Annotated in this window: 104 protein-coding genes, 8 tRNA genes and 1 pseudogene (2 of these 113 cut by a window edge); 87 read left to right on the top strand and 26 right to left on the bottom strand. The window is 72.3% G+C overall.

Annotated features, from left to right (window positions below):
* The 4 genes from ACH4K4_RS15475 to ACH4K4_RS15460 all read left to right on the top strand — a co-directional run.
* Positions 1-1,008: the 3' portion of an acetylornithine transaminase gene (locus ACH4K4_RS15475; RefSeq protein WP_398167638.1), read on the top strand. The gene continues 264 nt to the left of window position 1, outside the view; the window shows 1,008 of its 1,272 coding nt (coding positions 265-1,272); its start codon lies beyond the left edge, outside the window; it ends in the stop codon at positions 1,006-1,008.
* Positions 1,009-1,016: 8 nt separating this feature from the next.
* Entirely contained in the window at positions 1,017-1,559 is a 543-nt protein-coding gene (locus tag ACH4K4_RS15470) for an arginine repressor (RefSeq protein WP_360135291.1), read from the top strand.
* An 86-nt stretch (positions 1,560-1,645) separates the two neighbouring features.
* Positions 1,646-2,815 carry an amidohydrolase family protein gene (locus tag ACH4K4_RS15465; RefSeq protein ID WP_398167637.1) on the top strand — a complete coding sequence of 390 codons (1,170 nt, stop codon included), beginning with the start codon at positions 1,646-1,648 and terminating at the stop codon, positions 2,813-2,815.
* 314 nt (positions 2,816-3,129) lie between these two features.
* Positions 3,130-4,365 (top strand): helix-turn-helix domain-containing protein, encoded by a 1,236-nt coding sequence (locus ACH4K4_RS15460; RefSeq protein WP_398167635.1) that lies wholly within the window; start codon positions 3,130-3,132, stop codon positions 4,363-4,365.
* A 79-nt stretch (positions 4,366-4,444) separates the two neighbouring features.
* On the opposite strand, the gene ACH4K4_RS15455 is transcribed toward ACH4K4_RS15460, so the two are convergent.
* Positions 4,445-4,518: transfer RNA gene (locus ACH4K4_RS15455), tRNA-Pro, on the bottom strand.
* A 177-nt stretch (positions 4,519-4,695) separates the two neighbouring features.
* On the opposite strand from ACH4K4_RS15455, the gene ACH4K4_RS15450 reads away from it, so the two are divergent.
* The 6 genes from ACH4K4_RS15450 to ACH4K4_RS15425 all read left to right on the top strand — a co-directional run bounded on the left by ACH4K4_RS15450 (position 4,696) and on the right by ACH4K4_RS15425 (position 12,381).
* The gene (locus tag ACH4K4_RS15450) at positions 4,696-5,082 is read left to right on the top strand and encodes a DUF488 domain-containing protein (protein ID WP_398167634.1); all 387 of its coding nucleotides are present in this window, start codon (positions 4,696-4,698) and stop codon (positions 5,080-5,082) included.
* A gap of 131 nt (positions 5,083-5,213) precedes the next feature.
* On the top strand, positions 5,214-6,407 hold the full coding sequence (locus tag ACH4K4_RS15445) for an argininosuccinate synthase (protein WP_398167633.1): 1,194 nt from the start codon (positions 5,214-5,216) through the stop codon (positions 6,405-6,407).
* Between the two features lie 114 nt (positions 6,408-6,521).
* Positions 6,522-7,949 (top strand): argininosuccinate lyase, encoded by a 1,428-nt coding sequence (gene argH, locus ACH4K4_RS15440; RefSeq protein WP_398167631.1) that lies wholly within the window; start codon positions 6,522-6,524, stop codon positions 7,947-7,949.
* Between the two features lie 193 nt (positions 7,950-8,142).
* Positions 8,143-8,694: a TetR/AcrR family transcriptional regulator gene (locus ACH4K4_RS15435; protein WP_398167629.1), complete on the top strand. Its 552-nt coding sequence runs from the start codon at positions 8,143-8,145 to the stop codon at positions 8,692-8,694.
* Positions 8,691-10,277 (top strand): MFS transporter, encoded by a 1,587-nt coding sequence (locus tag ACH4K4_RS15430; protein ID WP_398167627.1) that lies wholly within the window; start codon positions 8,691-8,693, stop codon positions 10,275-10,277. Before ACH4K4_RS15435 ends, ACH4K4_RS15430 begins: the two co-directional genes overlap by 4 nt.
* Positions 10,278-10,428: 151 nt before the next feature.
* The gene (locus ACH4K4_RS15425) at positions 10,429-12,381 is read left to right on the top strand and encodes a bifunctional metallophosphatase/5'-nucleotidase (RefSeq protein WP_398168019.1); all 1,953 of its coding nucleotides are present in this window, start codon (positions 10,429-10,431) and stop codon (positions 12,379-12,381) included.
* Positions 12,382-12,476: 95 nt separating this feature from the next.
* Here ACH4K4_RS15425 and ACH4K4_RS15420 read toward each other — a convergent pair whose 3' ends face one another.
* Positions 12,477-13,145 carry a lysophospholipid acyltransferase family protein gene (locus tag ACH4K4_RS15420; RefSeq protein ID WP_398167625.1) on the bottom strand — a complete coding sequence of 223 codons (669 nt, stop codon included), beginning with the start codon at positions 13,143-13,145 and terminating at the stop codon, positions 12,477-12,479.
* 252 nt (positions 13,146-13,397) lie between these two features.
* On the opposite strand from ACH4K4_RS15420, the gene ACH4K4_RS15415 reads away from it, so the two are divergent.
* From ACH4K4_RS15415 to ACH4K4_RS15405, 3 genes and pseudogenes are all read left to right on the top strand, one after another.
* A complete protein-coding gene (locus tag ACH4K4_RS15415) occupies positions 13,398-14,546 on the top strand; it encodes a glycerophosphodiester phosphodiesterase (protein ID WP_398167624.1) in 1,149 nt (382 codons plus the stop codon).
* A 117-nt stretch (positions 14,547-14,663) separates the two neighbouring features.
* A pseudogene (locus ACH4K4_RS15410) lies at positions 14,664-15,185 on the top strand (sigma-70 family RNA polymerase sigma factor); the annotation flags it as partial.
* Positions 15,186-15,327: 142 nt separating this feature from the next.
* Positions 15,328-15,858, top strand: coding sequence for a GNAT family N-acetyltransferase (locus tag ACH4K4_RS15405; RefSeq protein WP_398167623.1), 531 nt, complete (start codon positions 15,328-15,330; stop codon positions 15,856-15,858).
* Between the two features lie 40 nt (positions 15,859-15,898).
* Here the strand turns inward: ACH4K4_RS15405 and ACH4K4_RS15400 are convergent, their stop codons facing one another.
* Together ACH4K4_RS15400 and ACH4K4_RS15395 are read right to left on the bottom strand one after the other, a co-directional pair.
* A complete protein-coding gene (locus ACH4K4_RS15400; protein WP_398167622.1) occupies positions 15,899-16,342 on the bottom strand; it encodes a hypothetical protein in 444 nt (147 codons plus the stop codon).
* Positions 16,335-16,703 (bottom strand): hypothetical protein, encoded by a 369-nt coding sequence (locus ACH4K4_RS15395; RefSeq protein WP_398167621.1) that lies wholly within the window; start codon positions 16,701-16,703, stop codon positions 16,335-16,337. The genes ACH4K4_RS15400 and ACH4K4_RS15395 overlap by 8 nt, the downstream gene beginning before the upstream one ends.
* 149 nt (positions 16,704-16,852) lie before the next feature.
* Between ACH4K4_RS15395 and ACH4K4_RS15390 the strand changes: the two genes are divergently transcribed.
* The 9 genes from ACH4K4_RS15390 (at position 16,853) to ACH4K4_RS15350 (ending at position 29,166) form a co-directional block, all read left to right on the top strand.
* Positions 16,853-17,500 carry an HAD family hydrolase gene (locus ACH4K4_RS15390; protein ID WP_398167619.1) on the top strand — a complete coding sequence of 216 codons (648 nt, stop codon included), beginning with the start codon at positions 16,853-16,855 and terminating at the stop codon, positions 17,498-17,500.
* A 385-nt stretch (positions 17,501-17,885) separates the two neighbouring features.
* Entirely contained in the window at positions 17,886-18,947 is a 1,062-nt protein-coding gene (locus tag ACH4K4_RS15385) for an ATP-binding cassette domain-containing protein (protein WP_360135260.1), read from the top strand.
* Positions 18,944-19,720, top strand: a complete 777-nt coding sequence (locus tag ACH4K4_RS15380) for a methionine ABC transporter permease (RefSeq protein ID WP_398167618.1) — start codon at positions 18,944-18,946, stop codon at positions 19,718-19,720. Before ACH4K4_RS15385 ends, ACH4K4_RS15380 begins: the two co-directional genes overlap by 4 nt.
* A 109-nt stretch (positions 19,721-19,829) precedes the next feature.
* Positions 19,830-20,690: a MetQ/NlpA family ABC transporter substrate-binding protein gene (locus tag ACH4K4_RS15375; protein WP_398167617.1), complete on the top strand. Its 861-nt coding sequence runs from the start codon at positions 19,830-19,832 to the stop codon at positions 20,688-20,690.
* A gap of 192 nt (positions 20,691-20,882) precedes the next feature.
* Positions 20,883-21,518, top strand: coding sequence for a GNAT family N-acetyltransferase (locus ACH4K4_RS15370; RefSeq protein ID WP_398167616.1), 636 nt, complete (start codon positions 20,883-20,885; stop codon positions 21,516-21,518).
* Between the two features lie 218 nt (positions 21,519-21,736).
* Positions 21,737-22,951, top strand: coding sequence for a precorrin-6y C5,15-methyltransferase (decarboxylating) subunit CbiE (cbiE, locus tag ACH4K4_RS15365; protein ID WP_398167614.1), 1,215 nt, complete (start codon positions 21,737-21,739; stop codon positions 22,949-22,951).
* A 237-nt stretch (positions 22,952-23,188) separates the two neighbouring features.
* A complete protein-coding gene (gene cobT, locus ACH4K4_RS15360) occupies positions 23,189-26,842 on the top strand; it encodes a nicotinate-nucleotide--dimethylbenzimidazole phosphoribosyltransferase (RefSeq protein ID WP_398167613.1) in 3,654 nt (1,217 codons plus the stop codon).
* Positions 26,843-27,067: 225 nt separating this feature from the next.
* A complete protein-coding gene (gene cobA, locus ACH4K4_RS15355; protein ID WP_398167612.1) occupies positions 27,068-28,291 on the top strand; it encodes a uroporphyrinogen-III C-methyltransferase in 1,224 nt (407 codons plus the stop codon).
* Positions 28,292-28,326: 35 nt separating this feature from the next.
* The gene (locus ACH4K4_RS15350) at positions 28,327-29,166 is read left to right on the top strand and encodes a TrmH family RNA methyltransferase (protein WP_398167611.1); all 840 of its coding nucleotides are present in this window, start codon (positions 28,327-28,329) and stop codon (positions 29,164-29,166) included.
* A gap of 13 nt (positions 29,167-29,179) precedes the next feature.
* On the opposite strand, the gene ACH4K4_RS15345 is transcribed toward ACH4K4_RS15350, so the two are convergent.
* Both ACH4K4_RS15345 and ACH4K4_RS15340 read right to left on the bottom strand, forming a co-directional pair.
* Positions 29,180-29,578, bottom strand: coding sequence for a DUF4440 domain-containing protein (locus ACH4K4_RS15345; protein WP_398167610.1), 399 nt, complete (start codon positions 29,576-29,578; stop codon positions 29,180-29,182).
* A 53-nt stretch (positions 29,579-29,631) separates the two neighbouring features.
* Positions 29,632-31,122 (bottom strand): protein kinase, encoded by a 1,491-nt coding sequence (locus tag ACH4K4_RS15340; protein WP_398167609.1) that lies wholly within the window; start codon positions 31,120-31,122, stop codon positions 29,632-29,634.
* 203 nt (positions 31,123-31,325) lie between these two features.
* Between ACH4K4_RS15340 and ACH4K4_RS15335 the strand changes: the two genes are divergently transcribed.
* Together ACH4K4_RS15335 and ACH4K4_RS15330 are read left to right on the top strand one after the other, a co-directional pair.
* Positions 31,326-31,592 carry a hypothetical protein gene (locus ACH4K4_RS15335; RefSeq protein WP_398167607.1) on the top strand — a complete coding sequence of 89 codons (267 nt, stop codon included), beginning with the start codon at positions 31,326-31,328 and terminating at the stop codon, positions 31,590-31,592.
* A gap of 188 nt (positions 31,593-31,780) precedes the next feature.
* A complete protein-coding gene (locus ACH4K4_RS15330) occupies positions 31,781-31,987 on the top strand; it encodes a hypothetical protein (RefSeq protein ID WP_398167606.1) in 207 nt (68 codons plus the stop codon).
* Positions 31,988-32,180: 193 nt separating this feature from the next.
* On the opposite strand, the gene ACH4K4_RS15325 is transcribed toward ACH4K4_RS15330, so the two are convergent.
* From ACH4K4_RS15325 to ACH4K4_RS15305, 5 genes are all read right to left on the bottom strand, one after another.
* Positions 32,181-32,252: transfer RNA gene (locus tag ACH4K4_RS15325), tRNA-Val, on the bottom strand.
* Positions 32,253-32,286: 34 nt separating this feature from the next.
* Positions 32,287-32,358, bottom strand: a tRNA-Val gene (locus ACH4K4_RS15320).
* 47 nt (positions 32,359-32,405) lie between these two features.
* Positions 32,406-32,477, bottom strand: a tRNA-Val gene (locus ACH4K4_RS15315).
* Position 32,478: 1 nt separating this feature from the next.
* Positions 32,479-32,552: transfer RNA gene (locus ACH4K4_RS15310), tRNA-Cys, on the bottom strand.
* Positions 32,553-32,586: 34 nt separating this feature from the next.
* Positions 32,587-32,659 (bottom strand) — tRNA-Gly (locus tag ACH4K4_RS15305).
* A gap of 178 nt (positions 32,660-32,837) precedes the next feature.
* Here ACH4K4_RS15305 and ACH4K4_RS15300 point away from each other — a divergent pair.
* The 3 genes from ACH4K4_RS15300 to ACH4K4_RS15290 are packed head-to-tail and all read left to right on the top strand — an operon-like array spanning position 32,838 to position 35,595.
* Complete coding sequence (locus tag ACH4K4_RS15300) at positions 32,838-33,908, top strand: chorismate-binding protein (protein ID WP_398167605.1); 1,071 nt, start codon at positions 32,838-32,840, stop codon at positions 33,906-33,908.
* Positions 33,905-34,729, top strand: coding sequence for an aminotransferase class IV (locus tag ACH4K4_RS15295; RefSeq protein ID WP_398167603.1), 825 nt, complete (start codon positions 33,905-33,907; stop codon positions 34,727-34,729). Before ACH4K4_RS15300 ends, ACH4K4_RS15295 begins: the two co-directional genes overlap by 4 nt.
* A gap of 35 nt (positions 34,730-34,764) precedes the next feature.
* Complete coding sequence (locus ACH4K4_RS15290; RefSeq protein WP_398167602.1) at positions 34,765-35,595, top strand: GNAT family N-acetyltransferase; 831 nt, start codon at positions 34,765-34,767, stop codon at positions 35,593-35,595.
* 30 nt (positions 35,596-35,625) lie between these two features.
* Here the strand turns inward: ACH4K4_RS15290 and ACH4K4_RS15285 are convergent, their stop codons facing one another.
* Entirely contained in the window at positions 35,626-36,150 is a 525-nt protein-coding gene (locus tag ACH4K4_RS15285; RefSeq protein WP_398167601.1) for a DsbA family protein, read from the bottom strand.
* A 201-nt stretch (positions 36,151-36,351) separates the two neighbouring features.
* On the opposite strand from ACH4K4_RS15285, the gene ACH4K4_RS15280 reads away from it, so the two are divergent.
* Together ACH4K4_RS15280 and ACH4K4_RS15275 are read left to right on the top strand one after the other, a co-directional pair.
* The gene (locus ACH4K4_RS15280; protein WP_398168017.1) at positions 36,352-36,807 is read left to right on the top strand and encodes a hypothetical protein; all 456 of its coding nucleotides are present in this window, start codon (positions 36,352-36,354) and stop codon (positions 36,805-36,807) included.
* A gap of 176 nt (positions 36,808-36,983) precedes the next feature.
* Positions 36,984-37,157, top strand: coding sequence for a hypothetical protein (locus ACH4K4_RS15275; protein ID WP_398167599.1), 174 nt, complete (start codon positions 36,984-36,986; stop codon positions 37,155-37,157).
* A 33-nt stretch (positions 37,158-37,190) separates the two neighbouring features.
* Here ACH4K4_RS15275 and ACH4K4_RS15270 read toward each other — a convergent pair whose 3' ends face one another.
* Positions 37,191-37,757, bottom strand: a complete 567-nt coding sequence (locus ACH4K4_RS15270; RefSeq protein ID WP_398167598.1) for a CGNR zinc finger domain-containing protein — start codon at positions 37,755-37,757, stop codon at positions 37,191-37,193.
* A gap of 236 nt (positions 37,758-37,993) precedes the next feature.
* Positions 37,994-38,407, bottom strand: a complete 414-nt coding sequence (locus ACH4K4_RS15265; RefSeq protein WP_003987206.1) for an SsgA family sporulation/cell division regulator — start codon at positions 38,405-38,407, stop codon at positions 37,994-37,996.
* Positions 38,408-38,597: 190 nt separating this feature from the next.
* Here ACH4K4_RS15265 and ACH4K4_RS15260 point away from each other — a divergent pair, with 190 nt between their 5' ends.
* The 4 genes from ACH4K4_RS15260 (at position 38,598) to ACH4K4_RS15245 (ending at position 39,951) form a co-directional block, all read left to right on the top strand.
* A complete protein-coding gene (locus tag ACH4K4_RS15260; protein ID WP_398167597.1) occupies positions 38,598-39,065 on the top strand; it encodes a TIGR02611 family protein in 468 nt (155 codons plus the stop codon).
* 73 nt (positions 39,066-39,138) lie between these two features.
* Positions 39,139-39,210 (top strand) — tRNA-Val (locus tag ACH4K4_RS15255).
* Between the two features lie 86 nt (positions 39,211-39,296).
* Complete coding sequence (locus ACH4K4_RS15250; protein WP_398167595.1) at positions 39,297-39,758, top strand: SRPBCC family protein; 462 nt, start codon at positions 39,297-39,299, stop codon at positions 39,756-39,758.
* Positions 39,759-39,879: 121 nt separating this feature from the next.
* A tRNA-Val gene (locus ACH4K4_RS15245) sits at positions 39,880-39,951 on the top strand.
* Between the two features lie 79 nt (positions 39,952-40,030).
* On the opposite strand, the gene ACH4K4_RS15240 is transcribed toward ACH4K4_RS15245, so the two are convergent.
* Positions 40,031-40,756: an exonuclease domain-containing protein gene (locus tag ACH4K4_RS15240; protein ID WP_360135729.1), complete on the bottom strand. Its 726-nt coding sequence runs from the start codon at positions 40,754-40,756 to the stop codon at positions 40,031-40,033.
* Between the two features lie 187 nt (positions 40,757-40,943).
* On the opposite strand from ACH4K4_RS15240, the gene ACH4K4_RS15235 reads away from it, so the two are divergent.
* The 6 genes from ACH4K4_RS15235 to ACH4K4_RS15210 all read left to right on the top strand — a co-directional run bounded on the left by ACH4K4_RS15235 (position 40,944) and on the right by ACH4K4_RS15210 (position 47,568).
* Positions 40,944-41,510, top strand: coding sequence for a DUF4365 domain-containing protein (locus ACH4K4_RS15235; RefSeq protein ID WP_398167593.1), 567 nt, complete (start codon positions 40,944-40,946; stop codon positions 41,508-41,510).
* Positions 41,510-42,700, top strand: a complete 1,191-nt coding sequence (locus ACH4K4_RS15230; protein WP_398167592.1) for a hypothetical protein — start codon at positions 41,510-41,512, stop codon at positions 42,698-42,700. The genes ACH4K4_RS15235 and ACH4K4_RS15230 overlap by 1 nt, the downstream gene beginning before the upstream one ends.
* Positions 42,701-42,834: 134 nt before the next feature.
* On the top strand, positions 42,835-44,817 hold the full coding sequence (gene thrS / locus ACH4K4_RS15225; RefSeq protein WP_398167591.1) for a threonine--tRNA ligase: 1,983 nt from the start codon (positions 42,835-42,837) through the stop codon (positions 44,815-44,817).
* Positions 44,818-44,902: 85 nt separating this feature from the next.
* Positions 44,903-45,460, top strand: coding sequence for an HIT family protein (locus tag ACH4K4_RS15220; protein WP_398167589.1), 558 nt, complete (start codon positions 44,903-44,905; stop codon positions 45,458-45,460).
* Between the two features lie 87 nt (positions 45,461-45,547).
* Positions 45,548-46,360 (top strand): polysaccharide deacetylase family protein, encoded by an 813-nt coding sequence (locus tag ACH4K4_RS15215; RefSeq protein ID WP_398167587.1) that lies wholly within the window; start codon positions 45,548-45,550, stop codon positions 46,358-46,360.
* Positions 46,360-47,568, top strand: a complete 1,209-nt coding sequence (locus ACH4K4_RS15210; protein WP_398167586.1) for a YncE family protein — start codon at positions 46,360-46,362, stop codon at positions 47,566-47,568. Before ACH4K4_RS15215 ends, ACH4K4_RS15210 begins: the two co-directional genes overlap by 1 nt.
* Before the next feature lie 51 nt (positions 47,569-47,619).
* On the opposite strand, the gene ACH4K4_RS15205 is transcribed toward ACH4K4_RS15210, so the two are convergent.
* Both ACH4K4_RS15205 and ACH4K4_RS15200 read right to left on the bottom strand, forming a co-directional pair.
* Entirely contained in the window at positions 47,620-49,290 is a 1,671-nt protein-coding gene (locus ACH4K4_RS15205; protein ID WP_398168015.1) for a hypothetical protein, read from the bottom strand.
* A 136-nt stretch (positions 49,291-49,426) separates the two neighbouring features.
* A complete protein-coding gene (locus ACH4K4_RS15200; RefSeq protein WP_398167584.1) occupies positions 49,427-51,625 on the bottom strand; it encodes an elongation factor G-like protein EF-G2 in 2,199 nt (732 codons plus the stop codon).
* A 218-nt stretch (positions 51,626-51,843) separates the two neighbouring features.
* Between ACH4K4_RS15200 and pgsA the strand changes: the two genes are divergently transcribed.
* From pgsA to ACH4K4_RS15125, 15 genes are all read left to right on the top strand, one after another.
* Complete coding sequence (pgsA, locus tag ACH4K4_RS15195; RefSeq protein ID WP_398167582.1) at positions 51,844-52,557, top strand: phosphatidylinositol phosphate synthase; 714 nt, start codon at positions 51,844-51,846, stop codon at positions 52,555-52,557.
* Entirely contained in the window at positions 52,554-53,528 is a 975-nt protein-coding gene (locus ACH4K4_RS15190) for a phosphatidylinositol mannoside acyltransferase (RefSeq protein ID WP_398167581.1), read from the top strand. The genes pgsA and ACH4K4_RS15190 overlap by 4 nt, the downstream gene beginning before the upstream one ends.
* Positions 53,525-54,685 (top strand): glycosyltransferase family 4 protein, encoded by a 1,161-nt coding sequence (locus ACH4K4_RS15185; RefSeq protein WP_398167580.1) that lies wholly within the window; start codon positions 53,525-53,527, stop codon positions 54,683-54,685. The genes ACH4K4_RS15190 and ACH4K4_RS15185 overlap by 4 nt, the downstream gene beginning before the upstream one ends.
* A gap of 364 nt (positions 54,686-55,049) precedes the next feature.
* Positions 55,050-55,595 carry a hypothetical protein gene (locus ACH4K4_RS15180; protein ID WP_398167579.1) on the top strand — a complete coding sequence of 182 codons (546 nt, stop codon included), beginning with the start codon at positions 55,050-55,052 and terminating at the stop codon, positions 55,593-55,595.
* A 140-nt stretch (positions 55,596-55,735) separates the two neighbouring features.
* On the top strand, positions 55,736-56,662 hold the full coding sequence (pdxS, locus tag ACH4K4_RS15175) for a pyridoxal 5'-phosphate synthase lyase subunit PdxS (protein ID WP_398167578.1): 927 nt from the start codon (positions 55,736-55,738) through the stop codon (positions 56,660-56,662).
* A 55-nt stretch (positions 56,663-56,717) separates the two neighbouring features.
* Positions 56,718-57,305, top strand: coding sequence for a pyridoxal 5'-phosphate synthase glutaminase subunit PdxT (pdxT, locus tag ACH4K4_RS15170; RefSeq protein WP_398167577.1), 588 nt, complete (start codon positions 56,718-56,720; stop codon positions 57,303-57,305).
* A gap of 103 nt (positions 57,306-57,408) precedes the next feature.
* Positions 57,409-58,161 carry a YebC/PmpR family DNA-binding transcriptional regulator gene (locus tag ACH4K4_RS15165; RefSeq protein WP_030999447.1) on the top strand — a complete coding sequence of 251 codons (753 nt, stop codon included), beginning with the start codon at positions 57,409-57,411 and terminating at the stop codon, positions 58,159-58,161.
* 152 nt (positions 58,162-58,313) lie between these two features.
* Entirely contained in the window at positions 58,314-58,937 is a 624-nt protein-coding gene (gene ruvC, locus ACH4K4_RS15160; RefSeq protein ID WP_398167575.1) for a crossover junction endodeoxyribonuclease RuvC, read from the top strand.
* Positions 58,934-59,554 carry a Holliday junction branch migration protein RuvA gene (ruvA, locus tag ACH4K4_RS15155; protein WP_398167574.1) on the top strand — a complete coding sequence of 207 codons (621 nt, stop codon included), beginning with the start codon at positions 58,934-58,936 and terminating at the stop codon, positions 59,552-59,554. Before ruvC ends, ruvA begins: the two co-directional genes overlap by 4 nt.
* A gap of 141 nt (positions 59,555-59,695) precedes the next feature.
* The gene (ruvB, locus tag ACH4K4_RS15150) at positions 59,696-60,784 is read left to right on the top strand and encodes a Holliday junction branch migration DNA helicase RuvB (RefSeq protein WP_398168013.1); all 1,089 of its coding nucleotides are present in this window, start codon (positions 59,696-59,698) and stop codon (positions 60,782-60,784) included.
* A gap of 162 nt (positions 60,785-60,946) precedes the next feature.
* Positions 60,947-61,492 (top strand): preprotein translocase subunit YajC, encoded by a 546-nt coding sequence (gene yajC, locus ACH4K4_RS15145; RefSeq protein WP_398167572.1) that lies wholly within the window; start codon positions 60,947-60,949, stop codon positions 61,490-61,492.
* A gap of 147 nt (positions 61,493-61,639) precedes the next feature.
* Entirely contained in the window at positions 61,640-63,415 is a 1,776-nt protein-coding gene (gene secD / locus ACH4K4_RS15140) for a protein translocase subunit SecD (RefSeq protein WP_398167571.1), read from the top strand.
* Between the two features lies 1 nt (position 63,416).
* Complete coding sequence (gene secF / locus ACH4K4_RS15135) at positions 63,417-64,556, top strand: protein translocase subunit SecF (RefSeq protein WP_398167570.1); 1,140 nt, start codon at positions 63,417-63,419, stop codon at positions 64,554-64,556.
* The gene (locus tag ACH4K4_RS15130; protein ID WP_398167569.1) at positions 64,553-65,101 is read left to right on the top strand and encodes an adenine phosphoribosyltransferase; all 549 of its coding nucleotides are present in this window, start codon (positions 64,553-64,555) and stop codon (positions 65,099-65,101) included. Before secF ends, ACH4K4_RS15130 begins: the two co-directional genes overlap by 4 nt.
* 219 nt (positions 65,102-65,320) lie before the next feature.
* Positions 65,321-67,831, top strand: coding sequence for a RelA/SpoT family protein (locus ACH4K4_RS15125; protein WP_398167568.1), 2,511 nt, complete (start codon positions 65,321-65,323; stop codon positions 67,829-67,831).
* Between the two features lie 75 nt (positions 67,832-67,906).
* On the opposite strand, the gene ACH4K4_RS15120 is transcribed toward ACH4K4_RS15125, so the two are convergent.
* On the bottom strand, positions 67,907-69,136 hold the full coding sequence (locus tag ACH4K4_RS15120; RefSeq protein WP_398167566.1) for a DUF349 domain-containing protein: 1,230 nt from the start codon (positions 69,134-69,136) through the stop codon (positions 67,907-67,909).
* Positions 69,137-69,387: 251 nt separating this feature from the next.
* The gene (locus ACH4K4_RS15115; protein ID WP_398167565.1) at positions 69,388-70,212 is read right to left on the bottom strand and encodes a peptidylprolyl isomerase; all 825 of its coding nucleotides are present in this window, start codon (positions 70,210-70,212) and stop codon (positions 69,388-69,390) included.
* Between the two features lie 155 nt (positions 70,213-70,367).
* Here ACH4K4_RS15115 and ACH4K4_RS15110 point away from each other — a divergent pair, with 155 nt between their 5' ends.
* From ACH4K4_RS15110 to ACH4K4_RS15090, 5 genes are all read left to right on the top strand, one after another.
* Positions 70,368-71,087, top strand: a complete 720-nt coding sequence (locus ACH4K4_RS15110; protein ID WP_398167563.1) for an MBL fold metallo-hydrolase — start codon at positions 70,368-70,370, stop codon at positions 71,085-71,087.
* A gap of 11 nt (positions 71,088-71,098) precedes the next feature.
* Positions 71,099-72,361 (top strand): histidine--tRNA ligase, encoded by a 1,263-nt coding sequence (hisS, locus tag ACH4K4_RS15105; protein WP_398167562.1) that lies wholly within the window; start codon positions 71,099-71,101, stop codon positions 72,359-72,361.
* 209 nt (positions 72,362-72,570) lie between these two features.
* On the top strand, positions 72,571-73,215 hold the full coding sequence (locus ACH4K4_RS15100; RefSeq protein WP_398167561.1) for a vitamin K epoxide reductase family protein: 645 nt from the start codon (positions 72,571-72,573) through the stop codon (positions 73,213-73,215).
* A gap of 47 nt (positions 73,216-73,262) precedes the next feature.
* The gene (locus ACH4K4_RS15095; protein ID WP_398167559.1) at positions 73,263-74,618 is read left to right on the top strand and encodes a replication-associated recombination protein A; all 1,356 of its coding nucleotides are present in this window, start codon (positions 73,263-73,265) and stop codon (positions 74,616-74,618) included.
* A 66-nt stretch (positions 74,619-74,684) separates the two neighbouring features.
* Positions 74,685-75,278, top strand: a complete 594-nt coding sequence (locus tag ACH4K4_RS15090; protein WP_398167557.1) for a DinB family protein — start codon at positions 74,685-74,687, stop codon at positions 75,276-75,278.
* Positions 75,279-75,324: 46 nt separating this feature from the next.
* On the opposite strand, the gene ACH4K4_RS15085 is transcribed toward ACH4K4_RS15090, so the two are convergent.
* Positions 75,325-76,083, bottom strand: coding sequence for a DUF2470 domain-containing protein (locus ACH4K4_RS15085; RefSeq protein ID WP_398168011.1), 759 nt, complete (start codon positions 76,081-76,083; stop codon positions 75,325-75,327).
* Positions 76,084-76,268: 185 nt separating this feature from the next.
* Here ACH4K4_RS15085 and rpsD point away from each other — a divergent pair, with 185 nt between their 5' ends.
* Positions 76,269-76,880 (top strand): 30S ribosomal protein S4, encoded by a 612-nt coding sequence (rpsD, locus tag ACH4K4_RS15080; protein ID WP_030023487.1) that lies wholly within the window; start codon positions 76,269-76,271, stop codon positions 76,878-76,880.
* 63 nt (positions 76,881-76,943) lie between these two features.
* On the opposite strand, the gene ACH4K4_RS15075 is transcribed toward rpsD, so the two are convergent.
* A complete protein-coding gene (locus ACH4K4_RS15075) occupies positions 76,944-79,151 on the bottom strand; it encodes an ATP-binding protein (protein WP_398167555.1) in 2,208 nt (735 codons plus the stop codon).
* 169 nt (positions 79,152-79,320) lie between these two features.
* Between ACH4K4_RS15075 and ACH4K4_RS15070 the strand changes: the two genes are divergently transcribed.
* The 13 genes from ACH4K4_RS15070 (at position 79,321) to nusB (ending at position 92,878) form a co-directional block, all read left to right on the top strand.
* Positions 79,321-79,755, top strand: coding sequence for a DUF948 domain-containing protein (locus ACH4K4_RS15070; RefSeq protein WP_398024852.1), 435 nt, complete (start codon positions 79,321-79,323; stop codon positions 79,753-79,755).
* An 8-nt stretch (positions 79,756-79,763) separates the two neighbouring features.
* Entirely contained in the window at positions 79,764-80,117 is a 354-nt protein-coding gene (locus ACH4K4_RS15065) for a DUF6167 family protein (RefSeq protein WP_398167554.1), read from the top strand.
* Positions 80,117-82,786: an alanine--tRNA ligase gene (alaS, locus tag ACH4K4_RS15060; RefSeq protein ID WP_398167552.1), complete on the top strand. Its 2,670-nt coding sequence runs from the start codon at positions 80,117-80,119 to the stop codon at positions 82,784-82,786. Before ACH4K4_RS15065 ends, alaS begins: the two co-directional genes overlap by 1 nt.
* A gap of 13 nt (positions 82,787-82,799) precedes the next feature.
* On the top strand, positions 82,800-83,264 hold the full coding sequence (gene ruvX / locus ACH4K4_RS15055; RefSeq protein WP_360135899.1) for a Holliday junction resolvase RuvX: 465 nt from the start codon (positions 82,800-82,802) through the stop codon (positions 83,262-83,264).
* Between the two features lie 127 nt (positions 83,265-83,391).
* On the top strand, positions 83,392-85,179 hold the full coding sequence (mltG, locus tag ACH4K4_RS15050) for an endolytic transglycosylase MltG (protein WP_398167550.1): 1,788 nt from the start codon (positions 83,392-83,394) through the stop codon (positions 85,177-85,179).
* A 102-nt stretch (positions 85,180-85,281) separates the two neighbouring features.
* On the top strand, positions 85,282-86,121 hold the full coding sequence (locus ACH4K4_RS15045) for a shikimate dehydrogenase (RefSeq protein WP_398167549.1): 840 nt from the start codon (positions 85,282-85,284) through the stop codon (positions 86,119-86,121).
* 122 nt (positions 86,122-86,243) lie between these two features.
* Positions 86,244-87,428 carry a chorismate synthase gene (gene aroC, locus ACH4K4_RS15040; protein WP_398167547.1) on the top strand — a complete coding sequence of 395 codons (1,185 nt, stop codon included), beginning with the start codon at positions 86,244-86,246 and terminating at the stop codon, positions 87,426-87,428.
* Complete coding sequence (aroB, locus tag ACH4K4_RS15035; protein ID WP_398167545.1) at positions 87,425-89,092, top strand: 3-dehydroquinate synthase; 1,668 nt, start codon at positions 87,425-87,427, stop codon at positions 89,090-89,092. The genes aroC and aroB overlap by 4 nt, the downstream gene beginning before the upstream one ends.
* Positions 89,089-89,526, top strand: a complete 438-nt coding sequence (gene aroQ, locus ACH4K4_RS15030) for a type II 3-dehydroquinate dehydratase (RefSeq protein ID WP_398167544.1) — start codon at positions 89,089-89,091, stop codon at positions 89,524-89,526. The genes aroB and aroQ overlap by 4 nt, the downstream gene beginning before the upstream one ends.
* Before the next feature lie 243 nt (positions 89,527-89,769).
* Positions 89,770-90,597, top strand: coding sequence for a Pro-rich N-terminal domain-containing protein (locus tag ACH4K4_RS15025; protein WP_398167543.1), 828 nt, complete (start codon positions 89,770-89,772; stop codon positions 90,595-90,597).
* Between the two features lie 103 nt (positions 90,598-90,700).
* Positions 90,701-91,807 (top strand): aminopeptidase P family protein, encoded by a 1,107-nt coding sequence (locus ACH4K4_RS15020; protein WP_398167542.1) that lies wholly within the window; start codon positions 90,701-90,703, stop codon positions 91,805-91,807.
* A 67-nt stretch (positions 91,808-91,874) separates the two neighbouring features.
* Positions 91,875-92,441: an elongation factor P gene (efp, locus tag ACH4K4_RS15015; protein WP_398167541.1), complete on the top strand. Its 567-nt coding sequence runs from the start codon at positions 91,875-91,877 to the stop codon at positions 92,439-92,441.
* A gap of 2 nt (positions 92,442-92,443) precedes the next feature.
* Entirely contained in the window at positions 92,444-92,878 is a 435-nt protein-coding gene (gene nusB / locus ACH4K4_RS15010; RefSeq protein WP_398167539.1) for a transcription antitermination factor NusB, read from the top strand.
* Positions 92,879-93,085: 207 nt separating this feature from the next.
* On the opposite strand, the gene bldD is transcribed toward nusB, so the two are convergent.
* Positions 93,086-93,586 carry a transcriptional regulator BldD gene (gene bldD / locus ACH4K4_RS15005; protein ID WP_003982726.1) on the bottom strand — a complete coding sequence of 167 codons (501 nt, stop codon included), beginning with the start codon at positions 93,584-93,586 and terminating at the stop codon, positions 93,086-93,088.
* Between the two features lie 195 nt (positions 93,587-93,781).
* On the opposite strand from bldD, the gene pyrR reads away from it, so the two are divergent.
* The 13 genes from pyrR to metK all read left to right on the top strand — a co-directional run bounded on the left by pyrR (position 93,782) and on the right by metK (position 108,155).
* Positions 93,782-94,357, top strand: a complete 576-nt coding sequence (pyrR, locus tag ACH4K4_RS15000; protein ID WP_398167538.1) for a bifunctional pyr operon transcriptional regulator/uracil phosphoribosyltransferase PyrR — start codon at positions 93,782-93,784, stop codon at positions 94,355-94,357.
* A 93-nt stretch (positions 94,358-94,450) separates the two neighbouring features.
* Positions 94,451-95,440, top strand: a complete 990-nt coding sequence (locus tag ACH4K4_RS14995; RefSeq protein ID WP_398167537.1) for an aspartate carbamoyltransferase catalytic subunit — start codon at positions 94,451-94,453, stop codon at positions 95,438-95,440.
* Positions 95,441-95,442: 2 nt separating this feature from the next.
* Entirely contained in the window at positions 95,443-96,738 is a 1,296-nt protein-coding gene (locus ACH4K4_RS14990; protein ID WP_398167536.1) for a dihydroorotase, read from the top strand.
* Positions 96,735-97,316: a hypothetical protein gene (locus ACH4K4_RS14985; RefSeq protein WP_398167535.1), complete on the top strand. Its 582-nt coding sequence runs from the start codon at positions 96,735-96,737 to the stop codon at positions 97,314-97,316. Before ACH4K4_RS14990 ends, ACH4K4_RS14985 begins: the two co-directional genes overlap by 4 nt.
* A complete protein-coding gene (gene carA / locus ACH4K4_RS14980) occupies positions 97,313-98,479 on the top strand; it encodes a glutamine-hydrolyzing carbamoyl-phosphate synthase small subunit (protein WP_398167534.1) in 1,167 nt (388 codons plus the stop codon). The genes ACH4K4_RS14985 and carA overlap by 4 nt, the downstream gene beginning before the upstream one ends.
* On the top strand, positions 98,472-101,783 hold the full coding sequence (gene carB, locus ACH4K4_RS14975) for a carbamoyl-phosphate synthase large subunit (RefSeq protein WP_398167532.1): 3,312 nt from the start codon (positions 98,472-98,474) through the stop codon (positions 101,781-101,783). The genes carA and carB overlap by 8 nt, the downstream gene beginning before the upstream one ends.
* A gap of 90 nt (positions 101,784-101,873) precedes the next feature.
* Positions 101,874-102,983 (top strand): quinone-dependent dihydroorotate dehydrogenase, encoded by a 1,110-nt coding sequence (locus ACH4K4_RS14970; protein WP_398167531.1) that lies wholly within the window; start codon positions 101,874-101,876, stop codon positions 102,981-102,983.
* A complete protein-coding gene (pyrF, locus tag ACH4K4_RS14965) occupies positions 102,980-103,840 on the top strand; it encodes an orotidine-5'-phosphate decarboxylase (protein ID WP_398167529.1) in 861 nt (286 codons plus the stop codon). The genes ACH4K4_RS14970 and pyrF overlap by 4 nt, the downstream gene beginning before the upstream one ends.
* Positions 103,841-104,032: 192 nt before the next feature.
* A complete protein-coding gene (locus tag ACH4K4_RS14960; RefSeq protein ID WP_398167528.1) occupies positions 104,033-104,356 on the top strand; it encodes an integration host factor in 324 nt (107 codons plus the stop codon).
* 38 nt (positions 104,357-104,394) lie between these two features.
* Positions 104,395-104,988: a guanylate kinase gene (gene gmk / locus ACH4K4_RS14955; protein ID WP_398167526.1), complete on the top strand. Its 594-nt coding sequence runs from the start codon at positions 104,395-104,397 to the stop codon at positions 104,986-104,988.
* 39 nt (positions 104,989-105,027) lie between these two features.
* Positions 105,028-105,300, top strand: a complete 273-nt coding sequence (rpoZ, locus tag ACH4K4_RS14950; RefSeq protein ID WP_003982715.1) for a DNA-directed RNA polymerase subunit omega — start codon at positions 105,028-105,030, stop codon at positions 105,298-105,300.
* A 162-nt stretch (positions 105,301-105,462) separates the two neighbouring features.
* Complete coding sequence (gene coaBC / locus ACH4K4_RS14945) at positions 105,463-106,716, top strand: bifunctional phosphopantothenoylcysteine decarboxylase/phosphopantothenate--cysteine ligase CoaBC (protein WP_398167525.1); 1,254 nt, start codon at positions 105,463-105,465, stop codon at positions 106,714-106,716.
* Positions 106,717-106,946: 230 nt separating this feature from the next.
* Positions 106,947-108,155 (top strand): methionine adenosyltransferase, encoded by a 1,209-nt coding sequence (gene metK, locus ACH4K4_RS14940; protein ID WP_398167524.1) that lies wholly within the window; start codon positions 106,947-106,949, stop codon positions 108,153-108,155.
* A 111-nt stretch (positions 108,156-108,266) separates the two neighbouring features.
* Here the strand turns inward: metK and ACH4K4_RS14935 are convergent, their stop codons facing one another.
* From ACH4K4_RS14935 to ACH4K4_RS14920, 4 genes are all read right to left on the bottom strand, one after another.
* On the bottom strand, positions 108,267-109,487 hold the full coding sequence (locus ACH4K4_RS14935) for a hypothetical protein (protein ID WP_398167523.1): 1,221 nt from the start codon (positions 109,485-109,487) through the stop codon (positions 108,267-108,269).
* A gap of 19 nt (positions 109,488-109,506) precedes the next feature.
* Complete coding sequence (locus tag ACH4K4_RS14930) at positions 109,507-111,465, bottom strand: ABC transporter substrate-binding protein (protein WP_398167521.1); 1,959 nt, start codon at positions 111,463-111,465, stop codon at positions 109,507-109,509.
* A complete protein-coding gene (locus tag ACH4K4_RS14925) occupies positions 111,462-112,238 on the bottom strand; it encodes a toll/interleukin-1 receptor domain-containing protein (protein ID WP_398167520.1) in 777 nt (258 codons plus the stop codon). Before ACH4K4_RS14925 ends, ACH4K4_RS14930 begins: the two co-directional genes overlap by 4 nt.
* A gap of 75 nt (positions 112,239-112,313) precedes the next feature.
* Positions 112,314-113,603, bottom strand: a complete 1,290-nt coding sequence (locus tag ACH4K4_RS14920) for a helix-turn-helix domain-containing protein (protein WP_398167519.1) — start codon at positions 113,601-113,603, stop codon at positions 112,314-112,316.
* A 201-nt stretch (positions 113,604-113,804) separates the two neighbouring features.
* Between ACH4K4_RS14920 and ACH4K4_RS14915 the strand changes: the two genes are divergently transcribed.
* Positions 113,805-114,465, top strand: the 5' portion of a protein-coding gene (locus tag ACH4K4_RS14915) for a primosomal protein N' (RefSeq protein ID WP_398167517.1). Its footprint extends 1,463 nt past the window's final position; only the first 661 of its 2,124 coding nucleotides appear in the window; the start codon lies at positions 113,805-113,807; its stop codon lies off the right edge, out of view.

Here is a 114,465-nt window from a genome sequence, read left to right as displayed (position 1 = left end):
CAGATCGCCACCCTCGGGCACGTCTCCAACTTCTTCGTCGCCGAACCCACCGTCGCGCTGGCCGAACGGCTCCTGGGCATCGCCGGCCGCCCCGGCCGGGTCTACTTCTCCAACTCCGGCGCCGAGGCCAACGAAGCCGCCTTCAAGATCGGCCGGCTCACCGGGCGCACCCGCATGGTCTCCACCACCGGCGGCTTCCACGGCCGCACCATGGGCGCCCTCGCGCTCACCGGCCAGCCCGCCAAGCAGGACCCTTTCCGGCCGCTTCCCGGCGACGTCGACTTCGTCCCGTACGGCGACGCCGAAGCGCTGCGCGCCGCCGTCACCACCGACACCGCCCTGGTGGTCCTGGAGCCCCTCCAGGGCGAGAACGGCGTCGTCGTCCCGCCGCCCGGCTACCTGGCGGCCGCCCGCGAGATCACCGCCGCCACCGGCACCCTCCTCGCCCTGGACGAGATCCAGACCGGCATCGGCCGTACGGGCCACTGGCTGGCGTCGCAGGCCCAGGGCGTCGAGGCCGACGTGATCACGCTGGCCAAGGGCCTCGGCGGCGGCCTGCCCATAGGCGCCACCCTCGCCTTCGGACCGGCCGCCGACCTGCTCACCCCCGGCTCGCACGGCTCCACCTTCAGCGGCAACCCCGTCGTCTGCGCGAGCGCGCTCGCCGTACTGGACACGATCGCGGCCGACGGCCTCCTCGACCACGTCAAGCGGGTGGGCGAGCGGCTGCGTGGCGGGATCGAGGCAGCGGCGCACCCGCTCGTCGGCCAGGTCCGCGGGGCGGGTCTCCTCCTGGGTATCGTCTTGACCGAGCCCGTCGCACCACAGGTGCAGCGAGCGGCTCAGGACGCGGGCCTCCTGGTGAACGCGGTCGCGCCGGACGTCGTCCGGCTCGCCCCGCCGCTGATCGTCTCGGACGACGAAGCGGATACGTTCCTCCGGAAGCTCCCCGCCGTCCTCGACGCGGCCCTCGCAGGGGCACACGGGGTACAACGATCCGGAGACTGACGACAACGATGACCGAGGCGCAGGACAACGAGACGCTGCACGGCGGCCCTGCCGTACCGCAGACCCGCACCGCCCGCCACCGCCGGATCGTGGACATCCTCAACCGGCAGGCCGTCCGCTCGCAGAGCCAGCTCGCCAAGCTGCTCGCCGACGACGGCCTGACCGTCACCCAGGCCACCCTCTCGCGCGACCTGGACGAACTGGGCGCCGTGAAGATCCGCAACACCGGCGGCGAGCTGATCTACGCGGTACCGAGCGAGGGCGGCGACCGCAAGCCGCGGGCGCCGCTGGGGGAGTCGGCCAAGGAGGAACGGATGCGCAGGCTCTCCGGAGAACTTCTCATCTCCGCCGAGGCGTCCGCCAACCTCGTCGTCCTGCGCACCCCGCCCGGCGCCGCCCAGTTCCTCGCCTCCGCCATCGACCAGGCCGAACTGCACGACATCCTCGGCACCATCGCCGGCGACGACACCCTGATGCTCATCAGCCGCGACCCGGCCGGCGGCCAGGCACTCGCCGACCACCTGCTGCAGCTGGCGCAAAAGGCACGCTGAACCGCCCGGTCCGCGCCGTGCCGCCCGTCCGGCCGCTGTACTGGGGGCCGTCCCGGCCGCGGCGGCCGGGCGGTTCGGGAGGACCGATGCTGGCAGTACGGGCAAGAGCGCTGTTCGACGGCGAGGGGCCGGGGCTCGTCGAACGGCCCACGGTACTGATCGAGAACGGCCGGATCGCGGCCGTCCAGCCCGGCGGCATGCCGGTGATCGGCGCCGAGATCCTCGACGTGGGCGCCGCCACCCTCCTCCCCGGCTTCGTCGACACCCACACCCACCTGGCGTTCGACGCGAGCACCGACGTCGTCGGCCGGCTCACCGGCGCCGACGACGACACCCTCCTCGACCGGATCAAGGCCGCCGCGCTGGCGTCCCTGGCCGCCGGGGTGACGACCGTACGGGACCTCGGCGACCGCGGCTACCTCACCCTGCGGCTGCGCGCCGAGACGGCCCGCGACCCGGCGGCGGGCCCGCACATCGTCGCCGCCGGGCCGCCCCTGACCACCACCCGCGGCCACTGCTGGTTCCTCGGCGGCCGGGCGGAAGGCGTGGACGGCGTCCGCGCGGCCGTACGGGAACGGGCCGAGCGCGGCGTGGACGTCGTCAAGGTCATGGTGACCGGCGGCGACCTCACTCCCGGCTCGGACCCGTACAGCGTCCAGTACGGGCGCGGCGAACTGCACGCCATCGTCGACGAGGCCCACCACCACGGCCTCCCGGTCACCGCCCACGCCCACGCCGTCACGGGCATCCGCGAAGCGGTCACCACCGGCTTCGACACGATCGAACACTGCTTCTTCCTCACCGAATCCGGCGTCGACTTCGACCGCCAGGTGATCGGGGAAATGACCCGCCGAGGCGTCACCGCCTCCCTCACCCTCGGCGCCCTCCCCGGCGGCCCCCCACCACCGGCCCACATCGCCCGCCGCATCCCGTCCCTCATCGCAGGCCTGGCCACCCTCCGCGAAGCCGGCGTGACCATGGCCCTCGGCAGCGACTCCGGCATCTTCCCGGTCAAGGCCCACGGCAGCTACCCCCACGGCATCACCGCCATGACCGACTTCGGCTTCACCCCGGCCCAGGCCCTGCGCGCCGCCACCTCGACGGCAGCGATGATCTGCGGCCTCGGCGGCCGCAAGGGCCGCATCGCGGCCGGGTACGACGCGGACCTGGTCGCGGTGGGCGGCGACCCCCTGACCAACGCCACGGCGGTGCACGACGTGGTCGCGGTCGTGCGGGGCGGGGTGAGGGTGGCATGAGGCAGCTCACCTTCACCCCTCCCCGTGCAACTCCGCCCACACGCGCTTCCCCCACGGAAGGTCCGCCCCCGGCCGAGTGACCGAAACCCGGACGAAACGGCTCCGCGCGTGCCGAACGGCATTGGACACCAGCTCGGACACGACCAGGGCCCGTCCTCGGCCGGCTCCTCCAGCCACGATCGTCACGGCTCCGGGTCGAGAAGGTCCCTCGGCGCTGCCGCTCACGCAGCCGCCGGGGCTTTCCGGACCGATCATCGGGACGGGTGGGCACGAGGCCCATCCCACCGCCCTATAGGCCGCCCTATGTTCGCCGTATGACGGCACCCGACCTCAGCCTCTGGTCCCACCCGGAGCTACGTTCGGCACTCGCTGCCGAAGACTGGGGCGCCGTCCTGCGCACCTACCGCAGGCTCTCGGGGCTCTCGCAGACCAAGGCCGGCGAACTCGTCGGCCTGGTGCAGCCGGACGTGTCCGACATCGAGCGCGGGCGCCGCAGGGTCACGTCCAGCGAAGTACGGCAGCGCATCGTCAACGGGCTGGGTGCGCCGGCACACGCGGTGTGCCCGGACCGTCAGCCGGTCGCAGGGCTCGTGCTGCCCGGCCCGGGGCCGGACGACGATCTGCTCGTACGCCTCGGCGGCGTCGCCGACGCCACCCACAAGGTGGACGCCCCCACCCTGGACTGGCTGGACCGGCTGCTCGCCGAGCACCGTTCCGCCGAAGACTCGATCGGCTCCCGTCCGCTGGTGAGCTTGATGCGGCAGCAACTGCGTTCGGTCGTGGACCTGTTCCCGGGCGCCCGGGGGCCGCTTGCGGACCGAGTGGTCCGGCTGGCCTCCGAACACGCCCAGTTCCTCGCGTGGATGGCCCAGGACCAAGGGCAGACCACTGCCGCTCTCGCCTGGTACGACCGCAGCCACGACTGGGCACTGGAGGCCGGGGACGCGGACATGGCCGCCACCACGCTGAGCATGAAGGCACACATGGCATGGTCCGGTGGCCAGGGTGACCGCACCGTACGTCTCGCCGAGGCGGCGCGCAGGTCGGCGCCGGATGCGTCTCCCGGCGTACGGGGGATGGCGGCGCAGATGGCCGCCCGCGGCCACTCCCTCAACGGCGCCGGCAGCGACGCCCACCGACTGCTCGACGAGGCCCAGGCGCTGATCACTCGCGCGTCCGAGCGTCCGGAGGACGAGCCCGCGTGGATGTACTTCTACGGCGACACATGGTTCACACTCCAGCGCGGCATGATCGCCATGCACCTGCACGACTGGGGTGACGCCGTCAGGCAGCTGCGCACCGGGCTGGCAGGGCTGGGGGACGGCTACCGACGTGACCGGACGTGGTACGGATGCTGCCTGGCCCACGCGTACGCCGGAACCGGAGAGGCCGCCGAGGCGCTGGCCGTGGCTCTCCCGCTCGTCTCCGACGCCGCCACGATCGGACGGCCGTACTCGTGGAACGAGCTGCACACCACTGCCGCGGCCTTGATCCGCGCCGGAGCGAGAGAAGGCCGCCTGCTCGTGGAGGCGCTGCGGCAGTACGACTGACCGTCGGAGTCAGGCCACAACGACCGAGGGCCCTGTCTCACCGAAGTGAAACAAGGCCCTGATCTGCGACTCTGTCGAGTCGGGACGACAGGATTTGAACCTGCGACCCCTTGACCCCCAGTCAAGTGCGCTACCAAGCTGCGCCACGTCCCGGTGCTCGCTTCGGCCGGGGTTTTCCCCGGTCGCGGCGTGCACAAGAAAAATACCCTGTCCGGGGCCCTGAATCCAAAGCGGGGTCCCTTTGAGGGGGTGCGGGGGTCTGTGGCGGGGGTCCGAGGGGTGGTGGGGCAGTGCCGCGCGGGGGGTGCGGGGGCGTGTTTCCATGGCGCCATGGGTGACCGGCAGGGGCAGGGACAGGGGCGGGGAGAGGTGCGGCGGCGTCGCGTGTACGAGGAGCCTGCGGCCGGGGACGGGGCTCGGGTGCTTGTTGATCGGTTGTGGCCGAGGGGGGTGTCGAAGGAGGCCGCGCGCTTGGACGAGTGGTGCAAGGACGTGGCGCCCTCGAAGGAGCTGCGTACCTGGTACGGGCACCGGCCCGAGCGGTATGGGGAGTTCGCGGAGCGGTACCGGGCGGAGCTGGGTGTCTCGCCCGCGGCGGAGGCGCTTGAGGGGCTTCGGGAGCGGGTGGCGGCGGGGCCGCTGACCCTGCTGACCGCGACCAAGGACGTGGGGCTGAGCCATGTGACGGTGCTGGCGGAGGTTCTGAGGGGGCGGTGAGGGGCGGGCCGGCCTGCGGTGACGGGGGTGGGTAGCGGGGCGGCTGCGCCATTTGGGTGCATGGCGTTGACGAACCATGCGGTGGAGTGCATAGTTATACCCATCAGTGGATGCACCGTAAGGAGAAACCCGTGACCGAGCGCGTCGTACTCGCCTACTCGGGCGGCCTGGACACCTCCGTCGCCATCGGCTGGATCGCCGAGGAGACGGGCGCCGAGGTCATCGCCGTGGCTGTGGATGTCGGCCAGGGCGGTGAGGACCTGGACGTCATCCGCAAGCGCGCGCTCGCCTGTGGCGCGGTCGAGGCCGAGGTCGCGGACGCCAAGGACGAGTTCGCCGACGAGTACTGCCTCCCGGCGATCAAGGCCAATGCCCTGTACATGGACCGGTACCCGCTGGTTTCCGCGCTGTCGCGGCCGACGATCGTCAAGCACCTGGTCGCCGCCGCCAAGAAGCACGGCGCCACCACCGTCGCCCACGGCTGCACCGGCAAGGGCAACGACCAGGTGCGGTTCGAGGCGGGGATCTCTTCGCTGGCTCCTGATCTGAAGTGCATCGCCCCGGTGCGGGACTACGCGATGACCCGGGACAAGGCGATCGCGTTCTGCGAGAGCAAGAGCCTGCCGATCACGACGACCAAGAAGTCGCCGTACTCGATCGACCAGAACGTCTTCGGGCGGGCCGTGGAGACCGGCTTCCTGGAGGACATCTGGAACGCGCCGATCGAGGACGTGTACGAGTACACCCAGAACCCGGCGGTGCCGCGGGAGGCCGACGAGGTCGTCGTCACCTTCAAGGAGGGCGTGCCGGTCGCGATCGACGGCCGGCCCGTCACCGTCCTGCAGGCCATCCAGCAGCTCAACGAGCGGGCCGGCGCCCAGGGCATCGGCCGGATCGACATCGTCGAGGACCGGCTGGTCGGCATCAAGTCCCGTGAGGTGTACGAGGCGCCCGGCGCCATCGCGCTGATCACCGCCCACCAGGAGCTGGAGAATGTCACCGTCGAGCGCGAGCTGGCCCGCTACAAGCGGCAGGTCGAGCAGCGGTGGGGCGAGCTGGTCTACGACGGCCTGTGGTTCTCGCCGCTGAAGCGGGCCCTGGACGGGTTCATCACCGAGGCGAACCAGCAGGTCAGCGGCGATATTCGGATGACGCTGCACGGCGGGCGCGCGGTGGTCACCGGGCGGAAGTCGGACCAGTCGCTGTACGACTTCAACCTGGCGACGTACGACACGGGCGACACCTTCGACCAGTCGCTGTCGAAGGGCTTCATCGAGATCTTCGGGATGTCTTCGAAGATCGCGGCGAAGCGGGACCTGGCGTAAGGCGGGATCCGGTTTTCCCCCGGGGCAGGGTGCTGTCCCGACTCCGTCCCCGGTGGCCGGTTCGTCCGGCTGCCGGGGACCCGTACATCCCACCATCCACGAGGAGCTGAGCAAGTGAGCAGCAACAGCGGTGACGTCCGGCTCTGGGGCGGCCGGTTCGCCGACGGGCCCGCCGAGGCTTTGGCGAAGCTGTCCGCGTCCGTCCACTTCGACTGGCGGCTGGCGCCGTACGACATCGCGGGCTCCCGTGCCCACGCGCGCGTGCTGAACAAGGCAGGGCTGCTCACCGGGGACGAGCTGGCGCGGATGCTGGAGGGGCTGGACCGGCTGGAGGCCGATGTGGCCGACGGCAGCTTCGTCGGCACCGTCGCCGACGAGGACGTGCACACCGCGCTGGAGCGGGGGCTGCTGGAGCGGCTCGGCCCGGATCTCGGGGGCAAGCTGCGGGCCGGGCGGTCCCGTAACGACCAGGTCGCCACGCTGTTCCGGATGTACCTGCGGGACCATGCCCGGATCATCGGCGGGCTGATCGCGGATCTTCAGGAGGCGCTGATCGGTCTCGCGGAGGCGCATCCGGATGTGGCGATGCCGGGCCGTACGCATCTCCAGCACGCGCAGCCGGTGCTGTTCGCGCACCACGTCCTCGCGCACGTCCAGGCCCTGTCGCGGAACGCGGAGCGGCTGCGGCAGTGGGACGAGCGGACGGCGGTCTCGCCGTACGGGTCGGGGGCGCTGGCCGGGTCCTCGCTGGGGCTGGATCCGGAGGCGGTCGCGGCCGACCTCGGGTTCGAGCGCGGCAGCTCGGGCAACTCGATCGACGGTACGGCCTCGCGGGACTTCGCCGCCGAGTTCGCCTTCGTCACGGCGATGATCGGTGTGGACCTGTCCCGGATCGCCGAGGAGGTCATCATCTGGAACACGAAGGAGTTCTCCTTCGTGACCCTGCACGACGCGTTCTCCACCGGCTCCTCGATCATGCCGCAGAAGAAGAACCCGGACATCGCCGAGCTGGCGCGCGGCAAGTCCGGGCGGCTGATCGGCAACCTGACCGGCCTGCTGGCCACGCTGAAGGCGCTGCCGCTCGCGTACAACCGGGACCTCCAGGAGGACAAGGAGCCGGTCTTCGACTCCTGCGACCAGCTGGAGGTCCTGCTGCCGGCGTTCACCGGGATGATGGCCACGCTGACCGTCAACCGGGAGCGGATGGAGGAGCTGGCGCCGGCCGGGTTCTCGCTCGCCACGGACATCGCCGAGTGGCTCGTACGGCAGGGCGTGCCGTTCCGGGTGGCGCACGAGGTCGCGGGGGAGTGCGTCAAGGAGTGCGAGCGGCACGGCATCGAGCTGGACGGGCTGAGCGACGAGCAGTTCGCCGCGATCTCGCCGCATCTGACGCCGGAGGTGCGTACGGTCCTGAACGTGCCGGGCGCGCTCGCCTCGCGCAGCGGCCGGGGCGGCACGGCGCCGTCCGCCGTCGCCGTCCAGCTGGCGGAGGTCAAGGCGGACCTGGCCACGCAGCGGGGGTGGGCGGACGTCAAGCGGTGAGCCCGCACGGCACTCAGGATCAGGGATACGCCGGGCGCTGAGCATCGGACGGCGGTGCTCGGGCCCCGGGCCGCGGCCCCCCTCGGGACTTCCGAGGGGGGCCGCGGCCGTTTGGGGCGCGTGGCCTGCCGCGGTGGGAGACGAGCGCGCCGTGAATGAGACATCAATGTCTCATTCGGCTATCCTCTGTCTCATGGCTGTTGACCGGGAGCATGTGCTCAAAGAAGCCGCGGGACTGCTGACACGCAAGGCGACCGCCGGCATGGACGAGATCGCCAAGGCCGCCGGCATCAGCCGCGCGACCCTGCACCGCCACTTCGCGGGCCGGGACGCCCTGATCAAGGCGCTGGAGGAACTGGGCATCCGGCAGTTCGCCGGCGCGCTCGACGCGGCCCGCCTCGACGAGGACGACGCCGTCTCCGCGCTGCGCCGCCTGATCGCCGAGGCCGAGCCGGTCTCCGGCTTCCTCGCCTTCCTCTACACCGAGAACCAGCTCTTCGAGGGCGAGGAGATCAACGACGGCTGGGAGCGGCTGGACACCCGCATCCACGCGCTCTTCCGGCGCGGCCAGGAGGAGGGCGCCTTCCGGATCGACCTGACGCCCGTCTGGCTCACCGAGGCGCTGTACGGACTGATCGGCGCCGGCGCGTGGGCCGTGCACGAGGGGCGCGTCGCCCGCAGGGAACTCAACCACTCGATCGTCGAGCTGCTGCTCGGCGGCATCCGACGGAGCATGGAGAAATGAGCAAGCCTGCCAAGGAGACCGCGGACCGCACCGGGGAGGACCAGCCCGGGGCCGGCCGCTGGCTCGCGCTCGCCGTCCTGGTCCTCGCCGTCCTGCTGGTCGGCGTCGACGCCACCGTGCTGGGCCTGGCCACCCCTTTCCTCAGCGAGGACCTGCGCCCGTCCGGCACACAGCTGCTGTGGATCGGCGACGTCTACTCGTTCGTCATCGCCGGCCTGCTCGTCTCCATGGGCAGCCTCGGCGACCGTATCGGACGCAAGAAGCTGCTGCTGACCGGCTCGGTCGTGTTCGGCGCCATGTCGGTGCTCGCCGCGTACGCGGGCACACCCGCCATGATGATCGCGGCGCGGGCGCTGCTGGGTGTGGCGGGTGCGACGCTGATGCCCTCCACCCTCGCCCTGATCCGCAACCTCTTCCACGACCCCAGGGAACGCAGCCTGGCCATCGGCATCTGGGGCGCCATGGCCTCGGCGGGCGCGGCCGTCGGCCCGGTGCTCGGCGGGTTCCTGCTCGGCCACTTCTGGTGGGGCTCGGTCTTCCTGATCAACCTGCCGGTGATGGCGCTGCTGGTGATCGTCGGCGCCAAGGTGCTGCCGGAGTCCAAGAACCCTGACCCGGGCCCCTGGGACCTGCCCAGCGTCGGCCTGTCCCTCGTCGGCATGATCGGCGTCGTCTACGCGGTCAAGGAAGCGTCGGTGCACGGCTTCCGCTGGGACATCGCGGCGGCCGGCGTCCTCGGCCTGCTCGCGCTGGTCACCTTCGTACGACGGCAGCAGACCCTGGCATCGCCGCTGCTGGACATGCGGCTCTTCCAGAACCGCGGCTTCTCCGGCGCCGTACTGGCCGACCTGCTGACCATCCTGGGCCTGTCCGGACTGGTCTTCTTCCTCTCGCAGTTCCTCCAGATGGTGCAGCTGCGCTCGCCGCTCAACGCGGGCCTGGTCGAACTGCCCGCGGCGGTCGGCGCGGTGGGCGCGGGACTGGCCGCCGGGTACGTCGCGCGGCGGCTGTCGGTACGGCTGGTCGTCGCGGGCGGCCTGGCGGTGGTCGGGCTGGCCCTGGCCGGCTGCATCGGCCTGGACGGGGACACCAGCACCTTCGCGCTCGGCACCATCCTGTTCGTCGTCGGCGTCGGCGCGGGCTTCGCGTTCACCGTCACCGCCGACGTGATCCTCTCCAGCGTGCCCAAGGAGCAGGCGGGCGCCGCCTCCGCGGTCTCGGAGACGGCGTACGAACTGGGCGCGGCGCTCGGCATCGCGCTGCTCGGCTCCATCGTCACCGGCATCTACCGGGACTTCGCCACCCCGGCCGGGGTGCCCGAGTCCGCGGCCGACGCCGCCCGCGAGTCGCTCGGCGGAGCCGTCGAGGCGTCCGGCTCGCTGCCGGCCGACGCCGGGGCGGGTCTGCTCAAGGCCGCACAGCACTCGTTCGTCAGCGGGCTGGACACCGCGGCCGGGGTCGGCGCCACCGTCCTGCTGGCCGCCGCCTGCGCCGCGTGGTTCCTGCTGCGCGGCCAGCGGTTGGAGGACAGCCCCGTCGAACCCGGGCACGCCGAGGACGAGGAGCGGGTCGCGCCGCACTGAAACGGGTGAGGTACGGGCACGGGCGGGGGACAGCGGTTGTCCCTCGCCCGTTCACGTCCCGGCCGCCTCCCGTGGGCCGGCAGGCTCCCATGGCTCGTTTGACTCTCCAGTCGTTCCCGCCAATTCGGGCACTCTCAGGAGGGTGAAGACCTTGGCAGAGATCGGCAGACGCATCTTCTTCACCGCGGCGGGGGCCCTCGCCACCGCCACAGCGGTCGGCACCCACGCCTTCGCCTCCGGCCACGCGCGCGACGCGCGGTCCGCGGACGAATACGTGGACGTGCAGCTGCTCAACATCACCGACCTGCACGGCTACCTCGACGCGGCACCGGGCAGCAGCTCGGTCATCACCGGCGCCGGTGGCAAGAAATACACCGTGGGCGGCGTCGCCTACATGGCCGCGCACCTCGAACGGCTGCGGGCGGGCCGCGCCAACTCCCTCTTCTTCGCCCCCGGAGACCTCTTCTCCGGCTGGTGGTTCTCCGCCGAATCCCTCGCCGACGAACCGACCATCGAGGCCCTCAACCGGATGGGCATGGACTTCGCCTCGGCCGGCAACCACGAGTTCGACAAGTCGCCTGCCTTCCTGTCGCAGCACATGGTGGACGGCATCTCCTACCCGACGGTCGACTGGGACAACTCCTTCGTCGACTCCTCGGGGCAGCGCTTCCACGGCGCCGACTTCGCGTACTACAGCGCGAACATGGTGTGGTCCGGCAATGGGCAGCGGGTCCTGCCGCCGTACAACATCGAGTGGGTGGACGCCGGCCGGGGCCGCCGGCTGCCGATCGGCTTCATCCATCTGACCGCCCTCGGCACCGAGTTGATGCCCGCCTCTTACCAGCCGGGGCTCGGCAGCCTCGACCAGCTGGCCACCGCCAACCGCTGCGCCGCCGAACTCAAGGCGCGCGGCGTCAACGCGATCGTGCTGAGCATGCACGACGGCGCGGTGGCCGGCAGCGACTTCAACAGCGGCACCAACCCCTCGGGGCCCGCCTACGAACTGGCGCTGCGCGCCTCGCCGGACATCGACGCCATCGTCTGCGGCCACTGGCACACCGCCTTCAACATGATGGTGCCGGACCCGGCCGGCGCGCCCCGCCCCTTCGTCGAGGCCGGCTGCCACGGCCAGATCATCAACGAGATCAACCTCCGGCTGGACCCGGCCACCGGCAAGGTCGTCCGCGAGCTGACCACCGCCACCAACCACCCCAACACCCGCGACGTGGCCCCGCACCGGGAGCTGGCCGAGGTGGTCACGTACTGGTCCGGGTACGGAAGCCGGCGCGCCGCGGTCGCCCTCGGCAAGCAGACCGCCTCCTTCACCCGGACCCGCAACGCGGCGGGGGAGAGCACCATGGGCGACCTGGTGGCCGACTGGGCGCTGTGGGCCGGGCGGCAGCCCACCGGCCCGATGAACGACGCGAATCCGTACCCCAACGTCCCCGCCGACCTGGCCGTGATCGCCATCGCGCCGCGCCTGGGCCAGGCGATCATCGCGGGGGACCTCACGTACGACTCCGCGACGGACGGCACCGTCGCCTTCGGCAAGGCCTGGAACGCGGTCGGCTTCGGCGACCCGATCGTCACGGCGACCGTCACCGGACAGCAGATCCACGACGCGCTGGAGCAGCAGTGGACCGTGCCGGCGGGCGGCGGTCTGAAGTACGCGCCGCTGGCGGTCTCCGCCAACGTCCGGTACAGCTTCGACGCGACGGGGCCGGCCGGCGACCGGGTCGATCCCGCCGACGTGCTGATCGACGGCACCGCGCTGGACGTGTCCCGCTCCTACCGGATCGCGATGCCCTCGTACACGCTGCTCAACCAGGACGGGTACGCCGCGTTCACCGGCTTCACCTCGCCCTACCGGCACAACCGGGACTTCGAGAGCTTCGTGGCGTACATCAGGGAGCGGCAGCGGATCGCGCCCGCGCCGCTGAACCGGGTGACGGTCAAGAACAGTGCCGCTCCGGGCGCGCGGATCGGCGCGACCACCGTGCCGCCGCGGCTCCGGCGCGCGGACGGCACGCTGCTGCCCCGGGCCGAGGCCGCGATGCTCGCCGCGGGCCGGCCCACCGCGGAAGGGTTCCGCGTGCCCTGCTGACCCGTCCGCGTCCGCCGGCCGCGGTGGTACGCCAACGCGCCGGGCCCCGTCCCTGGTCGGACGGGGCCCGGCGCGTTGGCGGTGGGGCGTGGCGGTCAGGCCGCTCGCGCCTTGGTGGCGTACATGTCGACGTACTCCTGTCCCGACAGCTCCATGACGTCGCTCATCACCTCGTCGGTGACGGCGCGCAGCACGTAGCGGTCCCGGTCCATGCCCTCGTAGCGCTCGAAGCACAGCGGCTCGCCGAAGCGGATGGTGACCGGGGCGATGTGCGGGCGGCCCTTGCCGCCGGGCTGCACCTTGTCGGTGCCGATCATCGCGAACGGGACGACGGGCGCGCCGGTCATCAGGGCGAGCCGGGCGATGCCCGTACGGCCGCGGTACAGGCGGCCGTCGGGGGAGCGGGTGCCCTCGGGGTAGATGCCGAAGATCTTCCCCTCCTCCAGGATGCGGCGGCCGGTCATCAGCGCCGCGACACCGCCGTGGCCACCGTCCCGGTCGACCGGGACCATGCCGGAGCAGGTGAAGAACCAGGACATCAGGCGTCCCTTGAGACCCTTGCCGTTCACGTACTCGTCCTTGCCGATGAAGAACACCTGGCGCTTGACGACGAGGGAGAGGAAGAGCGAGTCGATGAAGGTGACGTGGTTGCCGGCCAGGATCACCGGCCCACTGCCCGGGATGCGGTCCATGCCCTCGACCTTCGGGCGGAACAGGACACGCATGACGAATCCGAGAATCGCCTTCAGCACAATGCGGGACAACGGGCCCTCCGGTCGTGGGTGGTCTGCGGCGGCCGCCGCGAGCCTGCAAGAGCATGCAGCCCAGGACGATACTCGTCGGCCCGCCTCGATCGCACATCGGGTTCACGGGCGCGCTACGCAGAGTTGACGTGGGTTTCCCGCGCGTTGGGGGCCAGGTCTCCCGTTCGAAAGACGTACGTGCCTAGGATCGCCCCGACCCCATTGTCAGGTGCCGGACACCCTCACCGGTGCCGTGGAGCGAGGAGCGCGATCATGCAGGAACGGCAGCAGCCGGGACGCCGGACGGTACTGGGCGCGGCGGCCCTCGGCGCGGGCGCGGCGGTCTGGGGCGGCGCCGGCACGGCGAGCGCGGCGAGTTCCCGCGGGCGCGGCCACGGTGCGCGCGACGAGCTGCCCGTACCGCTGATCGTGGGCCACCGCGGCGCCAGCGGCTACCGGCCCGAGCACACCCTCGGCTCCTACCAACTCGCGCTCGACATGGGCGCCGACATCATCGAGCAGGACGTCGTGCCCACCAAGGACGGCCACCTCGTCTGCCGGCACGAGAACGACATCACGGCCACCACGGACGTCTCGGCCCACCCCGAGTTCGCGGACCGCAAGACGACCAAGACGGTGGACGGGGCCAAGCTCACCGGCTGGTTCACCGAGGACTTCACGCTCGCCGAGCTGAAGACGCTGCGGGCGAAGGAGCGCATTCCGGGCACCCGGCAGCACAACACCCTTTATGACGGCGTGTGGGACGTACCCACCTTCGAAGAGGTGCTCAAGTGGGCCGACCGCGAGGGCCGCAAGCGCGGCCGCCGCGTCTGGCTGCACATCGAGACCAAGCACCCCACCTACTTCCGGAAGCTGGGCCTGGGCCTGGAGGAACGTCTCGCCCGGCTGCTGCGCGCGTACGGCCGGCACAAGAAGCACGCGCCCAACTTCCTGCAGTCCTTCGAGCCCAGCAGCCTCCAGCGGCTCGACAAGCTCGTCGACTGCCCCAAGGTCCTCCTGCTGGGCACCCCCAAGGACCGCCCCTGGGACTTCGAGGTGGCGGGCGACCCGCGTACCACCGCGGACCTGGTCAAGCCGGCCGGTCTGAAGTGGATCTCCAAGTTCGCGCAGGGCATCGGCCCGGACCTGACCGTCATCCTCCCGCGCACCAAGGACGACAAGCTGGGCAAGCCCACCTCGGTCGTCAAGGACGCGCACGCCGCCGGGCTGGTCCTGCACCCCTACACGGGGCGCAACGAGAACACCTTCCTGCCCGCCGACTACCGCCGCGGCACCGACCCCGCGGCTTACGGCGACGCGCTGGGCTATTTCAAGAAGTGCCTGGCCACCGGCATCGACGGCCTCTTCTCCGACAACTGCGACACGGCGCTGCTGGCCGCGGCGGAGTTCCGCCGGCGCTGACCGCCGCGTACCGCCGGGCGGCGCCGAAGGCGTCAACCCGGCGCCGCCGGTGCCACGGCCGAGTGAGGCCGTGGCACCGGCGAAACCACCCGGCCGCGCCGCCGCGTCTCGCACGCCATGCGGCACGCCACCACGGACCACGACCTCATCCGTACCCTGCGCCCCCTGCTGGCCGCCGAAGTCGCGGCCGAGGCGGACGCCGCCGGAGCCGACGCCGAGGACCTCGAACAGAGCGTGTGGGCCCGGCTGCTGGAACACACCCGGGACGCCGGCCCGCCCGCCGAACCGGCCCGCTGGCTGCGCCGGGCGGTACGCGCCGAGGCCCGCGGCGCGCGGCGGCTGGCGCTGCGGGAGGTCCCGTACGACCCCACCGGGTCCCAGCCCCTGATCGCCGCCGTCGCCGAACGCGCGGCACTGGAGACCGAGGAGCGGCGCGCGCTGCTCGCCGCCGTCGAACGGCTCCCCGGACGCTGCCCGGCCCTGGTGCGCGCCCTGCTGTCGCGCTCCGACCTCACCTACCGGGAAATCTCATCTGAGTTGGGAATGTCACAGGGGAGCTTGGGGCCGGTCCGTTCCCGTTGTCTGGGATGCCTGCGCAGAATGCTCACGGCGGAGGTTGCCGCTGCGCGAAACCGGGGAATCCGGAAGCAGCAGCGTCAGTCACGCCATGACGGCGGCGTGCACCACACGGCTCCGTCAGTCAGGGCAACAGGTCCGGGCGTACCCTCTCACCCTCTGCGCGCCCGGGCGCACCGAACCGAATAAGGGGAGGCATCCGCGCATGGGCATGAGCGTGACCATCTCTGCGGCGACCGAGCAAGACGCCGAGCAGATCCTCAAACTCCAGTACCTCTGCTACCAGGCCGAGGCCGCACTGTACGACGACTACACGATCCAGCCGCTCACCCAGACCCTGGATGACCTGCGTGCCGAACTGGGCGACGCCTGTGTGGTGGTGGCCCGGCTCGGCACGGAGGTCGTCGGGGCGGTGCGCGGCTCGGTCGGCGCGGACGGCACGGCCGCTATCGACAAGCTCATCGTCCATCCCCGGATGCAGCACCACGGCCTCGGCGGCCGGCTGCTCGACGCCGTCGAAGAGCGGCTCGCCGCCGAACGCTCGGCCAAGCGCTACCGGCTGCTGGCCGGCCACCGCAGCGAGGGCAACCTGCGCCTGTACCGCAGCCACGGCTACGAGCCCGTCGGCACCGAGCAGCTGAGCCCCCGGCTCAGCCTGGTCACGCTGGAGAAGGAGGCGGTCGCCGCCAAGGCCGCCGGGGACGGCACGCCGCGGACCTGCGTCGCGAGCGCCTGACCGGCCGGACCCGCACACCGGCGGCCCGCCGGGAAACGCGTCACGCCCGGCGGGCCCGCCGCAGCCAGAGCAGACCGGTCACCGGCAGGAAGACCGGGATGAACAGGTAGCCCATCCCGAAGTCCGACCAGACGGTGGCGTCCGGGAAGGCCGAGCGGTCCACCAGCGTCCACGTACCGACGCCGAGCACACCGGCCAGCTCCAGCGCGCAGCACACGACCGCCGCCCTGCGGGCCCCCTCGCCGCCGCGCACCAGCGAGAACAGGATGAAGGCGTAGACCACCGCGGACACCGCGGACAGGACGTAGGCCAGCGGCGCCCGGTCGAACTGCGCGATCAGCTGGTAGGCGGCGCGCGACGCGGCGGCGACGGTGAAGACGCCGTAGAGGGCCACCAGCAGCCGGCCGGGGCCGGTGCCCAGGGAACGCCGGGCGCCGTCCGCCGCGGCCTCGGGGGCCCGGGACCCCGCGGATGTCTCAGGCATGACCGCCTCCCCAGATGTCGAACAGCCGCACTTCCAGTACGGCGAGCACCACGGCGCCCGCGGCCACGGTCGCCGAGCCCCAGCGGGTGCGCTCCGAGAGCGACATGAAGCCGGTGGCCGGCACGCAGGCGGCCGCGCCGACCAGATAGGCGACGAAGATCGCCGCACCGTCCCGCGGCGTCTCGCCGCGCCCCAACTGCACCAGGCCCACGACGAGTTGGACCACGCCGAGCAGCGAGACCACGGCCATGCCGATGAAATGCCAGTCCTTCGTCGGCTGGTCGCGGTACGCGGCGAAGCCGCACCAGGCGGCCAGGGCGAGGGCGGTCACGCCGATCGCGACCGTCAGCGCGTCGATCACCGGGACCTCCGCGCGGCGCGGCTGCGCGCAGTGGGGAAAAGGGGCATGAGACGACTCTAATCGGCGGCCGGGCGCGGGCCGCGCGCGACCCCGCCGGTCACCCGCGGTCACTCCCGCCGGTCACCGGGGCTCGCGTACGCTGGCGCGGCATGAAGATCTCCGCGGCCGCACTGCTTTTCGACAACGACGGCACCCTCGTCTCCTCCATGGAATCCGTCCGCCGCTGCTGGACGCGGTGGGCCGAGGAGTACGGGATCACCGCGGAGGAGTTCGCCCGGGTCGAGCTGCACGGCCGCCCGGCCGCCGAGATCATCGCCGACCTGCTGCCCGCCGCCCGCATACCCGAGGCGCTGGCCCGCATCGAGCAGCTGGAGGTCGAGGACGTCGCGGGCGGCGTGGTGGCACTGCCCGGCACCCTCGCGCTGCTGGCCCAGGTACCGGCGGAACGCTGGGCCGTGGTCACCTCCGCCACCCGCAGGCTCGCCGAGGCCCGGCTCGCCGAGGCCGGCATCCACCCGAAGACCCTGATAGCCGCCGACGACATCACCCGCGGCAAGCCCGACCCGGAGCCCTTCCTGCTCGCCGCCCGGCGGCTCGGGGTGGACCCGGCCCGCTGCGTGGTCTTCGAGGACGCGCCGGCCGGGCTGGCGTCCGGGCGCGCGGCGGGCATGACCACCGTGGCGTTGACCACAACGCACCGGGCCGCCGAGCTGGCCGCCGACGTGCTCGTCGGGGACCTGTCGGCGGTGTCCGCGCAGGCCACGGCGGACGGCGTGGAGATCGTCGCGGGCGGCTGAGCGACTGTCCACGTGACGGTCGCGGGCGTCCGGCATACGGACAGGCTTGATCGGTCCGTACGCCTGTCTGGTTTACTGGCCAGCATGACCACGACGAGCAGCCGCACCCCTGCGACCGAGGCGCCCATGACGCCCGGTGCTCGTTGCATGTGTCGAATGTGTGACCGCTGAGGGCCCCCGCCGAGCCTCGCGCCCCGAAGCGAGACCCGCCGCCTTGCGCCGTGCGAGACGTACACCGCTGTACCCCACGGACCTGGCCGCCCCGCGTCACCGGAACCCGAAGTCGGGCCCACGCGCCCTCCGGGAACCCCATGCCGCACTCCGCAATGAATGCCCCGTGCCCGGCGGGCGAGCCGCCGAGCACACGACAGTGACGGAATTCCCAGTGATCACCACAACGGGCCTGACCAAGGTCTACCGCTCAGGAGACCGCGAAGTCACCGCCCTGGACGGCGTCGATCTGCACGTCCGCGAGGGCGAGGTGTACGGCGTCATCGGCCAGAGCGGCGCCGGCAAGTCCACCCTCATCCGCTGCGTCAACCTCCTGGAGCGCCCCACCTCCGGCACGGTCACCGTCGCGGGCCAGGAACTGACCTCGCTGGCCGGCAAGGGGCAGCGCGCCAACGCCGCGCTGCGCGCCGCCCGCAGCCACATCGGCATGGTCTTCCAGCACTTCAACCTGCTGTCCTCGCGCACCGTCCAGGACAACATCGAGCTGCCGCTGGAGATCCTCAAGGTCGACCGCCGCGAGCGCTCCCGCAAGGCACTGGAACTGCTCGACCTCGTCGGCCTCGCCGACAAGGCCAAGGCGTACCCCGCACAGCTGTCCGGCGGCCAGAAGCAGCGCGTCGGCATCGCCCGCGCCCTGGCCGGCGACCCCAAGGTGCTGCTCTCCGACGAGGCCACCAGCGCCCTGGACCCGGAGACCACCCGCTCCATCCTCCAGCTGCTGCGCGACCTCAACCGCCAGCTCGGCCTGACCGTGCTGCTCATCACGCACGAGATGGACGTCGTCAAGACGATCTGCGACTCGGCCGCGCTGATGAAGAACGGCCGCGTCGTCGAGCAGGGCACCGTCTCGGAACTGCTCGCCACCCCCGGCTCCGAGCTGGCCCGCGAGCTGTTCCCGGTCGGCGGCGAGCCCTCGGGGCCCGACCGGACCGTCGTGGACGTCACCTTCCACGGCGAGGCCGCCACCCGCCCGGTGATCTCCGAGCTGTCCCGTACGTACAACGTGGACATCTCCATCCTCGGCGCCGCCATGGACACCGTCGGCGGCAAGCAGATCGGCCGGATGCGCATCGAGCTGCCCGGCCGCTTCGAGGAGAACGTCGTACCCATCGGCTTCCTGCGCGAGCAGGGCCTCCAGGTGGACGTGGCCGGCGAGCCGGCCGGCCCCGCGGCGACGGCGACCGCCGGCGCGCTGGTGAAGGAAGGTGCCAAGTGACCTGGTCGCAGATGCAGCCGCTGCTGTACAACAACACGCTCGACACGCTCTTCATGGTGTGGTGGTCGACGTTCTACGCCGTCCTGTTCGGCATCCCGCTCGGCGTCCTGCTGATCCTGACCGACCGCGGCGGCATCCTGCAGAACGTCGTGGTCAACAAGATCATCGGCGCGGTGGTGAACATCGGCCGGTCCTTCCCCTTCCTGATCCTGATGGTCGCGCTGATCCCCTTCACGCGCCTGGTCGTCGGCGTCTCCATCGGCCCCACGGGCGCGGTCGTGCCCCTGGTCATCGCGGCCATCCCGTTCTTCGCCCGGCTCGTCGAGGCCGCGCTGCGCGAGGTCGACCACGGGCTGGTCGAGGCCGCCCAGTCGATGGGCGGCGGCACCTGGACCATCGTCTTCAAGGTGCTGCTGCCGCAGGCGCTGCCCGCCCTGGTCGCGGCCGTCACCACCACCGTGATCACGCTGATCGGCTACTCCGCCATCGCCGGCGCGGTCGGCGGCGGCGGCCTGGGCAACCTGGCCTACACCTACGGCTACCTCCAGTACGAGACCAACCTGATGGTCATCACCATCGTGCTGCTGATCATCCTGGTCATCGCCGTCCAGCTGCTCGGCGACCTGATCGTGCGCAGGCTGGCCCGCCGCGGCAGCCGCGGCTCCTCCTCCGTACGCGTCGGACTGCGCAAGGCGCCCGCCCCGGCCACCGCCGCCGGGCAGCCCGCGCAGGCCGCACCCGCCGACTCCCCCGAGGAGCGGGTCGGCGCCTGAGACCGGGTCCCAGCGCGGACCCTCTTGAGCCCGGACCCTTTGCCGGGCGCAGCCCGCGCGGCGCCGTCGGCCCCGCGCGTCCGAGAAATCCGAGATAGGGGCACTCTTCGTGCGTACCACCCGCAACATCACCGTGGCCGCTCTGGCCGCGGCGGCCGTCGCCCTCGGCGCGAGCGCCTGCAGCGCGCCCTCCGACGTCTCCTCCTCCGGGGGCAAGAAGGCGGACGGCAGCGAGCCGCTGACCGTCGCCGCCAGCCCCACCCCGCACGGGGCGATCCTCAACTTCGTCAAGGACAAGCTCGCGGCGAAGGCAGGGCTCACGCTGGAGGTGAAGGAGTTCAACGACTACAACCTGCCGAACAAGGTCACCGAGGACGGCCAGGTCGACGCGAACTTCTTCCAGCACAAGCCGTTCCTGGACACGTACAACGAGAAGAACGGCACCCATGTCGTGCCGGTCGTCAACGTCGCCATCGAGCCGCTCGGCGTCTACTCCAAAAAGATCAAGAAGCTCTCCGAGCTGACCTCGGGCAACACCGTCTCCGTGCCCAACGACCCGTCCAACGAGGGCCGCGCGCTCAAGCTGCTCGCCGACAACGGCGTCATCACCCTCAAGAAGGGCGTCGGGTCCGACGCGAAGCTGACCGACGTCGAGGACGCCAAGGGCATCAAGCTCACCGAGCTGGAGGCCGGCCAGATCGCGCCGCGCCTCGCCGACGTCGACGCCGCCGTGATCAACGGCAACTTCGCCATCGGCGCGCAGCTCAAGCCCTCCACCGACGCGCTCGCCCTGGAGAAGGCCGAGGGCAACCCGTACGCCAACTTCCTGGCCGTCAAGAAGGGCAACGAGGACGACCCGCGGGTCGAGAAGCTGGCGAAGTTGCTGAACTCGCCCGAGGTCAAGAAGTTCATCGAGGACAAGTACAAGGACGGCTCGGTCATCCCGGCCTTCGGCGCCCCCCAGGGCTGACCGCCGCCACCGCACACGGCGTCCGCACCGAACCGCCGGCCGCCCGACGACGGGCCCCGGGAGCGCGCACCGCGCCACCGGGGCCCGCGTGCGTGGCACATCCGCGGTCGGATGCTGCATGCTGGTGCACTCAAGACGGTCAACACGGCCCGAACTTCGGAGCAGCACGGTCAACGGCGTTGGAGCAGCGGCATGACATCCACCTTTCCGGACATCTCCATCAGCACGGATCGGTTGGTGCTCCGCCCCTTCGAAGAGGCCGACGTGCCCGCGCTCACGGAGATGATGAACGACGAGCTGACCACCGCCTGGACGGCGCTGCCGCACCCGTACACCACCGACACCGCCCGGCACTGGACCACCCGCGAGGCCGGCGAGGTCCGCACCGAAGGCCGCGGCATCGCCTTCGCCGTCACCGAGTTCCTCACCCAGCGCCTGGTCGGCACCATCCAGGTCGACCACACCGACTGGCGGGTGCTCAGCACCGAGGTCGCCTACGTCACCGCGCCCTGGGCGCGCGGCGAGGGCTACGCCTGCGAATCCGTCCTCGCGGTGGCGCAATGGCTCTTCAGGGACCAGAAGTTCGAACGGGTGGAGCTGCGCACCGCCGCCGACAACACCGCCGCCCAGCAGGTGGCGCAGAAGGTCGGCTGCATCAGCGAGGGCGTGCTGCGGAACGCCTGGATAGCCCGCTCGCGCACCGAGGACGGCGGCTGGGCGGACATCCGCACGGACCTGATCGTCTGGAGCCTGCTGCCGGAGGACCTCGACGGCGTCCCGGGCCGGATGGCCGACGCCAACGGCTTCGCCTATCCCGAGTGGAACTGAGAGCCTGTGCCATGATCCCGGCCGGGCGACCGGCCGGTTCCGGCCGGGTCGGGCGTGGCCCGCTTCGCTGTGGTCCGGACCTCTCGGGGTAGTCTCGGCCTGCCCGCCGGACGCCGCGGTCGGCTGACCACCGCCGCGCGAGCCGCCCGGCGTGCCCTGCGAGTTCCGTATCGCCCAGCCCCGTCCCGTAGCAAGCGAAGCCCAGGAGACAGACGACGATGGCCGACCGGGTCACGGTGATCGGGTGGGACGGTTCGCCGTTGACCGCCGCCGCCCGCTCCGCCCTCGGCGCGGCGACCCTCGTGGCCGGCGCCGCCCACCACCTCGCCCTCCCCGAAGTGCCGCCGCACGCCGAGCGGATCCGGCTGGGCAGCGTGGGCCTGGCCGCCCGCCGCATCGCCCAGCACCGCGGCACCGCCGTGGTGCTCGCCGACGGCGACCCCGGGTTCTTCGGCGTCGTACGGACCCTGCGCGCACCCGAGCACGGCCTGGAGGTCGAGGTGGTGCCCGCCGTCTCATCCGTCGCCGCGGCCTTCGCGCGGGCCGGCATGCCCTGGGACGACGCCCAGATCGTCGTCGCCCACAGCCGCGACCTGCGGCGCGCCGTGAACGTCTGCCGCGCGCACACCAAGGTCGCGGTCCTCACCGCACCCGGCGCGGGCCCCGCCGAACTCGCCCTGCTGCTGCGCGGCGTGCACCGCACCTTCGTCATCTGCGAGGAACTGGGCACCGAACGCGAACAGGTCACCGTCCTGACCTCGGACAAGGCCGCCGACCACGTCTGGCGCGACCCCAACGTCGTCATCGTCGCGGGCGGGGCCAGCGCCGCCACCCAGGGCAGCGGCTGGATGGCGGGGCGCGACGTCGCCTACCCGGCCCCGCCGCGCGGCTGGGGACTGCCCGCCCAGGCGTACGGCGGCGTCCTGGGGGAGGGGGAGTCGGTCCAGCTGCGCAGCGCCCAGCTGGCCCGCCTCGGGCCCCGGCCCGGCGACCTCGTCTGGGACATCGGCGCCGGCAGCGGCGCCGCCGCCGTCGAGGCCGCGCGCTTCGGCGCGGCCGTCATCGCCGTCGACGCCGACCCGGACGCCTGCGACCGCACCGCGGCGATGGCCCGCCGGTACGGCGTCCAGCTCCAGGTCGTGCACGGCCGCGCCCCCCAGGTCCTGGAGGACCTGCCGGAGCCGGACGTCGTGCGGATCGGCGGCGGGGGAGCGGCGGTGGTCACCGCCTGCGCCGACCGCAGGCCCGAGCGGATCGTCGCGCACGCCGCGACCCGCGACGAGGCCGAGGCGGTCGGCCGGGCGCTGGCCGACGGCGGATACGAGACCGAGTGCGCGCTGCTCCAGTCGGTCGAGCTGGACACCTCCGCGTGGGTCGAGCGCGAGCGGGCCGTCGTTTTCCTGCTGAGCGGGTACCGGGTTCCTCACCCGTGACGGGGCCCGGGCGCGGTGGGAGGTAGGCTGGCGGATCGTTGCGCCGCCGTCCCGCGTTCGGTTTCGTACGCCAATATCCGGAACATGCCGTGGTTTTGGCCGTAAATGAAGCTCTCAAGGGCGGACGTGCCGCGAGGCGCGCTCGCTCGTTCTAGCTATAGGGGCGGTCGGCGCGCCGCGGTGGAGCGCGTCGCACGAGCGGTTGGAAGGAGCACTACCAATGGGCGAGGGGTACGCATGACCGACACCGGCCAGGTCCCGGGTGAGGGACAGCCGGAGAACGCAGGCGGACAGCCCGGACAGCCGCAGCCGGCGGCCGTCCCCTCCCCTGCCGATGCCGGCCCGACGCAAGCACCGGGCGTGCCCGAGGCCCCCGGTGCCTACGCCTTCCTGGACCCCGCCGACGCGGGCGCCGAGGACGACGACCTGCTGCTGATGCCCGGCGCGCAGGGCGCGTGGGGGAGCGAGCAGCAGCACCACCAGCCCGTGCAGCCCCTGCCGCAGGTTCCGCAGCAGGCGCAGCCCCAGCCGTCCGTGCCGGAGCAGGCCGGGCCGTACGACTCCGCGCCGCTCGGCGCCATGGCGTACGAGCCCGCGCCGCCGGAGGCCGGCGACCACGAGAGCGGCGGCCGCGACCCGGGCTCCGTCGACCCGGGCGGCGTGCGCGTCCCGCCGCCCGCGCCGCAGCAGGCGCCCGCGCCGCCCCGCCGCCCGCTCCACATGGGCCCGCCGGTCCCCGACGCGACCGGCGGCGTGGTCCGCTCGCTCGCCGACCGCGGCCCGGCCGGCGCGCCGCCGAGCCCGCCGGTGCGCAGCACCCCCGGCCCGGCGATGACGGTGCCCGAGTACCTGGACGACGAGGAGGAGGCGCCGCAGCAGGCGGCCGCCGCCGCGCAGTCCGGAAACGCCCAGGCGTACGCGGCCCCCGGCGGCGCCCCGATGCCCGGACCGCAGCTCGGCGAGATCCCTGCGCAGGTCCCGTCCTGGGACAGCGCCCCGGCGCAGGCCGCCCCGGTCGCCCCGGTCGCTCCGGTGGCCGCGGCCGCCGTCGCGGAGGCGCCCGAGGCTCCGGCCGCCACCGGAACCGCTCCGGCCCCCGAGAGCGCTCCGACCCCCGAGACCGCTCCGGTTGCAGAAACGGTCGCTCCCGGTGCTGAAGAGGCTGCGGTGGCCGATGTGACTACAGAGGCTCCAGTGGCTTCGGAGGCCGAGGCCGGCGAGGCAGTGGAGGACGCCGTTCCGGCGGCCCGGCCGGCTCCCGCGCCGGAAGCCGTTCCGGCGGAGACCGCGCCGCAGGCGGCAGCCGACGCGGCGGCGCAGGCGGAGCAGACCGGGCAGGCCGGGCAGGCCGGGCAGGCCGTTCCGGCCGCGCAGCCGGCGGAGCCGGTCCAGGAGCCCGCGGGCGCCGGCGAGACCGCGCAGGAGACGGGTTCGGCCGAGGGCGCCGAGGCGGCGCGGCCCGCCGAGCCCGCCGAGGTGCCGCAGCCCATACAGCCCGCCGAGGAGGCACCGGCCGCCGCGGACGAGGAGCCCGCGCCGGCGGCCGCCGTTCCGGCCGAAGCCCCCGCCGCCGAGCAGGCGCAGGCCGCCGCCGAGCCGCAGGCCGCGCCCGAAGAGCAGGCCGAGGCCGCGCCCGCGGCCCCCGCCGTGGTGCCCGAGGCGGCGCAGGCCCCCGTGGCCGTACAGCCGGACGAAGCCGTGGCCGACGTACCGCAGGCGCAGGAGGCCCCGGAAGCGGCGGCTCCCGAGGCTGCGCAGCCCGCCGGGGCGCCCGAGCCCGTACCGGCCGCCGAGACCGCCCCCGCCGCGGCGGAGCAGCCCGCCGCCGGGCCCGAGGAGGTCCAGGTGGCCGAGGCGCCGCAGGAAGCGGTGGCGCAGCCGGCCGACGGGCAGGCTCCGGCCGCCCCGGTGGCCGAGGAGGCCGCCGTTCCGGCCGAAGCCCCCGCCGCCGACGCGGAGCAGCCCGCCCACCCGCAGGACGTCGCCGAACTCGTCCAGCTCGGCGACGTACCGGACGCCCAGGAGGCCCCGGCCGCCCCCGCGCAGGAAGCCGCCACCGAGACCGCCCCGGCACCCGAGGCCGCGGCCCCGGCGGCCGAAGCCCAGGAGCCCGCCGCCGAGGACGCGCCCGCCGGCGTGCCGGACGAGCCCGTCGCCCCGCCGGCCACCGGCTACGACGAGTCCGAGCGCGCCGCCGTGCACCGCGTGATGCGCGAGCGCCGCGACATCCGCAACGGCTTCCGCTCCGACCCCATCCCCAACGAGGTGCTGCTGCGCGTCCTGGAGGCGGCCCACACCGCCCCCAGCGTCGGCCACTCCCAGCCCTGGGACTTCGTCGTCATCCGCTCGCAGGAGACCCGGGAGCGGATGCACCAGCTGGCCACGGCGCAGCGCGACGCGTACGCGAAGTCGCTGCCCAAGGCCCGCGCCAAGCAGTTCCGCGAGCTGAAGATCGAGGCCATCCTCGAAACGCCGGTGAACATCGTGGTCACCGCCGACTCGACCCGCGGCGGCCGGCACACCCTCGGCCGCCACACCCAGCCGCAGATGGCCCCCTACAGCTCCGCGCTCGCGGTGGAGAACCTGTGGCTGGCGGCCCGCGCCGAGGGCCTGGGCGTCGGCTGGGTCAGCTTCTTCGACGAGCGGGAGATGGTCCGCGAACTGGGCCTGCCCGACCACCTGGAGGTCGTCGCGTACCTCTGCGTCGGGTACGTCGACGAGTTCCCCGACGAGCCCGAGCTGATGCAGGCCGGCTGGGCCAAGCGCCGCCCGCTGTCCTGGGTGGTCCACGAGGAGACGTACGGCCGCCGCGCCCTGCCCGGCGAGGCGCCCGCCAATCTCCTCCAGGAAACCCTGCAGGGCATCCGGCCGCTGGACGCCAAGGCGCTCGGCGAGGCGTGGGAGCGCCAGAAGCGGATGACCAAGCCGGCGGGCGCCCTCGGCATGCTGGAGATCATCTCCGCGCAGCTGTGCGGCCTGTCCCGCAAGTGCCCGCCGCCGATCCCGGAGCCGGCCGCCGTCGCCGTCTTCGCGGGCGACCACGGCGTGCACGCCCAGGGCGTGACCCCCTGGCCGCAGGAGGTCACCGCGCAGATGGTCGCCAACTTCCTGGGCGGCGGCGCGGTCTGCAACGCCTTCGCCAACCAGGTGGGCGCCGAGGTCTGCGTCGTGGACGTCGGCGTGGCCGCCGACCTGCCGGCCACCCCCGGCCTGCTGCCGCGCAAGATCCGGCCGGGCACCGCCGACTTCACCGTCGGCCCGGCGATGAGCCACGACGAGGTGCTGCGCGCCATCGAGGTGGGCATCGAGACCGCCCGCGACCTGGTGGCCGCCGGCAACAAGGCGCTGATCACCGGCGAGATGGGCATCGCCAACACCACCACCTCCGCCGCCCTGATCTCCGTCTACACCGACGCCGACCCCGTCGAGGTCACCGGCCGCGGCACCGGCATCAACGACGAGACGCACGCCCGCAAGGTCGACGTCGTCCGCCGCGCCCTGGAGTTGCACCGCCCCGACCCCGGCGACCCCATCGGCGTCCTCGCCGCGGTCGGCGGCCTGGAGCACGCGGCGATGGCCGGCCTGATCCTCGGCGGCGCCTCGCTGCGTACGCCGGTCATCCTGGACGGCGTCAGCGCCGGAGCGGCCGCCCTGGTGGCCCGCGCCATCGCCCCCGAGGCGCTGGCCGCCTGCATCGCTGGCCACCGCAGCGCCGAGCCGGGGCACGTCGCCGCGCTCAACAAGCTCGGGCTGCGCCCGCTGGTCGACCTCGACCTGCGGCTCGGCGAGGGCACCGGCGCGCTGCTGGCGCTGCCCGTCGTGCAGAGCGCCGCCCGCGCCATGCACGAGGTCGCCACCTTCGACTCCGCCGGAGTCACCGAGAAGAGCTGACCGCCAGGCCACCGGCCCTGAGCATGACCCCCGGCCCGCAGCCACATAGGCTGTGGGCCGGGGCCGTACCCTCTCACCAGGCCCGAGGCCCCCCCGGGGCGGCAACCGTCCCGCCCCACCAGCCGCTCCAGCGCCGCAGCGGCGAACGCGTCCCCGTTCCCCCGCCCGCGAGCGCTGCCCGCACCACCAGCGCCCCGCGCCACCCGCACAAGGAGCCGTACCGCCATGGCCGAGCACGCCGAACACGCCGCCTACCCCGTCGGACTGCGCCTGTCCGGCCGCCGCGTGGTCGTCCTCGGCGGCGGCCAGGTCGCCCAGCGCCGCCTGCCCTCCCTGGTCGCCGCGGGCGCCGACGTCCTGCTGGTCTCCCCGTCCGCCAAGCCGTCCGTCGAGGCCATGGCCGACACCGGCGAGATCCGCTGGGAGCGCCGCCGGTACGCCCCCGGCGACCTCGCCGACGCCTGGTACGCGCTGATCTCCACCGACGACCCCGAGGCCAACGCCGCCGCCTCCCAGGAGGCCGAGGACCGCCGCGTGTGGTGCGTGCGCTCCGACGACGCCGAGGCCGCCACCGCCTGGACCCCGGCCACCGGCCGCAGCGAGGGCGTCACCGTCGCGGTCCTCACCGGCCGCGACCCGCGCCGCTCCGCCGCCGTACGGGACGCCATCGTCGAGGGCCTGCGCGACGGCACCCTCGCAGCCCCGCACCACCGCGCCCGCGCCACCGGCGTCGCCCTGGTCGGCGGCGGCCCCGGCGACCCCGACCTGATCACCGTGCGCGGCCGCCGGCTGCTCGCCGAGGCCGACGTGGTCATCGCCGACCGGCTCGGCCCCCGCGACCTGCTCGCCGAACTCCCGCCGCACGTCGAGGTCATCGACGCCGCCAAGATCCCGTACGGCCGGTTCATGGCCCAGGAAGCCATCAACAACGCCCTGATCGAGCACGCCCGCGCCGGGAAGTCCGTGGTCCGCCTCAAGGGCGGCGACCCGTACGTCTTCGGCCGCGGCATGGAAGAACTCCAGGCCCTCGCCGAGGCGGGCATCCCCTGCACCGTCGTCCCCGGCATCTCCAGCTCCATCAGCGTCCCCTCCGCCGCCGGCATCCCCGTCACCCACCGCGGGGTCGCCCAGGAGTTCACCGTCGTCAGCGGCCATGTCGCCCCCGACGACGAGCGCTCCACCGTGGACTGGTCGGCGCTCGCCCGCCTGCGCGGCACCCTCGTCGTCCTGATGGGCGTCGAGAACAGCGGCGCCATCGCCGCCACGCTCATCGCGCACGGACGCGGCGCCGGCACCCCCGTGGCCGTCGTCCAGGAAGGCACCACCGCGGCCCAGCGCCGCGTGGACGCCACCCTCGCCACCCTCGGCGAGACGGTACGGGCCGAAGGCATCCGCCCGCCCGCCGTCATCGTCATCGGCGACGTCGTAGCCGTGCACCCCACCCCCTGATCCCGCCGAACCACCACCGACAAGGCACCCACCCCGTGGCTGACATCATCACCGTCGACGATCCGGACGACCCCCGCCTGAGCGACTACACGGGCCTGACCGACGTGGAGCTGCGGCGCCGCCGCGAGCCCGCCGAGGGCCTGTTCATCGCGGAGGGCGAGAAGGTCATCCGGCGCGCCCGGCACGCCGGATACGAGATGCGCTCGATGCTGCTGTCCGCCAAGTGGGTCGACGTCATGCGGGACGTCATCGACGAGGTCCCGGCACCGGTGTACGTGGTGAGCCCCGCCCTCGCCGAACGCGTGACGGGCTATCACGTGCACCGCGGCGCCCTGGCGTCCATGGCCCGCAAGCCCCTGCCGACGGCGGCCGAGATCCTCGCCCGGCCCGGCACCCGCCGTATCGCGGTGATGGAGGCGGTCAACGACCACACCAACATCGGCGCCATCTTCCGCAGCGCGGCCGCGCTCGGCATGGACGCCGTCCTGCTCTCCCCGGACTGCGCCGACCCCCTCTACCGCCGCTCGGTGAAGGTCTCCATGGGCGCGGTCTTCGCCGTCCCGTACGCCCGCCTGGAGAACTGGCCCCGCGACCTGCAAACGGTCCGCGACGCCGGCTTCCCCCTGCTGGCCCTCACCCCGGACGCCGGGGCCACCCCCATCGACCAGGTGGCACCCCACCGCCTGGACCGCGCCGCCCTGATGCTCGGCGCCGAGGGCGACGGCCTGTCGGCGCGGGCGCTGGCGGCCGCCGGCACGTGGGTCCGCATCCCCATGGCCCACGACGTCGACTCCCTCAACGTGGGCGCGGCAGCGGCGGTGGCGTTCTACGCGGTGACGGCGGGGCGGGGGGACGGGGGACCGGCCGCCGGCTGAGCGCCGTGCGCGGTCAGGGCTCGTCGTACCAGGCGAAGGCGGCGATCCGCCAGCCCTCCGGGGTGCGGACGAACTGGAAGGTCTTGGTCCCGCTGCCTTCGAACGGCCGGCCGTCCATGATCCCGGACTTGCGGTACGTGCCGAACCGCGACGCGATATCGCCCGCGATCTCGGTGCGCTCGGAGGTCTCCCATTCGGCGAACTCGACCAGCCGGCCTTCGGTCAGCAGCCGCAGGCGAGGCTCGATGAACTCCTCCACGGTATAGGCCGTGAACTTCTCTCCCGTGCTGACGATCACGCCGCCCGGGAGCATCAGCTTTCGGATCCTGGCTACATCGGCGGCCCGGCCGCCACGGTTGTCGAAGGCACCGAAGAACTCGGTGGTCATCGCGTCGATCTCGGTCTTGGACACGGCGGGACGTTAACACCTGCCGGCGATCAAGGGCACCGGAACGCGGACGTCACTCAGGTACGCCCGGCCCCCGTCGGTGCCTCCGTCACGGACGACGAGGTGTACACCGTACGCTCGATCCCCGACGACCTGGCGGGCCCCTGGCAGCCCTGCGCCGCCGCGATACCCAGCGCGACCAGCAGCGTCACCGTGATGAACACGATGATCCGCTGCCGCAGCAGCCGCCGGTCGGGCCCTGGCCGGCGCCCGCCGGGCGACGTACGGGGCGCCCGCGCCGGGCGCGAACCGTTTCGCCCCGTACGCGCTCCCGGCACGGAAGGGCGGCCCGCCGGCCGCCGGCCGCCCCGGGGCTTCGGCGCGGCCTCCCCGGAAGCCCCCGGGGCCCCCGGCGCCGCCTGGGCCCGTGCCGGCGCGGACCCACGGGCCGCGCCCCCGCGCTGCGCCTGCGGGCGCGGCGTCGGCGTGTTGGCCGCCCGCCGCTCCGTCCGCTGCCGCGCGTACTCCTCCGCGCGCTTGCCCGTCGGGCGGTCCGCCTGCGGCCGTACGGGCCTGGGCCGGGCCGGTGTGCTCCGCTCGGACGCCGGACCGCGCTCGGAGCCCCGCTCCGCCGCGGGGCCGCGCTCCGCCGCGGGGCCGCGCCCCGGCCGCCCGCGCCCGGGGCCGCCGGGCGGCCGGCCCGTGCCGGACGCCCCGTCCGCCGATCCGCCGGACAGCGACAGGCCCTGCGCCTCGCGCGCCGCGATCTCCTTGAGCCGCAGCGACAGCGAGAGCGTGCTCGGCCGGTCCGCCGGGTCCTTCGCCAGGCAGGAGGCGAGCAGCGGTGCCAGCGCGTCCGGCACCCCCGCCAGGTGCGCTTCCTCGTGCACGACGCGGTAGAGCATGACCTCCGAACTGCCCTGGCCGAACGGGGAGTCCGCCGTACAGGCGTAGGCGAGCGTCGCGCCGAGCGCGAAGATGTCCGTCGCCGGGGTCACGGCCGCGCCGCGCACCTGCTCCGGCGCGAGGAACCCGGGCGAGCCGACCGCGGTGCCGACATGCGTGAGCGTGCTCGCGCCGGTGGCCCACGCGATGCCGAAGTCGATGATCCGCGGACCCTTGGGGGAGAGCAGGATGTTGGACGGCTTCAGGTCGCGGTGGACCACGCCCGCGTCGTGCACCGCGAGCAGGCCCTCGGACAGCGCGGCGCCGATCGAGGCGACCTGCGCCGGGTACAGCGGGCCCTCGTCGTTGACCTTGTCGTGCAGGGAGGGTCCTGGGACGTACTGCGTGGCGAACCAGGGCCGGTCCGCGTCCAGGTCGGCGGCCACCAGCCGCGCCGTACAGCCGCCGCGGATCCGCCGCGCGGCCGACACCTCGCGCGCGAACCGCGAGCGGAACTCCTGGTCCTCGGCCAGGTCGGGACGGATGACCTTCAGGGCCACCCGCTGCCCGCGCTTGTCGGAGCCGAGGTAGACCACACCCATCCCGCCCGCGCCGAGCCGCCGGTGGAGCCGGTACGAACCGACGACACGCGGGTCCTCGCGCCGGAGCCGCATCATCGCCATGTCCATCCCCGCTGCCCGGTCCCGTCTGACGTGGCACAGCTTACGGATTGCCGGCTCGCTGTGCTGATAGGCCGCGCATGCGTCGGCCACCGGATTGTCAGTGCCGGGTGGGATCCTGAGGATGCGGGGGCGAGCCGGGCGCGGCGCGGCCAGGCCTCCCGTGTGTGGTCCCAATGATCCGTCGCGGAAGGGGGATTGACACGGTGAAGGGTGACCGGGTCGAGATCGTCGTGGACGCCGGGGACACGACCAGGGCGTACGAAGTGGTGGCGAGCAGGGCGGGCCGCAGGGTGGAGACGGCGGTGCGCAGGGGAGTGGTGGAAGTGAGCGAAGTCACCCGGAGCGGTTCGGTGGTCCGCACGGCCCGCTTCATGGCCAACAGGGTTCTCGCCCTGGTCGAACACCCCGTGCCCCGGGCCGAGGAGTCCGAGGTCGCGGAGCGTCCCCTCCGGGATGTCCCCGGGTCCTGAGGGCGCGTCTCCACCCAGGGGAGTACGCGCGGCGGCGTACCGTCATCCTCCCGGAGGCCGGACAAGGGGTACGACGGCATGACGCCCCGGCCCCGCCGGTTGCCTAGTCTTGTGGGCAAGCGGCGGGTGGAAGCACTCGTCCCCCGAGGTCAGACGCCCGCCGCCCCAGACACGACAGGAGCGGGGCGATGGCAGACATCTTCGGGCGCACGGCCGTCCGCACGCAAGGGCGCCAGGCCGCCTCGGCGTTCGGCGGGCAGCCCTCGGGGAAGCGCCATCCGCTCGTCGCGGTGGCCATGGTGCTGCCGCTGGCGGTCCTGCTGGCCGTCGTATTCGGCGGCTGGGAAGCCGTCATGACACAGGCGTCGTCCGTGGCCGGAATGCTGGGGCGCTGAGGCGCCCCGGTCCCGGGAGAGCGGCCCGGGGCGGGGGACTTCCGGCCGACAACCCCGTGGGGACGGGGGTGCGGCGGACGGCAGAGTGGCCGGGCATCTGGGGAGATGCCCGGCCATCGGCCTGTCCGCGCCGTCGCGCGTACACCAACGACCGAGGGCCGGAGCGATGTGCTCCGGCCCTCGGACTGCGGTGTGGACGATACTGGGATTGAACCAGTGACCTCTTCCGTGTCAGGGAAGCGCTCTCCCGCTGAGCTAATCGTCCTCGGGACCGCGGCCCGGGGCCGCGGGGTGCTGCGTGCGCGATACTGGGATTGAACCAGTGACCTCTTCCGTGTCAGGGAAGCGCTCTCCCGCTGAGCTAATCGCGCGGGGTTCTCCTCTGCCCGTAGGCGGAGGAACGGTCCTTGCGGACCAGTGGACGATACTGGGATTGAACCAGTGACCTCTTCCGTGTCAGGGAAGCGCTCTCCCGCTGAGCTAATCGTCCTTGGAGGTGGAGACGGGATTTGAACCCGTGTAGACGGCTTTGCAGGCCGTTGCCTCGCCTCTCGGCCACTCCACCAGGAGTGCGGGGGTCGGGAAGATCCCCCACTTCGAGCGGACGACGAGACTCGAACTCGCGACATCCACCTTGGCAAGGTGGTGCTCTACCAACTGAGCTACGTCCGCAGGTGCCTTTCCCGGACCAGGTCCGGGGAGGAACCCCGTCTCCGTTTCGCTTCCGCGTCCCGGCGACGTGTTGAACTCTAGCGGATTCCCGGGCCAGTACAAAAACGCGTTTGTGCAGCGTGCTGCGCTGCTCGCTCGGCCGGGGCGGCCGCCGGGCCCCAGCCATAGACTCGATGGCGTGAACGACCTCCCCCCTCTGGCCCGTCTCGGCGGCCGCATAGCCACTGACCTGCGCGATGTCACCCGTGATCCGGAGGCCCTGGACTCGGGCGGGTGGTGGGCCGTCGTCGCCGACTACGAGGGCGGTCTGATCTGCGCGCGCTTCGGGGACGTGCGGGACGCCGGGGCGGTGCCCCCGCCGGACCCCGCCCGCTGGCGGGGCCCGGCCCCCGGGGACTGGCGCAGTTCCCTCGACCGCGACGCCTACACGGCGGGCGTACGGCGCATACGCGCGTACATAGCCACCGGCGATGTCTACCAGGTGAACCTCTGCCGCATTCTGAGCGCGCCGCTGCCGGATCCCGAGCGCGCCGACGTGGACGCGCTCTCCGCCGTCCTGGCTCGCGGCAACCCGGCCCCGTACGCGGGCACGGTCCGGCTCCCGGCGCACGGTACCGAGGTCGCGACGGCCTCCCCCGAGCTGTTCCTGCGCCGGCACGGGCGCACGGTCGAGTCGGGGCCGATCAAGGGCACCGGCCGGATCCCGGAGGACCTGCGGGACAAGGACCGGGCGGAGAACGTGATGATCGTGGACCTGGTCCGCAACGACCTGGGGCGGGTCTGCCGCACCGGCTCGGTCACCGTCCCCGCCCTCTGCGCGGTCGAGGCGCACCCCGGCCTGGTCCACCTCGTCTCCACCGTGCGCGGCGAACTGGCGGACGAGCACGAGAAGACGGCCTGGGCGGACCTCTTCGGCGCCACCTTCCCGGCCGGCTCCATCACCGGGGCGCCGAAGCCGGCGTCGCAGCGCATCATCGAGGAACTGGAGACCGCGCCCCGCGGCCCGTACTGCGGCGGCATCGGCTGGGTGGACGCCGACCGCGGCACCGGCGAGCTGGCCGTCGGCATCCGTACCTTCTGGATCGACCGCACGGCCCCCGAGGGCCCGGTGCTGCGCTTCGGCGCCGGAGCCGGCATCACCTGGGGCTCGGACCCCGAGGGGGAGTGGGACGAGACCGAGCTGAAGGCCCGCAGACTGCTCGCGGTAGCGTCGGGCCTGCACGAGCCGAGCGGAGGGACACGACCATGAGGATCTGGCTCGACGGAGAGCTGCGCGACGCCGACGGCGCCCGGGTCTCGGTCTTCGACCACGGCCTGACGGTCGGCGACGGCGTCTTCGAGACGCTGCGGACCATCGACGGGCGCGCCTTCGCCCTCACCCGCCACCTGGACCGGCTCACCTCCTCCGCCCGCGGCCTGGGCCTGCCCGCGCCCGACCTCGACGAGGTGCGGCGCGCCTGCGCGGCCGTCCTGGACGCCAACCCGGCACCGCTCGGCCGGCTGCGCATCACCTACACCGGCGGCCTCTCGCCGCTCGGCTCGGACCGCGGCGAGGCGGCCCCCACCTTGGTCGTCGCCCTCAGCGAGTCCCCGCGCTGCCCCGGCACCACCGCGGTCGTCACCGTCCCCTGGACGCGCAACGAGCGCGGCGCGCTGGCGGGCCTGAAGAGCACCTCCTACGGGGAGAACGTCGTCGCGCTCGCCCGCGCCCGCGAGCAGGGCGCCTCCGAGGCGCTCTTCGGCAACACCGTCGGCCAGCTGTGCGAGGGCACCGGCTCCAACGTCTTCGTCGTCCTGGACGGCGAGCTGCACACCCCGCCGCTGTCCTCCGGCTGCCTGGCGGGCATCACCCGCGCCCTGGCCGTCGAGTGGGCCGGCGCCAAGGAGACCGACCTGCCGCTGGACGTCCTGGAGCGCGCCGAGGAGGTCTTCCTGACCTCGACGCTGCGCGACGTGCAGGCCGTCACCCGCGTCGACGGGCGCCGACTGGGCGACGCGCCGGGCCCGTTGACCGCCGAGGCGATGCGCGTCTTCGCGGAGCGCGCCGCCGCCGACTTCGACCCGCGCTGATGACGGACGCGCCGGGGACCGAGTAGAAAGTCAGCGTGACCACAACGCTGCGCCCTGACGGCCCCGAGGAGCGCCTGGCCGACGGCGGCCGGGCCCGTACCTACGAAGTCTGCGTCAACAGCCGCCCGGTGGGCCGGATCGTCCTGGCCACGGACCGCCGGCTCGGCCCGGCCGCCGGCCGCATCGCGGACCTGCGCATCGACGAGCGGGACCGGCACCGCGGCCGCGGCACGGTCGCGGCCCTCGCCGCCGAGGAGGTGCTGCGCGGCTGGGGCTGCCGGCGGATCGAACTGGACGTGCCGGCCGGCGCCGGACCCGCGCTGCGGCTCGCCGCCGCCCTCGGCTACACGGAGTACAGCCGCCGGATGCACAAGGAACTCACCACGCCGCCCGAGCTCCCCGAGGGCAGCGTGGACCGGCCGCTCGGCGCGGCGGAGTTCCCGGACTGGCTGGCCACCGCGCACGCCGAGTACGTCGAGACGAAGGCGGCCCACGGGGTGCCGCGCGAGCGGGCGGAGCGGGCCGCTGCCGAGGACCACCGGAGGCTGCTGCCGGACGGTCCGGCCAGCGCCGGCCAGTCGGTGCGCGTACTGGCCCACGAGGGCACGGACGTGGGCACCGTCTGGACCGCGAAGGACGCCTTCGGCCGGCCCGGCGGCTACGTCCTGGCCGTCCGGGTGGCGCCGGAGCACCGCGGCCGGGGCCACGGGCGCACGCTCATGCTCGTCGCCGAGCGCGAGAGCCTCGCCGCCGGCCGCGCCGTACTGCGCCTCAACGTCTTCACGGACAACGTGCCGGCCTGCGGCCTGTACGACTCGCTGGGCTACCGGCCGGCCGAGCACTCCCTGCAGAAGCCCCTGCTCTGACCGGGCGGCCCCACGCCCGCCCGGGACGGTTCAGGCCTGTCCCGCCAGCAGCCGGTCGGCGATCTCCGCGACGCGCTCGCGCAGGCCGTCCTGGCTCTTGCCGCCGTCCAGCAGCTCCCCGCCGATCAGGTAGGTGGGCGTGCCGGTCACGCCGATCGCCTTGCCCTCGGCCTGGTCCGCGTCGACGGTCAGCAGATGCCGGCCGTCGATGAGCGCGGTGTCCATCTCCTCGGCGTCCAGGCCCAGTTCGCCGGCCACCGCGAGCAGCAGCTGCTCGCCGCGGGCGCCCAGTTCCTCCGTACGGGCCAGCACGGCTTCGGCGTACGGCCAGCCCTTGCCCTGCTCCGCGGCCTCCTCGGCGGCCTGGGCCGCGGCGTAGGCATGCTGGTGCTTGGCCAGCGGGAAGTGGCGGAGGCGGATGTCCAGCCGGTTCCCGTAGCGCTCGCGCAGGGCCCGCAGGTCGTCCAGCGCGGTGGTGCAGTCCGGGCACTGCAGCTCGCACCACACGTCGAGGACGACGGGGTGCGCGGAACCGGAGGTCGTGGCGTCGTTCATGGGCCCAGTCTCCCAGCAGGCGGCCGCCGACCCGAACCGGGACCTGCGGAGGAGCCCTACCCCGAGATGTCCCTGAGCCCGCCCCGGATCGTGGCCCCGGCGCCTGTGAACAGTGCAGGATGGAAGGTGGAGCAGGACAGGACGGCACCCGCGGCGGCTCGGCGCGCGGTGCGCCACGACCATCGGCTGGAGGACCGGATGCTGCTGACCTCGACCGTCTGCGCCGCGGTGTCGGCGGCGGGCCTGGGTATCGCCGCGCTGACGGCCTACCGCAAGCGCTTCCTCGCCGCGACGCGGATCGCGGCGTTCTCGCTCGTTCCCGTCGGGCTGGTGATGACCGGCGTCGTCGAGTGGGTCACCGGCCTGGTCTTCAAGCCCATGGTCTGGGCGGGCTTCGGCGTGCTGGCCCTCTCCGCCGTGCTGTTCATGATCAGCAGGGTGGCCGAGCGGCATGCGGGCAAGGCGGGCGGCAGCCGCAAGGAGCGGCGCGCCGCGGCCCGGCGGCAGCCCGGTGCGGTGGCACCCGCGGCCTCGGCCCCTTCGCTGGGCGCGGGCGCCGGGACCGGGCAGCCCGCCGCCAGGGCGAAGGCGAAGGGGAGCGCTCCGCAGGAGGACTTCTCCGACATCGAAGCCATCTTGAAGAAGCACGGGATCTGAGCACGGGATCCGAGAGCACGGGATCCGGGCACGGGCCCGGCCGCCCGCACGGCTCGTGCGGGTGATGCCTCGGACACCGTAGCGATCACGCAAATGCACGGGATCTGGTGAACTCCCGCTGCCCAGGGGTGATTCGGGCGCCCCCGCGTGATCACGTGCGCCATTATCGGCGCGAGATGAACGACGAGTGCGCCCTGCCCCGGGACCCCGCCGTCACACCGGCGGACTCCCCGGCCCCCGAACCGCGTGGCTGTCTTTTCGCGTTGTCCCAGCCGCCCCTGATGCTCTTCCTCACCGTCATCGCCGTCCTTCTGCTCATCGGCGCCCTCCACGACCTGCTCCTCCTGTGAGGCCGGACGGGGCGGGACGGCCGGGGCGCACCGTCAGCGCGCGGCCTCGCGGCGGCGCGCACGGTACGCCGCGACGTGCAGCCGGTTGCCGCACGTACGGCTGTCGCAGTAGCGGCGCGAACGGTTGCGTGACAGGTCCACGAACGCGAACCGGCAGTCCGGGGCCTCGCAGTGCCGCAGCCGCTCCCGCTCCCCGGCGACGACCAGGAACGCCAGTGCCATCCCGCCGTCCGCCGCCAGGTGCTCGGCCAGCGAGGCGCCCGGCGCGAAGTAGTGCACGTGCCAGTCGTAGCCGTCGTGGTCGGTCAGCTGCGGCGTGGTGCCGGCCGACGCGACCAGGTCGTTGAGCCGCTCGGCCGCCGTGCGGTCGTCCGGCGCGGCGAAGATCCCGGCGAACCGCGACCGTACGGCCCGCACGGCCGCCAGGTCGCGGTCGCCGAGCGTGCCCACGTCGCTGACCGCGTTGCGCGCGACGAACGCCCGGAGCTCCGACAGGTCGGTGAGGCTGTCGGTGGCTCCCGGGGCGTCGCCCTCCGGAGCGGTGTTCAGGAGGTCGACGACCGCGTCGAGCGCGCACCGGGTGTCGTGGGTGATCATCACGGGTTCGCTCCCTGGCCGGGCGGGGTCGGCCGCGCCGCCCCGGTGTCCTTGCCGAATGGTCGCCGACTCTAGCGCGTCCAACAAGCCTCGGCGCCGTCTCCGCGGTGGGTCCGCGGCGACGACGCCGGCTCGTGCCGTATGAACTTGTCGGTCCTGTTCCGTCGCCCCGAGTCGGACGGTGCAGGTGTGAGCGGTTCGGTGCGGTGGATGGCTGCGATGGGCTGCTGCGCCGCCTTTCAGTTCTCCGCGAGGATGTGGGAGAGCTCCGTGTCGAGATCGAAGTGCCGGTGTTCCGTGCCTGGTGGAACCGCCGCGTCGGTCCTCTTGAGGAACGACTCCAGGGCCCGCGCGGGGGCCTCCAGGAGAGCCTCGCCCTCCGGGGAGCTCAGGGCGATGCAGACAACGCCCTGTCCGTGGCTCCGGGACGGCCATACGCGGACGTCTCCGGTGCCCGTGGGCCGGTGCAGGCCCTCGGCGAGGAGGTCGCGGGCGAAGACCCACTCGACCGTTTCCTCGGCTCCGGTGTGGAAGGTCGCGTGCACGGCATACGGATCGGCCGTGTCATACCGCAGGCCCGCGGGTACAGGCAGTGACGACTCGCTCGACACAACGAGGCGCAGGTGCAGCTCGCAGCTGACCGTGGTGTTCATAAGCGCCAGGGCCTTTCGCTCAGTGTGCGCTCGGGGATTCGCACGTCGGCGAAATCGACATGCCACCTACGGTGCCGTTGTAAACCCCTCTGAGGGTTTTGGGTGACTTCCGGTACCTCTTACGGCGGAGCTGCGGATCCTCCCTGGCGGCCATTCCGGTGACCGACTTCCCTCGGGTAGGTTTCTCCTCATGAATACGGAGAGTAACGGGGGAGTCGGCATAACCGCCGCGGCGGCGGCTCCGGCTGCGGAACAGGACGGCGCGGGAGAGACTGCGAACGTGGAACAGCGACTCGGCTCGCGGGCGCCGCATTTCATCAAGCGTTCCCGGCCCCTGCACCTGAGCTGGCAGGTCGGCATCTTCGTCGTCGGCCTCGCGGTGGTCGTGGGTGGCGTCATCATGCTGCCGCTGCCGGGTCCCGGCTGGCTGGTGATCTTCGCGGGCATGGCGATCTGGGCGACCGAGTTCGTCTGGGCGCAGCTGGTGCTGCGCTGGACCAAGCGCAAGGTCACCGAGGCGACGCAGAAGGCGCTGGACCCGAAGGTGCGGCGGCGCAACATCATCCTGACGAGCGTCGGCGCGGTGATCATCGTGGCCGGGCTCGCCGTCTACCTGTGGAAGTTCGGCTTCGTGCTGCCGTGGCACGCCGGCGAGTGAACGCCGGGGGCGCCCGGCCCCGGCGGGTGGTCACAAGACCCCTCCGACGTGCGGTAATGTTGGCGCTGCGCCCGGGCGATTAGCTCAGCGGGAGAGCGCTTCGTTCACACCGAAGAGGTCACTGGTTCGAACCCAGTATCGCCCACACCGGACGACGGCCCGGAGGTCCCAGACCTCCGGGCCGTCGCCGTCCGCCTGCCCCCGGCGCCGCCGGAGCGGCACAATCGGTGTATGCCCGGCTGGCCGCACACCCTGCACCGCTACCGCTTCCGCAGCGAATGGCGGCTGCCCGCGCCGCCCGCGGCGGTCTACGCCGCCCTGGCGGACGCCGAGGCGTATCCGCACTGGTGGCCCCAGGTGCGCCAGGTGGTCCGCGTGGACGAGTACACCGGCACCGCGCGTTTCAGATCGCTGCTGCCGTACGTCCTCACGGTCACCGCGACCGGCACGCGGCGCGCCCCCGGCACCGGCGTGCTGGAGTTCGTGGTGCGCGGCGACCTGGAGGGCTTCGTGCGCTGGACGGTCGGTGCGTCCGGCGGCGGAACGCGGGCCGTCTTCGAGCAGGAGGTGGTGGTGCGCAAGCCGTCGCTGCGCCGGTTCGCGCTGCCGGGACGGCCGCTCTTCGTCGTCAACCACACGCTGATGATGCGCGCCGGGCGCCGGGGGCTGGCCTCGTGGCTCGCCCACGGGTGATCTCCGAAAGGGCGACCCGGGGCCGGGCATGGGAATGCGGCGGCAAGGAATTTGATGGAAAGGCGCCGCGGCCTGTATTGTTCAGATCGTTCGCGGGGGAAACCCCGGGAGCAAAAGACCCGGGCGATTAGCTCAGTGGGAGAGCGCTTCGTTCACACCGAAGAGGTCACTGGTTCGAACCCAGTATCGCCCACCGGGACCGAGGGCCGGGCCGCCAACAGGCGGCCCGGCCCTCGGCGTTGGTACGGCAACCTTCCGGCGTCCGGCGCCGGTCAGGCGGCCGCCGGCAGCTCCGGCCGCATCGGCCAGTGCGGGTCCACCGCCTCCTCCGTGCCGTTGCGCGCGAACCACGCCTCCAGGCCGCGCGCCTGCGCCGCGTGCCACACCGCCTGCCGGGTGTGCAGCTGCGCCGGACTCAGCGACTGGAGCCGTTCCGCGTACCGCTGCCCCAGCGCCCGTACGACCTGGAGCGCGGCGAGCGCGTCGGCGGCCGCCTCGTGGGCCCCGGTCAGCTCGACCCCGTACTCCGCGCACAGGTCCGTGAGCGTCCGGCGGCCCTTGCGGTAGCGGTCCAGGTGCTTGTCCAGCACGCGCGGGTCCAGCACGGACAGCGGGTGGGCGCCGAGGTAGTGCGGGAGCGAGGCGGCGCGGTGCCGGCGCAACTCGCGGTCCAGCAGCGTCAGGTCGAACGGCGCGTTCATCACGATCAGCGGCCGCCCGGCGAGCGACTGGTCGGTCAGCGCGCGGGCTATCTCCTCCATGACGGGAGACGGCCAGCGGCCGTGCAGGGCCAGGTGCCCGTCCGTCAGGCCGTGCACCGCGGTGGCCGCTTCGGGGACGGGTACCCCCGGGTTGACCAGCCAGCGGGTGATGCGGGGGACGCTGCGCGGGGTTTCCTGGACGACCAGGGCGGCGGACACGATGCGATCTCGCTCCACGTCGATCCCGGTGGTCTCGGTGTCGAAGGAAGCCAGCGGACCGTCGTACCAGCACGGCATCTTCACAACTCCTCGCGCTCGTGCGGCGGGTGGGCCGATTCGGCCACCCGACCAGGTGATACCCGAGGCTTCCGGTTGTCGAACCGTCCTGGTTTGTTGACCACTTGGCGCGGACAAGAACACTTCGACGGGCCGCCACCTCGCGTGCGGCCCCCTCGAACGACGCGTCCCGGAAGGCACTTGAGCGATGACGCTCGCGCAGCCCGAACCGGGAGGACTGGTGCCCGGACGGACGGCTCCGCCACGTGGCGCGCTTGCCACCACGGCCTGTATGGAAACGCTCCAGGTGGGCTATCTTCACGCGGTGGCCGCCGCATCGGGCTGCTCGCTGGCCCAGCCCTTCCCCGACAACGGCATCGACTGGCACGTCAGCCACGGCGCGCCCGGCCATGCCGTCGACGACGAAGTGACCATCAAGGTGCAGTTGAAATGCACGTACCAGGTCGCCCCCAGGCCGCCGGGACCGAGCTTTCCCTTCACCCTGGACAACGACCACCTGAGGAAGCTGGCGCGTACGCCCGTCGCGGTGCACAAGATCCTGGTGGTGATGCTGGTGCCGCGGACCCCGGAGGACTGGCTGCGAGCGGACCACGACCGCCTCGCACTGCGCCACTGCTGTTACTGGATCAACCTCGCCGGCCATGAGGTGACCGGCAGGAACCGGACCAACGTGCGGATCCCGACCACGCGGATCTTCGACGACCGCGCGCTCCGCGAGATCATGACGCGGGTCGGGGCGGGAGGGAGACCGTGATGCACCGGCCGACCGACGAGTACGAATTCAGGCTGCCGGACCCCGCGCAGCTCGACCCCGTGGTGCTCGGCGCCCTGCTGGCGCGGCACGGCTGGCGGCGCAGGGGCGGCGCCGCCGGCCACTACGCGCGCTGGACACCGCCCGGCGGCGCCGCGGGGGGCACGAGCCTGCTCGTACCGCAGACCAGGACGTTCCCGGACAGCACCGACCTGCTCGCGGAGGCGCTCGCCGCCCTCACGCACAGCGCCGCGCCGTCCGCCCGCGAGGTGCTGGCCGGGCTCGCGGTGCCCAGCGACGAGGTGCGCTGGGAGCGCGAGGTCCCGGACGACGGGCTGGGCGGCACGCCGTGGGTGGCGCAGGAACAGCTGCGTACGGCGGCGCGCTCGATGCTGATGGCGGGCGCGCTCGGCACGTACGGCCGGGCGGGTTTCTACGGGGCGCGGCACAAGCGCAAGGCCGAGGCGTTCATGGCGGACGTGCTGGTCGGGCCCGCGCCGGCCGGGCGGAGGCTGACCGCGTACGTCCCGGTGTCGGCGGGCCGCGCGGCCGTCGCCGGGCTCCAGCGCGCGCTGCACGCCATCCGCGACGCCACGGACTACCAGCGGGCGACCGGCGGCATGGAGGCGTTCGACGCTGCCGTGGAGCTGGGCGTCTGCCACGAGCTGGCGGAGGCGCTGATCTCGCTGGTGCGGGAGGCGGAGGGGGTACGGATCTCGGTCGAGTGGTCGCCGGGGGCAGGGCCGCCGCCCGGCTTCGCCGCCCGGCCCGAACCGGTCGAGTTCTCGCCCGGCGACCTGCCGGCGCTCCAGCAGGCCGCCCAGCGCTACGTACGCGGCGAGCCGTCGCTGCCGGTACGGGTGACCGGCGCGGTGGTCCGGATGCGGCGCGAGCGGCCCGGCGGCCCCGGCGCGGTCCGGCTGCGGGTGCTGGCCGGGGCCGACGTCGTGCAGGTACGGGTCGCGCTCGACGAGGAGGACTACCGCATCGCCGGGCACGCCCATCTGGTCGGCCTGCCGATCAGGGTCAGCGGGCGGCTGGAGAGCCGGGGCGGCTTCCGCCGCATCACCGGCGCGTCGGACGTCACCCCCGTCCAGGTGGACGAGGCCGAACGGGACCGGCTGCTGAAGTCGCTCCAGGAGAACCTGGACTTCTTCGAGGAGGCGTGCGGGGGGCCGCTGCCGGACGACTGACGGGCACGGGGCGGGGGAGCGGCCGGGCGGGGGAGCGGCCGCGCCGACCGTTTCGCGAGGAAGACCGGTGGCTCGGTACGATTCGGCTGCGCAGCAATCGCTGACGCGCAGGAGACATGAGTCAGGAGAGACCGGTGTCAGACGTCCGTGTGGCCATCCAACGCGATTCCGAGCGGGAAGAACGTGTGGTGACCACGGGCACTACGGCCGCCGACCTCTTCCAGGGCGAGCGCTCCGTCGTCGCGGCCCGCGTCGCCGGGCAGCTCAAGGACCTGGCCTACGAGCTGGCCGAGGGCGACGAGGTCGAGCCCGTCGAGATCACCAGCCAGGACGGCCTGGACATCCTGCGCCACTCCACCGCGCACGTGATGGCGCAGGCCGTGCAGGAGCTGTTCCCGGAGGCCAAGCTGGGCATCGGCCCGCCCATCAAGGACGGCTTCTACTACGACTTCGACGTCGAGACCCCGTTCACCCCCGAGGACCTCAAGCGCATCGAGAAGAAGATGCAGGAGATCCAGAAGCGCGGGCAGAAGTTCTCCCGGCGCGCGGTGAGCGACGACGACGCCCGCGCCGAGCTGGCCGGCGAGCCGTACAAGCTGGAGCTGATCGGCCTCAAGGGCTCCGCCGCCGAGGCCGCCGAAGGCGCGTCCGCCGAGGTCGGCGCCGGCGAGCTGACCATCTACGACAACCTCGACGCCAAGAGCGGCGAGCTGACGTGGAAGGACCTGTGCCGCGGCCCCCACCTGCCGACCACCCGCGTCATCCCCGCCTTCAAGCTGATGCGCTCGGCCGCCGCCTACTGGCGCGGCAGCGAGAAGAACAAGCAGCTCCAGCGCATCTACGGCACCGCGTGGCCGACCAAGGACGAGCTCAAGGCGTACCTGGAGTTCCTCGCCGAGGCCGAGAAGCGCGACCACCGCAAGCTGGGCGCCGAGCTGGACCTGTTCTCCATCCCGGAGGAGCTGGGCTCCGGCCTCGCCGTCTTCCACCCCAAGGGCGGCATCATCCGCCGGGAGATGGAGAACTACTCGCGGCGCCGCCACGAGGCCGCGGACTACGAGTTCGTCAACACCCCGCACATTTCGAAGGAAGGGCTCTTCGAGACCTCGGGGCACCTGCCGAACTACGCCGACGCGATGTTCCCGCCGCTGGAGTTCGACGGGCAGAACTACCGCCTCAAGGCGATGAACTGCCCCATGCACAACCTGATCTTCAAGGCGCGCGGCCGCTCGTACCGCGAACTGCCGCTGCGCCTCTTCGAGTTCGGCACGGTCTACCGCTACGAGAAGTCCGGCGTGGTGCACGGCATGACCCGGGCCCGCGGCTTCACCCAGGACGACTCGCACATCTACTGCACCAAGGAGCAGATGGCGGACGAGCTGGACTCGCTGCTGACCTTCGTGCTGGACCTGCTGCGCGACTACGGCCTGGACGACTTCGAGCTGGAGCTGTCCACCCGCGACCCCGAGTCGGACAAGTTCATCGGCGAGGACGCGGAGTGGGAGGAGGCCACCGAGGCGCTGCGCCAGGCGGCCGAGAAGCAGGGCCTGCCGCTGGTCCCGGACCCGGGCGGCGCCGCCTACTACGGCCCCAAGATCTCCGTGCAGGCGCGGGACGCCATCGGCCGGTCCTGGCAGATGTCGACCATCCAGGTCGACTTCCAGCAGCCCAAGCGCTTCGGCCTGGAGTACACCGCGGCCGACGGCTCCAAGCAGCAGCCCGTCATGATCCACCGCGCGCTGTTCGGCTCCATCGAGCGGTTCTTCGCGGTGCTGCTGGAGCACTACGCGGGCGCGTTCCCGGTGTGGCTGGCCCCCGTGCAGGCGACCGGCATCCCGATCGGCGACGACCACGTCCCGTACCTCCGGGAGTTCGCCGCCGAGGCGAAGGAGCGGGGGCTGCGGATCGACGTGGACGCGTCGTCGGACCGGATGCAGAAGAAGATCCGCAACGCCCAGCGCAGCAAGGTCCCGTACATGATCATCGCGGGTGACGAGGACGTGGCCAACGGAGCGGTGTCCTTCCGCTACCGCGACGGGTCGCAGAAGAACGGCATCCCGAAGGCACAGGCGATCGCCGAGATGCTGGACGCGGTGGAGCGCCGCATCCAGGTGTGAGCCGGGCCCCGCAGGCGCGGGGCGAGGCAGGGGCGGTCCCGGTCCGGGACCGCCCCTCGCCGCATTCCGGCGCAGGCCGGGGAATATGCTGGCCCGCATGACGAGTGAGCCGGAGCAGCAGATCGGAGTCGGGACACAGGACGCCTTCCAGCGACTGTGGACGCCCCACCGGATGGCGTACATCCAGGGGGAGAACAAACCGTCCGGACCGGGCGCCGAGGACGGCTGCCCCTTCTGCACGATTCCGGCCAAGTCGGACGAGGACGGGCTGGTGATCGCCCGCGGCGAGCACGTGTACGCGGTGCTCAACCTCTACCCGTACAACGGTGGCCACCTGATGGTCGTGCCGTTCCGGCACGTCGCCGACTACACCGAACTGGACGGTCCGGAGACCGCCGAGCTGGCCGGGTTCACCAAGCGGGCGATGACCACGCTGCGGGCCGCCTCCGGCGCGCACGGCTTCAACATCGGCATGAACCAGGGTGCGACCGCCGGCGCCGGCATCGCCGCCCACCTGCACCAGCACGTGGTGCCGCGGTGGGGCGGCGACACCAACTTCATGCCGGTCGTGGGCCAGACCAAGGTGCTTCCGCAGCTGCTCGCCGACACCCGGAAGATGCTGGCGGACGCCTGGCCGCAGTAGTGGCCGTGCCGGGGTGCGGCCGAGACACACCCCTCGGTAAATCGGATAAATCGGCGAAAATCGGACGGGTTGCCCTCTAATGGTGAGGTGACTTGTCTGCATCGCCGCTCCGTGCTGCGCGCCGCCGCCTCGGCCGCGGCCGCCGGCGCGCTCGCGTCGGGGTGCGGGACGGCCCGTACGGACACCGCTTCCGTACGGGCCTCCGACTCCCCGCGGCCGGGCGGGACCGGCCCGCCGCCGGGCGGCCCCGCCGCCTCGGGAGCCGCCCGCGCCGCCCGTCCGCCCACGCGCGCACCCGGCCTGCCCGTACAGATCCAGCACGGCCCGCGGCGCGGCACCGCCGTCGCCCTCACCTTCCACGGCCAGGGCGACGCCGCAACGGCCACCGCGCTGCTCGGCGAGGCCGAGCGGGCCGGGGCCAGGGTGACCGTGCTGGCCGTCGGCAGCTGGCTCGACGAGCACCCGCTGATGGCCCGCCGCATCCTCGACGGCGGCCACGAACTGGGCAACCACACCCTGCGCCACCTCGACATCTGCGCACTGCCGGCCGAGGAGGCGTACGCCGAGATCAGCGGCTGCGCCGAGCGGCTGCGGAAGCTGACCGGCACGATCGGCAGCTGGTTCCGCCCCTCCCGTACGCAGTACGCCACCGAGCTGGTGACCCGGCTGGCCCGCAGAGCCGGCTATCCGCACGTCCTCTCCTACGACGTCGACTCCCTCGACGCGGACGATCCGGGCGCCCCGGCGGTCCAGCGCACCGTGCTGGACGAAGCCCGCGCGGGATCCATCGTGAGCCTGCACCTCGGGCACCCCGGCACCGTTGCCGCGCTGCCCCCGATCCTCGACGGCCTGCACCGGCGCGGACTGCGCGCGGTGACGACAACGGAGCTTGTGACCTGATGGCTGACCGGACCCGTATGCAAGATTCGAAGCGCGCCCGCTCCGGCCGGCGGGCCGCGGTGCTGGCCGTCGCCTGCGCCCTGGTGGCGGCGGGCTGCGGTGGCGGCGGGAAGAAGGCCGCCGACAGCGGCGCCGGGGCGTCCTCGCCCCCGGCCTCGCCCGCGAAGGCCGCCAAGCCGGGACTGCCGGGCATGCCGCCGGTGCTGGACGAGCACGACGTGTACGCGGCGGACCGCCCCGGCAAGCTCGCGCCGCACGTCAAGGACTTCCCCTCGCGCGTGTACGTGCCGAACACCGGCTCCGACACGGTCAGCGTCATCGACCCGAAGACGTACAAGGTCGTCGAGACCATCCCGGTGGGGGTGCAGCCGCAGCACGTCGTCCCGTCGTGGGACATGAAGACGCTGTGGGTGAACAACAACCGCGGCCACGACCTGACCCCGATCAACCCGGCGAACGGCAGGCCGGGCAGGTCGGTGGACGTGCACGACCCGTACAACCTCTACTTCACGCCCGACGGCAAGTACGCGGTCGTGATGGCCTCGATGGACAAGGAACTGGTCTTCCGCGACCCGAAGACCATGGCGGTGCGCAAGACCGTGCCGGTCACCTGCGCGGGCGTCAACCACGCGGACTTCTCGGCGGACGGCAGGTACTTCATCGTCTCCTGCGAGTTCTCGGCCGAGCTGCTGAAGGTCGACACCGCGCGGATGAAGGTCGTCGGGCAGCAGAAACTGCCGTTCAGGGGAGCGATGCCGCAGGACGTGAAGATGTCGCCCGACGGGAAGACCTGGTACATCGCGGACATGATGGCCGACGGCATGTGGGTGCTGAACGGCGACACCTTCGAGAAGCCCCGGCTGATGCCGACCGGCAAGGGCGCCCACGGCCTCTACGTCAGCCGCGACTCCGAGAAGATGTACATCTCCAACCGGGGCGAGGGCTCCGTGTCCCTGCTCGACTTCAAGAGCGGCAAGCTGGTGGACAAGTGGCACATCCCCGGAGGCGGCAGCCCCGACATGGGCGGGGTCTCCGCCGACGGCAAGGTGCTGTGGCTGTCCGGCCGCTACAACTCCGAGGTCTACGCGATGGACACGCGTACCGGGAAGACCCTCGCCAAGATCCCGGTGGGCGAGGGGCCGCACGGCCTGGCGGTCTACCCGCAGCCCGGACGTTACTCGCTGGGGCACACGGGGATCTTCCGGTAGGCGGCACGGCGGCGCGGGTCCGGAACGCCCCGGGCCCGCGCCGCCCGGCGGCTACGCGTTGTACTCGTCCGCCTTGCGCGGCTCCGCGCTCTGCACCATGCCGCTGAGCACCAGCGAACGGCTGTCGAAGCGCGCGGTGTCCACACCGTTCTCCTTGAGCACGCTCAGGGCGGCGGCGTGCACCACGCGCAGCACCGGTGTCGCGGCGCGCAGCGCGTCGTCGGCCATGAAGCGGTGCCGCCAGGGCTTGTCGGCCCAGGCGTGCCGCAGGCCGAACGGCTCGGGCAGGGTCAGCTTCCCGCCGAGGAACTCCAGGAAGCCGGGGAACCACGTCAGCGGGGCGCGGGCGGCGAGCCGCACCACCTCGCTCGCGTCGACCAGCGGCAGGCTCACGGACTTCGTCTCCCAGAACTTGACCGTCTTGGAGACGCTCTTGGACTTCGGCGCCGGCTTGGAGGTGAACAGCGGGTTCACCGGGCCGAGGGCGTGTCCGGTGACCTCCACGCGCAGCGTCTCGTGCAGCACGGTGACGGTGATCAGCAGGGTTATCACCAGCTGCCCGTCCCACAGCACGAACTGGACGCCGAGGTAGTGCCGGCTGCCGGCGCCGAACTGCTGCTCGTTGCAGATCCGCTCTATCTCGTGGCCGCGGACCTGGAAGGCCTCCACGTCCGTGCCCCCGGGGCGGGAGACCGAGCCGGCCTTCTCGCCGACCGGCACCACGATCCAGTGGCGTACGGAGGGGGGCTGCTTGAACCCGCCCGTGTGCAGGGGGCTGCGCTCCAGCAGGCGCAGCCGGTCGTGGATGACGCGGATGACGTCGTAGCTGCGGAAGGGGTTGATCTCGCCGCCCTCTGCGGCGGGCCGCAGCTCCTCGGCCATCTGCCAGCTGCCCCACCGGGTGCCCATGCCGAGTATGCCGTTGGGCCCGGCGTAGAAGGCGACGTTGCTGTTCTGTTCGGCGGTGAGCTTGGCCAGGCTCTGGCGCATCTGCTCGGCGGCGGTCTCGTTCGGGTCCCGGGGGACCGCCTCCGGGATCTTGGCGCCCACGCCGCCGCCTTCGAGCAGGCCCTTCCACGCGTCCCGCAGGTCCTTGGCGGTGGCCTCGCTGATCCGCTTCGCCCACCACCAGCCGATCACCGGAACGACGACCATCGCGCGCAGGTACACCGACCAGAAGCCGGTGAACGGCAGTTTGACCAGGAACAGCACGGCGATGGCGGCGACGGCGAGCAGCAGCGCGACGCCCAGCGCCGAGGTGCCGGTGCCCTTCGCCCTGGACAGCAGCTTCTTGAGCTGGAAGGCGCCCAGCCACAGCAGCACGCCGGGCAGGAACAGCAGCCCGAACACCAGCATGAGGACGGTCAGTTTGACGTCCCGGATCTTGCGGATGCGGCTGGCGGCCAGGCAGTGCTCGACGACCGTCTGCGGTTCGATGCCGAAGGACTGGATGAGCGCGCCGCGGGCACCGCCGAGCATCCGCAGTTGCAGCGCGCGGGAGAACGCCTCGCCCAGGTTCGGCTCGAACAGGGAGAGTTTGGGTGGTTTGATCGTCGACTTGGCGCCGGCGGAGTCGGCCTTGGCGATCTCCGCGAGCGGGTTGTCGCGGTACGCCGCCGAGGCCAGCGCCTGGGTGGCCGCGGTCTGCCCGGCGCCACCGGACAGCGGGACCTGCGCCCCGGGACTGAAGTCGAAGCCGTCTGCTGCCACTACCGCCCCCATCGCCGCACGCATCCGCTGCTGCGGCCTTCTTCCCAACTACCGTCGGTCGCACACCTTCTGAGCTGCGATCATCACAGCCTACCGCCGGCACCCGCCCCGGGGGTGCCGAGGTGGGCGGCCGGCGGCAGGCCGCGGCTCACGAGCCGTTCTCCTCCTGTTCGCGGATCTTCGCGGCGAGCTGCGGCGGCATCGGTTCGTGCCGTGCGTAGGTCCGGTGGAAGCGGCCGGTGCCGTGCGAGAGAGAGCGCAGGTCGACGGCGTACCGGCCGATCTCGATCTCCGGTACCTCGGCCCGTACGAGGGTGCGGCCGTGGCCGGCCTGCTCGGTGCCCACCACCCGGCCGCGCCGCCCCGACAGGTCGCTCATGACCGCGCCGACGAAGTCGTCCGGAACCAGTACGGTCACCTCGGTGACCGGCTCCAGGAGGTGGATACGGGCGTCGCCGGCGGCCTCGCGCAGCGCGAGCGCCCCCGCCGTCTGGAACGCGGCGTCGGAGGAGTCCACCGAGTGGGCCTTGCCGTCCAGCAGCGTGACCCGGACGTCGACCAGCGGGTACCCGGCGGCCACGCCACGGGCCGCCTGGGCCCGTACGCCCTTCTCGACGGAGGGGATGAACTGCCGGGGCACCGCGCCGCCCACGACCTTGTCCACGAACTCGATGCCGCTGCCGCCGGGCAGCGGCTCCACCTCGATCTCGCAGATCGCGTACTGGCCGTGGCCGCCGGACTGCTTCACGTGCCGCCCCCGGCCGGCCGCCTTGCCGCCGAAGGTCTCCCGCAGCGAGACCTTGTACGGCACGGTGTCGACCTGCACGCCGTAGCGCGAGCGCAGCCGTTCCAGGCCCACGTCCACATGCGCCTCGCCCAGGCACCACAGCACGACCTGATGGGTGTCCTGGTTGTGCTCCAGGCGCATCGTCGGGTCCTCGGCCACGAGGCGGGACAGGCCCTGGGAGAGCTTGTCCTCGTCGGCCTTGCTGTGCGCCTGGATGGCGACCGGCAGCAGCGGGTCCGGCATCGTCCAGGGCTCCATCAGGAGCGGCGCGTCCCGGTCGGAGAGGGTGTCGCCGGTCTCGGCGCGGGTCAGCTTCGCCACACAGGCCAGATCGCCGGCGATGGCCTTGGACAGCGAGCGCTGGACCTTGCCGAACGGGGCGGACAGCGCGCCGATCCGCTCGTCCACGTCGTGGTCCTCGTGGCCGCGGTCCGTCAGGCCGTGCCCGGAGACGTGCACGGTCTCGTCCGGGCGCAGGGTGCCGGAGAAGACCCGTACCAGCGAGAGCCGGCCCACGTACGGGTCGGAGGAGGTCTTGACCACCTCGGCGACCAGCGGGCCCGCCGGGTCGCAGGTGAGCGCGGGGCGCGGCTTGCCGTCGGGGGTCGTGACCGCGGGGGCCTCGCGCTCGGCGGGGGTGGGGAAGCCGCGGGCGATCAGGTCCAGCAGTTCGACGGTGCCCAGGCCCTGCTTGGCGCCCTCGGCGGCGGGCGCGGCGGCGAGCACGGGGTGGAAGGTGCCGCGCGCGACCGCCGTCTCCAGGTCACCGATGAGCGTTTTCACGTCGATGTCCTCGCCGGCGAGGTAGCGGTCCATGAGGGACTCGTCCTCGCTCTCGGCGATGATGCCCTCGATGAGCCGGTTGCGGGCCTCCTCGATCACCGGCAGCTCGCCGGGCTCCGGCGCGCGCTCGACGCGTTCGCCGGAGGAGTAGTCGAAGACCCGCTGGGTGAGCAGGCCGATCAGCCCGTGCACCGGCGCGTGTCCGTCGGCGCCCGCCTGGCCGTACAGCGGCAGGTACAGGGGGAGTACGGCGTCGGGGTCGTCGCCGCCCAGGGCGCTGCCGCACAGCCGGGTCATCTGGTCGAAGTCGGCGCGGGCCGCCTCCAGGTGCGTGACGACCAGCGCGCGGGGCATGCCGACCGCGGCGCACTCGTCCCAGACCATGCGGGTCGCGCCGTCCACGCCGTCCGCCGCCGAGACGACGAAGAGGGCCGCGTCCGCTGCCCGCAGACCGGCCCTCAGCTCCCCGACGAAGTCGGCGTACCCGGGTGTGTCCAATACGTTGATCTTGATGCCGCACCAGTCGACGGGGACCAGGGACAGCTGCACCGACCGCTGCTGCCGGTGTTCGATCTCGTCGTAGTCCGACAGGCAGCCGCCGTCCTCCACGCGGCCCGCCCGGTTGACCGCGCCGGTCGCCAGCGCGAGCGCCTCCACCAGCGTCGTCTTCCCCGCGCCACTGTGGCCGACCAGCACCACATTCCTCAGGGACGTGGGCTGGTCGGCCGACGCTGCCCTGCCGGCGGCTCCTGGATGTGTCCTCGACTTCTCGCCCATGTGTCTCGCCTCCCGGTCGACACTTTGCGGTGTTTCGAGCTTTCCACCCTGGTCATGGCGCGTCCATACATCGCACAAGGGGCGATCAGGGATCCCGCCGGGCGCGGCGGCGCACCGGCCGCGGCCCCGCACCGGCCGCGGCGGCGATGTCTTGGCCGGTCACGGGTCGTGCCCCGGGCCGTGGTGCGTTCGCGGTACGCGGGTGCCGCCTGGCTACGATGGGCCAGCCGGTGGCCCCATTGACCGCGCGGCCCGTATCGACCTCCGGGAAGGCCATGCTGAACACGTACGCGCGTGCTTTCTTCACGCGTGTCCTCACGCCATTCGCCGCCCTGCTCATCCGTCTCGGCGTCAGCCCGGACGCGGTCACCCTCGTCGGCACGGGGGGTGTGGTGGCGGGTGCCCTGGTCTTCTTCCCGCTCGGCGAGTTCTTCTGGGGCACGATCGTCATCACCCTGTTCGTGTTCTCGGACCTGGTGGACGGCAACATGGCGCGGCAGCTGGGCCGGTCCAGCCGCTGGGGGGCCTTCCTGGACTCCACGCTCGACCGGGTCGCGGACTCCGCGATCTTCGGCGGGCTGGCGCTCTGGTACGCGGGGGCCGGCGACAGCCTGTGGCTCTGCGCGGTGGCGATCTTCTGCCTGGCCAGCGGGCAGGTGGTCTCGTACACCAAGGCCCGCGGCGAGAGCATCGGGCTGCCGGTGAACGTCAACGGGCTGGTGGAGCGGGCCGAGCGGCTCGTCATCACGCTGGTCGCCGCCGGCCTCGCCGGGCTGCACGCCTTCGGGGTACCGGGCGTGCAGTACCTGCTGCCGGTCGCGCTGTGGGTGGTGGCCGCCGGCAGCGCGGTCACGCTCGCCCAGCGCGTGGTGACCGTACGCCGGGAGTCCGCCGAGGCCGACGCCATCGCTCAAGGGGGGAACAGCGCGTGAAGCGCGTCACTCGCACCACCATCGACCGCGAGAAGCTCACCGACGGGGCGTACGCCCTGGGCTGGAGCGCCGTCAAGAAACTGCCCGAGCCGGCCGCCAAGGCCCTCGGCCGGCGGATCGCCGACGCGGTCTGGAAGCGGCGCGGCAAGGGCGTCCTGCGCCTGGAGGCCAACCTCGCGCGCGTCGTGCCGGACGCCACGCCGCAGCGCCTCGCCCAGCTGTCCCGGGCCGGGATGCGCTCCTACCTGCGTTACTGGATGGAGTCCTTCCGGCTGCCCGCCTGGAGCAAGGAGCGGATAAAGGGCGGCTTCGCGCCGACGGACGTGCACCACCTGGAGGAGGGGCTCAAAAGCGGCCGCGGCGTGATCCTCGCCCTGCCGCACATGGGCAACTACGACCTCGCGGGCGCCTGGGTCACCACCAAGCTGGGCGTGCCCTTCACCACCGTCGCCGAACGCCTCAAGCCCGAGACGCTCTACGACCGGTTCGTCGCCTACCGCGAGGGCCTGGGCATGGAGGTCCTGCCGCACACCGGCGGCGCCGCCTTCGGCATCCTCGCCCGGCGGCTGCGCGCCGGCGGCCTGGTCTGCCTGGTCGCCGACCGGGACCTGTCCGCCTCCGGCATCGAGGTGAAGTTCTTCGGCGAGGCCGCGAAGATGCCGGCCGGACCGGCGATGCTCGCGGTGCAGACCGGGGCGATGCTCCTGCCGGTCACCCTGTGGTACGACGAGAGCCCCGTCATGCGCGGACGGGTACACCCGGAGATCGAGGTGCCGCAGACCGGCACCCGCGCCGAGAAGGCCGCCACGATGACGCAGGAACTGGCCGACGCCTTCGCCTCCGGCATCGCCGACCACCCGGAGGACTGGCACATGCTGCAACGCCTGTGGCTCGGTGACCTGGAGCCGCGCGAGCCCGCCCGGCGCCCCGCCGCGTCGCCCGCCGACGCCCCGCGAACGGAGCAGCCTTGAGGATCGGGATCGTCTGCCCGTACTCCTGGGACGTCCCGGGCGGCGTCCAGTTCCACATCCGGGACCTGGCCGAGCACCTCATCCGGCTCGGCCACGAGGTGTCCGTACTCGCCCCGGCGGACGACGAGACACCGCTGCCGCCGTACGTCGTCTCCGCCGGACGTGCCGTGCCCGTGCCGTACAACGGTTCGGTTGCCCGGCTCAACTTCGGCTTCCTGTCGGCGGCCCGCGTCCGCCGCTGGCTGCACGACGGCGCCTTCGACGTCATCCACATCCACGAACCGGGTACGCCGTCGGTCGGCCTGCTCGCCTGCTGGGCCGCGCAGGGCCCGATCGTGGCCACCTTCCACACCTCCAACCCGCGCTCCCGGTTCATGATCGCGGCGTATCCGATCCTGCAGCCCGCGCTGGAGAAGATCAGCGCGCGGATCGCGGTGAGCGAGTACGCCCGGCGCACCCTGGTCGAACACCTCGGCGGCGACGCGGTCGTCATCCCCAACGGCGTCGACGTCGACTTCTTCGCCGAGGCCGCGCCCAAGGAGGAATGGCAGGGCCGCACGATCGGCTTCATCGGCCGCATCGACGAACCCCGCAAGGGCCTGCCCGTCCTGATGCGCGCCCTGCCGCAGATCCTCGCCGCCGTCCCCGACGCCCGGCTGCTGGTCGCGGGCCGCGGCGACGAGGAGGAGGCCGTCGCGGAACTGCCCGCCGCACTGCGCTCCCGGGTGGAGTTCCTCGGCATGGTCAGCGACGAGGACAAGGCCAGGCTGCTGCGCAGCGTGGACCTGTACGTCGCCCCCAACACCGGCGGCGAGTCGTTCGGCATCATCCTCGTCGAGGCGATGTCGGCCGGCGCTCCCGTGCTGGCCAGCGACCTCGACGCGTTCGCGCAGGTACTGGACCAGGGCGAGGCCGGCGAACTGTTCGCCAACGAGGACGCCGATGCGCTCGCCGCTGCGGCCGTACGACTTCTCGGCGACCCCGGCCGGCTCGCCGAACTCCGCGAGCGCGGCAGCCGGCATGTGCGCCGCTTCGACTGGTCCACGGTCGGCGCGGACATCCTGGCCGTCTACGAAACCGTCACCGACGGCGCGGCGCTGGTCGCCACCGACGAACGCACGGGATTCCGGGCGCGGTGGGGGCTGGCACGGGACTGACGCGCGCTACGCGCCCCTTCAGGGGAGTCGTGCGACTCCCTGGCAGGTGGGGAGGGGCACCCCCCCGCTCGGCAGGGCATACGACGTTCCGCGCGTCGGGTACGACCCCTGCGCTGCGCGCAGGGAGACCCCAGCCGCCATGCCGGGACAGCCGCCCTACGGCCGGGGCGGGGCCACTCCGGGGTCTCCCCGCAGGACAGCCGGGCGGCTCAGGTCGCCGAAATCAGTCGACGTTGCGTTAACGGTGCCGAGGAGTGACCCCGGAGTGGCCCCGCCCCCCACCCACCGGACCTATCGCGAAAACGCGCACCCCCACCAGGCGTGCCCGAAGGCGCGGACGGCCCAGCCGGTACTGTGACCCCGCGTGACCACTTTCATCTGGATCGCGGCCGCCCTCGTCGTCATCGGCGTCTACCTGAGCTGGACCGCGGGGCGGCTGGACCGCCTGCACGCGCGCATCGACGCGGCCCGCGCGGCGCTGGACGCGCAGCTGCTGCGCCGGGCCTCGGTGGCCCAGGAGCTGGGGACGTCGGGGGTGCTCGACCCGGCCGCCTCGATCGTCCTGTACGAGGCGGCACACGAGGCGCGGCAGGCGGCGGAGGAGCAGCGGGAGGTCGCCGAGAGCGGCCTGAGCCAGGCGCTGCGTGCGGTCTTCGACGACGAGGGGCAGCTCGAAGCCGTACGGGAGGCGCCGGGCGGGGAGCAGACGGCCGCCGAACTGACGGCGGCGGTGCGGCGCGTCCCGATGGCTCGGCGTTTCCACAACGACTCCGTACGGGCGGCCCGCGCCGTCCGCCGCCACCGGGTGGTGCGCTGGTTCCGCCTCGCGGGCCACGCGCCCTTCCCGATGGCCTTCGAGATGGACGACGAGCCTCCGGCCGTCCTCGGCGACCGCGCCGCCGGGCACTGACCGCACCCGCACACCGGGGGGCGAGGACGGCCGGCCGCGCCCCACGAGCCACCGCCTTGTGATTGGCCCTTTTCAGCGGACCGGTGCGAACGGTTGTGTGGGCGGCGGAGTCCATCGCCCGCACTTAGTGAGGTCATACCGTGTCCAGCACGCCCAACGCCACGTCTGCCACCACCGCCGGGAACCCCGAGACCGGCACCGCCCGGGTCAAGCGCGGCATGGCCGAGCAGCTCAAGGGTGGCGTGATCATGGACGTCGTCACGCCGGAGGAAGCGAAGATCGCCGAGGACGCCGGCGCGGTGGCGGTCATGGCCCTGGAGCGGGTCCCCGCGGACATCCGCAAGGACGGCGGCGTGGCCCGCATGTCCGACCCGGACATGATCGACGGCATCATCGACGCGGTCTCCATCCCGGTGATGGCCAAGTCCCGGATCGGCCACTTCGTCGAGGCCCAGGTGCTCCAGTCGCTCGGTGTCGACTACATCGACGAGTCCGAGGTCCTCACCCCGGCCGACGAGGTCAACCACTCCGACAAGTGGGCCTTCACCACCCCCTTCGTGTGCGGTGCCACCGACCTGGGCGAGGCCCTGCGGCGGATCGCCGAGGGCGCGGCCATGATCCGCTCCAAGGGCGAGGCCGGCACCGGCAACGTCGTCGAGGCGGTGCGCCACCTGCGCCAGATCAAGGGCGAGATCGCCAAGCTGCGCGGCTGTGACCACAACGAGCTGTTCGCCGCCGCGAAGGAGCTGCGGGCCCCGTACGAGCTGGTCAAGGAGGTTGCCGAGCTGGGCAAGCTGCCGGTCGTGCTGTTCTCCGCCGGCGGTGTGGCCACCCCGGCCGACGCCGCGCTGATGCGCCAGCTCGGTGCCGAGGGCGTCTTCGTCGGCTCCGGCATCTTCAAGTCCGGCGACCCGGCCAAGCGCGCCGCCGCCATCGTGAAGGCCACCACCTTCTACGACGACCCGAAGGTCGTCGCCGACGTCTCCCGCAACCTGGGCGAGGCCATGGTCGGCATCAACTGCGACACCCTCCCCGAGGCGGAGCGGTACGCCAACCGCGGCTGGTGAGCGGACGGACGGGCGCCGCGGGCGCGGGAACAGTGAGCGGAAGAACGGCGGACGGATGACGACCCCCACCATCGGCGTGCTGGCCCTCCAGGGCGATGTGCGCGAGCACCTGACGGCGCTGGCCACGGCGGACGCCCTGGCCAGGCCGGTGCGCCGGCCCGAGGAACTGGACGAGTTGGACGGCCTGGTCATACCGGGCGGCGAGTCGACGACCATGTCGAAGCTGGCGGTCGTCTTCGGGATGCTGGAGCCGCTGCGCGCCTTCGTGCGCTCCGGCAGGCCGGTCTACGGCACCTGCGCGGGCATGATCATGCTGGCCGACAAGCTGCTGGACGGGCGCGCCGACCAGGAGACGCTGGGCGGCATCGACATGATCGTGCGCCGGAATGCCTTCGGGCGGCAGAACGAGTCCTTCGAGGCGGCGGTGGAGGTCGCCGGGATCGGGGGCGGACCGGTCGAGGGCGTCTTCATCCGGGCGCCCTGGGTGGAGTCGACGGGCGCCGCCGCCGAGGTACTGGCGTCGTACGACGGGCACACGGTGGCGGTCCGGCAAGGTAACGTCCTCGCCACGTCCTTCCATCCGGAACTCACCGGCGACCACCGGGTGCACGCGTACTTCGTCGGCATGGTGCGCGGCGCGTAGGGTCCGCCGCGGGTCGGCCGCCGTGTGTGCGGCGGCCCGATCCCGTCCCGGTAGGATCTGTGGCGTTCGTTTCTCAATCTGGTTACGCGAAGGAGACAGGCGGATGTCCGGCCACTCTAAATGGGCTACGACGAAGCACAAGAAGGCCGTGATCGACGCCAAGCGCGGCAAGCTCTTCGCGAAGCTGATCAAGAACATCGAGGTCGCGGCCCGCACCGGCGGCGCCGACGTCGATGGCAACCCGACCCTCTTCGACGCCATCCAGAAGGCGAAGAAGAGCTCGGTGCCGAACAAGAACATCGACTCCGCGGTCAAGCGCGGCGCGGGCCTGGAGGCCGGCGGCGCCGACTACGAGACGATCATGTACGAGGGTTACGGCCCCAACGGTGTCGCGGTGCTCATCGAGTGCCTCACCGACAACCGCAACCGCGCCGCCTCGGACGTCCGTGTCGCCATGACCCGCAACGGCGGTTCGATGGCGGACCCGGGTTCGGTCTCGTACCTGTTCAACCGCAAGGGCGTGGTGATCGTCCCCAAGGGCGAGCTGTCCGAGGACGACGTGCTCGGCGCGGTCCTGGACGCGGGTGCCGAGGAGGTCAACGACCTCGGTGAGTCCTTCGAGGTGCTCAGCGAGGCCACCGACCTGGTCGCGGTCCGCACCGCTCTCCAGAAGGAGGGCATCGACTACGACTCGGCCGACACCAACTTCGTGCCGACCATGCAGGTCGAGCTGGACGAAGAGGGCGCGCGCAAGATCTTCAAGCTGGTCGACGCGCTGGAGGACAGCGACGACGTGCAGAACGTCTTCGCCAACTTCGACGTGTCGGACGAGGTCATGGCCAAGGTCGACGCCTGACGCGCGGCCGACTGCTGCGGCGGCGGACGGGCCGGCGGGGACACACCCCGCCGGCCCGTCCTGCGTTGTCAGTGGCGGCCGATACTGTGCTGGTCAGGGGTTCGAGCCCCGGACACGGCAGTGGGGCCAAGGGGAGAAGTGGGGAGCGGCCGATGAAGGTGCTGGGGGTGGACCCGGGGCTGACGCGCTGCGGTGTCGGCGTGGTCGACGGCGTCGCTGGCCGCCCGCTGACGATGGCCGGCGTCGGCGTCGTACGGACGCCCGCCGACGCGGACATCGCGCACCGCCTGGTGCTCATCGAGCGCGGCATCGAGCAGTGGCTCGACGAGCAGCGGCCCGACTGCGTCGCCGTCGAGCGGGTCTTCAGCCAGCACAACGTCCGTACGGTCATGGGCACCGCCCAGGCCAGCGCGGTCGCCATGCTGTGCGCGGCGCGCCGCGGCCTGCCCGTGGCGCTGCACACCCCCAGCGAGGTCAAGGCCGCCGTGACCGGCTCGGGCCGCGCGGACAAGGCGCAGGTCGGCGCGATGGTCACCCGCCTGCTCAGGCTGGACGCCCCGCCCAAGCCGGCCGACGCGGCGGACGCGCTGGCGCTGGCCATCTGCCACATCTGGCGCGCCCCCGCCGTCAACCGGCTCCAGCAGGCGCACGCCGCCAACCGGCTCCAGCAGGCCGTGGCCGCCCGCGCCCGTCCGGCGCCCGCCCCCGTCCGACGTACTCCCGCAACCGCACCCGGGCCGCGGCCCGGGGCACCCCAGAAGGGCACCACCCGATGATCGCCTTCGTCTCCGGCCCGGTCGCGGCCCTGGCACCGGACACCGCCGTCGTCGAGGTCGGCGGCGTCGGCATGGCCGTGCAGTGCACCCCGGGCACCCTGTCCGGGCTGCGCGTCGGCCAGCAGGCCAAGCTGGCCACCTCTCTCGTCGTACGGGAGGATTCACTGACCCTGTACGGCTTCGCCGACGACGACGAGCGGCAGACGTTCGAACTGCTCCAGACCGCCAGCGGAGTGGGCCCGCGCCTGGCCCAGGCCATGCTCGCGGTGCACTCTCCCGACACGCTGCGCCTGGCCGTCGCCAACGGTGACGAGAAGACGCTCACGGCCGTGCCCGGCATCGGCAAGAAGGGCGCGCAGAAGCTGCTGCTGGAGCTGAAGGACCGGCTCGGCGCGCCCGTCGGCACGGGCGGCGCGGGCGTCGGCAGCGCGGTGAGCGCCGGGTGGAGCGACCAGCTGCACGCCGCGCTGCTCGGCCTCGGCTACGCGACGCGGGAGGCCGACGAGGCGGTGGCCGCCGTCGCGCCGCAGGCCGAGGCGGCCGTCGCCGCGGGTGGGGCGCCGCAGGTGTCGCAGCTGCTCAAGGCCGCCCTGCAGACGCTGAACCGGGCCAGATGAGCTGCCCGGGACGGCAAAGGAGGCCGGGCCCCCGGCACCCTTGACGGCCTGGACCGTAACGACCGCGGAAGCGGCAGACCAGAAGAAGCACGACGCGACGTCGGCCGGTAGCGCCGATACGACCACGTGAGGCAGGACGCAGTGAACTGGGACGAGCCCACCGAGACCGCGGGCGGCCAGCCGGGCGGTACGGCCGACCGGCTGGTCGGGCCCGACGCGGACGGCGAGGACACCGCGGTCGAGGCCGCGCTGCGGCCCAAGGACCTGGAGGAGTTCGTGGGCCAGGAGCGGGTGCGCGAGCAGCTCGACCTGGTGCTGCGCGCGGCCCGCGCCCGCGGCGCCACGGCCGACCACGTCCTGCTCTCCGGCGCTCCCGGCCTGGGCAAGACCACCCTCTCCATGATCATCGCCGCCGAGATGGGCGCCCCGATCCGCATCACCTCGGGCCCCGCCATCCAGCACGCCGGCGACCTGGCGGCGATCCTGTCCTCCCTCCAGGAGGGCGAGGTGCTCTTCCTCGACGAGATCCACCGGATGTCCCGGCCCGCCGAGGAAATGCTCTACATGGCCATGGAGGACTTCCGCGTCGACGTCATCGTCGGCAAGGGCCCCGGCGCCACCGCCATCCCCCTGGAGCTGCCGCCCTTCACCCTGGTCGGCGCCACCACCCGGGCCGGCCTGCTGCCGCCGCCGCTGCGCGACCGCTTCGGCTTCACCGGCCACATGGAGTTCTACGCTCCGGGCGAACTGGAACGCGTCATCCACCGCTCCGCCGGGCTGCTCGACGTGCACATAGAAGCCGACGGCGCCGCGGAGATCGCCGGGCGCTCCCGCGGCACCCCGCGCATCGCCAACCGGCTGCTGCGCCGCGTCCGCGACTACGCGCAGGTCAAGGCCGACGGCGTGATCACCCGCGAGACCGCCTCGCAGGCCCTGGACGTCTACGAGGTCGACGCCCGCGGCCTGGACCGCCTGGACCGCGCGGTGCTCACCGCGCTGCTCAAGCTGTTCGGCGGCGGCCCCGTGGGCCTGTCCACGCTGGCGGTGGCCGTGGGGGAGGAGCGCGAGACGGTGGAGGAGGTGGCCGAGCCGTTCCTCGTGCGGGAAGGGCTGCTGGCCCGTACTCCCCGCGGCCGGATCGCCACCCCGGCGGCGTGGGCCCACCTGGGTCTCACACCGCCCCAGCCGCAGGTCCCGGGCGGCGGACAGCAGGGGCTCTTCGGGACGTGACGGCGCGGGGACTCGCCGGGTCAGGAACTGCGGTGCCATGCTGGGCGTTGTTCCACCGGTGCGGACTCGCTTAGACTCCGCCGATGCCGACCGTATGGTCCGGCATTCCCACCCCCGTATATCAGACCGCCGAGCCGCGGTCGTGCGAAGGATTTCCGTCCCGTGAGTATCGTGACTCTCCTCCCCTTCATCGTCCTCATCGGGGCCATGTTCCTGATGACCCGGTCTGCGAAGAAGAAGCAGCAGGCGGCGCAGCAGATGCGCAACGAGATGCAGCCCGGCACCGGCATCCGGACGATTGGGGGCATGTACGCCACCGTCAAGGAGATCCACGAAGACACCGTCCTCCTTGAGGTCGCCCCCGGCGTGCATGCCCTCTACGCGAAGAACGCGGTCGGCGCCGTCCTCCCCGACGAGGAGTACAACCGCATCCTCGACGGCGCCGAGTCGAAGGACGGCGGCGCGGTCGTTCCGGACGACGCCTCCTCGCTGACCGCGGACGCCGCCCCGGCCGAGCAGGCCGACCAGCCCGCGAACCTGGAGAAGCCGAAGACCGACCTCGGCAAGGCCGACGCCGGCGCCACCGCGGCCGACGCCAAGGACGCCGAGGACGCCAAGGGCGACGACGCCGCGAGCGCCGCGCAGGCCGACAAGGACGTCAAGGCCGACAAGGCCGACAAGAAGGACGGCAGCGCCGACGCGAAGTAGCCACCCCCGACGGAACCGCGGAGCACCTCCCAGACGGTGCACCGCGGTTCCGGGACGGTCTAGGCTCCGGCGGGGGCACGTCCCCACTACACTTCGTGGCCGCTCGGCAGCACCAGACCGGGTGGTTGGACAGGGAGATACGAGAAGGTGGCAGCACCGAAAAAGGGCCGCAGGTCTCCTGGGGGCCAGGGAAGGCCGGGGCGTACCCTGGTCCTGATCTTGATCGCCATGGTGGCGCTGGTCGGAGGGATGTTCATCTCCGGCACGTCGACGCCCCGGCTGGGCATCGACCTCGCGGGCGGTACCAGCTTCACGCTGGAGGCCCGCAACCAGCCCGGCAAGCCCAACGCGATCAACGAGACCAACATGAACACCGCCGCGGGCATCATGGAGCGGCGGGTCAACGGTCTCGGTGTGTCCGAGGCCGAGGTCCAGACCCAGGGCACCAACCACATCGTCGTCAACATCCCCAAGGGGACGGACGCGAAGCAGGCCCGCCAGCAGGTCGGTACCACCGCTCAGCTCGGCTTCCGGCCGGTGCTGACCACCACCGCAGGCACCAAGACGCCGTCGACGACCCCGAGCCCCAGCCCCTCCGCGAGCAGCGGCAAGGGCGACGACGGCAAGAAGGGTGACGACGGCAAGAAGGACGACAAGCCGTCCGCGAAGCCGTCCGCGAGCTCCACCACCCAGGGCCGCGCCGTGACCAGCGCCCTCAAGAAGGGCCCGTCCGACACGCCGACGGCGTCCGGCAGCACCTCGCCCGCACCGAGCGGCAGCCCGTCGCCGCAGCCCTCCGCGAGCGCCGACGAGATCCCGGCCGCGCTGCAGAAGCAGCTCGCCGACCTGGACTGCTCCACCAAGCAGTCGCGCGCCGAGGCCGGCGAGAAGGCCGCCGGCGTCAAGCCGAGCGAGCCGGTCGTGGCCTGTAAGGACGACGGTTCGCAGAAGTACGTGCTGGGCCCGGTCGCCGTCGAGGGCACCGACGTCAAGGACGCCTCCGCGGTCTTCGACAGCCAGCAGGGCCAGGGCTGGATCGTCCAGATGGACTTCACCGGCGCCGGCGGCAAGAAGTTCGCCGACATCACCGGCAAGCTGGCCGCCAAGACCCAGCCGCAGAACCAGTTCGCCATCGTGCTGGACGGCGCGGTCGTCTCCGACCCGCGGGTCAGCCAGCAGCTCAACGGCGGCAGCGCCACCATCTCCGGCGGCTTCACCCAGCAGACCGCCGAGGACCTGGCGAACATGCTGTCCTACGGCGCCCTGCCGCTCTCCTTCAAAATCGCCGACGAGACCACCGTCACCGCGGCGCTCGGCGGCGAGCAGCTCCAGGCGGGCCTGATCGCGGGCGCCATCGGCCTCGCGCTGGTCGTCGTCTACCTGGTCGCGTACTACCGGGGCCTGGCGCTGGTCGCGCTGGCGAGCCTCGCGGTCTCCGCGGTCCTCACGTACACGATCATGACGTTGCTGGGCCCGGCCATCGGCTTCGCGCTGAACCTGCCGGCCGTCTGCGGCGCCATTGTCGCCATCGGCATCACGGCCGACTCCTTCATCGTGTACTTCGAACGCATCAGGGACGAGATCCGCGAGGGCCGCACGCTGCGCCCGGCCGTCGAACGCGGCTGGCCGCGGGCCCGGCGCACGATCCTGGTCTCCGACTTCGTGTCCTTCCTGGCCGCGTTCGTGCTGTTCATCGTCACCGTCGGCAAGGTCAAGGGCTTCGCGTTCACGCTGGGCCTGACCACCCTCCTCGACGTCGTGGTGGTCTTCTTCTTCACCAAGCCGCTGATGACGATGCTGGCCCGGCGCAAGTTCTTCGCCAACGGCCACCCCTGGTCCGGCCTGGACCCCAAGCGCCTGGGCGCCAAGCCGCCGCTGCGCCGCCGTCGCACCACCGCCCCCACCGAGACGAAGGAGGCGTGAGATGTCGAAGCTCGGCAACATCGGCGCCAGGCTCTACCGCGGTGAGGTCGGTTACGACTTCATCGGCAAGCGGAAGATCTGGTACGGCATCTCGATCCTGATCACCATCACGGCCATCGTCGGCCTGGCGGTGCGCGGCCTGAACATGGGCATCGAGTTCTCCGGCGGCGCGGTCTTCACCACGCCGAAGACCAGCGTCTCCGCCACGGAGGCGGAGCACCGGGCCGAGGCCGCGGCCGAGGGCCACCAGGCCACGGTGCAGAAGCTCGGCAACGGCAGCCTGCGCATCCAGATCAGCGAGCTGGACACCCAGCAGTCGCTGCCGGTGCAGGAGGCCCTGGCCAAGGACCTGAACGTCCCGGTCAAGGACATCAACACCCAGCTCGTCGGCCCCAGCTGGGGCGAGGAGATCGCCAACAAGGCCTGGCTGGGCCTGGGCGTCTTCATGGTCCTGGTGGTGATCTACCTGGCCATCGCCTTCGAGTGGAGAATGGCGCTGGCCGCCCTGATCGCGCTCATCCACGACCTGACGATCACGGTCGGTGTGTACGCGCTGGTCGGCTTCGAGGTCACCCCGGGTACCGTCATCGGTCTGCTGACGATTCTCGGTTACTCCCTCTACGACACCGTCGTGGTCTTCGACAGCCTGAAGGAGATGTCCAAGGACATCGGGAAGCAGACCCGCTTCACCTTCAGCGAGATGGCCAACCGCAGCATCAACTCGACCCTGGTGCGGTCCATCAACACCACGGTCGTGGCGCTGCTGCCGGTCGCCGGGCTGCTCTTCGTCGGCGGTGGTGTGCTCGGCGCCGGAATGCTCAACGACATCTCGCTCGCGCTGTTCGTCGGCCTCGCCGCCGGCGCCTACTCCTCGATCTTCATCGCGACGCCGCTGGTCGCCGACTTCAAGGAGCGCGACCCGGCGATGAAGGCGCTGGCCAAGCGGGTGCGTGCCAAGCGCGCCTCGGCCGCCGCCAAGGGCGAGTCGCAGGAGCAGGGGGACACCGCCGCGCAGGACGCCGTGGAGGGGGCCGGGCCGCAGGACGCGGACGACGCGACGCCGGCCGGCAGTTCCGCGGCCGGCCGGCGCGGCCGGCCCGCGTCCCGTGACCGCGGCCGTCCGTCGGGCAAGCGCCGATGAGCGCCCCCGACGGCCTGCGGGAGCTGCTGCTCAGCCGGATCGCCGACGTGCCGGACTACCCCAAGCCGGGGGTGGTCTTCAAGGACATCACGCCGCTGCTGGCCGACCCGGCCGCCTTCGGCGCGCTGACCGACGCGTTCGCCGGTATGTGCGAGCGGTACGACGTGGACAAGGTCGTGGGCCTGGAGGCGCGCGGGTTCATCCTGGCCGCTCCGGTGGCCGTACGGGCCGGTGCCGGGTTCGTGCCCGTACGCAAGGCGGGCAAGCTGCCCGGCACGACGCTCCGCCAGGCGTACGACCTGGAGTACGGCACGGCCGAGATCGAGGTGCACGCCGACGCCTTCAAGCCCGGCGACCGGGTGCTGGTGATCGACGACGTGCTGGCCACCGGCGGCACGGCAGACGCGTCGCTGCGGCTCGTCCGCCGCGCCGGGGCCGAGGTGGTGGGCGTGGCGGTCCTGATGGAGCTGGGCTTCCTGGCCGGCCGGGAGCGGCTGGAGGCGGACCTGAAGGGCGCTCCGCTGGAGGCTCTGATCACGGTCTGAGCGAGCGCGGAAGTGCCGTCCGCAGGGTGTCCGTACCGCGTCCGTATGATCGAAATTCCGCAAAAAGCGAGTAAAAGGGCATCCGGAACAAACCCGGGTGCCCTTTTGCTGTCATGTACGGACCGTTCGGCTGTGGGAGAGCCGCGGCGCCGAGGTCGATACCATGGCAGCCCGACCCGTTCGTGGTCTTGTGGTCCGGACCCCCTTTGAGGAGTGCTCTTGCCAGACGAGGCCCAGCCGCTTTCTCCCGGACTCCGCCCGGGGGCGTCGCAGTCCGCCCATCCGGACCGGCCCGGCCCCGCGGACGCGGCTGCCTCGGGTGCGCCCGGCAAGAGCGAGGGCACCGGTGTGCCGAAGTCCCAGCCGCCCGCCGTCCGGCCTGCCGCGTCCCCCGTACCGGCCGCCAAGCCCACGCCGCCCGTCTACACCGGCCGCACCGGCTCCTCGAACCGGGTACGGGCCCGCCTGGCCCGCCTGGGCGTGCAGCGGCAGAGCCCGTACAACCCGGTCCTGGAACCGCTGTTGCGGATCGTGCGCAGCAACGACCCGAAGATCGAGACCGCCACCCTCCGGCAGGTCGAGCGCGCCTACCAGGTCGCCGAGCGCTGGCACCGCGGCCAGAAGCGCAAGAGCGGCGACCCGTACATCACCCACCCGCTCGCGGTCACCACCATCCTCGCCGAGCTGGGCATGGACCCGGCGACCCTCATGGCGGGCCTGCTGCACGACACCGTCGAGGACACCGAGTACGGCCTGGACACCCTGCGCCGCGACTTCGGCGACCAGGTCGCGCTGCTCGTCGACGGCGTCACCAAGCTGGACAAGGTCAAGTTCGGCGAGGCCGCGCAGGCCGAGACCGTGCGCAAGATGGTCGTGGCGATGGCCAAGGACCCGCGCGTCCTGGTCATCAAGCTCGCCGACCGGCTGCACAACATGCGCACGATGCGCTACCTGAAGCGGGAGAAACAGGAGAAGAAGGCCCGCGAGACGCTGGAGATCTACGCTCCGCTGGCGCACCGCCTGGGCATGAACACCATCAAGTGGGAGCTGGAGGACCTCGCCTTCGCGATCCTCTACCCCAAGATGTACGACGAGATCGTGCGGCTCGTCGCCGAGCGCGCCCCCAAGCGCGACGAGTACCTGGCCATAGTGACCGACGAGGTCCAGGCCGACCTGCGCGCGGCCCGCATCAAGGCCACCGTCACCGGGCGGCCCAAGCACTACTACAGCGTCTACCAGAAGATGATCGTGCGGGGCCGTGACTTCGCCGAGATCTACGACCTGGTGGGCATTCGTGTCCTGGTGGACACCGTCCGGGACTGCTACGCCGCCCTGGGCACCGTGCACGCGCGATGGAATCCGGTCCCCGGCCGGTTCAAGGACTACATCGCGATGCCCAAGTTCAACATGTACCAGTCGCTGCACACGACCGTGATCGGCCCCAGCGGCAAGCCCGTCGAGCTGCAGATCCGCACGTTCGACATGCACCGGCGCGCGGAGTACGGCATCGCCGCGCACTGGAAGTACAAGCAGGAGGCCGTCGCCGGCGCGTCCAAGGTGCGTACCGACGTGCCGAAGAACAAGGCCGACGGTCAAGACACAGTCAACGACATGGCGTGGCTGCGCCAGCTGCTGGACTGGCAGAAGGAGACCGAGGACCCGGGCGAGTTCCTGGAGTCGCTGCGCTTCGACCTGTCCCGCAACGAGGTCTTCGTCTTCACGCCGAAGGGCGACGTGATAGCGCTGCCCGCCGGCGCCACCCCCGTGGACTTCGCCTACGCGGTCCACACGGAGGTCGGCCACCGGACCATAGGCGCCCGCGTCAACGGACGGCTCGTACCGCTCGAATCGACCCTGGACAACGGCGACCTCGTGGAGGTCTTCACTTCCAAGGCACCCGGCGCCAGCCCGTCGCGGGACTGGCTCGGCTTCGTCAAGTCGCCGCGCGCCCGCAACAAGATCCGCGCCTGGTTCTCCAAGGAGCGCCGCGACGAGGCCATCGAGCAGGGCAAGGACGCCATCGCCCGCGCGATGCGCAAACAGAACCTGCCGATCCAGCGCATCCTGACCGGCGACTCGCTGGTCACCCTCGCGCACGAGATGCGCTACCCCGACATCTCGTCCCTGTACGCCGCCATCGGCGAGGGCCACGTCACCGCGCAGAGCGTCGTGCAGAAGCTGGTCCAGGCGCTCGGCGGGCAGGACGAGGCGACCGAGGACATCGCCGAGTCCACGCCGATCAGGCCGCGCTCCAAGCGGCGCTCCAGCGCCGACCCGGGCGTGGTGGTCAAGGGCGTCGAGGACGTGTGGGTGAAGCTGGCCCGCTGCTGTACGCCGGTGCCGGGCGACCCGATCATCGGCTTCGTCACCCGCGGCAACGGCGTCTCGGTGCACCGCGCCGACTGCGTCAACGTCGACTCGCTGTCCAAGCAGCCGGAGCGCATCCTCGACGTCGAGTGGGCGCCCACCCAGTCCTCGGTCTTCCTGGTCGCCATCCAGGTCGAGGCGCTGGACCGGTCCCGGCTGCTGTCGGACGTCACCCGCATCCTGTCCGACCAGCACGTCAACATCCTGTCCGCGGCCGTCCAGACCTCCCGCGACCGGGTGGCCACCTCGCGCTTCACCTTCGAGATGGGCGACCCGAAGCACCTCGGGCACGTCCTGAAGGCCGTACGGAGCGTGGAGGGCGTCTACGACGTGTACCGGGTGACGTCGGCGCGCCGGCCGTGACGTCACGACCACGCACGAAGGGCCCGGTACGGACGTCCGTACCGGGCCCTTCGTGATGCGACGTGCCGGCCTGCCTCAGCCGCCGAACTCCTCCAGGCCCTTCAGCGCCTGGTCCAGCAGCGCCTGCCGGCCCTCCAGCTCGCGCGCGAGCTTGTCGGCCTTGGCGTCGTTACCGGCCGCGCGCGCCGCGTCGATCTGCTTCTGCAGCTTGTCGACCGCGTCCTGGAGCTGCCCGGTCAGACCCGCGGCACGCGCTCGCGCCTCCGGGTTCGTGCGCCGCCACTCGGCCTCCTCGGACTCCTGGATGGCGCGCTCGACCGCGTGCATCCGGCCCTCGATCTTCGGGCGGGCGTCCCGCGGCACGTGCCCGATGGCCTCCCACCGCTCGTTGATCGAACGGAAGGCGGCGCGCGCCGCCTTCAGGTCCGAGACGGGCAGCAGCTTCTCGGCCTCGGCGACCAGTTCCTCCTTGCGCGTCAGGTTCTCCCGCTGCTCGGCGTCGCGCTCCGCGAACACCTCGCCGCGCGCCTGGAAGAAGACGTCCTGGGCGCCGCGGAAGCGGTTCCACAGGTCGTCCTCGTGCTCGCGCTGGGCGCGGCCCGCCGCCTTCCAGTCCGCCATCAGCTCGCGGTAACGGGCCGCGGTGGGCCCCCAGTCCGTCGAGCCGGACAGCGCCTCGGCCTCGGCGACCAGCCGCTCCTTGGTCTTGCGGGCCTCCTCGCGCTGGGCGTCCAGCGAGGCGAAGTGCGCCTTGCGCCGCTTGGAGAACGCCGAGCGGGCGTGCGAGAAGCGGTGCCACAGCTCGTCGTCCGCCTTGCGGTCCAGGCGCGGCAGGCCCTTCCAGGTGTCCACCAGCGCGCGCAGCCGCTCGCCGGCCGCCCGCCACTGCTCGCTGGCCGCCAGCTCCTCGGCCTCGGCGACCAGCTTCTCCTTGGCCTGCCGGGCCTCGTCGCTCTGCCGCGCCTTCTGCGCCTTGCGCTCCTCGCGGCGCGCCTCGACATCGCCGACGAGCTGGTCCAGCCGCTTGCGCAGCGCTTCCAGGTCGCCCACCGCGTGGTGCTCGTCCACCTGCTGCCGCAGATGGTCGATCGCGGCCGTCGCGTCCTTGGCCGACAGGTCGGTGGTCTTGACCCGCCGTTCGAGGAGGCCGATCTCGACGACCAGGCCCTCATACTTGCGCTCGAAGTAGGCGAGGGCCTCTTCGGGGGTTCCCGCCTGCCACGAACCGACGACCTGCTCGCCGTCGGATGTACGCACGTACACGGTCCCCGTCTCGTCGACGCGGCCCCATGGGTCGCTGCTCACAGCGCCTCCTCCACATGATGCCGACCGGAGCGAGTCGCCCCCCGGCATCGTCCACAGTTTCTGTCCGGCGGGGCAGCGCCCCGGCCGGTCCGACGGGTGTCTTGCGGGTGCGGGTGGCAGCCGTCGGAGCAGGCACCCTACACAACGCCAATCTAGGCGACCGGCGGGTCGGCTGTCCGCATCCAGCGCGACCGAAATTTCGCGGTTCGCACACCGCGGCGGCGCCTCCGGCGTGCCCGGGGCGCGCGGAGTCAGGTTTTCCGCACGGTCGCCCGGTCGATGACGACCGTCGCGTTCGGGGCGGTGTTCCTGGTCGTCGGGTCGTAGGTCGAACCCGCCGCGGCGATCTTCTTCAGTACGTCCATGCCCTCCGTGACGGTCCCGAAGGGCGTGTAGTTCGGCGGCAGCTCGCTGTCCTGGTAGACCAGGAAGAACTGGCTCCCGCCGCTGTTGCGGGTCTTGTCGCTCTTGCCGTCGTAGCGGTTGGCCATCGCGACCGTGCCCGCCGGGTAGACGTTGCCCTTGAGCTTCGGGTCCTTCAGGTTCTCGTCCGGGATCGTGTAGCCGGGGGTGCCCGAGCCGGTGCCGGTCGGGTCGCCGCACTGGAGCACGTACAGGCCCTGGTCGACCAGCCGGTGGCACTTGCTGTGGTCGAAGAAGCCCTTGCCCGCCAGGAAGGCGAAGGAGTTGACGGTGTGCGGCGCCTTCGCGGCGTCGAGCTTGACGCCGATGTCGCCGCAGGTCGTTTCGAGCTTCATCGCGTACGACGCCGAGGTGTCGACCGACATCGCCGGCTCCTTGTCCCAGCGCGCCTTGGACGGCGCGCCCGGGGCCGGCTTGCCGCAGGGGTCGGCCGCCTTGCCCGGCGAGGCCGCCGCGCCGTCCGCGGTGTCGCCGCCGCCCGCCAGCCCGACCGAGGCGTACGCGGCCGCGCCCGCCGCCAGGGCGACCGCCAGGGCGGACGCGACGATCACGTTGCGGCGCTTGGTCTTGCGCCGGGCCGCTTCCCGCCGCTGCCGCTGGCGCTCGTACTTCTCGCGGGCGAGCTGCCGCCGCCGCTGATCGCTGCTGACCACCGGTCTTCTCCTAGGGGGTGCGCTGAGGTGGGCCGTGGGCCGTACCGTATACGGGTTCGCCCACGTGGGAGTCCCGCCGGTAGGCTCTGGAACTGCCGAAATCCGCCGGACCGCCTTCGGTGGTCTGTCCGCCGCATCGAACGTTAAGGACGAACGTGCTCATTGCCGGGTTCCCCGCCGGGGCCTGGGGGACCAACTGTTACCTGGTCGCCCCCGCCGCGGGCGAGGAGTGCGTGATCATCGACCCGGGCCACCAGGCCGCGCCGGGCGTCGAGGAAGCGCTGAAGAAGCATCGGCTCAAGCCCGTCGCCGTCGTCCTCACCCACGGCCACATCGACCACGTCGCCTCGGTCGTGCCGGTGTGCGGCGCGCACGACGTGCCCGCCTGGATCCACCCCGAGGACCGCTACATGATGAGCGACCCGGAGAAGGCCCTCGGCCGCTCCATCGGGCAGCAGCTCATGGGCGAGCTGACCGTGGGGGAGCCGGACGACGTCAAGGAGCTGGGCGACGGCGCGACGCTGGAGCTGGCCGGGCTGGAGTTCTCCGTCGCGCACGCCCCGGGCCATACCAAGGGGTCGGTGACCTTCAGGATGCCCGAGCAGGCCGACATTCCCTCGGTCTTCTTCTCGGGCGACCTGCTGTTCGCCGGCTCCATCGGACGCACCGACCTGCCGGGCGGCGACCACGCCGAGATACTGCGGTCGCTGGAGCGCGTGTGCCTGCCGCTCCAGGACGAGACCGTGGTGCTGTCCGGCCACGGCCCCCAGACCACCATCGGCCGCGAGCGCGCCACCAACCCGTTCCTGCGGGACGTGGCCGCCGGCCTCGGAGACGGCGCGCCGAACCGCCCGGCTCCGCGACGAGGAATGTGACGAGAACCCCCGTGAGCACCTTCAAGGCCCCCAAGGGCACCTACGACCTGATCCCCCCGCAGTCCGCGACCTACCTGGCGGTCCGCGACGCGATCTCCGGACCCCTCAAGCGCTCCGGCTACGGCTACGTCGAGACCCCCGGCTTCGAGAACGTCGAGCTGTTCGCGCGCGGTGTCGGCGAGTCCACCGACATCGTGACCAAGGAGATGTACGCCTTCGAGACCAAGGGCGGCGACCGGCTCGCGCTGCGCCCCGAAGGCACCGCCTCCGTGCTGCGCGCCGCCCTGGAGGCCAACCTCCACAAGGCCGGCAACCTCCCCGTCAAGCTCTGGTACTCCGGCTCGTACTACCGCTACGAGCGCCCGCAGAAGGGCCGCTACCGCCACTTCTCGCAGGTCGGCGCCGAGGCCATCGGAGCCGAGGACCCGGCGCTGGACGCCGAGCTGATCATCCTGGCCGACGACGCCTACCGCTCGCTGGGCCTGCGGAACTTCCGCATCCTGCTCAACTCGCTCGGCGACAAGGAGTGCCGCCCCGCCTACCGGGCCGCCCTCCAGGAGTTCCTGTACGGGCTCGACCTGGACGAGGACACCCGGCGCCGGATCGACATCAACCCGCTGCGGGTGCTCGACGACAAGCGCGCCGACGTGCAGAAGCAGCTGGAGGGCGCGCCGCTGCTGCGCGACCACCTGTGCGAGGCGTGCAAGGCGTACCACGAGCAGGTGCGCGAGCTGCTGACCGCGGCGGGCGTCGCCTACGAGGACGACCCCAAGCTGGTGCGCGGCCTGGACTACTACACCCGCACCACCTTCGAGTTCGTCCACGACGGCCTCGGCTCGCAGTCCGCGGTCGGCGGCGGCGGGCGCTACGACGGCCTGTCCGAGATGATCGGTGGCCCCGCGCTGCCCTCGGTCGGCTGGGCGCTCGGCGTGGACCGCACGGTCCTGGCGCTGGAGGCGGAGGGCGTCGAGCTGGAACTGCCCGCCAGCACGGCCGTGTTCGCCGTACCGCTCGGCGAGGAGGCCCGCCGGACGCTGTTCGCCACCGTCACGGAGCTGCGCCGGGCCGGCGTCGCCACCGACTTCGCGTACGGCGGCAAGGGCCTGAAGAACGCGATGAAGTCCGCCAACCGCTCCGGCGCGCGCCTCGCGGTCGTCGCCGGGGAACGCGATCTGGCCGAAGGCGTCGTCCAGCTCAAGGACCTGGAGAGCGGCGAGCAGACCCCGGTCGCGCTCGACGCGGTCGTCGAAGAGGTCCGCCGCAGGCTCGGCTGACCCGCGGGCCCCTTTACGGGACGCCCGCCGCCGGGTATCGAAGGCCCCCTTCCGGCTGCCCACCGCCGAGGTGCGCGGTGGCTCGGAAGGGGGCCTTTATCCACATCGAACAGTCGGTACGTGTCCGGTTGGGGCAGAATGAGGGCCCGGCGCGCGCCGGTTGGAACGCGCCGTCCGCTCACTCCCCAAGGCACCGACGGAACGGCGATATGACGACGACAGCGCTTGACGACGTGTCCACCGGCGACGATCACACGGACCGCCGCGGCGGCCCGTCCGGCTCGGGACGCGGCCTGGCCTGGCTGCTGGTGATCACCAGCGCGCTGGGCCTCCTCGCGTCCTGGGTGATCACCATGGACAAGATCGAGCTGCTGAAGGACCCCAACTTCAAGCCGGCCTGCAGCCTGAGCCCGATCGTCTCCTGCGGCAGCGTGATGCAGAGCCCGCAGGCCGAGGTCTTCGGCTTCCCCAACCCGGTCGCCGGCCTCATCGCGTTCGGCGTGGTCATCGGCATCGGCGTCGGACTGCTCGCGGGCGCCCGCTACCGCGCCTGGTACTGGATCGGTCTGAACATCGGCACCCTCGCCGGCGCCGTCTTCTGCATGTGGCTGATGTCCCAGTCCCTGTACGTGATCAACTCCCTGTGCCTGTGGTGCACGCTGACCTGGTGCGTCACGATCCTGATGTTCTGGTACACCACCGTGCACAACCTCAAGCACGGCATCATCCCGGCCCCGGAGGGGCTGCGCAGGGCCGTGCTGGAGTTCCACTGGGTCGTGCCGGTGCTCTGGTACGGCGTGATCGCGCTGCTGATCCTCACCAAGTGGTGGTCGTACTGGAACTCGCTGCTCTGAGGCCCGTCCCGGCGGCGTTGTCAGTGGGGTGACATAGGCTTTCGAGCGTGGAGCCCGACCTGTTCACCGCCGCTGCCGAAGACCGCCAGGAGAAAGACCCCACGGGGTCGCCCCTCGCCGTACGGATGCGTCCGCGCACCCTCGACGAGGTGGTCGGCCAGCAGCATCTGCTCAAGCCCGGATCGCCGCTGCGCCGCCTGGTCGGCGAGGGCAGCGGCGGGCCCGCGGGGCCGTCCTCCGTCTTCCTGTGGGGCCCGCCCGGCATCGGCAAGACGACGCTCGCCTACGTGGTCAGCCAGGCCACCAACAAGCGCTTCGTGGAGCTGTCGGCGATCACGGCCGGCGTCAAGGAGGTGCGGGCCGTCATCGACGGCGCCCGCCGCGCCTCCGGCGGCTACGGCAAGGAGACCGTCCTCTTCCTCGACGAGATCCACCGCTTCAGCAAGGCCCAGCAGGACTCCCTGCTGCCCGCCGTGGAGAACCGCTGGGTGACGCTGATCGCCGCCACGACCGAGAACCCGTACTTCTCGGTGATCTCCCCCCTGCTCTCCCGCTCGCTTCTGCTGACGCTCGAACCGCTCACCGACGACGACCTGCGCGGCCTGCTGAAGCGCGCGCTGACGGACGCGCGGGGGCTGGCCGGCGCGGTCACCCTGCCCGAGGACACCGAGGCGCACCTGCTGCGCATCGCGGGCGGCGACGCGCGCCGCGCGCTCACGGCGCTGGAGGCCGGCGCCGGGTCGGCGATCTCCAAGGGGGAGAAGGAGATCACCCTCCAGACGCTGGAGGAGTCCGTCGACCGGGCCGCGGTCAAGTACGACCGGGCCGGCGACCAGCACTACGACGTCGCCAGCGCCCTGATCAAGTCCATCCGCGGCTCGGACGTGGACGCGGCCCTGCATTACCTGGCGCGGATGATCGAGGCGGGGGAGGACCCGCGGTTCATCGCCCGCCGGCTGATGATCTCGGCGAGTGAGGACATCGGGCTGGCCGACCCGTCGGCCCTGCAGACCGCGGTGGCCGCGGCCCAGGCCGTCGCGCTGATCGGCTTCCCCGAGGCCCGCATCACCCTCAGCCAGGCCACGATCGCGCTGGCCCTGGCCCCCAAGTCCAACGCGGCCTACCTCGCGATCGACGCGGCCCTCGCGGATGTACGGGCCGGGCTCGCGGGCCCCGTCCCGCCGCACCTGCGCGACAGCCACTACAAGGGCGCCGAGAAGCTGGGCCACGGCAAGGGCTACCAGTACCCGCACGACCTGCCGGGCGGCATCGCGGCCCAGCAGTACGCGCCGGACGAGGTGCACGGCAAGCGGTATTACGAGCCGACGAGGTACGGCGCCGAGGCGCGCTACGCGGACGTGACGGAGCGGGTGCGGGGCCGCTTGCGCGGCGAGGAGCCGTAAGCGGCCGCGGCGGAGGGCCTGCGTAAAGCACTTCCGGCGCGCCGTGCCCGGTGGAAAACTCCCGGCATGATCGAAACGAAGCCGAAGGCCGACCTCCAGCGCTATCTGCAAGCCGCCCGCGAAGCCCTGCTGTGGAAGCTCGACGGGCTGACGGAGTACGACGTACGCCGTCCGCTGACGCCGACCGGCACCAACCTGCTGGGCCTGGTCAAGCACCTCGCCGGGGTGGAGTTCGGCTACTTCGGGGACACCTTCGGGCGGCCGCACGGCGAGACGCTGCCCGTCGACGACGAGGCCGCCGAACCCAACGCGGACCTGTGGGCCACCGCCGACGAGTCACGCGAGCAGATCGTCGCCCTGTATCGGCGGGCGTGGCGGCACACCGACGACACGATCGCGGCGCTCGACCTCGACGCGGCGGGCAGCGTCCGGTGGTGGCCCGAGGAACGGCGCGAGGTGACCTTGCACCAGGTCCTGGTGCACGTGATCGCCGAGACCCACCGGCACGCCGGTCACGCCGACATCGTCCGGGAGCTGGTCGACGGGGCCGTCGGGACGCGGGCCGGCAACGACAACATGGCGCCGGGCGACCGGTCGTGGTGGCAGGAGTACCGCGAGCGCCTGGAACGGGTGGCGCGGGAGGCCGGCGGCCGCGGCTGATCCGCCGCCCCCGGCCCGGCGCCCGGCGGCGTGGCGCGGCGGCGCGCTACCCGGACGCCGCCGCGTCGAAGAGGGTGTGCATCGCGCGCCGGAGTTCGGCGACGTCGCGTACGGGTTCGGGAAAGTCGAAGCGGGCGTCGAAGGAGCGGTGCTCCGCGTCGGTGAAGCGCACCCGCAGGCCGAAGCGGTCCAAGGCCACCGGCACGGCCCGGTCGTGGAAGTCGCACACGCGCCGCGAGCGGTCGCCGAGCAGCGTGCACAGGCCGCGGACCTGTTCGCTGTGGGCCGAGTGCAGGTGCTGGAGCAGCTCCGTCTCGTGGGCCGCGAGCGGGTCGGGCTCGGCCGCGGCGAACTCCTCGGGCTCGACGGCCTGCGCGCCCCACAGGTCGTCCACGGCCGCCTCGCCGACCTCCATGCGCAGCATCATCCAGGCGGGCCGCCCGAACATGCCCGGCTGGGGGTCCGGCTGTAGCGCCTCGCCGATGCCGAGCAGCTCGCCGACCGGGTGCCGCTCGGCGAGCAGCATCGCGGCGCCGGCGCGGTCCGCGTTGCGTACGGGGGTGAGCCAGCCGGCCACCCAGGCCCGGCCGCGGATGCGGTGGGGCACCGAGACGGGTGCCACGTCGGTGATCTCGATCACCGCGGTGAGGTCGTCGTCCTGGGCGTGGGCGGCGGCCCTGGCGGCCGCGGAGTCCCCGGGGACCAGGAGGAGCACGTCACCAGCACTGGTGACCGTACGGCATACTGGAGACGAGAGTCCGGCGTCGTCGGGGTCCTCGATTCCGGGGATGCTCAGCGAGGCCATACCATTGGACTCGACGAGGGTACGTACGCGCTCGGCGGCTGCTGGCTGCTGGGCGTCTTCCACGGGACGCGGCTGACCCGTCCCGGTGCTCTGACCAGCACCGGGCAGGGGGATCCCAGGTCGAAACATGCGTTCTCCTCGAAGTAAGGTAAGCCTAACCTAACCTACACGGAGGTCCGTTCCACGTGAACCAGTCGCGTCCCAAGGTCAAGAAGTCGCGCGCTCTCGGCATCGCCCTGACGCCGAAGGCCGTCAAGTACTTCGAGGCCCGTCCCTACCCGCCCGGCGAGCACGGCCGTGGCCGCAAGCAGAACAGTGACTACAAGGTCCGTCTGCTGGAGAAGCAGCGCCTGCGTGCGCAGTACGACATCAGCGAGCGCCAGATGGCGCGTGCCTACGACCGCGCTCGGAAGGTCGAAGGCAAGACGGGCGAGGCCCTGATCATCGAGCTTGAGCGCCGTCTGGACGCGCTCGTCCTGCGTTCGGGCATCGCCCGGACGATCTACCAGGCCCGGCAGATGGTCGTCCACGGCCACATCTCGGTGAACGACCGCAAGGTCGACAAGCCGTCCTTCCGCGTCCGTCCCGACGACGTCGTGATGGTCCGCGAGCGCAGCCGCGAGAAGCACCCCTTCCAGGTCGCGCGCGAGGGTGGCTACGCCCCCGACGGCGAGACCCCCCGCTACCTGCAGGTCAACCTCAAGGCCCTGGCGTTCCGCCTGGACCGTGACCCGCAGCGCAAGGAGATCCCGGTGATCTGCGACGAGCAGCTCGTCGTCGAGTACTACGCCCGATAAGCCAGGCGCAGTCACCGCACGGATCCGTCCGCGCGCGCCCGGCGCGCGCAGACCGCCGCGTGCTCAGCCCGTCGTCTCCCCGCCGTCCGCGGTGGGGGAGGCGGCGGGTTCGCTGCGTTCCGGGGGCCGCCCCGGCGCCGTGCCGCGCGGACCGGCGACGTCCGCCGCGTCCGGCCGGCCCTCCGCGCCGCCGTCCAGGACGCGGGCGACCGCCGCGTCCAGATCCAGCCGGGCGCCCGCCCGCAGGCACCGCTCGTACCGCTCGGCCCCCAGCAGTGCCCGCGCCTGCTCCTCGCACAGCCGGTGCGGCTGGTTGTAGTAGCGCGAGCCGAACAGCGGCAGCCCCACCGAGGGCCAGATCCGCCCGGCCGCGCCCTGGAGCAGCGCGGCTTCCGCCGCGTCCCCCTGGCCGAGCGTGACCAGCGCCAGCAGTTCGATGGCGAGCACCGCGCCCAGCAGGTCGTGGAAGGCGTGGTCGATGACCAGGCACTCCTCCAGCAGGGACCGGGCCCGCACCGTCTCGCCGCGGCTCCAGGCCGCGTAGGCCAGCACGAACAGCGCGTACGCCAGGGTCCACCGCTCGCCGTGGTCGTCGCAGACCTGCCGTACGTCCTCGCACAGCCGTACCGCCTGCGCGAGATCGCCCTGGAACGCCACCGCCATCGCCAGCTCGACCTGCCCCATCAGCACGTTGCTGTTGAGTTCGCCGATCTCCCGGTAGCGGGCGAGCGCCTCCCGCAGCAGCGCCTCGGCGCGCGGCATGTCGTCGCGGACCAGCGCGAGGCAGCCGGTGCGGTGCAGGGCGTACGCGGCCGCGGTGGCGTTGCCTGTGCGCTCCGCCTCCTCGCGGCACTCCCGGAGCGAACTCACCGCGCCGGCCGCGTCGCCCTGGAGGACGGCCACGTACCCGGCCACCCACAGCGCCTTCAGCCGCGCGTGGTCGTGCTCGCCGTCCAGCTCCAGCGACCGGTCGAGCCAGTGCCGCCCTTCCGAGAGGCGGCCGCAGCCGGCCCAGTAGAACCACAGCGTCCCCGCCAGGTACTGGCCCAGGTGGGCGTCCCCGCAGCTGTCGAGGCTGTGCTCCAGCGCGACCCGTAGGTTGGGCAGTTCGCACTCGATACGGGCGGCGACCTCGGCCTGCCGCGGGCTGAACCAGTCCAGCTCGCACCAGGTGGCCAGCCCCACGTACCAGTCGCGGTGCCGCCGGCGCAGCCGCTCGGCGTCGCCCAGCGCCTCCAGCCAGCCCGCGCCGTACTCCCGCACGGTGTCCAGCATCCGGTAGCGCAGGCCCGCCGGGGTCTCCTCGCGCACCACCACCGACTGGGCCACCAACGCGGTGACGACGTCGAGCAGTTCGTCCGCCGGCAAGTCGTGTCCCGAGCAGACGTACTCCGCCGCGTCCAGGTCGAACTGCCCGGCGAAGACCGACAGCCGCGCCCACAGCAGCCGTTCGGCGGGCGTGCACAGCTCGTGGCTCCAGCCGATGGTCGTACGGAGCGTCTGGTGGCGCGGCACCGGGCTGTGGGCGCCGCCGGTCAGCAGCCGGAAGCGGTCGCCGAGCCGGTGCAGCACCTGCTCGACGGACAGGGCGCGCAGCCGTCCGGCCGCCAGCTCCAGCGCGAGCGGGATGCCGTCCAGCCGGCGGCACAGCTCGGCGACGGCGGCCTCGTCGGCGCTCCCCGTGGTGAAGCCGGGGACCACGGCCGCGGCCCGGTCGAGGAAGAGGCCGGCCGCGTCCCGGCCGTCCATGGGCGGCAGCGGCACGTTCTGTTCGCCGGGCAGGCCGAGCGGCCGCCGGCCCGCCGCCAGCACCCGCAGGCCGGGAGCGCGCCGCAGCAGGTCGGCGACGAGTGCGGCGCACTCCTCGGCCAGGTGCTCGTGGCCGTCCAGGACGAGCAGCAGCTCGCGTTCCGCGAGGTGGGCGGCGAGCGCGGCGCGCGGCGGGCGGCCCGTGTGGTCGGCGAGGCCCAGTGCTTCGGCGACCGCGTGGTCGAGCAGGTGGCCATGGTGCAGCGCGGACAGTTCGACCAGCCACGCCCCGTCGCAGAAGCGATCCTGCAAGATCGCGGCCGCGTGCGCGGCCAGCCTGCTCTTGCCGACCCCGCCGACCCCGGTGAGCGTCACCAGCCGGGCGGACCGCAGATGGCCGGCCAGCGCGGCCAGTTCGCCGTCCCGGCCGACGAACCGGTTGAGCTCCGCCGGCAGGTTGCCCGGCGCCCGCGGGCGCGTGGCGGAGGAGGACACGGGGCCCGGGCGCGTGAAGCGTCGCATGGAACACGGAGCGTACTCGTGGCGGTGCGGACCGTACAATCGCGCGGCGCGGACCCGGGCGCCGCACGGCGGACGCGGTGCGGGCGGACGGCCGTGGCGCGATAGGCTCAGGACCTGCCGTTCGAGCAGGACGAGAACCAGACCAAGTCAGTCGGAGAGTGGTGCCAACGTGTCCGGTGGAGAGGTGGCCGGGATCCTCGTGGCCGTCTTCTGGGCGATCCTCGTGTCCTTCCTCGCCCTCGTGCTGGTGAGGCTCGCGCAGACGCTCAGGGCGACGACCAAGATGGTCTCCGAGGTGTCCGAACAAGCCGTACCGCTCCTGGCCGACGCGTCCGCGACCGTCCGCTCCGCGCACACCCAGCTCGCCCGCGTCGACGCGATCGCCTCCGACGTCCAGGAGGTCACCGCCAACGCCTCCGCGCTCTCCTCGACCGTCTCCTCCGCTTTCGGCGGACCGCTGGTCAAGGTCGCGGCGTTCGGTTACGGCGTACGCCGCGCGATCGGCAAGAAGGGCGCGCCGCCCGAGCCGAAGCGCACCGTCGTCGGCCGTACCCTGCCCGCAGCCCGCCGAGGCGGGCGCCGCAACCGTCGCTCCAAGGACTGATCGCCGCGATGTTCCGCCGCGCATTCTGGTTCACCACCGGCGCCGCCGCCGGGGTCTGGGCCACCACCAAGGTCAACCGCAAGCTCCGCAAGCTCCAGCCCGACAGCCTCGCGGCACAGGCAGCGGACAAGGCCGTCGAGACCGGACACCGGCTGCGCCAATTTGCATTGGACGTACGCACGGGAATGGCGGACCGTGAGGGGCAGCTGCACGAAGCGCTGGGCCTGACGGACCAGGGCGACGCCCGCGAGCTGCCGCCCGCGAGCCGCCGTGCCGCACTCGAAACGACGCAGTACCGCATCACGCAGCACCGAACGAGAACACCCGGACCGACCGGACCGACCGGAAATGAGGACCACTGATGGAGTCGGCTGAAATCCGCCGCCGCTGGCTGCGCTTCTTCGAGGAGCGCGGGCACACCGTCGTGCCGTCGGCGTCGCTCATCGCGGACGACCCGACGCTGCTGCTGGTCCCCGCGGGCATGGTGCCCTTCAAGCCGTACTTCCTCGGCGAGGTCAAGCCGCCCTTCGCCCGCGCCACCAGCGTCCAGAAGTGCGTGCGCACGCCGGACATCGAAGAGGTCGGCAAGACCACCCGGCACGGCACGTTCTTCCAGATGTGCGGCAACTTCTCCTTCGGCGACTACTTCAAGGAAGGCGCCATCAAGCACGCCTGGGAGCTGCTGACCGGCTCGCAGGCGGACGGCGGCTACGGCCTGGACCCGGAGAAGCTCTGGATCACCGTCTACCTGGACGACGACGAGGCCGAGCGCATCTGGCACGAGGTCGTCGGGGTGCCCAAGGAGCGTATCCAGCGCCTGGGCAAGTCGGAGAACTACTGGTCCATGGGCGTGCCGGGCCCGTGCGGCCCCTGCTCCGAGATCAACTACGACCGCGGCCCGGAGTTCGGGATCGAGGGCGGCCCGGCCGTCAACGACGAGCGGTACGTGGAGATCTGGAACCTGGTCTTCATGCAGTACGAGCGCGGCGCGGGCACCGGCAAGGAGGACTTCGAGATCCTCGGCGACCTGCCGAGCAAGAACATCGACACCGGCCTCGGCCTGGAACGCCTGGCGATGATCCTCCAGGGCGTCCGCAACATGTACGAGACCGACACCCTGCGCGTCGTCATCGACAAGGCCGGCGAGCTGACCGGCGTGCGCTACGGCGCCGGCGAGGACAGCGACGTGTCGCTGCGCGTGGTCGCCGACCACATGCGCACCTCCACCATGCTCATCGGCGACGGCGTCACCCCCGGCAACGAGGGCCGCGGCTACGTGCTCCGCCGCATCATGCGCCGCGCCATCCGCAACATGCGCCTGCTCGGCGCCACCGGACCGGTCGTCGCCGACCTGCTGGACGTCGTCGTCAAGACGATGGGCCAGCAGTACCCGGAGCTGCTGGAGGACCGCAGGCGCATCGAGACGGTGGCCCTCGCCGAGGAGGCCGCCTTCCTCAAGACGCTCAAGGCCGGCACCAACATCCTGGACACCGCCGTCACCGAGACCAAGGCCGCCGGCGGCACGGTGCTCCCCGGCGACAAGGCGTTCCTGCTCCACGACACCTGGGGCTTCCCCATCGACCTCACCCTCGAAATGGCCGCCGAACAGGGCCTTTCGGTGGACGAGAACGGCTTCCGCCGGCTGATGAAGGAGCAGCGGGAGCGCGCCAAGGCCGACGCCCAGGCCAAGAAGCACGGCCACGCCGACCTGTCCGCCTACCGAGAGGTCGCCGACCGGTCCGGCGCCACGGTCTTCACCGGCTACGAGACCACCGAGGGCGAGTCCACCGTCGTGGGCCTGCTGGCCAATGGCGTGGCCGCCCCCGCCGCGCACGAGGGCGACGAGGTCGAGGTCGTCCTGGACCGCACCCCCTTCTACGCCGAGGGCGGCGGCCAGCTCGCCGACACCGGCCGCATCCGGCTGGAGTCGGGCGCCGTCGTCGAGGTCCGCGACGTGCAGCGCCCGGTGCCCGGCGTCACGGTGCACAAGGGTGTCGTCCAGGTCGGCGAGGTCGTGGTCGGCTCCGCCGCGTACGCCGTCATCGACGTCAAGCGCCGCCGGGCCATCGCCCGCGCCCACAGCGCCACCCACCTCACCCACCAGGCGCTGCGCGACGCGCTCGGCCCCACCGCCGCCCAGGCCGGTTCGGAGAACTCCCCGGGCCGCTTCCGGTTCGACTTCGGCTCGCCGACCGCCGTGCCCGGCACGGTCCTGACCGACGTCGAGCAGCGGATCAACGAGGTGCTCTCCCGCGAGCTGGACGTCCAGGCCGAGGTCATGAGCATGGAGGACGCCAAGAAGCAAGGCGCCATCGCCGAGTTCGGCGAGAAGTACGGCGACCGGGTCCGCGTGGTGACCATCGGCGACTTCTCCAAGGAACTGTGCGGCGGCACCCACGTGGCCAACACCGCCCAGCTGGGCCTGGTCAAGCTGCTCGGCGAGTCCTCCATCGGCTCCGGCGTGCGCCGCGTGGAGGCCCTGGTCGGCGTGGACGCGTACAACTTCCTGGCCCGCGAGCACACCGTCGTCTCGCAGCTGACCGAGCTGGTCAAGGGCCGGCCCGAGGAGCTGCCCGAGAAGATCTCCGGCGTGCTGGCCAAGCTCAAGGACGCCGAGAAGGAGATCGAGCGCTACCGCGCGGAGAAGGTCCTCCAGGCCGCCGCCGGGCTGGCCCAGGGCGCCAAGGACGTACGGGGCGTCGCGCTGGCCGCCGCCCAGGTCGCCGACGGCACCTCCGCCGACGACCTGCGCAAGCTGGTGCTGGACGTGCGCGGCCGCATCGCGGGCGACCGCCCGGTCGTGGTGGCCCTGTTCACGGTGGCCAACGGCCGCCCGCTGACCGTCATCGCCACCAACGAGGCCGCCCGCGAGCGCGGCATCAAGGCCGGTGACCTGGTCCGTACCGCCGCCAAGACGCTCGGCGGCGGCGGTGGCGGCAAGCCGGACGTGGCCCAGGGCGGCGGCCAGAACGCCGCCGCGGTGCCCGAGGCCGTCGAGGCCGTCGAGCGCCTCGTGGCCGAGGCGGCCTGAGCGCGTGAGTGGGATGCGGCGCGGCAGGCGCCTCGCCATCGACGTGGGGGACGCCCGGATCGGGGTCGCCTCGTGCGACCCCGACGGGGTCCTCGCGACCCCCGTGGAGACGGTGCCGGGACGTGACGTCCCGGCGGCGCACCGGCGCCTGCGGGCGATCGTCGAGGAGTACGAGCCCATCGAGGTCGTCGTCGGCCTGCCCCGCTCCCTGAACGGGGGAGAGGGGCCGGCCGCGGCCAAGGTGCGGGCCTTCGCCCAGGAGATGGCGCGCGGGATCGCTCCGGTGGGGGTGCGCCTGGTCGATGAGCGCATGACAACCGTCACAGCCACGCAGGGGTTGCGTGCCTCCGGAGTCCGGAGCAAGAAGGGCCGTTCTGTCGTGGATCAGGCGGCTGCGGTGGTCATTCTGCAGAGCGCACTGGAGACCGAACGGGTGTCTGGGGAACCTCCGGGCGAGAGCGTCGAAGTGGTCATCTGATCGCGGTACGGTAACGTTCCGCGCGACGTAGCGGCGGATCGAACAGCCGCGCGTGCAGTAAGAGGCGGACGGTACAGTCAGCGCGCTGCCACCCAGGAGCGCACCGCCTCGCGGCTCTAGGGGATCGATGACTGAGTATGGCCGGGGCTACGGCTCCGAACCGTGGCATCCCGAGGACCCTCTCTACGGAGACCAGGGTCGCTACGGAGGCCCGCCGCAACAGCCTCAGCAAGGTTCCTACGGGGGGCAGCACGACGGCCGGTACGGCGGCCCGCAGCAGCAGGCCGCCTACGGGGGGCAGCAGCAGGGCGGTCACCAGGCGCCCTACGGGCAGCAGCCGCAGCACGGGCAGCAGCCGCAGTGGGACGAGCTGTCCGCCCCCTACCCGCCGCAGCAGCAGTACAACGGCGCCTGGGACGCTTCCCAGGGCGGTGCCCCGTACGACCCGTACGGGCAGCACCCGCCGGTCGACCCGTACAGCGGCCAGAGCCCCGACTACTACGGCACGCAGGACGCGTACCCGCCGCCGCAGCCGCAGCACCTGCGTCAGCAGCAGGCAGGGCGGCACGGCGAGCAAGGGCAGGGCGACCAGGGTGACCAGGTCGCCCAGACCGCGCAGTTCGATGCGGTACGTCCCGAGCAGCTGCGCCAGCCGCCGCACCCGTCCCCGCCCGGCGACGACTTCCGTGCCGAGCCGGTCCCCGAGCACGACGAACAGGTACGGGAGCCGGCGCACTCCTTCTTCAAGGACGACCGGGACGGCGACGACTACGACGACGCCGACACGGACCCCGGAGAGGAACGCCGGGCCAGCCGGGAGCGCCGCGGCAAGAAGAGCAAGAAGCGCAGCCGCATGGCGTGCCTGATCGTCGCCGGCGTCTTCGTCGTCGGCGGCGGCGGGGTCGCCTACTTCGGCTACGACTTCTGGAAGAGCCACTTCGGCCCGGCCCCCGACTACGAGGGCGAGGGCACCGGAGAGGTGCAGGTCCAGATCCCGCCGGACAGCACCGTCATGGGCATGGGGCTGATCCTCAAACGCGAGGGCGTCGTCAAGAGCGCCGACGCGTTCACCGAGGCGGCGGGCGAGGGCGACCAGGGCAAGCGCCTCCAGCCCGGCGCCTACTCGCTGCGCAAGCAGATGTCGGCGGCGTCCGCCCTCAAGCTCATGCTCGACCCCAAGAGCCGCAACGGCCTCACGGTCAGCGAGGGCCTGCGCAACGGCAAGGTCTACGAGCTGATCGACAAGAAGCTCCGCCTCAAGCCCGGTACGACCAAGGACGTCGCCGCCGCCGAGGCGAAGAACCTGGGCCTGCCGTCCTGGGCGAACGGCAACCCGAAGATCAAGGACCCGCTGGAGGGCTTCCTCTACCCCTCGACGTACAGCGTCAGCGGCAAGGCGAAGCCGGCGGACGTCCTGAAGGAAATGGTGGCCAGGGCCAACCGGGAGTACGCCAAGTACGACCTGGAGGAGAACGCGAGGAAGCTCAACCTCAAGTCGCCGCTGGACCTGATCACGGTCGCCAGCCTCACCCAGGCCGAGGGCATCACGCACGACGACTTCAGGAAGATGGCGGCGGTCGTCTACAACCGGCTCGCGCCGAGCAACACGATCACGAACCAGAAGCTCGAATTCGACTCGACGTACAACTACCTGAAGAACCAGAGCAAGATCGACATCAGTACGCGCGAGATCCGCAACTTCGACGACCCGTACAACACCTACTTCTACAAGGGCCTGCCGCCCGGCCCGATCGGCAACCCCGGCGAGGACGCGCTGAAGGCGTCGATCGACCCCGACGACAGCGCCAAGTGGCTGTTCTTCATCTCGATCGACGGGAAGAAGACCGACTTCACGACCAACCTCAAGGACCACGAGAAGCTGGTCGCGGAGTTCAACAAGCGCAAGCACAAGTAGCAGGAGCCGGCCCCCGCCCCCTCCGCGCGCCGGCCGGGGGGCGCGCCTCGGCCGTCCCGCGCGGTTCGTCTATCGTTTCGCGGGTCCGAGCTGAGGAGCACCATGTCCAGTGCAGTCGAGGGCCGCCACCGAGCGGCGGTCCTGGGGTCGCCCATCGCCCATTCCCTCTCCCCGGTCCTGCACCGGGCCGCCTACGCCGAACTGGGCCTGGCCGGCTGGGAGTACGGCCGCCACGAGATCGACGAGGCGGCGCTGCCCGGCTTCCTGGCGCAGCTGGACGGCAGCTGGGCGGGGCTCTCGCTGACCATGCCGCTCAAGCGGGCGGTGATCCCGCTGCTGGACTCGGTCAGCGACACCGCCGCCTCCGTCGAGGCCGTCAACACCGTCGTCTTCACCGGGGACGGGCGGCGCACCGGCGACAACACCGACATCCCGGGCATGCTGGCCGCGCTGCGCGAACGCGGCGTGCAGCAGGTCGGCAGCGCCGCGGTGCTGGGCGCGGGCGCCACCGCCTCCTCCGCGCTCGCGGCCCTCTCCACGATCTGCACCGGCGAGGTGACCGCCTACGTGCGCAGCGAGGCGCGGGCGGCGGAGATGCGCGGCTGGGGCGAGCGGCTGGGCGTGAACGTTCGCACCGCCGACTGGTCCCTGGCGGCCGCCGCCCTCGACGCGCCCCTGGTGATCGCGACCACCCCGGCCGGTACCACCGACGCACTGGCCGGTGCCGTGCCCGAGCGGCCCGGCACCCTCTTCGACGTGCTGTACGAGCCGTGGCCGACCGACCTGGCCGCGGCCTGGGGCGCACGCGGCGGCGCGGTCGTGGGCGGCCTGGACCTGCTCGTCCACCAGGCCGTCCTCCAGGTGGAGCAGATGACGGGGCGGTCGCCCGTGCCGCTGGCGGCGATGCGCGCGGCGGGCGAGACGGCGCTCGCCCGCAGGTGACCTGCGCGTTGTGCCCGCCGCCGGCACCGGTCCGCTCCCTGGACGGGAGACGGGACGGGGCGGCGGACGTGGGAGGATCAGGGGAAGACTGTTCGCGCAGTAGCAGGACATGAGGAGCATCGTTGAGCAGGTTGCGCTGGCTGACGGCGGGGGAGTCGCACGGCCCCGCACTCGTGGCGACGCTGGAGGGCCTCCCGGCCGGCGTCCCGATCACCACGGACATGGTGGCGGACGCCCTGGCCCGTCGCCGGCTCGGCTATGGCCGCGGTGCCCGCATGAAGTTCGAGCGCGACGAGGTCACCTTCCTCGGCGGTGTCCGGCACGGACGCACCCTGGGCTCGCCCGTCGCGATCATGGTCGGGAACACCGAGTGGCCCAAGTGGGAGAAGGTCATGGCGGCCGATCCGGTCGACGAGGCGGAGCTGGCCGAACTGGCCCGTAACGCCCCGCTGACCCGGCCCCGCCCCGGCCACGCCGACCTCGCCGGCATGCAGAAGTACGGTTTCGACGAGGCCCGCCCGATCCTGGAGCGCGCCTCCGCCCGCGAGACCGCGGCCCGCGTCGCGCTCGGCACGGTCGCCCGCTCCTTCCTCAAGGAGACGGCCGGCATCGAGATCGTCTCGCACGTGGTCGAGCTGGCCGCCGCGAAGGCCCCCTATGGCGTGGTCCCCAAGCCCTCGGACGTGGAGCGGCTCGACGCCGACCCGGTGCGCTGCCTGGACCCCGAGGCGAGCGCGGCGATGGTCGCCGAGATCGACCAGGCCCACAAGGACGGCGACACCCTCGGCGGCGTCGTCGAGGTGCTGGCGTACGGCGTGCCCGTCGGCCTCGGCTCGCACGTCCACTGGGACCGGCGGCTGGACGCGCGGCTGGCCGGTGCCCTCATGGGCATCCAGGCCATCAAGGGCGTCGAGGTCGGCGACGGCTTCGACCTGGCCCGGGTGCCCGGCTCCAAGGCGCACGACGAGATCGTCTCGACCGACGAGGGGATCCGCCGTACGACCGGCCGCTCCGGCGGCACCGAGGGCGGCCTGTCCACCGGCGAGCTGCTGCGCGTCCGGGCCGCGATGAAGCCCATCGCGACCGTTCCGCGCGCCCTGGCCACCGTCGACGTCGCCACCGGCGAGGCGACGCAGGCGCACCACCAGCGCTCCGACGTGTGCGCGGTCCCCGCGGCCGGCATCGTCGCGGAGGCGATGGTCGCGCTGGTGCTGGCGGACGCGGTGGCGGAGAAGTTCGGCGGCGACAGCGTGCCGGAGACCCGCCGCAACGTACGGTCCTTCCTCGACGGCCTGGCGATCAAGTGACGCCGCCGCTCGTGGTGCTGGTGGGCCCCCCGGGCGCGGGGAAGTCCACCGTGGGGGCCCTGCTGGCCGAGCGGCTCGGCGCCGGGTACCGCGACACCGACGCGGACATCGAGGCGGGCGCGGGCAAGCCCATCCCGGAGATCTTCATCGACCAGGGCGAGCCGCACTTCCGCGAGCTGGAGCGGCGGGCCGTGCGCGCCGCGGTCGAGAGCCACCCCGGGGTGCTCTCGCTCGGCGGCGGCGCGATCATGGACGAGGGCACCCGTGCCCTGCTGTCCGGCCTGCCGGTCGTCTTCCTGGACGTGCAGCTGGCCGACGCCGTACGGCGGGTGGGGCTGGACGCGCCGCGCCCGCTGCTCGCCGTCAACCCCCGGCAGCGATGGCGCGAGCTGATGGAGGCGCGCCGCCCGCTGTACACGGAGGTCGCGCGCGCCGTGGTCGGCACGGACGGCCGGACGCCCGAAGAGGTCGCCGAAGCCGTACTGGACGCATTGCAGCTACACACCACCGGAGGCCGGGACGCCGGCGGCGGACGCCGCGGCTCCCGGCGCGCCCGGGAGAGAGGAACACCCGTGACGGAGCAGGCCACCCGTATCCAGGTCGGCGGCACCGCGGGCACCGACCCGTACGAGGTCCTGGTCGGCCGGCAGCTGCTGGGCGAGCTGGCGGGCCTGATCGGCAAGAAGGCCAAGCGCGTCGCCGTGCTGCACCCGGAAGCGCTGGCCGCGACCGGCGAGGCGCTGCGCGAGGACCTGGCGGGCCAGGGGTACGAGGCCATCGCCGTCCAGCTGCCCAACGCCGAGGAGGCCAAGACCGCCGAGGTCGCCGCGTACTGCTGGAAGGCGCTGGGCCAGACCGGCTTCACCCGCACCGACGTCATCGTGGGCGTCGGCGGCGGCGCCACCACGGACGTCGCGGGCTTCGTCGCCGCGACCTGGCTGCGCGGGGTGCGCTGGATCGCCGTGCCGACCACCGTGCTCGGCATGGTGGACGCCGCGGTCGGCGGCAAGACCGGCATCAACACCGCCGAGGGCAAGAACCTGGTCGGCGCCTTCCACCCGCCGGCCGGCGTGCTGTGCGACCTGGCCGCGCTGGACTCCCTCCCGGTCCACGACTACGTCTCCGGGCTCGCCGAGGTCGTCAAGGCGGGCTTCATCGCCGACCCGGCGATCCTGGAACTGATCGAGTCCGACCCCGAGGGCGCCAAGCGCCCCGACGGGCCGCACACCGCCGAGCTGATAGAGCGCGCCATCCGGGTCAAGGCCGAGGTCGTCTCCGCCGACCTCAAGGAGTCCGGGCTGCGCGAGATCCTCAACTACGGGCACACCCTGGCGCACGCCATCGAGAAGAACGAGCGCTACAACTGGCGGCACGGCGCCGCGGTCTCCGTCGGCATGGTCTTCGCCGCCGAACTCGGCCGGATCGCCGGTCGGCTGGACGACGCGACCGCCGACCGGCACCGCGCCGTGCTGGGCGCCCTCGGCCTGCCGCTCACCTACCGGGGCGACCAGTGGCCCAAGCTGCTGGAGACGATGAAGGTGGACAAGAAGACGCGCGGCGACCGGCTGCGCTTCATCGTCCTGGACGGCCTGGCCAAGCCCACCGTCCTGGAAGGCCCCGACCCGGCCATGCTGCTCGCCGCGCACGCCGAGATCGCCGCATGAGGCGCGTCCTGGTCCTCAACGGGCCCAACCTCGGCCGCCTGGGCTCCCGCGAGCCCGACGTGTACGGCGCCACGTCCTACGCCGGTCTGGTCGAGCGGTGCACCGCGCTCGGCGCCGAGCTGGGCCTCGCGGCCGAGGTCCGGGAGACCAACGACGAGGGCGAGATGATCCGCTGGCTGCACGAGGCGGCGGACGGGCGGATCCCGGTCGTCGTCAACCCCGGCGCGTTCACGCACTATTCGTACGCGATGCGGGACGCCGCGGCCCAGCGCACGGCGCCGCTGATCGAGGTGCACATCTCCAACCCGTACGCCCGCGAGGAGTTCCGCCACACCTCGGTGATCGCGGCGGTCGCCAGCGGTACGGTCGCGGGCTTCGGCATCGGCTCGTACGACCTCGCGCTGCGCGCGCTCGCGGCCGAACTCGCCGGCTGACCACCGCGCCCCGCGCCACCCCCGGCCGTCGCTCCGCCGACGCCCTGGGCGGCCTGCCGCCCAGGGCTCCGGGAGGACTGTCGCCACCTTCTGCGGGTACCGTTCGGCGGACGACGCCGTCGGCCCGCCCGGGCCGGACACCCGGCGCGCCGCACCCGCGAGCACCGTACGGCGCACGCCCCGCCCGTACCGCGCGCCGGGTGCGAGCCACCAGACCGACCGCACGAGACGGAGAGCCACCGGATGCAGCACGCAGTGGGGGCTCCGCTGCCACCGCCGCACGGACAGGTGCCGGGGCCGGCAGCCGCGATGAGCTGGACGCCGGGCCCCGGCCACCCCATACCGCCGCACCAGCCGCCCGCCGCCCCGCCCGCGCCGGGCTGGCCCGCGCCGCCGCACGGCGCGCCGACCGCGCCGCCCCCCGCCGAGGCCACCGGCCACGTCCAGCTCCCGCCCGGCGCCCCCGTCGCACTGCCCAGCCCGCCCGCCGGCGCCTCCGCGCAGGACGCCGCGCACGCCGCCGTCGCGGTGCTGCTCATCGGCCCGGCCGGGGCCGGCAAGACCAGCGTCGCCCGGCACTGGGCCGACACCCGCCGGGTGCCCACCGCGCACATCAGCCTCGACGACGTCCGCGAATGGGTACGGTCCGGCTTCGCCGACCCGCAGTCGGGCTGGAACGACCACTCCGAGGCGCAGTACCGCCTCGCCCGCCGCACCTGCGGCTTCGCGGCCCGCAACTTCCTCGCCAACGGCATCTCCTGCATCCTCGACGACGCGGTCTTCCCCGACCGCCCGGTCATCGGCCTCGGCGGCTGGAAGCGCCACGTGGGCCCCGGGCTGCTGCCGATCGTGCTGCTGCCGGGCCTGGAGATCGTCCTGGAGCGCAACGCCCGCCGTACGGGCAACCGCCGCCTCTCCGACGAGGAGGTCGCCCGCATCCACGGCCGGATGGCGGGCTGGTATGGCTCCGGCCTGCCCATCATCGACAACTCCGCGCAGGATGTGCCCACCACGGCCGGCATCCTGGACGACGTCGTGGCCCGCAGCATCGCGAGCCCGCCGAGCTGGTAGCGGCCCGGCCCCGGCCGGACGGGGCGCCGGACCCGCGTCCCGCGGTCGCCCGGCCGGACCCGCCCGACCGGCCGGGTCCGCTCAAGGCCCGTACGCTCGGTGCATGAGCGAGCTGTACTCGGCCCGGCGTACACGGCTGCGCGACCGCTGCGCCGCCGCCGGCAGCGCCGCGGCGCTGATCTCGCGTCCCGCCAACGTCCGCTATCTCACGGGCTGCGCGCCGCCGGGGGCGGCGCTGCTGCTGGGCCCGGCCGGCGACCTCCTGCTGACCGCGGGGCCGCCGAGCGGCGACCCCGCCGAGGGGCGGCCCGCCGGGGAGCTGCGGGTGTCCGAGCTGCCGGCCAGGGACGGCGACCCGGTCGTCGCCGCCGCCGACGAGGCCGTACGGGCCGGGGCCGGTTCGCTCGCCGTCGAGGAGCACCACCTGACGGTCGCCCGGCACCGCGCGCTGGCCCAGGTCGCGCCGCGGCTGCGGCTCGCCGACCTGGCCCGCGCCGTCGAGGCGCAGCGGGTCGTCAAGGACGACGAGGAGATCGCCTGCCTGCGGATCGCCGCCGAGATCACCGACCAGGCCCTCGGCGAGCTGCTGGAGTCGATTCTGGTGGGCCGCACCGAGCGGCACCTCTCCCTGGAACTGGAGCGCCGCCTGGTGGACCACGGCGCGGACGGCCCCGCCTTCCCCACCTCGGTCGCCGCCGGACCGCACGCGGGGCGTCCCGGGCACCTGCCCACCGACCGGCGCGTCGAGGAGGGGGACTTCCTGTCCGTCAACCTCGGCGCGAACTACCGGGGTTACCGCTGCGAGATCGGCCGTACGTTCGTCGTCGGCACCACGCCGGCGGACTGGCAGATCGAGCTGTACGACCTCGTCTTCGCAGCCCAGCGGGCCGGGCGGGAGACGCTGGCGCCCGGTGTGGAGTGCCGCGAGGTGGACCGCGCCGCACGCCAGGTGCTGGTCGGCGCGGGGCACGGCGAGCGGCTCAAGGCGAGCACCGGACACGGTGTCGGACTCGAAATCGACGAGGACCCTCGGCTGTCACCTGCGGCCATGGGTAAACTGGACGCTTGCGTGCCGGTCACCGTCGATCCGGGGGTTCACATCCCGGGCCGCGGCGGCGTCCGCATCGACGACACACTCGTCGTCCGCCCCGAGGCGGACGGCGGGCCCGAGCTACTCACGATCACGACCAAGGAGCTGCTCGCGCTCTGAGCCGGACCCGGTTCGGCGCGTGCGTCCCCGGGGTCCCACCACCCGCAGTCCAGGAGATTCCGCAACCGTGGCTTCCACGAACGACCTCAAGAACGGCCTGGTGCTCAAGCTCGAAGGCGGCCAGCTCTGGTCCGTCGTCGAGTTCCAGCACGTCAAGCCCGGCAAGGGCCCCGCCTTCGTCCGCACCAAGCTCAAGAACGTGCTGTCCGGCAAGGTGGTGGACAAGACCTTCAACGCCGGCGTGAAGGTCGAGACGGCTACTGTCGACAAGCGCGGGATGCAGTTCTCGTACATGGACGGCGAGTACTTCGTCTTCATGGACATGGACACCTACGACCAGCTGCACGTCGACCGCAAGACGGTCGGCGACGCCGCCAACTACCTGCTCGAAGGCTTCGAGGCCGTCGTGGCCCAGCACGAGGGCGAGGTGCTCTACGTCGAGCTGCCGGCCGCCGTCGAGCTGGTCATCGCCGAGACCGAGCCGGGCGTCCAGGGCGACCGCTCCACCGGTGGCACCAAGCCCGCCACGCTGGAGACCGGCTACCAGATCCAGGTGCCGCTCTTCATCACGACCGGCGAGAAGATCAAGGTCGACACCCGCTCCGGCGAGTACCTCGGCCGGGTGAACAGCTAACCGTGGCCGCCCGCAACAAGGCCCGCAAGCGCGCCTTCCAGATCCTCTTCGAGGCCGACCAGCGCGGTGCCGACGTGCAGTCCGTGCTCGCGGACTGGATGCGGCACGCCCGGACCGACCCCCGGCAGCCGCCGGTCAACGAGTACACCCTGCAACTGGTCGAGGGGTACGCGGAGTACGTCGACCGCATCGACGATCTGATCGCCGACTACTCCGTCGACTGGCCGCTGGACCGGATGCCGGTGGTCGACCGCAACGTCCTGCGGCTCGGCGCGTACGAGCTGATCTGGGTGGACGAGACTCCGGACGCGGTGGCGATCGACGAGGCGGTGCAGCTGGCCAAGGAGTTCTCCACGGACGACTCCCCGGCCTTCGTCAACGGGCTGCTCGCCCGTCTGAAAGAACTGAAGCCGGGCCTGCGGCGCGATACGCGCTGAGGTGGCGGTGGATCCCGTGAACGGGCCCGGGGCGCGCAGTGCGCCCCGGGCCCGTTCGCATGCGCGGGGCCGGGGGGCCGGGAGGCCGCTGGGAGGCCGCGAGAGGGCCCGCGGGGCCCTGTGGCGCCAGGGGAGCGGCCATGAGAAAACCGCCGCTCCGGGGCGGCCCCGGAGCGGCGGTACGTTTCTTCAGGTGACGCCCGTGCGTCAGATGTCCTCGTGCTGCACCGCGCGGCGCGCGTCGGCGTCCAGCACACCCCAGCTGATCAGCTGCTCGGTCAGCACGGAGGGCGACTGGTCGTAAATCACCGCGAGGGTGCGCAGGTCGTCCTGGCGGATCGAGAGGACCTTGCCGTTGTAATCACCGCGCTGGCTCTGGATCGTGGCGGCGTAGCGCTGCAGCGGCCCGGCCTTCTCGGCGGGGACGTGCGCCAGGCGCTCCAGGTCCAGCACCAGCTTCGGCGGCGGCTCGGCCGCACCGCCCGGCGTCGTGCCCGGCAGCAGCTCCTGCACCGGCACGCCGTAGAAGTCGGCCAGCTCGGCCAGGCGCTGCACGGTCACGGCACGGTCGCCGCGCTCGTACGAACCCACCACCACGGCCTTCCAGCGGCCCTGGGACTTCTCCTCGACGCCGTGGAGAGAGAGGCCCTGCTGGGTGCGGATGGCGCGGAGCTTGGCCCCGAGCTGTTTGGCGTATTCGCTGGACATAAAGCTCCCCGGACGAGACTGGTAACTCACTGTGAGGTTACGCAGCGTAATTTGGCTTCGTCAAGCCGAATGAGTCACACGGTGGCCCCGAAGGGGTGTTGTCGGGGCCCTGCCCTGGTCCTGGTACCGTGGAGGGCGTAATTCCGACGTCCTTTAAAGTCCGTCCCGTGAGGCGGAGAAGGAGGTCCGTTTCGTATGGACGCCCACAGCTCCAATGCTGCGCGTCCGGTCCTCGAAGGCCCGGACATCACGCGCATGCTGACCCGCATCGCCCACGAAATCGTCGAACGCGCCAAGGGCGCCGACGACGTGGTGCTCCTCGGCATTCCCACCCGCGGGGTCTTTCTCGCCCGCCGGCTGGCCGCCAAACTCCAGGAGATCACCGGACGCGCCGTCCCGGTCGGCTCGCTGGACATCACCATGTACCGCGACGACCTGCGCCTGGGCCCGGCCCGCGCCCTCGCGCGCACCGACATCCCCGGCGACGGCATCGAGGGCCGGGTGGTTCTCCTCGTCGACGACGTGCTCTTCTCCGGCCGTACGATCCGTGCCGCCCTCGACGCCCTGAACGACATCGGCCGGCCGCGCGCCGTGCAGCTCGCGGTCCTCGTCGACCGCGGTCACCGCGAACTGCCGATCCGTGCCGACTACGTAGGCAAGAACCTCCCCACGTCGCTGCGGGAGACGGTCAAGGTCCAGCTCACCGAGGAGGACGGCCGGGACGCCGTGCTGCTCGGCATCAAGCAGACCGCCCCGGCCGGCGAGCAGTAGCACTCCGCGGACGGACCCGGTTCGGCCGGGCCCGTACCCATGCCTGCTCGACGGACATACCCGTATACCTCCATCACTCACGGAGAAAACCGGATGAAGCGTCACCTCATCTCGGCCGCCGACCTCACGCGCGACGACGCCGTCCTGATCCTCGACACCGCCGAGGAGATGGCCCGGGTCGCGGACCGGCCGATCAAGAAGCTCCCCACGCTGCGCGGGCGCACCGTCGTCAACCTCTTCTTCGAGGACTCCACGCGCACCCGCATCTCCTTCGAGGCCGCCGCCAAGCGGCTCTCGGCGGACGTCATCAACTTCTCCGCGAAGGGCTCGTCCGTCTCCAAGGGCGAGTCCCTCAAGGACACCGCGCTGACCCTGGAGGCGATGGGCGCGGACGCCGTCGTCATCCGGCACGGCGACTCCGGCGCCCCGCACCGCCTCGCGACCTCCGGCTGGATCGGCGGCTCGGTCGTCAACGCCGGCGACGGCACCCACGAGCACCCCACCCAGGCGCTGCTGGACGCCTTCACCATGCGCCGGCACCTGACCGACGGCACGGGACAGGACCTGTCCGGGCGCCACATCACCATCGTCGGCGACATCCTGCACAGCCGGGTGGCCCGCTCCAACGTCCATCTGCTGACCACGCTGGGCGCCGAGGTGACGCTGGTCGCGCCGCCCACGCTGGTGCCGATCGGCGTCGAGCGGTGGCCCTGCGAGGTCAGCTACGACCTGGACGCGGTGCTGACCAAGTCGGACGCGGTCATGATGCTGCGCGTCCAGCGCGAGCGCATGAACGCCGCCTTCTTCCCCACCGAGCGGGAGTACGCCCGGCGCTACGGCCTGGACGGCGACCGGATGGGCCGGATGCCCGACCACGCCATCGTGATGCACCCCGGGCCGATGAACCGCGGCATGGAGATCACCGCCGAGGTCGCCGACTCGCCGCGCTGCACCGCCGTCGAGCAGGTGGCCAACGGCGTCAGCATCCGGATGGCCGTCCTGTACCTGCTGCTGGGCGGCAACGAACCCGCCGTTACCACCACCGCCCCTACCGCCGCCGCGCGTACCGAGGAGAGCAAGTAATCATGAGCAAGACGCTGATTCGCGGGGCGCAGGTCCTGGGTGGCGAGGCGCAGGACGTCCTGATCACCGACGGCACGATCACCGCCGTCGGTACGGACCTGGCCGCTTCCGACACCGCGGGCGCCACCGTCGTCGAGGCCGCGGGGCAGATCCTGCTGCCCGGCCTGGTGGACCTGCACACCCACCTGCGCGAGCCCGGCCGCGAGGACTCCGAGACGGTTCTGACCGGCACCAAGGCCGCCGCCGCCGGCGGGTTCACCGCCGTACACGCCATGGCCAACACCTTCCCCGTCGCCGACACCGCGGGCGTCGTCGAGCAGGTCTGGCGCCTGGGCAAGGAGTCCGGCTACTGCGACGTGCAGCCCATCGGCGCCGTCACCGTGGGCCTGGAGGGCAAGAAGCTCGCCGAGCTGGGCGCGATGCACGAGTCCGCCGCCGGTGTGCGGGTCTTCTCCGACGACGGCAAGTGCGTGGACGACGCGGTGATCATGCGCCGCGCGCTGGAGTACGTGAAGGCGTTCGACGGCGTCGTCGCCCAGCACGCCCAGGAGCCCCGGCTGACCGAGGGCGCCCAGATGAACGAGGGCGTCGTCTCCGCCGAGCTGGGGCTCGGCGGCTGGCCCGCGGTGGCCGAGGAGTCGATCATCGCGCGGGACGTGCTGCTCGCCGCGCACGTCGGTTCGCGCGTGCACATCTGCCACCTGTCGACCGCGGGCTCCGTCGAGATCGTCCGCTGGGCCAAGTCCAAGGGCTGGAACGTCACCGCCGAGGTCACCCCGCACCACCTGCTGCTCACCGACGAACTCGTACGGTCCTACAACCCCGTCTACAAGGTGAACCCGCCGCTGCGCACCGAGGCCGACGTGCTCGCGCTGCGCGAGGCGCTGGCCGACGGCACCATCGACTGCGTCGCCACCGACCACGCCCCGCACCCGCACGAGGACAAGGACTGCGAGTGGGGCGCGGCCGCCATGGGCATGGTCGGCCTGGAGACGGCGCTGTCCGTCGTCCAGCACACGATGGTCGACACCGGCCTGCTGGACTGGGCCGGCGTCGCCGACCGGATGTCCTTCCGCCCCGCCGAGATCGGCCGCCTCAAGGGCCACGGACGCCCCGTCTCGCCTGGCGAGCCCGCCAACCTCACGCTGCTCGATCCGGCATACCGTGGACCCGTGGACCCCGCGGGCTTCGCCTCCCGCAGCCGCAACACGCCCTACGAGGGCCGTGAGCTGCCGGGGCGCGTCACCCACACCTTCCTGCGGGGCCGGGCAACGGTCGTGGACGGGAAACTCGCGTGACATCTTCAATCATCCAACTGGCCGCGGAACAGAAGTCCGCCGAGGTCACCGACTGGGCGGCCCGCATCGGCTGGGTCGTCGGACTGCTCCTGTTCGTCGCGCTCGTCTACTGGCTGATGCGCGAGGGCTGGAAATGGCGCGGCACCCTCCAGGGCGACCTGCCCGAGCTGCCCACGGCCCCCGACGACGCCGGAGAGCCGCGGCTGACGATGACCGGCCGCTACCACGGCTCCACCACCGCGGGGCAGTGGCTGGACCGCATCGTCGCGCGCGGCCTGGGCACCCGCAGCCGCGCGGAGCTGACCCTGACGGATGCCGGCCTGGACGTCGTACGGCCCGGCGCGCAGGACTTCTTCGTCCCGGCCGCCGCGCTGCGCGGCGCCCGCCTGGACAAGGGCATCGCCGGCAAGGTCCTGCCCGAGGGCGGCCTGCTGGTGGTCACCTGGGCGCACGGGGACAAGGAGATCGACTCCGGTTTCCGCTCCGACCAGGCCGCCGAGCACACCGCATGGGTCACCGCCCTGACCGATCTGACCAGCAAGAACAGCAAGACCACCGAAACGGAAGGCGCACGATGACGACCTCCACCAGGGCAGCCGTGAAGGCTCCCGCCATACTCGTCCTGGAGGACGGCCGCAGCTTCCGCGGCCGCGCCTACGGGGCCGTGGGGGAGACCTATGGCGAGGCGGTGTTCTCCACCGGCATGACCGGCTACCAGGAGACCCTGACCGACCCCTCGTACCACCGCCAGGTCGTCGTCATGACCGCCCCGCACATCGGCAACACGGGCGTCAACGACGAGGACCCGGAGTCCGCCCGCATCTGGGTGTCCGGCTTCGTCGTACGCGACCCCGCCCGCACCCCGTCCAACTGGCGCTCGGCCCGCACCCTCGACGACGAGCTGGCCGCCCAGGGCGTCGTCGGCATCAGCGGCATCGACACCCGCGCGCTCACCCGCCACCTGCGCGAACGCGGCGCGATGCGGGTCGGCATCTTCTCCGGCCCGGCACTCGACGGCCCGGCCGGCACCGGCCTCGCCGACGAGGCGGCGCTGCTCGCCAAGGTGCAGTCGGCCCCGCAGATGACGGGCGCCGACCTGTCCGCCGAGGTCGCGACCAAGGAGGCGTACGTCGTGCCCGCGCAGGGCACCAAGCGCTTCACCGTCGCCGCCGTCGACCTGGGCATCAAGGGCATGACCCCGTACCGGATGGCCGAGCGCGGCATCGAGGTGCACGTGCTGCCCGCCACCGCCACCGCCGAGGACGTGTACGCCGTCAACCCCGACGGCGTGTTCTTCTCCAACGGGCCCGGCGACCCGGCCACCGCCGACCACCCGGTCTCCGTCATGCGGGCGGTGCTGGAGCGCGGCACGCCGCTGTTCGGCATCTGCTTCGGCAACCAGATCCTCGGCCGCGCGCTGGGCTTCGGCACGTACAAGCTCAAGTACGGGCACCGCGGCATCAACCAGCCGGTGCAGGACCGCACGACCGGCAAGGTCGAGGTCACCGCGCACAACCACGGCTTCGCCGTCGACGCGCCGCTCGACCGGGTCTCCGAGACCCCCTACGGCCGCGCCGAGGTCTCCCACGTCTGCCTCAACGACAGCGTGGTGGAGGGGCTCCGGCTCCTCGACCGGCCGGCTTTCAGCGTCCAGTACCACCCCGAGGCCGCCGCGGGTCCGCACGACGCGGCGTACCTGTTCGACCGCTTCGTCCAGCTCATGGAGGGCCAGCGTGCCTAAGCGCACCGATATCCAGTCCGTCCTGGTCATCGGCTCCGGCCCGATCGTCATCGGCCAGGCAGCCGAGTTCGACTACTCCGGTACGCAGGCGTGCCGGGTCCTGAAGGCCGAGGGCCTGCGGGTCATCCTGGTCAACTCCAACCCGGCCACGATCATGACCGACCCGGAGATCGCCGACGCCACCTACGTCGAGCCGATCACCCCGGAGTTCGTCGAGAAGATCATCGCCAAGGAGCGCCCGGACGCGCTGCTGCCCACCCTGGGCGGCCAGACCGCGCTGAACACCGCGATCTCGCTGCACGAGTCGGGCACCCTGGAGCAGTACGGCGTCGAGCTGATCGGCGCCAACGTCGAGGCGATCAACAAGGGCGAGGACCGCGACCTGTTCAAGGAGGTCGTGGAGGCCGTCCGCCGTAAGATCGGCCACGGCGAGTCCGCGCGCTCCTACATCTGCCACACCATGGACGACGTCCTGAAGGGCGTCGAGGAGCTGGGCGGCTACCCGGTCGTCGTGCGCCCCTCCTTCACCATGGGCGGCGCCGGCTCCGGCTTCGCCCACGACGAGGAGGAGCTGCGCCGCATCGCCGGCCAGGGCCTGGCCCTGTCGCCGACCACCGAGGTGCTCCTGGAAGAGTCCATCCTCGGCTGGAAGGAGTACGAGCTGGAGCTGATGCGCGACAAGAACGACAACGTCGTGGTCGTCTGCTCCATCGAGAACTTCGACCCGATGGGCGTGCACACCGGCGACTCCATCACCGTCGCCCCGGCGATGACGCTCACCGACCGCGAGTACCAGACCCTGCGCGACATCGGCATCGCCGTGATCCGCGAGGTCGGCGTGGACACCGGCGGCTGCAACATCCAGTTCGCCGTCAACCCCGTCGACGGCCGGGTCATCGTCATCGAGATGAACCCGCGCGTCTCGCGGTCCTCGGCGCTCGCCTCCAAGGCCACCGGCTTCCCGATCGCGAAGATCGCCGCCCGGCTGGCCGTCGGCTACACGCTCGACGAGATCCCCAACGACATCACCGAGCAGACCCCGGCGTCCTTCGAGCCCACCCTCGACTACGTCGTCGTCAAGGTGCCGCGCTTCGCGTTCGAGAAGTTCCCGGCGGCGGACGCCCGGCTGACCACCACCATGAAGTCGGTCGGCGAGGCCATGGCCATCGGCCGCAACTTCACCGAGGCGCTCAACAAGGCGCTGCGCTCGCTGGAGAAGAAGGACGGCCCGTTCGCCTTCGCCGGCGACCCCGGTGACAAGGCGGAACTGCTGGCCAAGGCCGAGGTGCCGACCGACGGCCGGATCAACACCGTCATGCAGGCCATCCGCGCCGGCGCCACGGCACAGGAGGTCTTCGACGCCACGAAGATCGACCCGTGGTTCGTCGACCAGCTCTTCCTGCTCCGCGAGACCGCCGACGAGATCGCGGCCGCCGACCAGCTCGGCCCCGAGGTCCTCGCCGAGGCGAAGCGGCACGGCTTCTCCGACGCCCAGATCGCCGCCGTCCGCGGGCTGACGGAGGACGTGGTCCGCGAGGTCCGGCACGCGCTCGGCGTCCGCCCGGTCTACAAGACGGTGGACACCTGCGCCGCCGAGTTCGCCGCGAAGACCCCGTACTTCTACTCGTCCTACGACGAGGAGAGCGAGGTCGCGCCGCGCGAGAAGCCCGCGGTGATCATCCTGGGCTCCGGCCCGAACCGCATCGGCCAGGGCATCGAGTTCGACTACTCCTGCGTGCACGCCTCCTTCGCGCTCAGCGACGCGGGCTACGAGACCGTCATGGTCAACTGCAACCCGGAGACCGTCTCCACCGACTACGACACCTCCGACCGGCTCTACTTCGAGCCGCTCACCCTGGAGGACGTCCTGGAGATCGTGCACGCCGAGCAGCAGGCGGGCCCGGTCGCCGGCGTCGTCGTCCAGCTCGGCGGCCAGACCCCGCTGGGCCTGGCGCAGGCGCTCAAGGACAACGGCGTACCGATCGTCGGCACCTCGCCGGAGGCCATCGACCTGGCCGAGGAGCGCGGCGCGTTCGGCCGGGTGCTGACCGAGGCCGGGCTGCCCGCGCCGAAGTACGGCACCGCCTACTCCTTCGACCAGGCCAAGGGCATCGCCGCCGAGATCGGCTACCCGGTCATGGTGCGGCCCTCCTACGTCCTGGGCGGCCGCGGCATGGAGATCGTCTACGACGAGCCGTCGCTCGGCGCCTACCTGGAGCGGCACGCCGGGCTCATCGACCAGCACCCGGTCCTGATCGACCGGTTCCTGGACGACGCCATCGAGATCGACGTGGACGCCCTCTACGACGGCACCGAGCTCTACCTCGGCGGCGTCATGGAACACATCGAGGAAGCCGGCATCCACTCCGGCGACTCCGCCTGCGCCCTGCCGCCCATCACGCTCGGCGGCTACGACATCAAGCGGCTGCGCGCCTCCACCGAGGCCATCGCCAAGGGCGTCGGCGTCCGCGGCCTGATCAACATCCAGTTCGCGATGGCCGGCGACATCCTGTACGTCCTGGAGGCCAACCCGCGCGCCTCCCGTACGGTCCCCTTCACCTCGAAGGCGACCGCGGTGCCGCTGGCCAAGGCCGCCGCCCGCATCTCGCTGGGCGCCACCATCGCCGAGCTGCGCGCCGAGGGCATGCTGCCCAAGAGCGGCGACGGCGGCACGCTGCCGCTGGACTCGCCGATCTCCGTCAAGGAGGCCGTCATGCCCTGGTCGCGTTTCCGCGACGTCACCGGGCAGGGCGTGGACACCGTGCTGGGCCCGGAGATGCGCTCCACCGGTGAGGTCATGGGCATCGACTCGGTCTTCGGCACGGCGTACGCCAAGTCGCAGTCCGGCGCGTACGGCGCGCTGCCCACCAAGGGCCGGGCGTTCGTCTCCGTCGCCAACCGCGACAAGCGCGCGATGATCTTTCCGGCGCGCGAGCTGGTCGCGCACGGCTTCGAGCTGCTCGCCACCTCCGGCACCGCCGAGGTGCTGCGCCGCAACGGCATCAACGCCACCGTCGTGCGCAAGAAGAGCGAGGGCGAGGGCCCCAACGGCGAGAAGACCATCGTCCAGCTCATCCACGACGGCCAGGTCGACCTGATCGTCAACACCCCCTACGGCACCGGCGGCCGCCTCGACGGCTACGACATCCGCACCGCGGCCGTCGCCCGCGGCATCCCCTGCCTGACGACCGTCCAGGCACTCGCCGCCGCCGTACAGGGCATCGAGGCCCTGTCCCGCGGCGACGTGGGCGTGCGGTCCCTCCAGGAACACGCGCGGCAGCTGACCGCGGCCCGCGAGGAGTAAGGCCACCGGGAGGGGGACACCGCCGCGGTGTCCCCCTCTTCGTGAGCACCGAACCCTCGCCCCTACGAACCGCGGAAGGCCCGCCCGCCCGTGTACTCCCTCTTCTTCAACCTGATCTTCCGCCGCATGGACCCCGAGAAGGCCCACCACCTGGCCTTCCGCTGGATCCGGCTGGCCGCGCGCGTCCCGGTGCTGCGCACCTTCGCCGCGGCCGTCCTGGCCCCCCGCTACAAGGAGCTGCGCACCGAGGCCCTGGGCCGCCGGATGCACGGCCCCTTCGGGCTGGCCGCCGGCTTCGACAAGAACGCCGTCGCGATCGACGGCATGGCCATGCTCGGCTTCGACCACGTCGAGATCGGCACGGTCACCGCCGAGCCGCAGCCGGGCAACCCCAAAAAGCGCCTGTTCCGCCTCGTACCGGACCGCGCGCTCATCAACCGCATGGGCTTCAACAACGACGGTTCGGCGGCCGTGGCGGCCCGCCTGGCGGCCCGCAACCCGGTCTTCCGCACGACGCTCGGCGTCAACATCGGCAAGACCAAGGTCGTCCCCGAGGACCAGGCGGTCGCCGACTACGTGACCTCCACGGAACGCCTCGCCGCCCACGCCGACTACCTGGTCGTCAACGTCTCCTCCCCGAACACCCCGGGCCTGCGCAACCTCCAGGCCGTCGACCACCTGCGCCCGCTGCTCGCCGCGGTCCGCGAGGCGGCCGACCGCACGGTCACCGGCCGCCGCGTCCCGCTGCTGGTCAAGATCGCGCCCGACCTCGCCGACGAGGACGTGGACGCGGTCGCCGACCTCGCCGTGGAACTGGGCCTGGACGGCATCATCGCCACCAACACCACCATCGCCCGCGAGAGCCTCGGCCTGGCCTCCGACCCGGCCCTGGTCCGGGAGACCGGCGGCCTGTCCGGCGCCCCGGTCAAGGCGCGCTCCCTGGAGGTGCTGCGCCGCCTGTACGCCCGCGTCGGCGACCGCGTCACCCTGGTCGGCGTCGGCGGCATCGAGAACGCCGAGGACGCCTGGCAGCGCATCCTCGCCGGCGCGACCCTCGTGCAGGGCTACAGTGCCTTCGTCTACGAGGGCCCGTTCTACGCCCGCGCGATCCACAAGGGCCTCGCCGCCCGCCTGCGCAACAGCCCGTACGCCACCCTCGCCGACGCCGTCGGCGCCGAGCACAGGAAGGTCTCCGCATGACGGCCCCGACCCCCTTCGGCGCGCGCCTGCGCCGCGCCATGGACGAGCGCGGCCCGCTCTGCGTCGGCATCGACCCGCACGCCTCGCTGCTGGCCGGCTGGGGCCTGAGCGACGACGTAGCGGGCCTGGCGGCCTTCTCGCGGACCGTCGTCGAGGCGCTGGCCGACCGCGTCGCCGTCCTCAAGCCGCAGTCCGCGTTCTTCGAGCGGTTCGGCTCGCGCGGCATCGCCGTCCTGGAGGAGACCGTCGCGGCGGCCCGGCAGGCCGGTGCCCTCGTGCTGATGGACGCCAAGCGCGGCGACATCGGTTCCACCATGGCCGCGTACGCCGCCACCTACCTGGACCCGGCCTCGCCGCTGTTCTCGGACGCGGTCACGGTCAGCCCGTACCTGGGCTTCGGCTCGCTGCGCCCGGCCGTCGACCTGGCCCGCGAGAACGGCTGCGGCCTGTTCGCGCTCGCGCTCACCTCGAACCCCGAGGGCCGGGAGGTGCAGCACGCGGTACGGGCCGACGGCCGCAGCGTCGCCGCGACCGTGCTGGGCCATCTGAAGGCGGAGAACGCCGAAGCCGCCTCCCGGGCGGAGCTGGGCTCGTACGGGGCCGTCGTCGGCGCGACGCTCGGCGACCTGTCCTCGTACGACCTGGCCATCGGCGGGCCGCTGCTCGCGCCCGGTATCGGCGCCCAGGGAGCGACCCCCGCGGACCTGCCCGAGGTCTTCGGGGACGCGGTCCGCAACGTCGTGCCGAGCGTCAGCCGGGGGGTGCTCCGGCACGGTCCGGACGTCGCCGCACTTCGCGAGGCGGCGCTGCGATGTGCCGAAGAGGTGCGGGCAGCGGTCGAACGACGGGGACTTTAGTCCCGTTATGTCCTGGTCAGCAGAGTCTGACCAGGACTTTTCGTCTGTTCTCGCTGACTCCGAGCGCCTTGGCCGCTAGTCTCCGACGAGAGCAGTGCACGTAAGCGCGTTGCTCGTTGCTCCGCAGATGCGGGGCGACTAGGTTCCACACCGGTCCGTATCCGACAGTTCTACATCCGAGGTGACGTAGGCGTGGCTCTTCCGCCCCTTACCCCTGAACAGCGCGCAGCCGCGCTCGAAAAGGCCGCCGCGGCTCGCCGGGAGCGCGCCGAGGTCAAGAATCGGCTCAAAAACTCCGGCGCTTCCCTTCACGACGTCATCAAGCAGGGCCAGGAGAACGACGTCATCGGCAAGATGAAGGTCTCCGCCCTCCTGGAGTCCATGCCCGGCGTGGGCAAGGTCCGCGCCAAGCAGATCATGGAGCGGCTGGGGATCTCCGAGAGCCGCCGGGTCCGCGGCCTCGGCACCAACCAGGTCGCCGCGCTCGAGCGCGAGTTCGGCGGCAAGGCCGGCTGAGTTTTCTGGCACTGCCGGGGAACTGGAATAATCGCCCCATGGCTGTAACACCCCGGGGCACGTCCCCCGTATCCCCGGACGCCCGTCCGCGGCTGACCGTGCTCTCCGGCCCCTCGGGGGTCGGCAAGAGCACGGTCGTCGCCCATATGCGCAAGGTCCACCCCGAGGTCTGGCTCTCGGTGTCGGCCACCACGCGCAAGCCGCGCCCCGGGGAGCGGCACGGCGTCCAGTACTTCTTCGTGGACGACGAGGAATTCGACAAGCTCGTCGCCAACGGCGAACTGCTGGAGTGGGCCGAGTTCGCGGGCAACCGCTACGGCACCCCGCGCAGGGCGGTCCAGGACCGCCTGGAGGCGGGCGAGCCGGTCCTCCTGGAGATCGACCTCCAGGGCGCCCGGCAGGTCCGCGAGTCCATGGAGGACGCCCAGCTGGTCTTCCTGGCTCCGCCGAGCTGGGAAGAGCTGGTGCGCCGGCTCACCGGCCGGGGCACCGAGGCACCCGAGGTCATCGAGCGCCGCCTGGCGGCCGCCAAGGTCGAGCTGGCCGCCGAGACCGAGTTCGACGTGACCCTGGTCAACACCTCCGTCGAGGCGGTCAGCCGCGAGCTGCTAGCCTTGATGAAGGTTCTTTGATCTTTACACCGGTTTTCACCCCCCTTCGGAAGGCAGAGAGTGTCCTCTTCCATCACCGCGCCCGAGGGCATCATCAACCCGCCGATTGATGAGCTTCTTGAGGCCACCGACTCGAAGTACAGCCTCGTGATCTACGCCGCCAAGCGCGCGCGTCAGATCAACGCGTACTACTCGCAGCTCGGCGAGGGCCTGCTGGAGTACGTCGGCCCGCTGGTCGACACCCACGTCCACGAGAAGCCCCTCTCCATCGCGCTTCGCGAGATCAACGCGGGCCTGCTGACCTCCGAGGCCGTCGAGGGCCCGGCTCAGTAGCGGTACGGCGTCGAGTGGTACGGCGTCCCCAGGACCCCGTCACGGCGCCTTCACCAAGGGCCCGGCAGCGCCGCTGCCGGGCCCTTGGTGTGTCATGGGGTAGGTAACCAACCGGGTCCGCACCCGCACGGGACGGAACCCACGGCGTGGGGAGACAACGCGATGGACAAGTCGGCACAGCCGGAGCCCGCCGGCCGGCCCAGAGTCGTCCTGGGCGTCAGCGGCGGCATCGCCGCCTACAAGGCGTGCGAGCTGCTGCGGCGGCTCACCGAGTCGGGGCACGACGTCCGGGTCGTGCCGACCGCGGCGTCCCTGCACTTCGTCGGCGAGGCCACCTGGGCGGCGCTCTCCGGCAACCCGGCCTCCAGCGAGGTGTGGGAATCGGTCCACGAGGTGCCGCACGTCCGCATCGGCCAGTCCGCCGACCTGGTCGTGGTGGCCCCCTGTACGGCCGACATGCTGGCCAAGGCCGCCCACGGCCTGGCGGACGACCTGCTCACCAACACCCTCCTCACCGCGCGCTGCCCCGTGGTCTTCGCCCCGGCCATGCACACGGAGATGTGGGAGCACCCGGCCACCCAGGAGAACGTCGCCACCCTGCGCCGCCGCGGCGCCGTCGTCATCGAGCCCGCCGTCGGCCGGCTGACCGGCGTGGACACCGGCAAGGGCCGCTTCCCGGACCCGTCCGAGATCTTCGAGACCTGCCGCCGCGTGCTGGCCCGCGGCCCGCTCGGCCTCCTCCGGGACCTCGCCGGCCGGCACGTCGTCATCAGCGCCGGCGGCACCCGCGAGCCCCTGGACCCGGTCCGCTTCCTGGGCAACCGCTCCTCCGGCAAGCAGGGGTACGCGCTCGCCCGCACCGCGGTGGCCCGCGGCGCCCGCGTCACGCTCGTGGCCGGCAACAGCGAGCTGCCCGACCCGGCCGGGGTGGACGTGGTGCACATCGGTACGGCCGTCCAACTGCGCGAGGCCGTGCTGAAGGCCGCCGCGGACGCCGATGCCGTGGTCATGGCGGCCGCCGTGGCCGACTTCCGCCCCGCCGCGTACGCCACCGGCAAGATCAAGAAGAAGGACGGCCAGGAGCCCGAGCCGGTGGCCCTGGTCCGCAACCCGGACATCCTGGCGGAAATCTCGGCGAACCGCCCGCGACCCGGCCAGGTGATCGTCGGTTTCGCCGCCGAAACCGACGACGTCCTCGCCAACGGCCGCGCCAAGCTGGCCCGCAAGGGCTGCGACCTGCTGGTCGTCAACGAGGTGGGCGACCACAAGGCTTTCGGGTCCGCCGAGAACGAAGCGGTGATCCTGGCCGCCGACGGCGCCGAGACGCCCGTACCGTACGGTCCGAAGGAAGCTCTTTCGGACACGGTCTGGGACCTGGTGGCGCCCCGCCTGGCGGCTTCCCACCCCGCCCCCTGACCCCGTCCGCCCCTCTCTCCCCCTGATCAGAACGCCCCGTCCGGGCCCGCACCGGACCGGGGCGTTCCCCTCCCCGGCGAGGTGTCCCAGGTCACGGGGGGTCCATAAATCGAGACTGCGTGCCCGAACGCCTCTCATGACCGATAAACTGGCCCCGGATCGCGCCGAGCGCAGCTCTCGGCCTTTCCGACCATGATCAGCCAGCAGCCGCTGCAACCCCAGGGAGCGATGTGTCCCGCCGTCTGTTCACCTCGGAGTCCGTGACCGAGGGTCACCCCGACAAGATCGCTGACCAGATCAGCGACACCATCCTCGACGCCCTCCTCAAGGAGGACCCGACTTCCCGGGTCGCCGTCGAGACGTTGATCACCACCGGCCTGGTCCACGTGGCCGGCGAGGTGACGACGAAGGCGTACGCCGACATCCCCAACCTCGTGCGCAACAAGGTCCTGGAGATCGGCTACGACTCGTCCAAGAAGGGCTTCGACGGCGCCTCCTGCGGCGTCTCCGTCTCCATCGGCGCGCAGTCCCCGGACATCGCCCAGGGTGTCGACACCGCTTACGAGAAGCGCGTCGAGGGCGACGAGGACGAGCTGGACAAGCAGGGCGCCGGCGACCAGGGCCTGATGTTCGGCTACGCCTGCGACGAGACCCCGGAGCTGATGCCGCTTCCGATCAACCTCGCGCACCGCCTGTCCAAGCGCCTGTCCGAGGTCCGCAAGAACGGGACCATCCCCTACCTGCGCCCCGACGGCAAGACCCAGGTCACCATCGAGTACGACGGCCACAAGGCCGTCCGCCTCGACACCGTCGTCGTCTCCTCGCAGCACGCGAGCGACATCGACCTGGACTCGCTGCTCGCCCCCGACATCCGCGAGTTCGTCGTCGAGCACGTCCTCAACCAGCTCGTCGAGGACGGCATCAAGCTGGACACCGACGGCTACCGCCTGCTGGTCAACCCCACCGGCCGCTTCGAGATCGGCGGCCCGATGGGCGACGCCGGCCTGACCGGCCGCAAGATCATCATCGACACCTACGGCGGCATGGCCCGCCACGGCGGCGGCGCCTTCTCCGGCAAGGACCCGTCCAAGGTCGACCGCTCCGCCGCCTACGCCATGCGCTGGGTCGCCAAGAACGTCGTAGCGGCCGGGCTGGCCGCCCGCTGCGAGGTCCAGGTCGCCTACGCCATCGGCAAGGCCGAGCCGGTGGGCCTGTTCGTCGAGACCTTCGGCACCGCCACCGTCGACGTCGACAAGATTGAGAACGCCATCGCCGAGGTCTTCGACCTCCGCCCGGCCGCCATCATCCGCGACCTCGACCTCCTGCGCCCCATCTACTCCCAGACCGCCGCCTACGGCCACTTCGGCCGCGAGCTGGACGACTTCACCTGGGAGCGGACCGACCGCGTGGAGGCACTGCGGAAGGTCGTGGGGCTGTAGTCCCGCATTGCACGCGAAAGCCCCGGCCCCGGCCCGCTTCGGCGGACCGGGGCCGGGGCCTTTGCGCGCACGGCGCGCGAGCGCGCCTGCCCGGCCTCCGCTCCGGGGGCGTCACAAATTTTCGGACGGCCCGTAACCGGCTCCGCCTGCCTCGCCCGGCGCTTCCTTGTCAAGGCCTCCGATGGATTCGTCTCCGGTGGATTCGTTTCCGGCGGACTCGTCTCCGGTGGATTCGGGGGAGTCGAACCGCCGGCTGATGGCCGACGCCGCTTCCCCGCACCCCTCGGCGGCCAGGCAGCCCGCGATCCGACGGGCAAACAGAGCCCGTACGTGCTCGTCAGGCGCCAGTCCGGCGCCATCCATGAACGACTCCAGCACCGTGGGGACGTCCGGCTCCTCCGGCTCCCGCTCACCGTCACCGTCGCGGAACGGCTGCCCGTCCGGGGCGGCGAACGACGAGAAGGACGCGCCGTGCGGTGCGCCGCTGCCGTTCAGCGACTCTCCGGGCCGGGTGAACGACGGGTCGCCGGGCGCGTCGGGGCGCGCGATCAGATGCCGGAACAGCTCCGGTACCTCCTGGTTGTTGGCGGCAGAGGAAAGCTGCGCCAGCGGACCTATGAGGTCCACGGTCTTCTCGATCCGGTCGTCGTGCTTGGCCATCCACCAGACCACGGCACTGCCGGTGTCCTTCAGCACCTCGTTGCCCAGATACTTACGTTTGCTGCGTTCGTAGTTGCGCTCGTGCTCCCAGACGTCCTCGTCCTTACGGACCGTCGAAAGCTTGGTGAGGCGTTCCCGGTCCGCGTCGGACAGCTGAAGCGTGACGTTCTCGGCCATCGCCTCGACCCGGTCCGTCATGTCGGGTTCCATGGTGCTCAGCGCCCCGTCGAGCTGGTGCTGGGCCAAAGTGCTGTGGTGCGGATTCTGCCGCGCGGTGACGGCCCGCGCCCGGGCGAGAACGGCGTCGACCGCCAGCCCGCCCGCGTTCACCCGGGGGGCGTCCGCCGCGGCGCTGAGCGGACGCCAGCGGATCGTGGCGGAGAACAGGAAGTCGTAGTCCTCCACGGAACTGGGGAGCGTCACCCCCGCCACGGTCCTCTCCCAGCGTTCGACGGGCGGGACCGGGAGATCCGGGTGAGCGGGAAACTCCCACGACCCGGAGGGCCGGCGCCGGGAATCGGACCAGAAGGCCGCGGCCGAGCCGGTGACCAGAACGGCTGCCGACGCGGGCCAGGCCCAGACGGGCCACTGCAGGCTCAGCCCGGCGATGACCAGGAGCAGAGCGCAGATAACGGTGAGAAAGACCGTGGCGGTCTTGTGGCCAGAACTCATGACGATCTCCGGGAGCGGGTCACAGGCTGGGAACGGGCGGCTCGATACCGTGCGCGGCGTCGATCCGGCACTCAAGCGCGGCGAACAGCGTCCGGCGCTCCGCCGCCTCGGCGGGCACGGCCGGAACCCAGTCACGGGCGACGGTGTGCAGGCGGGCGAGGACGCCCGGAGCCCGGGCGGCGGCGTCCACCACGACATCGAGCAGTGACTCCAGGTGCGGCCCGGTGGCCGACGCCGCCGTCAGCCAGTCCGCCAGCGGGCCGCGCCACTCCTCGTACGGACGATGGCGCAGCACGGCGGCCCAGCCGGCGGTCAACCGCTCCCGGACCGCCGTACTGCGGAACAGGCCGCGGGTGCGGACCGCCACCGCGGCCATGGCCAGCAGGAGCGCCGCGTCGGTCGGCCACCGTTCCGGCTGCAGCCGGCCGAGCAGCATCCGGAAGAGCCGGCCGCCTTTGCGCGCGAGGGCGAGCAGTGCTTCGAAGGCTTGGCCGTCGCCGGAGCCGGACGCCCGGGCCAGGTGATGCAGCCGTACCAACGCCTGGTCCGGGTGCCGCCCGGCCATGACCTGGGAACAGACCACGACGAGTGCTTGGCGCAGGTCTCTGGGCAGCCCCGCCACAAGAGACCATTCGTAGATCTTCTGACGGAACGCGCGGCCGAACGCGTCGTGATTCAAGCCCTCCGTCAGCGCTTGGGAGATGTCGGCAAGCAGCCGCCCGGCATGGCGTTCGGCCCACTGCTCGGCCAGCCACCACAGGTCCTGGGGGCGCCCACTGGCCAGACACTGTTCCGCGAACCAGCAGATCAGCTCCTTCCGGGTCTCCTGGGGCAGCTCGTGCCAGGCGACACAGTCACGCACCCAGTCGCGGAACTGCTGACGAAGATCCGAGAAGTACGTCCAGAAATGGGCGCGTACCGCCGCGTCGTACCCCAGCACCCGGAACCGGACACCGCCGTCCTTGCCTGTGTCGGCTCCGACGGCCTTGAATTCGGCCGCGAGGTCGGTGTGGTCGAGGCGGGGGCGGTCGTCGCAGGGGTGGCCGAGAACGTCTTGGAGGGTGTTGGCCGCCCGCAGCACGATGGCGGGGGTGCGACCGTGGAACATTGCCAGGGAGAGGGCCAGGGCGCGTTGGCGGCCGGTCAGCTGCGCCATGAAGTCGGCGACCTGGGGTTTGCGGGCGTCGGCCCGCTCGGCCATCGCCCGGTCGCACCAGCGGCGGAAATCGCCGGCTGCGCCATCCGCATCCCGCGCGCGGCGGATCAGGCCGGCGAGTTTGGCGAGGTCCTCCATCGTGGCGTCTGCCATGTACTGGGCCAGCTGCGGGGTGGCGAGGTCGGCGTGATGCGGGTGGATGTCGTCCCGGCGTAGGTACCGCATCAGCAGTCTGCTGCCCTCGGGGCGTCCGACCTCGGCCGTGAGCCAGTGCAGGTCCTGACGTTGCAGGTGGTCGAATTGCCGGGGCAGGACGACGACGAGCCGTGCCGAGCGGGTCGCGACCACGGACCGGAAGTCGGAGAGCTCGGCCTGTACGGCGTTGTACCGCTCGGCGTCGCTGCTCGACAGATCCAGCAGCATCCGGTCGTGCTCGCCGATCAGAGCGGTGTCGAGGGCTCGGTCCGTGGCGTCGTCCTGGGTGTCGGGAAGCTCGTGGAAGTTGCCCGCGCCCTCGGAGAGCTCGTGCAGCAGTATCAGCGCGGCGGCCCGCCGGCCGCTGCCGGGCTGCCCGGCGATCAGGACGGTGCCGTGGTCGTGCAACAGGCTCCGCGCCCGGCGGAAACCCGGCGGGTAGACGAATCGTTGGTAGAGCCAGCGCCGGTCGTCCTCCGCGATGGCGAGGGACGTTCGCACCCTTGTGGCCAGGCGCGAAACGGCTTCGTGGAGGTAGAAGTTGTACTGGGGACCGTCCCCGGTGCTCATCGGGGCGTGCGCCTGGTGGACGTAGGAGCCGAAATGACCCTCGACGCGCTCGGTCATCGCTCGCCGTCCCGGCGGCGGGGAGACGAACCGAACCGATGGCTGATCGGCACGTGGGCGTAGTCGCCGGAGACCTGGGTCGTCCCATCACCGTTGATCTTCGTCCCGTTGGGCCCGATCTGGTCGCCGGATCCCGTGTGCATCGGCGCGTTGGACTCGTTGACGAAGGTGCCGACGGTGCCGCGCAGATTTCCGATGCCGCCACGCTGCCCCTCGTTGCGCACCGACGGGACGGGCTCATGGGGCGACTCCTGGCGAGCGCGCTCCGTGGACGGTGCTGCCGTGTCCAGAGACGCCAGCTCGGGTACCTGCGCGACGAGCCGGTCACCGAGCCGTGCGATCTCCCTCTCACCGCCGTCCCGCGGCCACAGCCGCTCGTACTGGCACTCTGCGAGCTCTGCGAGAGAGGGCGGCAGAGACTTCGGGTCGAGTTGTTCCACACGCCGGCCCAGCAGCAGCGGCACGACCAGGACCCCGCAGGTGAGTGCCTCCTCGATCTCACGGCGTACCCAGTCGTCCTCGTTGTCCAGCGCCCGCCGGCCCGGACGTTGCCGGTCGGGGGCGTCCAGCCAGCGTTCACCTATGAGGGCGAGGAGGACGCAGCTGCGCCGGACGGCGTTGACGATGTCGCGTTCGTAACGCGCACCGGGAAGAATCGACGCTCCGGCGAGGAAGGTGCTGTCCTTCCCGAAGCGTTCGGACAGTGCCTCCTTGAGCCGTTGCGCGGTGTCCTTGCCGTCGCCGGTGCGGTAGTTGACGAAGATTTCGTGCATGGCTGAGTGACCTTCCTGAGTTGCAGGTGGATGCGCTGTGATGACGCGCGGTCGGCCCGGGGAGACGGGCGGTTCCTACCGGGGGGCCGAGGCCAGCGCCGTGGAGAGTTCCGGGTTGAGTTCCCGTACGGAGGCGTTGCGGGGGTGGCGTCCCAAGGTGCGGGCCAGCCGTCGCAGGTCGGCGGTGATCGTCGCGGACTGGACGAGGCCGATGGTGGGGAGCTGGCCCCGGGCCACTTCACAGGCGAGTTCGATCTCGCCCGCGGCGGCGTGCGCGAGGGCGCGCCGGAGTTCGTAGCGGGAGCGGGTGCGCAGCGCGTGACCGGGCAGCCGTGCGGTCTCCCTGCCGAGGATTTCCGCTGCCTCCCGCGGCCGTCCCAGTTCGTAGAGGCACCAGCCGGTGAACATCGCCACCACGTCGGGCAGGTGGGAGGCGCCGATGACGGGTTCGTGCGGGTCGCGGCGTTCGAGTGCGAGGAGGTGCCGGGACCGGTCGAGGCTGCGCATGCAGGCGTCGTAGTCGCCCTTGACGGCTTGGCACTGGGCCAGTTTCTGTGCGGCCAGGCCCTTGATCCGGGGTGGGGCATGGCTGTCGAGCGCGTGTGTGGCCAGGTCCGCGGCGCCGTCCGCGTCTCCCCGGAAGAGGCTGATCAGCGAACGGCGGGCCAGCGCGTACGCGGCAAGACTGGCGTCGTTGCCCGCCTCCGCGAGTTCCACGGCGCGGTCGGTCCACCACAGTGCGGCATCGTCGTTCCCCGATTCCTGGGCCATCCAGCCGGTGTACTCGGCGAACCGGGACGCCAGTACCAGAAGTGCCTGACGGGTGCGTGTACCGCTGCGGGCGGCCAGTTGTTGCAGGCTGTGGGTCTGGGATATCAGTTGCGGCAATAACGCGCCGGGGCCCGACACCTGTCCGAGCCGCCGGTACTGGCCGAACAGCGCCCGTGATGCGTCGACCAGGGTCGTGGCCCCGGTACCGGTGGTGACGTTCATGCCGCCCACCCCGATTCCCAGGACCGAGGCCGCGCCGGCGCTGAGCACGCGTCGGCGGCCCACCGGCTGGAACGATCCCGATCCGTCCTTGTCCAAGTGCATCAACCACACCTCACCTTCGTGACTCGTCGGCGGAATGCCTGGTGCCGGTGCGGGCGCCGGTACCAGGCGGGCCAGCGCCCCTCGTGCACCGAGTTCTTCGTCGCAGAGCCGGGCGAGCTGCGGAGTCGGGGGCTTGAGCCCGCGTTCCACCTTGCTCAGCTGCCCTTTGCTGTAGTGGACCCGGCGGCCCAACCGGTCCAGCGAGAGGTTCGCTGCCAGGCGGCGTCTGCGGAGTTCTTGTCCGAACGCACAGGGCTGCTGCGGAAGCACTGCATCCTCCGTAACTGTTCTTCCGGGCAGCCGGCGGGCGTTGCGTGTCAGCGTGCGGCAGGCGGCACGGAGGAACAAGGCGAACGGGACCGTTTCCCGTTTCCACCTGGGAGCGAACCGGATGGGGTGACGGCTGTCGAGGCCGCCGGCCGGGGTGCGGGGGCCGGGGCGCTGTCACTCCCGTCTGCTAAGACTGGTGCTGTGAGCAGGGAAGACGAGGGGCAGGGCGCGGGGCCGGAGCAGCTTGCGTTGATTCGGGAGGCGGTGCGGGGGACGAAGGCGGCGCGGGCGAAGCCGCGGACGTGGCGGGGGGCCGAGCTGGCGGAGCGGTTGCCGGTGGCGCGGGTGCTGGTGGACAAGGGGCTGGTGCACCTGGACCGGTATTTCGACTACGCGGTGCCGGCGGCGATGGACGCGGAGGCGCAGCCCGGGGTGCGGGTGCGGGTGCGGTTCGGGGCCGGGGAGAAGGGGGGGCGGCGGGAAGGGGGGAAGCTGGTCAACGGGTTCGTGGTGGAGCGGGTGGCGGAGAGCGAGTTCCGTGGGGTGCTCGCGCCGATCGCGCAGGTGTTGTCGCCCGAGCCGGTGCTGACGCCGGAGCTGCTGGGGCTGTGCCGGGCCGTTGCCGACCGGTATGCGGGGACGCTCGCGGACGTGGTGCAGCTGGCGGTGCCGCCGCGGCGGGCGAAGGTGGAGGGGCGGGGGAGCGGGGCGCCGCTGCCGCCCAACGCGATGCCGGACGTGGGGAGTTGGGAGCGGTATCCGGCGGGGCCGGGTTTTTTGGAGGCGTTGGGGCGGGGGGACGCGCCGCGGGCCGTGTGGACGGCGCTGCCGGGGCCGCACTGGCCGCAGGAGCTGGCGCGGG

The sequence above is a fragment of the Streptomyces sp. NPDC017529 genome (assembly GCF_044329785.1).
Classification (GTDB): domain Bacteria; phylum Actinomycetota; class Actinomycetes; order Streptomycetales; family Streptomycetaceae; genus Streptomyces.
This window is presented reverse-complemented; position numbering and strand designations above follow the sequence as displayed.

Bases quoted from the DNA above. Each gene is read 5' to 3' on its own strand.
- ACH4K4_RS15295 (WP_398167603.1), top strand. From the start codon at position 33,905: ATGAGGATCTGGCTCGACGGAGAGCTGCGCGACGCCGACGGCGCCCGG.
- ACH4K4_RS15090 (WP_398167557.1), top strand. From the start codon at position 74,685: ATGATCGAAACGAAGCCGAAGGCCGACCTCCAGCGCTATCTGCAAGCC.
- ACH4K4_RS15275 (WP_398167599.1), top strand. From the start codon at position 36,984: ATGAACGACGAGTGCGCCCTGCCCCGGGACCCCGCCGTCACACCGGCG.
- ACH4K4_RS15235 (WP_398167593.1), top strand. From the start codon at position 40,944: ATGACGCTCGCGCAGCCCGAACCGGGAGGACTGGTGCCCGGACGGACG.
- ACH4K4_RS15430 (WP_398167627.1), top strand. From the start codon at position 8,691: ATGAGCAAGCCTGCCAAGGAGACCGCGGACCGCACCGGGGAGGACCAG.
- ACH4K4_RS15465 (WP_398167637.1), top strand. From the start codon at position 1,646: ATGCTGGCAGTACGGGCAAGAGCGCTGTTCGACGGCGAGGGGCCGGGG.
- pgsA (WP_398167582.1), top strand. From the start codon at position 51,844: ATGGGCCAGCCGGTGGCCCCATTGACCGCGCGGCCCGTATCGACCTCC.
- pdxT (WP_398167577.1), top strand. From the start codon at position 56,718: ATGACGACCCCCACCATCGGCGTGCTGGCCCTCCAGGGCGATGTGCGC.
- mltG (WP_398167550.1), top strand. From the start codon at position 83,392: ATGACTGAGTATGGCCGGGGCTACGGCTCCGAACCGTGGCATCCCGAG.
- ACH4K4_RS15285 (WP_398167601.1), bottom strand. From the start codon at position 36,150: ATGAACGACGCCACGACCTCCGGTTCCGCGCACCCCGTCGTCCTCGAC.
- ruvX (WP_360135899.1), top strand. From the start codon at position 82,800: ATGCGGCGCGGCAGGCGCCTCGCCATCGACGTGGGGGACGCCCGGATC.
- aroQ (WP_398167544.1), top strand. From the start codon at position 89,089: ATGAGGCGCGTCCTGGTCCTCAACGGGCCCAACCTCGGCCGCCTGGGC.
- ACH4K4_RS15405 (WP_398167623.1), top strand. From the start codon at position 15,328: ATGGGCATGAGCGTGACCATCTCTGCGGCGACCGAGCAAGACGCCGAG.
- ACH4K4_RS15065 (WP_398167554.1), top strand. From the start codon at position 79,764: ATGTTCCGCCGCGCATTCTGGTTCACCACCGGCGCCGCCGCCGGGGTC.
- ACH4K4_RS15435 (WP_398167629.1), top strand. From the start codon at position 8,143: ATGGCTGTTGACCGGGAGCATGTGCTCAAAGAAGCCGCGGGACTGCTG.
- ACH4K4_RS15100 (WP_398167561.1), top strand. From the start codon at position 72,571: ATGACGACGACAGCGCTTGACGACGTGTCCACCGGCGACGATCACACG.
- ACH4K4_RS14990 (WP_398167536.1), top strand. From the start codon at position 95,443: ATGAGCAAGACGCTGATTCGCGGGGCGCAGGTCCTGGGTGGCGAGGCG.
- ACH4K4_RS14925 (WP_398167520.1), bottom strand. From the start codon at position 112,238: ATGCACGAAATCTTCGTCAACTACCGCACCGGCGACGGCAAGGACACC.
- ACH4K4_RS15250 (WP_398167595.1), top strand. From the start codon at position 39,297: ATGCCCGGCTGGCCGCACACCCTGCACCGCTACCGCTTCCGCAGCGAA.
- ruvC (WP_398167575.1), top strand. From the start codon at position 58,314: ATGAAGGTGCTGGGGGTGGACCCGGGGCTGACGCGCTGCGGTGTCGGC.
- secF (WP_398167570.1), top strand. From the start codon at position 63,417: ATGTCGAAGCTCGGCAACATCGGCGCCAGGCTCTACCGCGGTGAGGTC.
- ACH4K4_RS15130 (WP_398167569.1), top strand. From the start codon at position 64,553: ATGAGCGCCCCCGACGGCCTGCGGGAGCTGCTGCTCAGCCGGATCGCC.
- ACH4K4_RS15370 (WP_398167616.1), top strand. From the start codon at position 20,883: ATGACATCCACCTTTCCGGACATCTCCATCAGCACGGATCGGTTGGTG.
- ACH4K4_RS15450 (WP_398167634.1), top strand. From the start codon at position 4,696: ATGGGTGACCGGCAGGGGCAGGGACAGGGGCGGGGAGAGGTGCGGCGG.
- ACH4K4_RS15230 (WP_398167592.1), top strand. From the start codon at position 41,510: ATGCACCGGCCGACCGACGAGTACGAATTCAGGCTGCCGGACCCCGCG.
- ACH4K4_RS15025 (WP_398167543.1), top strand. From the start codon at position 89,770: ATGCAGCACGCAGTGGGGGCTCCGCTGCCACCGCCGCACGGACAGGTG.
- ACH4K4_RS15020 (WP_398167542.1), top strand. From the start codon at position 90,701: ATGAGCGAGCTGTACTCGGCCCGGCGTACACGGCTGCGCGACCGCTGC.
- pyrF (WP_398167529.1), top strand. From the start codon at position 102,980: ATGACGGCCCCGACCCCCTTCGGCGCGCGCCTGCGCCGCGCCATGGAC.
- ACH4K4_RS15415 (WP_398167624.1), top strand. From the start codon at position 13,398: ATGCAGGAACGGCAGCAGCCGGGACGCCGGACGGTACTGGGCGCGGCG.
- carA (WP_398167534.1), top strand. From the start codon at position 97,313: ATGACGACCTCCACCAGGGCAGCCGTGAAGGCTCCCGCCATACTCGTC.
- ACH4K4_RS15330 (WP_398167606.1), top strand. From the start codon at position 31,781: ATGGCAGACATCTTCGGGCGCACGGCCGTCCGCACGCAAGGGCGCCAG.
- ACH4K4_RS15205 (WP_398168015.1), bottom strand. From the start codon at position 49,290: ATGGGGGCGGTAGTGGCAGCAGACGGCTTCGACTTCAGTCCCGGGGCG.
- ACH4K4_RS15470 (WP_360135291.1), top strand. From the start codon at position 1,017: ATGACCGAGGCGCAGGACAACGAGACGCTGCACGGCGGCCCTGCCGTA.
- ACH4K4_RS15265 (WP_003987206.1), bottom strand. From the start codon at position 38,407: ATGAACACCACGGTCAGCTGCGAGCTGCACCTGCGCCTCGTTGTGTCG.
- ACH4K4_RS15390 (WP_398167619.1), top strand. From the start codon at position 16,853: ATGAAGATCTCCGCGGCCGCACTGCTTTTCGACAACGACGGCACCCTC.
- ACH4K4_RS15210 (WP_398167586.1), top strand. From the start codon at position 46,360: ATGGCTGACCGGACCCGTATGCAAGATTCGAAGCGCGCCCGCTCCGGC.
- coaBC (WP_398167525.1), top strand. From the start codon at position 105,463: ATGGACAAGTCGGCACAGCCGGAGCCCGCCGGCCGGCCCAGAGTCGTC.
- ruvA (WP_398167574.1), top strand. From the start codon at position 58,934: ATGATCGCCTTCGTCTCCGGCCCGGTCGCGGCCCTGGCACCGGACACC.
- ACH4K4_RS15165 (WP_030999447.1), top strand. From the start codon at position 57,409: ATGTCCGGCCACTCTAAATGGGCTACGACGAAGCACAAGAAGGCCGTG.
- ACH4K4_RS15085 (WP_398168011.1), bottom strand. From the start codon at position 76,083: ATGGCCTCGCTGAGCATCCCCGGAATCGAGGACCCCGACGACGCCGGA.
- ACH4K4_RS15220 (WP_398167589.1), top strand. From the start codon at position 44,903: ATGCTGGCCCGCATGACGAGTGAGCCGGAGCAGCAGATCGGAGTCGGG.
- cobA (WP_398167612.1), top strand. From the start codon at position 27,068: ATGGCCGAGCACGCCGAACACGCCGCCTACCCCGTCGGACTGCGCCTG.
- ACH4K4_RS14935 (WP_398167523.1), bottom strand. From the start codon at position 109,487: ATGAGTTCTGGCCACAAGACCGCCACGGTCTTTCTCACCGTTATCTGC.
- cbiE (WP_398167614.1), top strand. From the start codon at position 21,737: ATGGCCGACCGGGTCACGGTGATCGGGTGGGACGGTTCGCCGTTGACC.
- ACH4K4_RS15460 (WP_398167635.1), top strand. From the start codon at position 3,130: ATGACGGCACCCGACCTCAGCCTCTGGTCCCACCCGGAGCTACGTTCG.
- gmk (WP_398167526.1), top strand. From the start codon at position 104,395: ATGGCTGTAACACCCCGGGGCACGTCCCCCGTATCCCCGGACGCCCGT.
- ACH4K4_RS15340 (WP_398167609.1), bottom strand. From the start codon at position 31,122: ATGGCGATGATGCGGCTCCGGCGCGAGGACCCGCGTGTCGTCGGTTCG.
- alaS (WP_398167552.1), top strand. From the start codon at position 80,117: ATGGAGTCGGCTGAAATCCGCCGCCGCTGGCTGCGCTTCTTCGAGGAG.
- cobT (WP_398167613.1), top strand. From the start codon at position 23,189: ATGACCGACACCGGCCAGGTCCCGGGTGAGGGACAGCCGGAGAACGCA.
- ACH4K4_RS15075 (WP_398167555.1), bottom strand. From the start codon at position 79,151: ATGCGACGCTTCACGCGCCCGGGCCCCGTGTCCTCCTCCGCCACGCGC.
- ACH4K4_RS14995 (WP_398167537.1), top strand. From the start codon at position 94,451: ATGAAGCGTCACCTCATCTCGGCCGCCGACCTCACGCGCGACGACGCC.
- ACH4K4_RS15260 (WP_398167597.1), top strand. From the start codon at position 38,598: ATGAATACGGAGAGTAACGGGGGAGTCGGCATAACCGCCGCGGCGGCG.
- ACH4K4_RS15400 (WP_398167622.1), bottom strand. From the start codon at position 16,342: ATGCCTGAGACATCCGCGGGGTCCCGGGCCCCCGAGGCCGCGGCGGAC.
- ACH4K4_RS15045 (WP_398167549.1), top strand. From the start codon at position 85,282: ATGTCCAGTGCAGTCGAGGGCCGCCACCGAGCGGCGGTCCTGGGGTCG.
- bldD (WP_003982726.1), bottom strand. From the start codon at position 93,586: ATGTCCAGCGAATACGCCAAACAGCTCGGGGCCAAGCTCCGCGCCATC.
- ACH4K4_RS15200 (WP_398167584.1), bottom strand. From the start codon at position 51,625: ATGGGCGAGAAGTCGAGGACACATCCAGGAGCCGCCGGCAGGGCAGCG.
- ACH4K4_RS14930 (WP_398167521.1), bottom strand. From the start codon at position 111,465: ATGACCGAGCGCGTCGAGGGTCATTTCGGCTCCTACGTCCACCAGGCG.
- ACH4K4_RS15240 (WP_360135729.1), bottom strand. From the start codon at position 40,756: ATGCCGTGCTGGTACGACGGTCCGCTGGCTTCCTTCGACACCGAGACC.
- pyrR (WP_398167538.1), top strand. From the start codon at position 93,782: ATGGACGCCCACAGCTCCAATGCTGCGCGTCCGGTCCTCGAAGGCCCG.